This is a genomic window from Haloarcula sebkhae (genome assembly GCF_014647415.1).
In the GTDB taxonomy this organism is placed as follows: domain Archaea; phylum Halobacteriota; class Halobacteria; order Halobacteriales; family Haloarculaceae; genus Haloarcula; species Haloarcula sebkhae.
In genome coordinates this window covers 444,129-553,674 of the sequence record NZ_BMPD01000001.1, presented here as the reverse complement: position 1 = coordinate 553,674, position 109,546 = coordinate 444,129, and the positions used below count along the sequence as shown (strand labels likewise).

Below are 109,546 nucleotides of genomic sequence, written 5' to 3'. Positions count from 1 at the left end.
GGGAGGGATCGGAGGCGGCAGTGACGCCGACCGCGACACAACCCTCGACAGCGACTTCGACGCCGGAGACGACCATCGCGGCCCGTGAACAAGAGACTAGGGAACCGCTGGGCACGGTCGAGGTTCGCATCGCACAGACATTCAATCAGCGCTATGTCGGCCTGAGCGAGACCGAGTCGCTCGGTCCCGACGAGGGCATGCTGTTCGTCCACGACGAGGCGGGCCAGCACACCTACGTCATGCGGAACATGTCGTTTCCGCTTGACATCATCTTCATCGACGCCAACGGCACTATCACAACCATCCACCACGCGCCGCTCCCGCCGGAGGGGACCACTGGGAGCGACCTGACGGGCTACGAGGGGCGAGGAAAGTACGTCCTCGAAGTGAACCGCGGATGGACGAACCGGACCGGCGTCGAGGTCGGCGACCGGGTCGACCTGCCGCCCGAAGCCACGTAGCCCGACGGCCTTTTGCAGGTTCGGCCCCTGAATTCGACAATGGATTTCGACGCGGGTTCGGACGATGACGTGTTCGAAGACGCCAGAGAACGCGTCGACCGACCGATGCTCCGATTGTTCACCGGCTACGGCCGGGGCCAGTTAGGGGCGTTCGTCGTCGGCCTGTTCAGTTCTATCGTGGCTCGGATGTTGGACCTGCTGCCGCCGATCCTCTTGGCACTGGCTATTGACGCTATCTTTCTACAGGAGGCCGAATACGGCCTCTTCCTAGTTCCCGACGCCTGGATTCCCGACGGGCAGGGGCCACAGTTGTGGCTTACTGCTGGCATCATCGCCGCGTCGTTCGGCCTCGGGGCCATCTTCCACTGGAGTCGGAACTGGGGCTGGAACAAGTTCGCCCAGCACGTCCAGCATGCCCTCCGCACGGACACCTACGAAACGATGCAGCGGCTGAACATGGACTTCTTCGCCGACAAGCAGACCGGCGAGATGATGTCGGTGCTGTCGAACGACGTGAACCGGCTGGAGAAGTTCCTCAATGACGGCCTGAACTCCGCCTCGCGGATGATAATCATGGTCGTCGGCATCGCCACGTATCTGTTCTACATGAACTGGCAGCTGGCGCTGGTCGCGCTGTTGCCGGTCCCGATTATCGCCGTGTTCACGAAGCGGTTCATCGACGTCATCCAGCCGAAATACGCCGAGGTCCGGTCGACGGTCGGCAAGCTCAACTCCAGACTGGAAAACAACCTCAGCGGCATCCAGATAATCAAGACCGCCAATACGGAGCCTTACGAGGCCGACCGGGTTGAAGACACTTCTGAGGACTACCTTGACGCCAACTGGGACGCCATCGAGACGCGTATCACCTTCTTCCCCGGCCTCCGACTGGTCTCGGGCATCGGCTTCGTCGTCACGTTCATCGTCGGCGGACTGATGGTCACCGGCCAGGCACCCGGGCCGCTGACGGCACCGCTCTCCCGCGGGCAGTTCGTCGCGTTCATCATCTACACGCAGCGGTTCGTCTGGCCGATGGCCCAGTTCGGGCAGATAATCAATATGTACCAGCGGGCCTACGCCTCCGCCGAGCGCGTGTTCGGGTTGATGGACACGCCCGGCCGCCTCGAAGAGGCCGAGGACGCGCCGCCGCTCGATGTGACCGAGGGGCGCGTCGAGTACGACGACGTGTCTTTCGGCTACGACAGCGATGACGAGCCGGTGCTTTCGGACATCTCGTTCGAGGCCGACGGCGGCGAGACGGTCGCCCTCGTCGGCCCGACCGGCGCGGGGAAGTCGACCGTCCTGAAGCTCCTGCTTCGGATGTACGACGTTGACTCCGGCGCGGTTCGCATCGACGGCCAGAACGTCCGGGACGTACAGATACAGAGCATCCGCCGTGCCATCGGCTACGTCAGCCAGGAGACGTTCCTGTTCTACGGCACCGTCCGGGAGAACATCGCCTACGGAACCTTCGACGCGACCGAGGAGGAAATCGTCGCCGCCGCGGAGGCCGCCGAAGCCGACCAGTTCGTCCGTAACCTCCCGGACGGCTACGACACGATGGTCGGCGAGCGCGGCGTCAAACTCTCGGGTGGCCAGCGCCAGCGCATCGCCATCGCGCGGGCGATCCTGAAAGACCCCGAAATCCTCATTCTCGACGAGGCGACCAGCGACGTGGACACGGAGACGGAGATGCTCATCCAGCGGTCGCTCGACGACCTGACCGCCGACCGGACCACGTTCGCCATCGCCCACCGCCTCTCGACGGTGAAAGACGCCGACACGATTCTCGTCGTCGAGGACGGCCGTATTGTCGAACGCGGGAGCCACGACGAATTGCTCGCCGCCGATGGCCTTTACGCCAACCTCTGGGCGGTCCAGGCCGGCGAAATCGATGAACTCCCCGATGAGTTCGTCGAGCGGGCGATTCAGCGACGGGCGCGGACGGATGCTGATGACTGAAACGGTGAGAACGCAATGTTCGAACCGTCAGTTATCAGGAGTTGCCGACGACTGAAGCGGCGAGGGCTCCATGCCCAAGCTGTCAATGGTCGGCAGTTGCCGACGATTGAATCGGCGAGGAATCCATGTTCGAGCCGTCTGGCCTTGCTAACAGCCAATTCTCCGGAATAAGCCGGATTGAAACAGCTGGTCGCTGAAGGGAGCATCTTTCACAGAACCAAGTTCTCTCCTGTCACTCTGGTCTGGTAGTGCTAGCTAAGTCCCATCCACGGACTATAGCAGACTCTCACAGCTTAGGCAGTAGTTCCGCCGCTACCGTCGACCGCCTCTTGCGTGACAAACAAATACGAGACGACGAATGAGACAGCAAACAGCGGCGGGAGAGCCAGGACCTGCATCATCGGATCTGGCGGTGTGACGAACGCGCCGGCCACGAACGCCAGGAGGACGGCCAGCGAGTAGGCAGTGGCAACCCGCTCACGCCGGTCGGCTGGCTCCGTGCGCGGCTCCCAGTCGTTTCGGACGTAGCGGAGCCAGACGTAGTAGACCAGCCCAAAACCCGTAGAGAGAAGCAGGAACATACCGATCACTGACCCGTTGCGTGCTCTAGCCTCTGCACGGGCCCAGTATCCCAGTGCGATGAGATTCCCAATGTAGATGACGACCGTAAGCGCTAGAGTAGCACTCGCTAAAGGCTGTTCAGCGGCAAACGGGGCGAATTGCACAGGTCTCAGTCGTTTTTACATAAGTATAGGCTTTCCGTGAGAAGAGAGGCACCGCCGCTGGGTTAACAGTGAATAGCCCAAGACACCGATTTCTATCCGGCTGGGCACAAACGATTATTACGTATTGTATTGTAATGATATCACATGGCAACCACGTACCTCGCTAGCATGGGGATAATGGGTGCATTAGTGGTGGCGGTGGTCGCATGGATGGTCCGCGTGCGTGGCTGGTATCAATACAGTCCGAGGGCGTCGACGAACGGTTGGTCTCCGGCGAGCGACCGCGAGAGTCGCTTCGAGACGTACGCCGACAAGCCAATGGTCTGGGTCGGCGCGTTCGCGGTGCTGGTCATCGGCCTCCTGGTTGGTGTCGTCGCGTCTATCTCCGGCCCCGTCGAGACCCAGTCGATAGCGGGACTAGCGGTTGCCGTGGTCGGCGGGGCGGGCCTCTGTGGCTACCTGCTGTTTGGGGTGTATCTTTCGGCGACACGCCGGGGACACCCTCGCTCGCTGGCGGTCGCCGAGTCCGCGACTGTCGCGGGCGTCCTCTTTCTCATCGCGGTCGGCTTCCAGCTTGTCGGGGCCTAAGCCACTCACAGTATCGAGTACGCAGCGGCCCCAGTCAGTGCGAGCGCGGCGACAGTCCCGCCCAGCACGAGGTACGTGACGGCGCGGGGTTCCCAGCGGAGATGTTGGTAGTACGCGGCGACGCCGACAGCCTTGACGACCGACAGCACCATGATGAGCGCGAAGGCAGCCCAGTAGGCGCTGTCGACGAGGCCGGCGAACTCGACGACGGCCTGTGCGGTCGCGAAGGTGAACAGTACGACGTATATCGCGGTATAGCCTTTCCAGTCCATTGTTCTAGAGGATGTAAAAGAGGGGGAACAGGAACAGCCAGACGATGTCGACGAAGTGCCAGTACAGCCCGAAGTACTCGATGGCCCTGTCGTCGCCCTGGTAGGCCCCGTTCCAGGCCCTGACGGTCATGTATGCACAGATGATGAGTCCGATAGTGACGTGAGCGCCGTGGAGCCCGGTCGTCAGGTAGAACGTCGACGATGCGATGTTCGTCGAGAGGTTCCACCCGCTCGGGAAGGTCTCTGTGCTGATGTGGAACAGGTGGTTCCACTCCAGTCCCTTGTTGATGAGGAAGCCGACCCCGAGCGCGAACGTTCCGGCCAGCGCGGCAACGGTCCCGCGCTTGCTCTCGCGTTCGGCGGCGACCATCGCCAGCACGACGAGGAAACTCGACGTGAGCAACAGGTACGTGTTGATGAGGCCGGGCATGGTCACGTGCTCGGCGGGAATGAGGTCGTGGTGCCAGGCCGTCCAGCCGTAGGCGACCCGGACGAAGGCATACGAGCCGATGAACGCCCCGAACAGGACGATGTCGCTGGCGAGGAACGTCCACATCCCGAGTTTCATCTTCTCGACGCGCTCGAAGGGCCACCGCTCTGCGATGGCCATCTCCGGCGCGTGGAACGGCTCGCGGGTCATCCCGACGAGGGACCCGATTGTCGCCACTCCACCGGCGGCCGCCATGGTCAGGTAGAACACGCTCCCCGTCCGCACGCCCGAGAGCCCGAGGAACGTGATGAACCCGCCAAGGCTGACGAGGAACGGCCAGAAGCTGGCGTGGTTGGCATGCTCCTCGCCGCTGACCTCGTGGGCCGATTCCATCGCGGTTGCCGTCGTTGCGGCTCTCGCTGTCACCGCGCCGCCGTCCGTCGCGGTCCCGCCGTCGGTCGCCGCGTGGCCATGCGCCGCGGCTCCGGGCGCACGCTCGGTGCGCTCAACGACCGTCTCGTCGTCGAGGAACTCCAGTTTCCCGGTCGCGTAGCTCGGGACCCCGGGGAAGTTCTCTAACGGCGGCGGCGAGGAGACAGCCCACTCGGCAGAGGTGGCGTATTCCCAGGGATTCGGCCCGACATCTTCGCCGCGCCAGAGACTCACGAAGAGGTTGTAGAACATGATGAGGAAGCTCGCCCCGAGAATGAACCCGCCGACGGTGGCCATGGTGTGCCATATCTGCAGGCCGTCGGGATAGACGAACACGCGACGGGGCGTCTCCCAGGCGATGAACATCGGGAAGTACAGGAGATTGAACCCGAGGAAGTAGACGCCGAACTGTATCTTCCCCAGTCGTTCGTTGTACATCTTCCCGGTTATCTTGGGGTACCAGTAGTACAGCCCGCCGAACAGCGCCGTCGCGCCCGCGACCATCACGTAATGGAAGTGCGCGACGACCCAGTAGGTCCCGCGGAACTGGTAGTCCAGCACGATTGCGCCGAGGAAGACGCCGGTGATGCCGCCAATGATGAACAGGATGAGCGCGCCCAGCGAGAACAGGAACGGCGTCGTGAACCGGACCCGCCCCTTCGCCATCGTGTAGATGAGTGAGAACACCATCAGGTCGAAGGGCAGGGATATCCCGATGGTCGTCGCCATGAAAATAGTCTTGATTGGGAGGTTGATGCCGGTCAGGAACATGTGGTGCATCCAGACGACGAAGCTCTGGAGCGCCACCAGCACCATCGAGATGATGAACCACTTGCGGCCGACCAGCCGCCGGCCGGTAAAGGTCTGGAAGCACTCGGCCATCACGCCAAGCGCGGGGAAGAAAACGATGTACACCTCCGGATGACCGAAGAACCAGAACAGGTGTGCCCACAGCAGCGACGCACCCGGGTTGTCCGCGTCGGTCGCCATGGTCGTCCCGTCGATGGAGTACTGGAAGTAGGTCGTTCCGAGGATGTGGTCGGAGGCGAGTATCATCAACGCCGCCAGCAGCGCCGCGAAGGCGAACAGCATCATCCAGACGGTGAGATTGATAGACAGCGAGAAGATGGGGATGTCCCGCATCCGAAGCCCTTCGGCGCGCATGCGGTACATCGTCGTCAGGAAGTTCACTGACCCCAGTGTCACCGCCGCCGTGAACATAATGAGCGCCAGCACGACCGAGGTCGCCCCGAGTCCCTCGCCGGGGATGTACGCCGGCGTGTTCAGCGGGGCGTACATGGTCCACCCGCCCGCGAAGGTAGTCCCTTGGAAGAAGGAGACGCCCATCAGGATGCCCGAGAACAGGTACAGCCAGTACGACAGCGCGTTCAGCCGCGGGAAGGCGAGGTCGTCCGCGCCGATCTGCAGTGGGACGACGTAGTTCGCGAAGCCGAAGGCAAAGGGCGAGATGAACCAGAACACCATCAGCAGGCCGTGGGTCGATACCGCCTGATTGTACCCCATCGACCCTAGCAGGTCAGCACCCGAAGAAATCAGTTCGAGGCGAAACAGCAGGGCGAGGGTGCCACCGAAGACTAGGAAGAACAGCGCGGTGATGAGATACAGCACGCCGATGTCCTTGTGATTGGTCGTGAGGAACCACCGGCTAACCGACGATTTGGGCGGCAGGCCGTGGTCGTGGCTCATGCGGGCGCACCTCCGAGGGCGGTCGCCTCAGTCGCGATTCGCTGGCCCGTCTCGTTGCCGCTTGCCGCCGTCCCGTTCGTCTCCGCGTACCACTCCTCGTACTCGTCCTGTGGCATCACAACCACATCCGTCGTCATCAGCGAGTGGCCGCTGCCACACAGCTCGTAGCACTTCGCGGTGTAGGTCCCTGTCTCGTTGGCCGTGAACCAGGCCGACGTGTACTGGCCCGGGACGGCGTCGGTCTTGACTCGTAACGCCGGTATCCCGAAGTTGTGGAACACGTCCGTCGAAGTCACCTGTAACCTAACCACCCGGTCCTGTGGCACTCGGAGTGTGTTGGTCGTGTGCCCGTTCGGATACACGAAGTCCCAGCCGAAGCGGTACCCTTCCACGTCGATCTCCAGCGCCTCCTCTTGGGCCGGATCGGGCCCCTGCTCGATGTACAGCAGTTGCGAGTACGTCCAGGCGATGAGCGAGACGACGATGATGGCGCTGATGCTGAACGAGTAGAACACCTTCCGGCCGCCCGTGCCGCCGGTCGGCATCTCTCCCATCTCGGGCCGCTCGACCTTGTCGGCGTACGGGTCCGTTTCACCCCCGTCATCGCGGTACTTGAGTGCGTGGTACATCGTGTACGCCACGACGACCACCCCGACGGCCGTTCCCAGCAGCAGGAACACCTCGAAGATCTGGTCGAACACCGCACTGGGTGCCCTGACGTCGCCACCGTGCATGGGGAACACAACCGTGGCGTATGTTATCAAGGATACCGCCATTTCTTCATGATTCTTCCCACCCTGTAATAGGTATTGCGGTCAGACAGTTGACATATACCCTTCGCTGGCCTAACGTGTGCGGGAACTTTTTTATTTACTGGCATGTTACAACACACCATGGAAGACACGTCATCCGGCGTCGAGGACCCGCCTATCAACGACGACGGCCTCACAGAGGTCGAGGAGTTCGATAGCCTCGCTGGGATTCTTGCCGACGGTGTCATCGGTGCTGCCGGTGGGCTGGTCGGGACAGCGATGATGTCGGTTGTCTTCCTCATCGCCCAGTCACTGGGCGCGTTCAGTCTCGACGACTTCGCAATCCTCACCGAACTCGTGGGCCTGACCGGCTACGTCCCGGAGGTACTGTTCGGTTTCTTCATCTTCCTCGGCGGCGGGATGTTCCCGTGGCCGTTGTTGTTCGCTTCGCTGAAAGCGTACCTTCCGGGCCAGTCTGATCCCGTCAGCGGTGCGTTCTTCGGCGGCGCGATGTGGACCGGGTTCGTGCTCGCCTTCTACACCGGCCAGTCCGGACTCATGCTGGTACTGTACGCAGTGTTGACGCTCGTCGCCCACGTCGTCTACGGCATCGGGCTCGGCGCGGTGTTCAACTACTTCTCGACGCGCCCGGACTCTATCGTCTGAGACGGCTTGCTGTCGCGTTCGAGCGATAGAACGGCGTCGTGACTCCCGCCGCATCAGGTCCAACACGCTGTGATGCCGGTGAAAAAAAGCCGCTGGACGACGCGAGCGACACGCTGGTCGCAGGCAGACTGAGGTAGGTCCGCCGGGACGTGGCTGTCCCGAACTCAGGCTTCCGCTTCCGCGTCGGCGTCGCCGTCCGCCTCCGCGTCTGCTCCGTCTTCGCCCTCGAACTCTTCGAGCGTGCTGCGAAGCTGTGGAATCGTCGCCGTGAGGTCGCCGACCTGCTCGCGGGCGTCGTCAACGTCGTCGATGAGGTTCGCGATGGTCTCGATCTCCTCGGCGAGGTCGTCGGCATCCTCGAAGGCGTCGGCGCGTTCGCCCATCGTGTACCACTTCTTCGCGTCGCGGAGGTGGTCCTCGGCGTCGCCCACGTCGAGCGCTGTTTTGAGCGAGTTCAGCACACCGAGCGTGTTGTCGGCTTCCACGTCCCAGACTGAATCGGCCTCGGGGAGCGCCTCGCGAGCCTTCGCGAGCGACTCCTCGACATCCGTGCGCATTTCGTTGGCCGCCTCTCCGAACAGTTCGTCGTCGTCCAGACTTGACTGACTCATACGGGACCGTTGGTACGGTGAGGGATTAAAAGCCCGCCTGAAAGTGAAAGTGAAACCGCAGGACGTGACCGGTCGGTAATTCTTGAAACCGAAAAGCCGTTGTAGCTACTCGGCCCGGATGTCCGAGCGCACCTCGGGAATCGGGTCCATGTCGGCGTCGATGTCACCCAGCACGAGCATCGCGTAGTACCGGAGGAACGTCGTTAGCGGGACCTGAACGAGCGCACTGAGAACGATGAAAACCAGTCCGCCAACCAGGCCGATACCGCCGGCCAAAACGATTCCGACAGTTCCCTGAACAACGAGATACAGTGCGAACGCGGCGAGCCCGACCGGAATCCCGACGACGATGAGTGCGATGATGCCGAAAATCGCGCCGACGATACCGACACCGATCTGGAGGACGATGGAGAAAAACAGATAGGCGAGGTACTGCTTGGGTTGGCCTTTTATCGAACCCCAGAGCCGCGACCACCCGGAGAGAACGCCGTCATTATCTGCCGTCATCAGCGGCACGACAAACACCGTGGTGAACCCGAAGACGATACCGTAGCTTATCGCGAGCACCGCGAACACGGCGATGAACAGCCCCGACAGCGCGAGGACGCTCGACGCCCCGACGTTTGCGGCCTCACCACCAAGCGTCAGGAAGAAAACGGCTACACCGATTACGAACGCGACGCCGAGCCAGACAATCCCGAGGACAAGCCGAAACAGGAACAGTCGAATGCCGTCCCCGACGTGCTCACTGAAATACCGGCGGACGTGTATCTCGCGGTCGATGAGCGCCTGGGTCAATACGAACTCCATGAAGTTACTCAGGATGCCGTACGCGAGCGCTAGCAGGATGACAAGGCCGATAACGGCGAACACGAGGAGCCCAGCCCCGGCGAGTAGTTCGTCCGGCGCACCGGACGGGACACCGGGTCCGGAGACTTGCATGGCGAGGTCCCCCGGCAAGGACAGTACAGTTTCAAGCGGTGTGGCCAGCTGAAAGTCGCTTCCAGGACCGCTTGGGCCGCCGTTCCCGCCGAAATCACCGAAGTTGCTGAACGACTGGGCGTTGTTCAGCCCGACACCGCCACCACCGATGAAGAACACGACGAACGCCATCCGGAGCCACATCCATTTCTCGAACGGGAACAGGAACGACTTCGTCGCATCGATTGCGTCGTCGATATCGTCGACTGCGTGGAGGGCCATATCGGAAGTCTCACAGCCCCCTCTGGTAAAATTTTCGGGCCTGTGTCAGTGATTCAGGCTTCCTTCCGGCCATTCATTCCTTCACTGCGTCGACCTGCATCAGCGGGTAGCCGTCCTCCATCGCCATGCTCGTCTCGACTGTGACGCCCTCGTATCCGATACGCATCTCGACATTGATGAGCCGCCCGGTGAGTTCTGTGTAGTCCGCCCCGCCCTCGGCGATAGCGTCTTCCAGTGCCTCCGTGCGGACGCTGACGGTGACCGCCTCACAGAACGGCTGGTTCTCGATGGCCTCCTCCATCGCCGCTGCGAGCGAGTCAGCGCTATCCGGGCTGATCGGCGTCCCTGCGAACTGGTGATACAGCGATCCGAACTTGACGCCCGCTTCGAAACACGCCTCCTGCGGAGCTGTGGGTTCCATACAATCGGTCCGGCTGGGCGACACAAAAGCGAACCGCAAGCTACCTATTGCGTGCGACGTATGCTCTCATACGAATGGACGACCCGGTTCTGCTCACCGGCGCTGGCGGCGCTGTCGGGGCGGCCATCCTCGAAGGACTCGAGGACGCTTACGAGTGGAAACTCATGTTCCACAGCCCACCCGCCGAGGAGCCCGACCACGAGTACCTCGTCGGGGACGTGTCCAGCGAGGGCGACGTGGCCGCGGCGATGGACGGCGTCGGCGCCGTCATCCACCTGGCTGGCGACCCCCGGCCGGAAGCCCCCTGGGACTCCGTCCTCGAAAACAACATCGACGGCACCCAGAAAATGTACGAGGCCGCTGTCGACGAGGGCGTCGAGAAGTTCGTCTTCGCCTCCTCGAACCACGCCGTCGGCTCCTTCGAAACGGACGAGCGCACGCCCGAGATGTACCGTCCGGACGACCAGTATCGCCTCGACGGGACGGAGCTCCCACGCCCAGGCAACCTCTACGGCGTCTCGAAAGCGACCGGCGAGGTACTGGGCCGTTACTACCACGACCAGTACGATCTTTCCGTCTGTAATATCCGCATCGGCAACCTCACGCGGGGCCACCCGCCGATCGACTACGAGCGCGGGCAGGCGATGTGGCTCTCCTACCGGGATTGCGCCCACATCCACGACTGTGCGCTGCAGGCCGATTACGAGTACGAAATCGTCTACGGCATCTCCGACAACGACCGCAAGTACTACTCCATCGAGCGCGCCAAGGACGTGCTCGGCTACGACCCACAGGACAACTCCGCGCACTTCGACGGCGACGAACGGGTCGCCGAACCGGAGCCATAGCCCCTCCTACTCCGCTGTCGCCCGCTACCCCGAACCGTCGAACAGCCCACGGACGTCGTCGTCTTTCTGCTGTTCTAGTTCGACGTGGTCCAGAAGCCGCTGGTAGACGACGGGCCGCTGGTCGCGCTCGCGCACGAACGAGAACAGCATCCCGGCGAACTGCGAACCGCCGTCGCCGTCGAGTTCACTCCGTGCGCGGGCAACAGCGTCAGCGACGACAGCCTCGTCGTACCGGCCAGTCTCCGCCAGTACCCCGGCGACGATGGCCGTGGCGTCGAAATCCAGCGCGTCGTACTCAACGGCTTCGCCCTCGTGTGTCAGCGTCGGCGGGTCCGTCGCCGCGTGGTGGGGGTCAGCCGCCGTCGCCACGAGGAACGCCCGGACCTCGTCTACCGCCACGCCGTGATACGGGTCTGACAGGCCGTCGAGGTACTCCGTCGCGCTCTCAGCCAACCCCTGCGCGCCTGACCAGTTCTCCTCGCTGGCGTGGTGGACGACTGCGGTGAACTGGATAAGGCCGTGCAGGAACCGCTCGTCGTCGCCCGCATCGAGGTCTAGCCAGTACTCTTCCCACGCGTCGTGTGCGGCGTGGTATCGGCCTTCGTTGTACACTGCGATGCCGGCACGGAGATGGTCGCGCACACGGGTGGATTCGCCTCGCGGCCGGAAAACCACATCGGCACCCGTATAACAGAACTGATTTGTCACCGACACCGCAAGTCAGCATATGCCACGATCCTGGCGTCGATGGCTGTTCGGTGCGGCCGGCGCGTCCGCCGTGACGGTCCTCGCCTGGCAGTTCTTGGTCACCGATCCCGTGCTCCTGTCGACGTTTGCCCTGACGTTGTTCGCCGCTATTGTCGGCCTCTACACGCAACGAAACGCGCTCCCGATATTCAGCAGGGGCGGTACTTGGGGTGGGGCCTTCGCCGGCGTCACCACCTACGTCGTCGTGACGCTCCAGCAGCAGCTTGCGCTCCCCGGGGATCAGGCGTTCGTGGTGACGCTCACCGTCCTCGGCCTCACGTCGTTTAGCCTGGCCGTCGGGAGTGCGTTGACGATAGTGTCGACCGACAACGGGACGACTAGCCGTGACGGAAACGACCGGACAGAGGTCTGAACGGTAACAGACGGTCGCCCCGGCTGTCGCTCGGTGGTTTGCGTCGGCAGAAACGTCCGGACGGAGTTCCACGCGAGCATCGCGAGCGTGGAGCACGTCCGGTCGTGAACAAAGTGAACGTCCGGACGGAGATTTGAACTCGCCGAGAAATGCTCGCTTCGCTGCGCGTTCCTCGTCTGCTCAATTCTTCGCTGTCCGTCATCTCTCTTCGCGGTGGCGAGCACACGCTATGCGTTGCTCGCCGGTCTGCTTCGTGAGAATGACGTCCGGACGGAGATTTGAACTCCGGTCCCTGGCTCCGCAAGCCAAGAGGATAGTCCACTACCCTATCCGGACTCATATCGAGAGAGGGTGGTGCACCTAAAAAGGGTGACGATTCGCGTACCGTCACGCGACTGGTAGGCACACGTCGCTACAACACTGGTTTGAGCGACCGGGAGAGCCTTTCAACTAGAATACATTATGGCAAATATGAAACGCCGACAACTCCTGCAATACGGTGGTCTCGGTTGTTCGATAGCGCTTGCTGGCTGCTTTGGTGGGGCTCCCGGGAGCGGGGAAACACCCACGGTGGGTGCGAGTGAAACCCCAAGTGTGAACGAGACGACATTCAGTATTATCAGGCGACAGTCCGGCTCACAGATAAGCTCAGCAACGGTGGCTTTCGACGGGAATCAGGTCGTCGTTGATGGAACTATCTGGGGGTCTAACGGGTGCAAAACGGCCGACTTGACAGACATATCGTATGATACGAATGCCAATAAGCTGAGCCTCAGCGTTGGGACGACAGAGATGCCAGATGCCGGCGATATGTGTGCGCAAGCAATTATGGAAATCAACTACCGGGCTACGGTGACGTTTGAGAACGGGCTCCCTGACACGGTGTCTATCTCTCACGACAGTGGCGATGGCCTGAACCCTGTGACAACGGCGACACCCTAAGGGCTACCCGCGCCGTTTTCACTGTGGTAGAATGTGAGCCTCTGCTGTCGGGCCAGTGGACAAGGCTTTATATCCCATCGCATGACCACCTTCGAGTAATGGACAGGATACCATCGAAATCGACCGACAGCGGCCGCTTGCTCGCCCAACGACAACGCTTAAGCGCGCCCCAGCCCAGCGTCCCATAGATAGATGGGTGCGATAGAGGACATTTACGAGGACTTAGAGACGGACGTCCCCGAGGAGGAGTTCCGCGAGGCCGTCGAGGAGAAGGTCGAGCAGATGGGTGGGCTCGCCGACGAGGAGACGGCCGCGATGCTGTTGGCCCACGAACTCAACGAGAACGAGGTCAACGCCATCGCCGATATCGAACCCGGGATGGACGAGGTCAAATTCCTCGCCAAGGTGATGGCCATCGGCGACCTGAAGACCTTCGAACGCGACGACGAGGACGAGGACGGCCGGGTGATCAACGTTGAAGCCGCCGACGAGAGCGGCAGCCTCAGGCTCGCCTTCTGGGACGGCCAGGCCGTCGACATCGACGAGGGGCAACTGGAGGTCGGCGACGTGCTCCGGGTCAAAGGTCGGCCGAAGGACGGCTACAACGGGCTAGAGGTGTCCGTCGACAAGGCGGAGCCGGACGAGGACGCCACAATCGACGTGGAGCCGGGCGCTGGTTCGTCCATCGACGCGCTGACGATGGGCCAGTCCGACGTGACGCTGCGCGGGCTCGTGCTCGACACCGACTCGATCCGGACGTTCGACCGGGACGACGGCAGCGAGGGCCGCGTCTCGAACCTCACACTCGGCGACGAGACGGGGCGCATCCGGGTGACGCTGTGGGACGACCGGGCCGACCGCGCCGAGGAACTTGATGCCGGCGCGGCCGTCGAAGTAATCGACGGCTACGTCCGGGAGCGGGACGGCTCGCTGGAACTCCACGTCGGCGATCAGGGGGCTGTCGACGAAGTGGAAGACGACGTGGCTTTCGAGCCCGACGCGGACCCAATCGCGGAAGTCGAACTCGAAGAGACAGCCGATATTGCTGGCGTCGTGCGCTCGGCCGATCCCAAGCGGACGTTCGACCGCGACGACGGCAGCGAGGGGCAGGTCCGGAATGTCCGCATTCAGGACGCGACGGGCGACATCCGGGTGGCGCTGTGGGGCGACAAGGCGGACAAGGACATCGCACCGGGCGACGAGGTCCTCGCGGCCGATGTCGAGATTCAGGACGGCTGGCAGGACGACAAGGAAGCGTCGGCGAGTTGGAACTCCACGATTGTCGTGCTTGACGACGGCGCCGATCTGGCGACTGGTGGCGCGGGCGGCGGGGCCGGCACCGAGACAACCGACGCCGAGCACGCCGGCTTGTCATCCTTCGGCGGCGGGGGAGACGACACTGACGACAGAAGCGGCAACGAGACGGACGACACTGACGCCAGCAGCGGCGACGAGACGGCCGCCGTCAGCGCTGGCACCGGTGAGACCTCTCCGGACGGTGGGGCACAGAGCGCTGGCCAGCAGGTGGAGTTTACCGGCACCGTCGTCCAGACCGGCGACCCGGTCGTGCTCGACGACGGCGAGCAGACGATGAGTGTCGAAACCGGCGAGCGCGTGCAGTTAGGGCAGGAGGTAACGGTCCGTGGTGAACTCCGTGACGACCGGCTCCACGCTGAGGACGTGTTCTGAGTCGCCGAGCGACGCTACGGAAACTCTTAAGACCGCAACACTCCCGGGTTTGGGTATGAGTGTCGAGCTACCGTTCGCACCGGTGGATGCGGTCATTCGGCGGAACGCGGACGGGCTCCGGGTGAGTGCCGACGCTGCGGAGGAACTGGCTCGTCGAATACAGGACCACGGCGCGTCGCTTGCCGTCACGGCTGCCACGGAGGCCACCACGGACGGGCGAAAGACGCTGATGCCGGCCGACTTCGGTATCGAGCGGGTTCCGGAGAAGGACGGCCTCGAACTCCCCGTCGCGCCGGTCGACCGCATCGCACGGCTCGACATCGACGACGACTACCGCGTCGCCATGGATGCCCGCGTCGCGCTCGCGTCTATCCTCGAAACGTACGCCGACGACACGGCCGCCGCGGCCGCCACGTTGGCTCGTCACGCTGACCGTCGGACGATCAAGGCAGCTGACGTCGAAACGTACTTCGAACTCGAACAGTACTACTGAATGAATTTCGGCTACCGCGAGGTCTGTCTGGACCACGACACCGGCCCGCGACATCCGGAGAGTCCCGACAGACTTCGAGCGATACGACGAGCGCTCAAGGAAAACCACGGGGTCGAGTACGTCGCCGCCGATGACGCCGATGTCGACCTCGTGCGCGAGGTCCACGACACCGACTACATCGCGGAGTTCCGCGAGTTCTGCGACGACGGCGGCGGGAACTGGGATGCCGACACCGTCGCGGTCGAGGAGACGTGGGACGCCGCACTCGCCTCAGCTGGCCTCGCTGTCTGGGTGGCAGAAGCCGCGCTTGACGGCAACACCGGCCGCGACACGCCGTTCTCTCTGGGCCGACCACCCGGTCATCACGCCGTTGGTGACGACGCGATGGGGTTCTGCTTCATCAACAACGCGGCCGTCGCCGCACAGGCGGCCCTCGAAGCCGACGCCGACCGCGTCGCCATCTTCGACTGGGACGTTCACCACGGGAACGGCACACAGGACATCTTCTACGACCGCTCGGACGTGTTCTACGCCTCGATACACGAAGACGGGCTCTACCCCGGGACGGGTGATATCGAAGAGACCGGCAAAGGCGACGCCGACGGCACGAACCTCAACGTGAAGTACAAGCCCGGTGCTGACACCGCTGACTACCTCGCCGCAATCGACGAGTGTATCGCGCCGGCGATAGAGGACTACGACCCCGATCTGCTGCTCATCAGTGCCGGCTTCGACGCACACGAACACGACCCGATCTCACGGATGCGCGTCTCGACGGAGGGGTACGGCGCGATGACCAACCGGATGCGCTCGCTCACAGACACCTGCGACGCCGCGCTGGGGATCATTCTCGAAGGCGGGTACGGACTCGATACGCTCTCAGATTCGGTTACAACCGTTCACGAAGTCTTCGACGGCTACCAGCCGATGGAGCCGGACGATGACGTCAGCGACGACGCCCGCGATGTTCTCGATGCGCTCGCCGATCAGGGCTTCGGCTCGAAGTAGCTCGCTAGGTCGACGCCAAAGCCGTCGGCAAGCGCTGCGATGTCTGTGCCGACCAGTACCTCGTACCCGGTTTCCAGTGCCGACTCGATCCGCGGTCCCAGCCCAACGTCGTAGATGGCATCACTCGACAGGAACCCAGTAGCTGTGGTGAATGCCCGTGGCCGCTCGACGACGTAGCGGTCGCCGTCGATGAACGGACCGGCCACGTCGGGGTCGTCGTCGTACTTCCCGAAGAACCCGCTCGCGTGTTCGCGGACGTGCACCGGCGGTCCCTCGTGGCGCTCGACAGTCGGCCGTTCGGCGACGGCGAATTCGAGCAGCAGGACGGCGTCCCGCTCCTGCCGCTCCGTGTCCAGCGGTTCCGCCTCACCGCTGTCGTCCTCGACGAACGCAGCCGATCGCAGGACCTCGAACTCACGTCGGTCGAGTTCGCTACGGAGCCCGTCGAGGGACTTCCGGAGCTGTGGCCAGAGCTGGTCGTCGACGACATCCGGGGCTGCGAAACGGAGCGCGACTGGCGTCGTCTCCCGCCGTGACACTGCGGCCTCAACGTCTGCTGCTGCGAACGGGTCCGGGTCGTCCTCGGTGAACAGCGACGCCCGCGGCTCGGCGAGGAGGGTCCGGGCGTGGTGCTGGAGCGTGGCGACGTTCGCTTCGGACAGTACCGCCGCGACGTTGCGCTCCGGGTCCGTCGGGTCGATGACGACCAGCGGGTCGTCGAACGTCTCGCTCCCGTGGCTCTCGGGGTCCAGCCGAACCGGCGGGTGCCAGTCCGCGACTGCCTCGACGAACGCCCGGAAGCAGCCGTACTCAAGCACCAGTAATTCCATCAAATACCCAGAGAACCCCTGTGTCCGGAGGTCGCTCCCGTAGACACCGATGCCTTTCAGGAACTGTTTTGCCACCCGGACCTCGCCAGCGCTATCGTCGTCGAGACGCTCCTGCAAATATCTGGTATGGAACGGCGTCCGATCCACCGCGGACTGGATCTCGGTGGCGTCCTCGACCGCATAGCAGGGCACCAGGTCCACGGCATACCCTTCGCGCTCGCCGACGACGTAGGGGTGCTCGGCGTACTCCTCGCGCCCATCGGGCAAGACATCGTGCCCGACGGCCAGCCCGTACTCCTCCAACTGCTCCCGATCGAGAGACGGCGGAAAGCAGACAAACACGTCCACGTCTCGGTCCCCAGCGGTCCACGTTCCCCGTGCCGTCGAGCCGACCTGCACGACCTCAGCCCCGACCGGGAGGTCGGCGATGGCTGCTTCGGCGTCGGCCATCACCGCGTCGGCAACCCGCTGTAATTGCGCTCGTTCGTCGTCAGTGGGCGAGACCCGCGCTCGCACCGTATCGACGACGGCGTCGAACTCATCGCTCATACCGCCGCTTGCGCACAAGTGCGTGAAAGCGTGTCGATGCCGACTGGAAACGAAAGCCCTAATTACCAACTCTGGCAATGACTGAATGCGTTCGCGCCGCCGTAGCTCAGTTGGTAGAGCACCTGGTTGTTACCCAGGTTGTCCCAGGTTCGAGCCCTGGCGGTGGCGTCATTCTTTCACTCACTAACCGACGAGCGCTGCGACTCTGCTGCTATCGGCTTCTACGGCGCTGGAGCGTGAACATACGAGCGATGTATTGACACTCTGTATCGGCCAGTTGTATCTCCGAACCCCACTACTCCAACCCGACAGGCTAAAGATGCGGACTCATCAACACCATTCTGAGGGCCCTTAGCTTAGTCTGGTTAAAGCGATCGGCTCATAACCGATTGAGCGCTGGTTCAAATCCGGCAGGGCCCATTTACCAACGCGAACGACCCGCGCGAGCGTATGTACGAAACGGCCGAGAGAACACAGATTTAGGGGGCGGCAGTGGTCCCGTCCCCCGGTGTCGTGAGCAAGCGGCGTCACGACGATTTCGTCGTAGGGAACACCGATTTCTTTGCCCGTCCGACCGCCTCGAAGCGGATAACACCCAGCGCTTCGAGTGTGGTCAATTCTTTGTGGACGTTCTTTTTATTACGGCAGACCAGTCGTGCCGTCTCGCAAATGCTATCGGGCTCTTCATGTATGATCTTACCGAAGGTCGGGACGTATAGCTCAGTGGCTGCGGACATTGAGTACACTACTGTCCAACAGGATTTAGTGGGATTACTGTGACCCCTCGCTATGGCGGAACATCAGTACTGGATCGTCGCGGAATTAGCAGGGGATGGCGATCCGGAAGTGGTACTCGAGGCAGGCCTCGACAGCGAATGGGCACGGGGCGGACAACAGGTCGACGATTCGGTGGTCCTGTTCGGGGAGTATCACGCCGGGCCAGTGTCGGACCTCCGTGCAGTGAGTGACCACATCGACCGTTTGGTTTGGGTTGCGTCACAGGAGGGAGGCGGAGGTGGGACAAGCAGCGAGTACTACGAAGACTTCGACGAGTCGACGGAGCCGACCGACGGACTGCGGTCGACTCCTGGTCGCTGGTGGTACGGTGAACATTTCGACTACTACCGGATGCGCTACGGGATCCATGCCGCCGTCTGACGCCGACGACCTCGCAGACCTGGGTCGCCGACTCGATGGGGCCGACCCGGACGAACGGGCCGCAATCGCGATACAAGTCCAGGAGGTGTTACTCGATGATATCAACAAGTGGGGGAACTTCCCACCGGCCCTTTTCACGCAGTCTCTGGCGATGCTCGACGACGACGATCCTACGGTCAGGAGCGTCGGTGCGATTCTAGCCGGTCACGTCGGCGTCTATGGCGGCGAGTACTATGCGGACGAGAATATCATCGATCGGACCGAGTTCGTCGCAGCAGCCTTCGAAGCCCTCGATGATGAGTTCCCAGTCGTCCGCCAGGCAGCAGCAAATGCTCGTCGCCTCGGGGACATTGTAGACGAGGCGCTCGACGATACCGAGTTCCGACCACTCCCATCGGAACACATCGCCGCGACGTTGGTCGAGCGGTTACACGACCCCGACCCTGCGGTCCGACGACGAATTGGGAAGGTATTTTTCGCACACGGAGCGGCGCTGCTCGGCGCTCACCCCGACCCTGAGACCGCAGTCGAAACCCTGGTCGAGACGTTCGGGGACCCGGTGAACGGATACTGTACGTATACCCGTCCAGTCGCGTCGACCCGTCACGCGGCACTCATGACGCTCGAGCAGGGATTCGGCGAGTATGACGGGTCACTCTTGGCCGACCATGCGGGGGCAATCGCCGAGCGCCTCCACGACGAACGCCGCAGGGTCCGTACGTGGGCGGCTGGACTGCTAGATACGCTCGTGTCGGCGGGGGATATCGACATCGAAGACATCGCGGACGACATCGTCACTGCTGCCCAGCGGACCGACGCAAGGGCGCTAGGCTGGCAGTTCCCACGACTCGCACTCAGAGTGGCTCTCGTCCGACAAGACGCTATCGCCCCTATCTACGCCCACCTCCAGACGAGATTCACGGTCGCGAATACGAGCACCGACCGCTGGCGGAATGAAGATCCCGATTTGATCGCCCTCTCACGGCTGGTCCGTGCTAGCGACCGGTCGTTCGACCCGCCCGCCGAGACATTGGCCGGCGTGATTGCCCGGGATACAAAGGCAACTGACGGGAACGACCCGCTCGCACTCCTCGCACCGGACCACCCGGAATTCGTCGCTTACCAGCTCCGCCAAGGCTATCGGCTACTCGTTGAGGGTGAACTCGACTACAGCTCGCGGTTTTACCGCAACCTCGTGGTCAACGTGGCCGACCGGAACCCAGCTACCATCGAAGGTGTCCCGGAAATCCTCGCGGAGAACCTGTCCAGAAACGATGTCCGCAAGACGATGACTGCGCTCGTCGAAGCCCATCCAGAGCTCGCGGCCCACGTCGTTCCCGGCGCGTACGCCCACGCCGAGTTGGAGTCGCCCCTTCGATTCCAGCACTCGCAACTGATTGAGGAGACGGCCGAGCACTGGGAGACGGTTCCAGACGACCTGGCCGAGACGCTGGTCGAAACTGTTGGAACCGACCGGTCGGAGAAGTACCGCTGCTTCGCCATTCGGGCGCTCGTCGCGCTCCAGGAAGAGGGGCTGTCCGTCCTTCCCGAGCGGTTCGATCCGTTCGTCGACCTCTACAATCAGGGCGCGTTCGACGACGATGGCGATCCGGTCGACCCGCTGGAGACGGACGCCGCGGAGGCTGCCGGCCTTCGCTGAGAGTGGTGGGGAATGAACGTGTTGCATGATCTGCCGATGCGCTTCATAGATGCCCCGACATCGCTCGCACCACCTCTTGACGCTGTTCTAAAACCGCAGTATAGACCGTAAAAAATTTCACCACAGCTAGCTGACGGCCCCGAACTTTCTGGAGTATCCCCGTCGGGCCCATTTCTGCCGTCTCAAAACCACTTGTAAGATGAATATCTGCTGGACCGAATAGCCCTATCGCTTCGGGCCCGCCCTCGCTCACCGTCCGCTGCTCACTCGTCCACAACGACGACCTTGACCTGCTGGACGCCCCCGATCGCCCGGAGCCGGTTGGCCAGTTCAGTAATTCTGTTACCCGCGCCCTCGACGACCAGCGTCTCCATACAGGTGTCGTGAGAGAGGTGGATATGCTGGACGGAGGTGATGATGTCGGCCATCTCGTGTTGGACCGTCTGGAGTTCGTCAGCGATACCCGAGACGTGGTGGTCGTGCACGATGACAATGGTCCCATGGTGGTGTTGCTCGTCACCGGACTCCCACTCGTAGGTCGCAAAGAAGTCACGGAGCGAGTCCCGTATCGCCTCCGACCGGCTCGCGTATTCCCATTCGTCGACGATGCCGTCGAGCCGGTCGACCATCGACGACGGGAGTGTCAGACTGATCCGGTCGAGATCGTCACTCATGTGTGTCGATAGGGATGGGCCCGCATATGGATATCCGGGCTTCGGTAATACTCACCCACCGGCAGTAATACTGCCCGATGAAAAAGTATTATTACTGCGCCGGGGCCAGACCTGAGTAGTATGCACATTCCCGACGGATATATTGATCTGCCGCTTGCGCTGCTGTTCGGTGCGCTTGCGGTCGTCGTCCTGAGCGTCGCTGCCAAGCGCGTCAACGGTGAGATATCCGACGCGCGCGCGCCGCTGCTCGGTGTCGTCGCCGCGAGCATCTTCGCCGCACAGATGCTTGACTGGCCGATTCCGGGCGGCACCAGCGCACACTTCGTCGGGGGTGCGTTCGCGGCGATCCTTCTCGGCCCGCATCTGGGCGCACTCTGTGTCGCGACTGTCGTCACGATTCAGGCGCTCGTCTTCGGCGACGGCGGGCTCGTGGTGCTTGGTGCGAACGTATTCAACATGGCTGTCGTCGAAGTGTACGTCGGCTACGCCCTCTATCGCCTGCTCGTCCCCTACGGCGAGTTCCGCGCCGCCTTCGTCGCGGGGTGGTTGGGAATCACGGCCGGCGCACTGACCGCCGCGCTCCAGCTCGGCCTTTCGTCGGCGTTCCAGTACCAGTTGTTGACGACGCTGTCGATAATGGGTGTCGGGCACCTCGTGCTGGGGTTGATTGAGGGGGCCATCACCGCCTCGGTCTACCGCTACCTCGCCCGTGCTCGCCCCGACCTCCGGCCGAACGCCGCTCCGGAGGTGAGCGCGTGATGGCTCGGAACCGCCCCGACTGGCTGCCTCGTGCGCTCGCCGCGCTGCTGGTCCTGACGCTGCTCGCGCCGGTGTTCGGGTGGGCGGCTGGCCAGGTCGGCTACGCTGAACCGCTGGAGAATGCTGCCGAGGCGACCGGCGCGACGGAACACGCCACCGCCATCGGTTCCGCGCTGTTCCCCGACTACGGCGTCCCCGGCCTCGGCGGTGCAACCGGGACGTTCGTGTCGGCTGTCGTCGGGACGGCACTGACGCTCCTTCTCGGTGCTGGCATCGGTCGCCTGCTCGGGGCGGACACCGACCAGCGACAGTAGCTGATGTCCGGTAGAGATCTGCTCGACCGGACCGTCGCGGCCATCGCGGCCAGCGCCCAGTGGTTCTTGCTCGCAGAGGACCTGCCGGACCGGGACGGGTTTCTCCAGGCCGTCACGCCGACGGTCAAGCTCGTCGGTATTGCGACGCTTGTCGCCCTGACTGTGACACAGCGGGCGCTGGCCGTCGTCAGCGCGCTCGCGCTTTTTGCCACAGTGCTCGCGGCCCTTTCTCGGGTCCCCGTTCGGACCTTCCTGAGTCGGCTGACCGGGCCGCCAGCGTTCGCGTTCGTGGTCGTCGCGCCGCAAGCGTTCTTGATGGGCGGCCCCTCGCTGGGCGCGCTCCCGCTCTCGGCCGCTGGCGTCGACTACGTGCTCACGTTTGCTGTCCGCGTAACCGCGTGTGTCGGTTTCCTGTCCGTGCTGCTGTTGACGACTCGTTTCGCCGACCTGCTGGCAGCGTTTCGCCGGCTCCGAGCACCACCGATTGCCGTCTCACTGCTCGGAATCACGTACCGTTATCTCCTCCTCTTTTTCGCCGAACTCGAACGCATGGTCCGGGCTCGACGGAGCAGAACCATCGCCGAGCCGAGTCTCCGCCGGAACTGGCGCGATTCGGGCCACTTCGTGGGCTCGTTTCTCGTCCGGAGCCTAGAACGCGGCGAGCGGGTCCAGCGGGCCGCCCGCGCCCGCGGCGGCACTGGCTCGACGCCGGTACAGCCGAGGGAGCCGCTTGGACGAGCCGACCTCGCCTTCGGTCTGGTCGTCGCACTCGCCGTCGTGGTGGTGGTCGCGTGACTGCCATCGAGGCCACTGATCTCCGGTACGCGTACCCGGACGAAACGCTGGCCGTCGACGGCGTCGACGCATCCATCGAGCGCGGCGAGCGTGTGGCACTGCTCGGTCCGAACGGGGCCGGCAAGTCGACGCTGCTGGAACTGCTGGGCAGTCTGGTCGACCCTGACGGCGGGCAAGTCCGGTACTTCGGGGAGACGACCGACGCCGATACCGTCCGTAGTCGGCTGAGCGTCCTCACGCAAAACCCTGCCGATTACCTGTTCAATCCGACCGTCCGGGAGGATCTCGCCTACGGGCCGGCACAGCTCGACTGCGACCGCGCGGAAGTCGACCGCCGCGTTGAGCGAGTCGCAGACCGACTTGACCTCGACGGCCTCCTGTCGAAGCCGCCGTTCCGACTCAGCGGTGGCGAGCAGCGCCGGGCCGCCCTCGCCAGCGCGCTCACCGTCGAACCAGACGTACTGTTGCTCGATGAGCCGGTGAGCAACGTCGACGCCGCGAACCGGAAAACGATTCTCGACCTGCTCGACGACCTCGCGGCCGACGGCGTCACGCTCGTTGTTTCGACGCCGGATACCGAACTCGTTCCACACGTCGCAGACCGGGTGCTGCTGCTTGACGATGCCGGTACGATTGCTTCGAGGGGGCCGACCCGACGTATCCTGACCGACACCGACCTGCTGCGGGACTGTGATCTGCGCCCGCCACAGGTCGTCAGACTGTTCGAGGGTCGAACAGCGGACGTGCCGCTGACTGTCGATAATGCCGCCGAACAGCTGGATGCGGCTGGTTTAGATACCATAGAATGACGGTCCGGATCCGAGGGTGGACTTCTAACTGACCGCTGTCACTCCGACGCATCGAGCAGGCGGCCGTGTACGTCGATTTCGCCGTTCCGAATCCGGGTGCTGCTGATTCGCGTGCCGTCTTCCGCCACGACGAACGGTGGCGTGTGGATTTCCAGCGGGTGGAGTCCCGCGTCCCGCCGCTGCTGATTGAGTTCGTAGGCGCGGCGCTGTGCCTTTGCCTCCGGCGACGCGACGAGCGCATCCACGTCCGCCCGTGTCGCGGCCGGTCCTTGCGTGTCGTCTAACCGGACGATCTCATACGTGGCGGTGTACGGCTCACCCAGCTGGTCCAACTCGGAAGCGAGCGCGCTTCGACGGTCATCGTACGCACCCAACTGGTCGACGTGCGTCGGGTCGCTACGCGTCTCTGTGGCCAGTTCGGGGCTGGTCAGACCGACGATGACGTGCCCGTCGCCGCTCCCGTCGTGGCTTGCGGTCTGAAACGCTTTGTGCAGGAGCGCCCGGTGGCCGTTGTGAATCGGTGTGAAGGTTCCGCCGAGAATCGCTGTCCGGTCCGCGTCTGCCATACGCGAATGTCCCACCAGTGTCATATATAACTGCTGTCCGTCGCATGACTCGTCAGCGCCAACTGCTTCCATCGACTGTAACCCGGTAACACTCGCGTCAGCAGTCACTCAAGTAGCTCCGGCACGTATTGATACCAATGACCGAAGTCACCCCGACACCGGGTATCCACCACGTCACATGCATCGCGAGCGACCCGCAGCAGAACATGGACTTCTGGGTCGAGACGCTCGGGCTCAGGCTCGTCAAGCGCTCGATCAATCAGGACGACCCCAGTACGTACCACTTCTTCTTCGCTGATGCCGAGGGGAACCCGGGGACGAGCATGACGTTCTTCCCGTGGGAGGATCACGCACAGGGGAAGGTCGGCTCCGGACAGGTTTCACGCACTGCATTCCGTGTTCCCGAAGGGAGCCTCGACTACTGGGAGGACCGCTTCGACGAGTACGGCGTCGACTACGACGACCGCGTCGAGCGCTTCGACGAGACTGTCCTTCCGTTCCGCGACCCGGACGGGTTGCCGGTCGAACTGGTCGAAGTCGAGATTCCTGACGACGACCCGACCGAACCGTGGACGGAGTTCGTCCCCGAAGACGCCGCGATCCGCGGCTTCCACTCCGTGACGCTGTGGCTGGCTGACCCCGAACCCACGGAGGAACTGCTCCAGACGATGGGCTTAGAAGAAGTCGGTACCGAGCAGGCACAGGGCGACACGCCCGGCGACGAGCGGACCCGCTTCGCCGCGACGGGGACCGTCGGGAAGTACGTCGACGTGTTGCCGACTATCGAGGGTGGCCGTCAGGGCCACGGCACGGTCCATCACGTCGCCTTCCAGACGCCGACTGATGAGGACCAGCAGTCGATGCGCGAGGCCGTTCGCGGTGCGGGGCTGCGCCCCACGTCACAGATCGACCGCCACTGGTTCCGCTCGGTCTACTTCCGGGAGTTCGGCGGTGTGCTGTTCGAACTCGCCACAAGCGGCCCCGGCTACGACAGCGACGAACCGCTTGATGACCTCGGTGGCCGGCTGGTGCTGCCCGGGAAGTTTGAGGGTCGGCGCGAGGAAATCGAAGCGGGGCTCACGGACGTGACAATTCCCCGGCCAGAGGCCGCGGAAGCCGACGACTAACGCTACCGAATCGATCGGTATCCGCTACATTCCCTCTGTTAGTCTGCGAGTAAATATGCGTGTCCGGGATGTCCAGTGTTACATGTCCACAGAGGGACAGGAGTACGTTATCGCGCCGTGGGGGGAGAGTGAGTGTGAGACGACCGACGTGACCGTCGACCTGCCGTCGAGGGACATTGCGGCGCAACTGGAAGTCCCGACAGGCGTGCTGGACCGCATCGCACAACTCAGCGACGAGTACGACATCCCGATGACGCAGGCGCTCGGGGAGCGACTGGAGATCAACCGAGCGCGGGTATCGCTCTGTGCCGCGAAGTCGGTCGACGACGTGGCCGCTGTCCAGCAGCACCTCACTGACGCCCGCGAGTACCTCTCCGGTGTCGAGGCGCTCGATACGGCCGATCTCGAAGCCGATATCGAGCATCTCTGGACCAACGAACTCGGCGGCGCGTAACCTCGTCGGTGAGGTGGGTGACGGAGTGAGAGCGGCTATTGTGCGCATAGATGCGTAGAACGTCGGTTTATCGGCAACGCTTGATAACTGGTAATGAATGATAGCTGAGAGACGGTACACTACGTGGGAGAAGACCCATCCCCTCTTTTTAACGGGTCAATGTCTCATTTTCAGGTTCGCTCTCAATTCTTTACCGTCGGCTTGGAGTTTACAGTAACTTTAATTCACTGAGTGTTTCACCTGTCCTCGTGGTAATGTCATGAACGATGATAGACGACTGTGGATCGTAGCTGCAGTGTCGGTACTCCTGATATTCAGCGGAAGCGGGCTCGCATGGACGGTACAGACAGACGGCGGTTCCGTGGAGGTTCGCGACGTGACGTTCTCCGGGACCAACGGAACGATGATGAGCGGGACGCTGTACATCCCTGAAGAGGCGAGTAGCGCTTCCCCGCAACCGGGGGTGTTGGCCGTCCACGGGTACATCAATTCGAAAGAGACGCAATCGCCGTTCGCGATCGAGTACGCACGGCGTGGTTTCGTCGTCCTCGCTATCGACCAGACCGGCCACGGCTACTCGGACCCGCCAGCGTTCAAGAACGGCTATGGTGGCCCCGACAGCCTCGAATACCTTCGGTCGCTGGACTACGTCGACAACGAAAACATCGGGCTCGAAGGGCACTCAATGGGCGGTTGGACCGTCGTCACGGCGGCCGCAGCCCACCCGGACGGGTACGAATCGATGGTCATTGAGGGGTCATCCACTGGATCGAACCGCGCCCCCAAAGGCACTGACTCGTTCCCGCGGAACTTCGCCGTCGTGTTCAGCGAATACGACGAGTTCTCCCCGCTGATGTGGGGGACGGCGAGTGCTTCCGACGTTGAACAGAGCGGAAAACTCCAGACGGTGTTCGGGACGGACAGCGCCGTCGAGGAGGGGCGTACCTACGGCAGCGTCGACGATGGGACCGCACGCCGGCTGTACACACCGGCAACGACCCATCCCGGCGACCACCTCTCGACCACAGCTATCGGCGCGTCCATCGAATGGCTCCAGCTCACGCTCGAAGGTGAAGACGAGATGGACCCTGGCAATCAGGTCTGGTACTGGAAATCGCTGGGGACCTTTATCGCCCTCATCGGCGGTGTGCTGTCACTGTTCCCGGCCGGCGGGCTGCTCATCGAACGAGTATCGACTGACAGGCTCCGGCGGGAGTATCCTGATGGGAAGGGGATGACCGGCGCCAAGCGGTACGCGGCGTCGCTCCTCGCAGCGGCTATCCCGATTGTGACGTACTTCCCGTTGCAGGACATCGCACCGTCGATCATCGGGCTCAGTTGGCTGTTCCCACAGCAGATCAACAACGGTGTGATCGTCTGGGCGCTGGGGAACACGGTCATCACGGCGGTGTTGTTTGCGGTGTGGCATTACACGAGCAACGCGGACGACCCGTCGGTGTCGCTGGCGAACTACGGCCTCGATACGGGCGACGGTGCACGAACGCTCGGCGTCTCGGTCTTAGCCGGCGTCGCTACCGTCGGCGTGCTGTACCTGTTTGAAGCCGTTGTGGCGTTCCTGTTCCAGACGGACTTCCGTATCTGGGTGTTCGCCATCAAACTCCTGTCCCCGGCGCAGTTCCGGATTAGCTTCTCGTATCTCCTGCCGCTGTTTGCCTTCTTCGTCGTTCTCGGCGCGCTCCTGCACGGCCAGCTCCGTCCCGAGGGCGAGTCCCGGTCGCTTCGCCATGCGATGGCGATGAACTGGCTCATCGTCGTCGGTGGGTTCGTCGTGCTACTGGCGATTCAGTATATTCCGTTGCTGACCGGCCAGCCCCTGCCGCTTGGCCACCCACTGCTGACAATCCTGGCGCTGCAGTTCGTCGCCCTGCTCAGCATCGTGGCCTTCGTTAGCACGTACTTCTTCAGAAAGACGGGTCGGGTCTGGGTCGGCGCGACGATCAACGCCGTCCTCGTGACGTGGGTCATCGTCGCCGGAACGGCGACGCAGTTCCCCGTCTAGACCCGGCGTTTCCTTCTCTTTTCTCGCCCCTGTCAGTCGCATCGAGGTTCAGCCGTGACGGCGCACAGCCGAAACCCGACTGCGGCTCAGTCGTCGCCCATCACGCCCTCCGCGACGGCCATGTCCTCGACCGTGGGGTCGTCCTCGGACCTTCGGAGGACGAACCGCTTGCGGATCAGGTCGGCCGCGTAGATAGCCGTCCCGAGGATGATGAGCGTGTCACCGGGGAGTCGCGCCCAGAACAGCGTCTGGACGATCGGCTGGTTGTAGAACGCCACGCTCCGGGCCGCGGCGTAGCTACCGGTGAACGCCGCCTCCAGCTGGAGGAAGCCCACGGGCAGGACGGAGACGAACACCATCAGCGTCAGGCCGACGTTCCAGCACCAGAACGCCGCCCGGAGCCAAGAGCCGTCCCAGCGGCCGGGCTTGATAGCGAGCTGGAGCATGTAGGTGACCATCCCCAGCGCGAGGAAGCCGAAGGCCCCGAACATCGCGGCGTGGGCGTGGCCGACCGTGAGGTAGGTCCCGTGCTCGTAGTAGTTGATCAGCGGGAGGTTGATGAAGAACCCGAGCACGCCGGCCCCGACGAAGTTCCAGACCCCGCTGGCGATGATGAACATGAACGGGAGCTTGTAGGGGAACCCGCCGGTCTCGGACATCGCCCGATACTGGCCCAGCGCCTCGTAGAGGATGAACACCAGCGGGAGCAGTTCCAGCGTCGAGAACACGCTCCCGATGGGTACCCACATGTCGGGCATCCCGACCCACCAGTAGTGGTGGGAGACGCCGATGACGCCCGTACTCATCACCAGCAATGCCTGAAACATGACCGCCTTCTCCGCACTGCGGCGGCTGAGCAGGTTCATGGACACCAGCGTCAGGCCGATGATGGCGACGATGAAGAACTCGAAGGCACCTTCGACCCACATGTGGACGACCCACCAGCGCCAGAACTCCGTGACGGCGATGTTGGTCTCGGGAGTAAAGAAGAACCCGGCGGTAAACAGCAGGGCGATGGAGCCGCCGGCGTACAGGATCATGTGTGCGAGGCCGAACACCGGCTCGCGGTCCAGCAGCGGCTTCAGGCCTCGGATCGAGAGGACGGCCCACAGGCCGAAGCCGACGAACAGCCCGACCTGCCAGAGCTTCCCGACTTCGAGGTACTCCAGTCCCTCGTTGCCGACGATCCACCAGAGGTCACCGAAGTAACCCTGGGAGCCGAGCCAGATACCGCCGAGGCCGCCGACGGTGACGACGACGATAGCTCCGAGTAGCGTGTTGATATACGTCGACTGGCGACTGGGTTCGTGGCCAGTCAGCAGCGGTGGAAGGAACAGCCCTGCACCGAGCCACGTCGCGGCGATCCAGAGGATGCCCAGGTCGATGTGCCAGGTCTTCGCTATGGCAAAGGGCAGTAGCTGGAGGATTGGGACGCCGAATATTTCCTCGACGCCGAAGAAGCCGGCTCGTTCGATGTAGAAGTGAGCGAGTAACCCACCGAGCAACACCTGTGCAAGGAACAATCCGGCGGCAACCGGGATGAACCGCAAGGCGGCCCGCTGGCTGGGGAAGATGCTCACGTCGCCCGGTTCGGGCACCGAGAGGTCGCCAGCGGACGGCTCCGGGAGACTGACAGACTGGTACAGCCAGATGCCACCACCGGCAGCACCGACGAGGAGGACCATCGCGATGACGCTCCAGGTCATCGCCGCGCCGGTTGCGTCGTTACCGGCGGCAGGCTCGTAGGGCCAGTCGTTCGTGTAGGAGTGTTCGCCGCCCGGCCGGTCGGTGTGGGAGAACCACGCCGTCCACATGGCGAAGTCGGCGAACTGGCGGGCGTCGGCTTCGGAGTCGATCATCCCCTCGGGGACGCCCCGTTCGTGGCTCCCTTCGTGATATCGTTCGACGTACTCCTGACGGACCTGCTGGTGGGCGTACAACTCTGCGGCGGAGTACTCGATGTTTCCGCCCTCGTACTCCCCACTGAGGTCCTGTTTCACGTCGTCATCGACGGCGGCCTGTTCGGCCGTCGACAGCGATTTGTACTCGGACCCGTAGCGCTCTTCGGCGTAGTACGTCCGCATATACTGGGTCTTCAACTCCAGTGAGTCGGCGGTGTAGTCCGCGCCGTAGTACGCGCCGTTTCCGAGAATCGACCCGTGGTTCATCAGCCCGTTCTTCTGGAACGCCTTCTTTCCGTCGCGGATGTCCTCTCCCGTGACGAGCGTCTCGCCGTCGGGTCCGACAACCTGTTCGGGGATAGGTGGCGCTTCCTGATACGCGATCCACGCGCCGGCCCCCATGACGATGAGGTTGAAGACGAACGCGGCGGCGATCACCTTCGCGATCGTTTTGCGTTTGAGTTCCATGTGGTTGGAACTCCAGCATCCCAAAATAAGAAGGGCATAAGTCGTTCCCAGTCGCTGGCGACGGGGGAGAACATGTTCGCCCTGATAGGGACCGGTGGTCTCCTGTCTCTGGATTCGGCGTGAGACGTGGCGGGGTATCACAAGGTAGATTACGACCTGCCCCTCCTCTCTGATATGCGCCGTCGCCACTTCGTCCAGACGCTCGGGGTGTCAGCACTGGTCGGGAGCGCGGGCTGTACCGGGCAGTCGGACGACACAGCATCGACTTTCGACGTGTCGAGCCCCGCGTTCAGTTCCGGAGACGAGCTTCCGGCCCGGTTCACCTGTGGCGGCGATGGCGTGTCGCCGCCCTTCGTCATCGAGCGTGTCCCGGAGCCGACGGCAGCGCTTGCCGTCACAGCCGAGTACGACGGTGGCGTGTTCAGCCAGCCGGTGTTCTGGACGCTGTGGAACGTCCCCCCGGAGACGGAGCGGATTCCGGCCGGACTCCCGCGCGAGCCGACCCTCGATACGCTCGGCGGCGCTCGACAGGGAACGCAGCCCCCCAACGAGCCGGGGTATGAACCGCCGTGTCCACCAGCCGGACAGCCCTATGAACATCGGTTTCAGGTGTACGCACTCGGCGAGAAACTATCTATCGAAGGTGGAACCGAGCAGGAAGAAGCGTCAGAGACCATCGCGAACGCACTCATCGCAAGCACCCGCATCACCGTTGACTACACCCACCCGGTTGAGACCGACAGCTAACGGGTGGTACCGGACACGATCGAGTCCAGCGCACTGTCTGAACGACTGCTCATCTAGCGCTGTCTGCTGGTCGTACGGTTCCTGAGTGGCACTGCTCGCTGTGACTGGTCGTCTCGTCGCACGCGGTGTGTCGTTACTTATGGCAATGTTTCACAATACCATTAAACCTATATACTGATGTGCTATACCATATCATGTATGGCGTCCGCACCGAGTAGTGACGATATGTTCGACGAGTTCCTCTCCCAGCGTGGCCACGACGTGGACCAGAGTGGTTGGGAAGAGAGCTATAACAAGAAGCAGTGCCCTGATTGCGGCGGTCTTCATGAGTCGACAGCGGCACAGTGCTCGGTGTGTGGCTGGACACCGGTACGGTAAGGATACTCCGCTTTTCGGTCTTCCACCTTTCATCCGGAAGCGGTGGTACTGACCCGCAGAACCGACAGTTCACTCTCTGCGGGCTGTGTCCCGCTACGTCTGTTGTCGGGACAGCAGCGGCACAGACAGTCGGGACTGTATCACGTTGTGCACAAAGGAAGTGGGGAGTCGCTACGTGGCCAGCCGACGGTTGGGGGGTGATGTGTCGGCGGGCCGACCGGTTCGTAGCCGACAATTGGGGGGTAGTGTGTCGGTGGACTGACCGGTCTACGGTGGTTACAGCGCATCGAGCGACGCATGGAGGAACAGCCCGAGCGCGAGATGTTGGTACGCGGACGTCGCAATCTGCTCTTTTGCAGCCGCGTCGTCCGCAATTCCGTACTGTTTCGTCTGAACGAGTTCGTGCATCTGGAGCGTGCCATCCGCTTCTAACTCGTGCAGTCGGGGATACACTGTCCCCGGACTCAGTTCGGCACCGAACTGGGCTTCCAGTTCCTCCATCAGTCCGGTCCCGTGGGTACCACCATCGGCGACTGCGATCATCGCCAGTAGGATCTCTTCCAGACTCTGTGTGACCAGGCCGTCATCGACCGCGGTCTCGCCGTCGACGACATCGTCAATGACCGGATCCAACAGCGACTCCGTGATGGCGTCACGACTGGGTGGGTCATGCGATTCCGGGCGCTCTGTCTCGCCGAGAGGGGTCACTTGCTCGTCGGCGTTCTGGCCCTGCAGCTTGCCCGTCGTCACGCGACGGAGGTTGTCTCCGGACATCGTCTCACCTGAACGCAATCCGCAGTGAGTGCTACAATGGCTATCATGATATAAACGGGGCAGTGTTTTCTGAGCGTGAAACCACCACAGTGCTCGAAAACGCTTATATAATACGACGCGAATCTTGGGGTAGTGGCTGAGGAACAGAGCATCGAGGAGATTCTCGATACGATCGGCGACCAGCACGCGCGCCGTGTGCTCGCCGCAATCAGTCGAGAGCCGCAGTCGGCGAAGGAACTCGCAGAGGAGTGCGACCTCTCGTTGCCGACGGTGTATCGACGTATCGAACTGCTCGACGAGTACGACCTCGTCACCGACCGGACGCTCGTCGCCGAGGACGGAAACCACTACAAGGTGTACGAGTCCAACTTCGAGTCGACGGTCATCTCGCTCGAAGACGAGGAGTACAAAGTACGCATCTACCGGGAGGAAAACCTCCCGGACCGGTTCAGTCAGCTCTGGGACGAGCTGAACCCGGAATGAGCGTGCCGACCAGTGAACGGGTGACCGCATGACGACTGGCGTGACCATCGCCCGTGGCGCGCTTATTCTGATGCGGATGGTTGTGTTCGGGCTGACGCTCGGTATCACCCTGATTAGCTTTCAGGCCTACCGGAAACGCCCGTCGGAACGCCTCCAGTACGCGTTCGTCGGTTTTGCATTCATCAGTATGGGCGTTGCTATATCCAGCGTCATCACGCAACTGAGCGCCGGTGAGACCGGTGCCATCGTTCGCGTGTTCTTCCAGATGGCGGAGACAATCCCATTCATCATCGGATTCGCGATGCTGTACGTGTCGCTGTACCGATGAGAAATCCGTTCGGGTGCGCCCGTCAGTTGTCGTCCCAGTAAAGCACGTTGTTTATTTGGCCGCGGTCCCACTACATGTTCAATGACTGATTCGACCACCGAGGTTGTCCGCCTGTTCGGTGGGCCCGGTAGCGGGAAGACGACGGCGCTGCTCGACCGCGTCGACGAACTGCTGGAAGACGACGACGTCGATTTCCGTGATGTACTGGTTGTCTCGTACACGCGTGCGGCGGCCGCCGAGATCCGTGAGCGACTTGCGGACCGACTCGGCCTGTCCCCTCGTGCTCTCCGCGGAAACGTCTGTACGATGCACGCGAAGGCGTACGAACTGCTGAACCTCTCCCGCGGTGATGTCGTCGGTGAGGACGACAAGGAGGCCTTCTGCGAGGAGTTCGGTATCGAATACGAGGACGAGTACGAAGGCTCCCGACGCCGGTCGGCCCGTTCGACCACCATCGGGAACAAGATCATCGCGACGAGTCAGTGGCTCCAGCGGACCCGCCGTGACGTGGCCGATTGGTACGACGTTCCGTTCAAGTGGGACGACGAAGAGGTCCGACTGCCGCCGGAGATCGACGACAACGCACAGACCGGCAACAAGTACACGCCGACTTGGCCGACCGACGACGACCGCATCGACGTGCCAAGCGCCATTCGTGGCTGGCGCACGTACAAAGGCGAGAACGACCTGACCGGCTTTGCCGACATGCTCGAACGGGTCGCCCAGCGCTCGCTGCTCCCCAACGTCGACTACCTCATCATCGACGAGTTTCAGGACATCACGACGCTGCAGTACGACGTGTACGACGAGTGGAAACCCCACATGGAACGGGTCCTCATCGCCGGCGACGACGACCAGGTCGTCTACGCCTGGCAGGGCGCTGACCCCGACCTCCTGCTCGAGGAGGTCGTCACTCAGGACGAGGTTCTGCCGAACTCTTACCGTCTCCCCTCGCGTATCCTGAACGTCGTCAACCGCGAGGTTCGCCACATCGAGAAGCGTCAGGAGAAAGACCTCAATCCGCGCAAAGAGGGCGGCCGCGTCGAGGCGGTTCAGAACCCCTCGATGTTCGACCTCTCCCGGAACGTCACGCGGACCATCGAGCAGTCCGACGAGACGGTGATGGTGCTGTTCCGGGCCCGCTACCAGATGTTCCAGTTCATCGACGAGTTCATCGACAACGGGATCCCATTCTCCTGTCTCACCGACCAGCGGATGTGGACCGACCGGCTCACCCAGTACGTCAACGGGCTCGAAGCTGTCGAAGCTGACGAACCGCTCACGGTGCTCGAAGCACGCCGCCTTGCCGACATGCTCGTTGACTCTGCCTTCGGCACAGGCGAACGCGACGACCTCTTCGACGCACTTGAGGAGATCGACGAGTCCCACGAGGACGAGGATATCGCCGACATCGAGATCGAACCCGACGTGGTCCGGGAGCACGTGCCGTTCCTCCCCGACGCGGCCTCGGCGGGCGATATGCTCCGGAAGGTGACTAACTTCCAGGAGCGGACCGTCGACGCGTACTTCACCGGCGACTACACCGGGATGGACGCCGACCGCGTCCGCGTGGGGACGATCCACTCCGCCAAAGGTCGCGAGGCCGACCACGTGTTCGTCGCGACCGACCTCACCGAGAAGGTCGTTGAGCAGATGGCCGCCACGGTCGACCAGCAGGGTATCGAGGTCCCTGGTATGGACGAGTTCACGAAACACACCAGTCCCATCCCGACGCTGACCGACAACGAACGGCGCGTGTTCTACGTCGGGATGTCCCGGGCCCGCGAACGGCTTGTTCTGCTTGAGAACCTCGTCGACGGCGCGCCGACGCTCCCAATCGACGTGTTGTTAGAGAACGAGCCGAGTGACCGCTCCATCGAGCAACTGCTTGACGACGCCAGCGAGACCCTCGCGGCCGACTGACGCAGGCGATTCTCTCACTCGTCGATTGTCCCACCCTCTAGGTAGTACCTCGTCTTGTCACGCGTCGACTGGGCGATCTTAGTAAACGTGACGGCCCGCTGCTCGCCAACTGTCTCGTCGTGTTCGACGTGGAGTTCCAGCCCCTGCTCGCGGAAGTACGACAGCAAGTCGTCGATGGTTCTCGGGTCGCCGCGAACGGTATGTGTTTCGCCGACCGGGTCGCCCGCGTCTACCGCCCGTATCGTTTCGACCGCAGGCTGGAGGATAGCCTCGCCAAGGGCCTGTGCTCGCTCGCGGACGGCCGCTGCCGATTCGCCGCGCTCGACGGCCTGAAAGGCCTCCCGCATGACGCGCGTGAAGACGAAGTCTCGCCCGTAGTCGAAGGGTAGTTCGAACGCGTGTTCGAGGTCGGCTCGGTGGATCGCGCTCGTCGTGTACTTCAGCGCCGTCTCGCCGTCTGTCGATTTCAGGACCACCCCCTCCCGTCCGCGAGCGTTCAGATCGTCGATTCGCTCGCGTGCGGCGTCGACGGCCGCCGTCGGTGTGAACGTCCCGTAGTGGTCGACGCTGTCGAGGCCGTACGTCACACACTGGTCGAGTCGCCGCTCCACACCCATCGGCGTCCCGCTCTCGCGGTGGCGGATCCCGAACACGTAGAACCCGACCTCATCGATCTCGCTGTAGTCGTGGTCTGTGTAGGGGTTCTCTGGCCCGACGAGTTCGCCACACAGCATCTGCTCGGGGTGCTCGTCGAAGAACGCCTCGGCGTCTAGCAACGCTTCCACCTTCCGCGTGGTGTAGGGACAGACGAACCCGCTTCGGGTGAACGCCAGGAGATCGCCGTCGATCCGCGCAACTCTGACGTTGTAGCCGTTGAGTTTCTCCTCGATGGCGACGGGACCGTCGAATGTCTCCCGAATCGCCGATTCGAGGACGAGCGCGCGTGGCATCGATGGATAGCCACGAACGACCACGTCGTCGACGAGCGCCGTTCCGCGTTCGATGCCGTGGCGCTCGTCGCTGAGATGCCGGTACCGCTGTCCACGGAACCACTCGGTATCGAAGTGTTCCAGCAGGTCCTCGGGGTCGGTGTCGACATCGAACAGCGACCCCCAGTCTCTCGACATGCGTGGTTCTTGTTGACATGAAACTAAAATACTGCTGGCGCGTGTCACTCCCGTACCTGTCAGAGAGCATTAGTGGCAGGCTATCGTAGCGCCAGTATGGTCGACCGCCCGCTCAGACAACGGTTCGTCCTCGACACGTCGCTGTTTCTCACCCCCGAAATCAGAGGCGACGACGAGGATCTGGAGGCAGCCTGTCTGGATCTGCTCGACCTCATCTCGGAGGCGAAACTGGTCCACAACATCTCCTGTTACATGCCGCCGTCAATTCAGGCTGAGCTGACGACGATGCTCGAAGACCGGGCAATCAGCGACGAGGTGCTGACGAAACTGGACACGTGGGTCATCACGAAGTCGCCGGCCCACCACGAGGTGCGGATTCCGGCGGATCTGGTGTACGAGTTCATCGACGAGATGTCCGAGCGGGTCGACCGTGGCCTGCGCGTCTCGGAGAAGGCCGTCAGGAAAGCGGAAGAGTCGCGGGCCGAAACGGTCGAGGAACACGACCATATGACGGAGGTGGACAAGGTCATCTCGGATCTGCGTGACGAATACCGGGACACGCTCCGACAGGGTGTGCTCGACTCGCGCGAGGACTTCGACCTCCTGATACTCGCACAGGAACTGGAGGCCGGCGTTGTTACGGAGGACCAGGGCATCATCAACTGGGCGGAGGACTTCGGACTGCGGTATCTCAAGGGCCGGAACTTCCCGCCGCTGCTCCGGGAGTACCTCGCTGCGGGCGACCCGGACCGCTGGCGCGACGAGACTTAGTCGTCCTCGCCGCCGTCCGGTGGCTTCCCGCCGGGGAGCGCGCTGCGCGCTCGGCCGGCGATTGCACCGGGGATGTCCGTCGGGGAGGGAGCGACCCACTCGATGACTAGTAAGGCAGTGGCTAACCCCAGAAAGACCGCACCGATCGCCGTCTGGCCGCGAGCGAGGTTATCGACGCCGAGGAGGGTGACCCGCGCGGCGAGTACGACCGCAACCATCAGCTCGATTGTCCCGATGAGTCCCCGTGCCATCGGCCGTCGTAGGCGGTGACTAAACAAAAGCATCGCGCCTGCGTGACGACTACGTCCGCACCAGTGTCGAGGGACATACGTTCAAGTCGCTACCGGCTGAAAGTCGCTGGTATGCAAATCGGTATCGTCTCCGACACGCACGACAACGCCGCACAGGTCGAAGCCGCAGTCGAGACGTTCGCGGACGCGGGCTGTGAGGCGGTCATCCACTGTGGCGACTTCGTCGCCCCGTTCTCCGTGACTCCGTTCGACGGCGACTGGTCGTTCTACGCCGTGCGCGGCAACAACGACGGTGAATGGGCGGTCCAATCTACCGTGGAGGACTTTGGGACGTACTTCGGCGAGATGGGCGAGGTAACAATCGACGGGTGCGCCGTCGCGGTGTATCACGGGACTAGCGGGGAGATCGTCGACGCGCTGGTCGAATGCGGGAACTACGACTACGTGTTTCACGGCCACACCCATGAACGCGGGCACGAGGAGCGCGCGGGCACGGTACGAATCAACCCCGGTGGCATCTCGATTCCGCCGGCCCCCGAGCCGTTCTCGGTCGCGACACTCTCGACGGAGACCGGCGAGGTCGAATTCCACGAACTGGGTTGAGAATCAGTCGTCGGCGTGACTGTCGACGCGCTGTGGGCTGCCGTCGTGTTCGACAAGTCCCCGACCGACGCCGAGGGCTTCGTCGGTCCGGCGAATACTCTTTTCGGCGCTCGCGGTCCGCTCCGAGAGCGCGCGAACGGCATCGATGTTCTCCGGCACGACATCGGCTTCCTGGTGGATCGCCTGGAACAGGTAGAGGTCCCGTCCCTCAACGGTGATGGATTCGGCCCAGATGCAGTTCTCCCACACGTCACCGCGCGGGCGACCGGCGTCGCGGGTGTACTCCTTGAGCTTCCCCGCGCCGTCGATACCGAGCGTCTCCGGGATGAGGAACAGTCGCGACTCGTCGGCGAGCAGCGCTGTGACCTCCTCTGTGGTGGGTTCGCTTTCCAGCGTGACATTGACGCTGTGGGTGTGCATTTGTGTCGTTGGGACCTTCATGCCCATCGTATCGATGTCGAGGTCGGGAAAAATCGTCTGGACGTCAGGACCGTGGTGGGAGGGGATTTCGACGGGGTCGGGGAGTGTGTCGTTGATCGGGCCACGACCGGTCTGGCCCGGGTCGGCACCGCGCCGTACCAGTGTCACACGCGATTTTTCAACGCCGTATGATTCCCTGAGCGGTGCGAGCAGGCGTGACAAGCCTGTTGTGTTACAGGAGACGACGCGAGCCGTGTCAGCCCCGACTGCCTTCTCGTAGTTGGCGCGGGCATTGAAGCTCACGTCTGCCACATCGGCGTCCTCCCCACCCTGGAAGATGGCTGGCGTGTCGTGCTCGGCATATAACGGCGCGTTGGCCGCGCCGACGCCACTCGGCGTGGTGTCGACGACCACGTCGCTCGTTTCAATGAGGTCATGGACCGTCCCGGCCGTCGCGAGATCGGCTTCATCGAACGGTTCGCGGCCGTCCGCGGCGTAGAGGTCGTAGCCGCGGTCGTCTGCGATAGTTGCCTCGAAGTTCGGCGAGCGCTTTGCGACGCCCGCGACTGTCATATCTGGCTGGACACGCACCGCGTCAGCGACGCGTTTCCCGATGGTGCCGAAGCCGTTGATGCCCACGTGGAGCATACACGTCCATATCTCCGGGGAGAGTATATTCTTTGTGATTAATTTACGGAGAAATTAACTCAGATAGTTGTACCTCTGGATATTGTGAACTTTTATCACGAACTACCAGAAAACACCGAGATGTCGCGTGTTTCGCTGGCCTGTGCCGGCAGTCTATCAAGAGTTATTCAGACGGAGTACGCAGTCAGTTGTATGGACAACTCGTCGCTTCGTGTGCCCGCCGAGACCGCTGTCAAACAGTGCCTGAATCTCCAGCCCGACGAATCGTGTGCGGTCATCACTGATGACCAGCGGAAATCGATCGGCGAGGCGCTGTATCGTGTCGCCGCAGAGATTACCGACGACTCGGTTTTCGTACGCTACCCGCCGGGTGAGCAACATGGCGCGGAGCCGCCTGCACCGGTTGCCGGCGCGATGGAAACCGCCGATGTCGTGCTCGCGCCGACGACCAAGAGCCTGAGCCACACCGAAGCCCGCACCGACGCCAACGAGGCCGGCGCTCGCGTTGCGACCCTGCCCGGCATCAGCGAGGGCGTGTTTCTCATGGGGTTAGACGCCGACTACCATCTTATCGAACAGCACTGCGAGGACGTGCTGGCACAGGTCGAAGACGCCGATGAAATTCGAGTCACGTCACCCCAGGGGACCGATATCACGTTCGGCATCGGTGCCCGCGAGTGGCACATGGACACCGGCATCGTCCACGAGGCCGGCGAGATGTCGAACCTCCCTGCCGGCGAGGTGTTCCTCGCTCCCGAGACGGCCGACGGCACGCTTGTCGTCGACGGGACGATGCGCCCCCACGGCAAACTCGACGGGAAGCAACTCACCTTCGAGGTCGAGGACGGCTACGTCACGGACATCGACGACCCCGACATCCGCGCGCAGGTCGAGGACGCCGCCGAAGAGGTTGGCCGGGACGCGTACAACCTCGCAGAGCTGGGTATCGGAACGAACGTCGCCGTCACCGAACTCGTCGGCTCCGTTCTCTTGGACGAGAAGGCCGGCGGCACGGTCCACATCGCTATCGGCGACGACCACGCGATGGGCGGCGATGTCCACGCGCCGATTCATCTGGACGGGATTTTGACGGAACCGACCGTGTATGCGGATGGAGAGGAAGTGGCCCTCCCGAAGCCGAACGTCGACTGAGAAGCCATGAGGACGGGGAGGAAGTGAAACCCTCCGCGTTGAGTAACCGAGGTCAAAGTAAACTTCTGAACGGGCACGGGGGCGTGCATAGCGCACACTGGCCGCCGACAATCCGCTATCTGTCGGCGTATTCGACCGTCACAGCGTATCCGACGATGAGCACCGCCCAGACGAGCGACCCGATGAGGACGAGGTCGAACGGCACTGGGTAGCCGAGGTTCCACGCGAGCACCAGCCCGTGTACCGCACCCATGAACGCCATCGTTGCGACGGTGATAGTGGCCGCCACTTGCGGCACGTCCGGCGGGTCGTAGCGGAACGCACCCTTCAGCACGAGGAGGGTTGCAAACATCAGCGCCGGCATGAGAACGACACCGACCGGCTTCGAAACGTAGGTATCGGGCGTGCCCGACGCGGAGAAGTGAATCGCGATTTCAGCGGGGAGGCGTGACCAGACTGTGAGACCAGCCAAGGCTGTCAGGCCGATGACGACACCGCTTGCGATGTCGGCATGGCTCTGTCGGCGTGTCATACCCGTCGTTTGGCCCGGTGGCAAAAGAAGGGCAGCGTGACTGTGCGAGTAAGAACCACGAGCAGCGCCGTGGCGACGACCATTTACGGGAGCGCAGTCAACGGCTGCATATGACAGATGCTACACCGGGCGACCGCATCGCCCTCCCGTGTCCGGCCTGTTCGCCGGACCTGGAAACGGTTCACGAGGTGCTGAAGCCGGGCGGCCACGTGACGGTTCGCTGTACGGACTGCGACCATGTCCACAAGGAACAACTGCCAGAAGATGAGACGCTACAGCGTAGTGTCGTCGTCTCACAGGACGGGGACTCCTTCACCGCCGAGGTCGACGTGCCGGCTGAGGAAGAACTGTCCGTCGGCGAGGAGTTCCTGCTTGAGACTGACGAAGCGGTTGTGACTGCGCGCATCACCAGCTTAGAGACCGCGGACGGCCGCGAGGACGAGGCGGCCGCCGAGGACGTCGAGACCATCTGGTCGCGGGCCGTCGGCAACGTCTCGGTCAACGTCACGATGCACCCGAAAGACGGGACCCACGACGAGACCGAGAGCTTCAAACTCCACGTTCCCGGCGACTACGAGTTCGTCGTCGGCGAGACCGAGGAATTCGGCGAGGAAGAGTTCACCGTCGAGGGGATTCACGTCCGTGACGACGCCCACGGCTACGACCACGAGAACATGGATCACGACGGAGACATGGGTATCGCGAAGGACATCAACCGGTTGTACGTCAGAGACGAGTCGACCACGGCGTGGTCGGCGTGGTAGGATGGTCGACTGGGACCGGCAGCGGTCGCGGCTGTCCGACCGTCTGCGAGAGCGGGTCGCCAACGAGGACGTTCTCGCGGCGATAGCGTCGGTTCCACGCCACCAGTTCGTCCCGGAAGACAAGCGACACGACGCCTACGCCGACCGCCCGCTCCCGATCGGATCGGGCCAGACGATTTCTGCGCCGCACATGGTGGCAATCATGGCCGAGGCACTCGACCTGTCCCCGGGAGACCGGGTGCTGGAGGTGGGAACCGGCTGTGGTTACCACGCTGCGGTGACTGCCGAACTGGTCGGCCCCGGGAACGTCTACAGTGTGGAGTACCACGCATCGCTCGCCGACGACGCACGGGAAACGCTGGAAGCGACCGGCTACGGCGATATCTCTGTTCGGGTCGGCGACGGCAAGGAGGGGTGGCCAGAACACGCCCCCTACGACCGGACGTATCTGACCTGTGCCGCGCCGGAGTTCCCCGCCCCGCTCGTCGAACAGACCTGCGACGGCGGTGTTCTGCTGGCCCCAATCGGAGACGGACAACAGCGCCTCATCCGTGCGGAGAAACAGGCTGACGGCACGCTCGATAGCGAGGACTACGGTGGCGTCCGGTTCGTCCCGCTCCAGTAGGGTTTTCGACAGACACGGCCGTTGTCGCGCCATTGATATAGCTCTGGCCGAATGTAATGGTATGGACCCGGCGGTACTACGGGACGACATGGTCGACAGCCTGCAACACGAGAGCAAGGGTGTCGTCCGGAGCGCGTGGCTGTCGACAGCGATGCGTGCTGTCCCCCGGGAGGCGTTTGTCGGCGAGCAACAGGCCTACTCAGACCGCCCGTTTGAACGCCTCGGCACGCGCGTGCTCTCGCCCAGTACCGCCGGCCGGGTACTCGAAACCCTGTCACCAGAAGAAGACGACAATGTGCTCGTCGTCGGTGCCGGCGTCGGCTACACCGCCGCGGTGCTGGCAGAACACGTCGGCGCAGCGAACGTTCATGCGATAGACATCACGCGCCGACTCGTCATCGAAGCGCGGCAGAACTTGGCAGAAGCAGGGTATGACGCCGTCCTCGTGGACCGCCGTGACGGGGCTGCCGGGCTGCCCGAATACGCACCATACGACCGAATTCTGCTGGAAGCTGCCGCCATCGACCCGCCACGGGCACTCCTCCAGCAACTGACCGAGGACGGCCGGCTCGTCATGCCGCTCGGAACCGGCGAACAGTCGCTGGCTGTCGTCGAGGCCGATGGCTCGGTCCACCGACACGGTACCGTCGCCTTCCAGCCGATGCTCGTCGAGGGTGAGCAGGCAGACACTGTCGAGCGCAACCGGACCCACCGTGAGGACCGCGAGCGCGCCCGGCGGGCAGCCCAGTCCCGCGCCGGCTGGGAGCAGGAGTGGATCGACTGGGACGGCTAGGGCGACTCGACGACGAGCAGATCGGTGTTCGAGCGGGCGTCCTCGTAATTACTCCCCGCTGGTGGTTTCACCTCGAACGTGACGGTGCCGTCCTGTTGATTTGGTCCGAGCGACGGCGACAGTGAGAGGGTCGCGTTCCCTGCACTCCCTGTCTCGCCAGTCGTGACCGACGAAAGCGTTGCTGTCCCGCTTTTGGCGACCACTGTCGCGCCGGAGACGGGCGACCCTTTCGAGTCGACAACGGTGACGGCTACGTCCTGCGTCCCCGGGTTAGTCACTTCTGGATGGGGCTCCACGTCAACCTCATTCACTTGCAGCGTCTCGATTCCGGAGATGGTGCTCATCATGACGGAAAGGCAGGCGACACCGACCACCAGCGCGATAACGAGGCGAATCGGTAGGCCCTCGATAGCACGTTCGTCGTGCCACAGCGAATCTGACATGGACAGGCGTGGGTCCGAGCTCGTATTTGAACCCTCGGACGAACGTTCAAGTGCTGGAACGGGCCAACCGCCGGCATGGTCGTTATCGGACGTGAGGCAGCAACGGGGACAACGACGCGGCTGGGCCACTATCGGGCCCGCGATGGGAGTCGCGGCGCTACGGTCGATCTCGATGTCGACCGGCCACACGTTGGTCTCGTCGTCGGCAAACGCGGGTCGGGGAAGACGTACACGCTTGGCGTCCTCGCTGAGGGACTGATTGCTGCTGCAGGGGTCGCCCCAGTCGTCGTCGACCCGATGGGGGCGTTCACGCCGCTGGATACTGCGGATGTGTCTGCAACGGTAATCGACCCCAGCGTTCGCGCGGGCGCGCTCGACCCACGCCAGTGGTGTACGGTGCTCGGCCTCAACCCGGAACGAGGCGCAGGAGCGCTCGTGTGGCGAGCAGCGAGCGAGCGTGCGACTCTCGATGGGATGCGCTCGTGGGTGGCTGATGCGGATGCGGCGGCGAGCACCGTCCGCGCGGCGACGAACCATCTCGCACTCGCCGAGTCTTGGGGCGTCTTCGAGCCTTCGGGTATCGAGACTGAGACGCTGTGTAGCGATTGCCTGACCGTGCTCGACGTGTCGGGGCTCGATTCGCGGCCAGCCGGTGCGGTTCTCGCCGCTGTCGCGACCACGCTGTACGACGCCCGGATGACTGACCGGACGGACCGACTGCCCTGGCTGCTGGTCGACGAAGCCCACGCGTTCACCGACGGCGTCGCCCGGCGTCCGCTCCGCCGGCTCGTCACTCGGGGCCGCCAGCCCGGTGTGAGTTGTGTGCTGGCGACACAGCGACCCAGCGCCGTGCCAGCGACAACCGCTTCCCAAACTGACCTGCTCGTCGCCCACCGACTGACGAGCGCGGCTGACATCGACGCATTACAGGCCGCCCAGCCGACGTATCTCGACGGCGACTTCGCGGCCCGGCTCCCGAAGACGACTGGTGACGCGCTCATCGTCGACGACAGCACTGAATCCGTCCATCACGTGACCGTCCGTGAGCGGCGGACGCCCCACGGCGGCGAGACGCCGCGGGCAAGCGACTTCGGAGCAGACAGGGGGCACGAAGCTCGTGCGGGGGGTTCTGAAATCCGATGACCCGGCAGGAATCAAACGATTTGTACGATGCCCCAGGCCAACCCGATTCCGGCCAACGCACAGGAGAGATTGCCGACGGCGTTGAGGGCGGCTAGGGCCACATAGCCGTCCTCCCACAGTCGGACTGTCTCGACCGAAAACGAGGAAAACGTCGTGAACGAGCCACACGCGCCGACACCAACAAGTAACTCCGCGTCACCGGTCACACCAGCGAACGTCAACAGTCCCAGAGCGAAGCTTCCGATAGCGTTCACTGTGAGCGTCCCGAGCGGGAACGTCTCTCGCTGGACAGCCCCCGCCAGATAGTGGCGACAGAGTGCGCCGATAGCGCCACCGGTGCCGACCAGATGCGCTGGTTCGATAGCGACCATCAGCGCTCACCTCCGGCGAACAGCCGAACGACTTCACGGCCGACAAGGACGCCGGCAAAACCCAGAGCGTAGCTTCCGATGATGTTCGCAACAGCCCACTCGGGCGTTAGAACCGTCTCAACCGCGAACGTACTGTAGGTGGTAAACGACGAAATAAAGCCGGTCGAAGCGGCCAGCTTCGTCTCGCTGGCAAGCGCACCGACCTGCAGCCCTTCGTACACGAGCACGCCGAGTGCGAAACTGCCACAGACATTGACCAACAGCGTCCCCTGTAATCCCGGAACAAAGAGGCCGACGAAGTACCGGAGGTTCGAACCAGCGAACCCACCGAGACCTACGAGAACGATAGTTTCGACCGTTACCAGCGGGTGGGTGTCTGTCATTCTTACTCCCCGAGTATCTCCGCCAGCCGTGCTTCACCGAGCGTGTCGACGAGCTGTGCGAGTTCGATAACCCGCTCTTCGCCGAGCGTATCCACGAGTTCACGGATCTCTGCTGGGTCGAAGGTCCGGGCAACGTAGCCGAGGTTCTCCACCATCCGCGTCGTTCGGTCTAGTGTCTCTTCGTCGGGGCGTAGCGTTAGCGGCCGGTTGGTAAATTTGCCGTTTTCGTTGAAGTAACAGAACCGTAGCTCGGCAGTGTCGCCGTCATCTGGGTCAACGATCTGCAAGACACCGTACCCACTGTCCCACTCGTCTAGTTCGACCTCGAGCAGCGTTTCGTAACGAGTCATATGATCTGCTTCCAATCACGCCGACTTATAGGTTGGCATATGATGAGGGCCACAATCGGTAATAGTTGGTATACACAACAAAAAAGCAGTATTAGAGAACTAAACTCTCTCCTTATCGCCAATAGCTCCGTCTCGGAATAATATTGGTACAGGTGTTATTCCAGAAGCGACTGTCGGTCTGCCCGCTGTCTGCCGTGTGATACGGCTGCTGCATCTGCTGTATCGGCCCATAGTATGGACGCTAATCTGTAATTTAGTTCTCGGCAATGAAATTATTTTTATATCCTCTCCGACTACAGCAGACAAATGCCAGAATCAAAGCAAGAATCTAGTGTCGCCCACTTCGATGTCACCAATATCGGTGGGATCGACGAGACTTCAGTCGAGATTCCACCGGGTGTGACGGTGCTGACGGGGAAGAACGCCACAAACCGGACGTCGTTTCTGCAGTCTATTATGGCGGCGATGGGGAGTACGCAGGCCACGCTGAAAGGCGACGCCGACGAGGGGAGTGTTACCCTCACTTACGGGGACGCGGTATACGAACGGACGCTCACGCGAGCGGGAGACGCGGTTCAGTTTGACGGTGACGGGTACCTTGACGACCCTGCGGTCGCCGACCTGTTCGCGTTTCTCCTCGAAACCAACGAGGCGCGCCGGTCCGTTGCTCGTGGCGACGATCTCCGCGAAATCATCATGCGGCCGGTCGACATCGACGCGATCCGCTCGGAAGTCGAACAGCTGGAAGCGGAGAAAGGCGAGATCAACGACGAACTCGCCACGGTCGAGTCCCGCCAGCGCGACCTCCCGGACCTCGAACAGCGCCGGACCGAACTCCGCGAACAGATCGAGGAGAAACGCGAGGAACTGGCCGATCGAGAGGAGGAGATAGACAACAGCAGCCGGGATATCGAGGAGAGCCGTCAGGAACAGGATATCCTCGAAGAGAAACTCGACGAACTCCGCTCGACGCGGTCGGATCTCGAATCCGTCCGGCGGGATATCGAGGCACAGGAAGAGAGCATCTCCTCGCTAAAACGCGAGCGGTCCGACCTCGAAGACGAACTGGACGAACTGCCGGAGACGCCGATGGGCGACCAGCAGCACCTCGAAGACGAGATTGCAAGCCTGCGCGACCAGCGCCAGCGGCTGAACAGCGAGATATCCGATCTCCAGAGTCTCATCCAGTACAACGAGGAACGGCTCGAAGAGGAAGACTACGACGTCATCCAGTCGCTCGAAGACGCGCCTGAGGGCTCTGACGGCGCGGTAACAGAGCAACTCCTCGAAGGTGAAAACGGGGAATCCATCGTCTGCTGGACGTGTGGCTCGACGGTCGACCGCGAGCAGATCGAAGACACTGTTGACCGCCTGCAGGACCTCCGTCAGCAGAAGGTCGAGGATCTCAACGATATCAAGTCGGAACTCGACGATCTCAAGGCCGACCAGCGCGAGGCCGAAAAGAAACAGCGCCGCCGCGAGGACGTCGAACGGAAGATCCAGGAGACGGAGACGGAAATCGAACGCCGCGAAGCGCAGATCACTTCGCTGAAAGACCGGCGCGAGGAACTGACTGATGATGTCGAATCTCTGGAAGATGAGGTCGACAACCTCGAATCCGAGGACTTCGACGAGATCCTCTCGCTACACCGGGAGGCGAATCAGCTCGAATTCGAGATCGACAGCCTGGAATCCGACCTTGACGACGTGTCCGCCGAGATCGAGGAGATCGAGGAAATGGTCAATCGGGCCGACGACCTCCGTGCGGAGCGCGACGCCCTTGTCGAGGAACTCACTGACAAGCGGACGAAGATCGACCAGATAGAGGCGAACGCTGTCGACCAGTTCAACGATCACATGGACGCTATTCTCGGTATTTTGGAGTACGAGAACCTCGAACGCATCTGGATCGAGCGCGTCGAGCAGACCGTCCGCGAAGGACGCCAGAAGGTCGACCGAACAGTGTTCGAGCTCCACATCGTCCGGACCACCGAGAACGGTGCGGCGTACGAGGACACCATCGAGCACCTCAGCGAGAGCGAGCGCGAGGTGACTGGCCTCATTTTCGCCCTTGCGGGCTATCTGGTGCATGACCTCCACGAAAGCGTTCCGTTCATGCTGCTCGACTCGCTGGAAGCTATCGACTCGGCGCGGATCGCCGAGCTCGTCGAGTACTTCGCTGACTACGCCGAGCATCTCGTCGTCGCCCTCCTGCCGGAGGATGCCCAAGCGCTCGACGACGAGTTCAACCGCATCACTTCGATCTAACCCCGTAGTCTTTTAGTTCCGGTTACCGTACGTGGGAACAACAGATGGCGAATACGACAGACGGCCGGCCGTCGAGCAAGGTCGCTCGACTTATCGACGAGTACGAACTCGATGGACTCGGTGCGGAGATGGAGGCTCGCTGGACGGGTGACGGTGAAGAGCGTATGAGTCTCCGTGACCTCGCGGAGTTTTTCAACAAGCGCCTCCTTGAACGCGAGCTGGTCGATGGGGGCCTGAGCGCCCTCGAAAGCGATGTCGAATCGACCTACGAGAACCTCACCGGCGACGACATCAGCACAGGCGTTCGGACTGACACCGTCAATCGACTCGAACGCAACGGTGTCGACGTCGACAGTCTCGAAACCGATTTCATCACCTATCAGGCCATCCGGTCGTATCTGAAGGAGTGGCGCGGCGCGGAGTATCAGGGGCTATCCGACGACGAGAAGATCGAAAAGGATCTCGAAAGCATTCAGCGGCTCCTGACCCGAACGCTGTCGGTCACTGACCAGCGCATCGAGAAGCTACGAGATACGGGTCGTATCGACATCGAGGACTTCGAGGTGTTTCTGGACGCGCAAGTGTTGTGCCAGTCGTGTGGCAGCCAGTATGCCGTTGCGGAGTTCTTCGACCAGGGCGGTTGTGAGTGCCAGCAGGATTGAATCGCCGCTCTGACTCCATCTGACTGTACCGAGAAGGATACTGTGTTTGAGATGCAGAAACAACTGAAAACGGTTGTGAAACGCAACAAAACAAGTAATATAGCTGCGACAGCCGCCCGTAGAAATAGAACCGACCTGTCGTCTCGGGGATCTGCCGTCGCAGTTACCTAGTGGGTCACACAGGGCTGAAGGCGTCGGGGGGCATCACAACGGATATGGACCCAGCCGAGCTCCGAGCGTCGATTCCGGCACTCGAACGGTGTACGTACTTCAACACGGGGGCAAGCGGGCCGACACCGCGCCCTGTGGTCGACGCTGCGACGGCGTTTCTCGAACACCATGCCTTCGATGCACCTGCGGATGAGGGACCGTATACGGCTGCGTGGGACGCTATCGCGGCGGCCCGTGAAGTTGTCGCCAGCCATATCGGGACCGACGCCGCTAACGTTGCGTTCACCCGCAGCACCGCCGATGGGGTCAACATGGTCGCCGGGGCTATCGACTGGCGGCCCGGTGACGTGGTCGTCCGGACCGACCTCGAACACCCTGCCGGCACGCTCCCCTGGGACCGACTGGCCGACACCCACGACGTCGAAGTCCGCGTACTGGAAACCGAGGGTGGTCGGCTCGACATGGCTGACGTGAAAGACGCCGTGGCCGACGCCAGACTGGTGACGCTGAGTTCCCTCTCGTGGACCCACGGGACTAACCTCCCGGTTTCGGATGTCGTCGATGTAGCCCACGACGCCGGCGCACAGGTACTCGTCGACGCCGTCCAGTCCGTCGGGCAACACCCGGTCGATGTGACCGAATGGGGCGCGGACTTCGTGGCCGCGGCGGGGCACAAGTGGCTGCTGGGCGTCTGGGGTGGCGGGTTTCTCTATGTCGACCCGGACGCGTATGGCCGGATGCGCCAGACTCGCATTGGCTACCGGAGCGTCGAAGACCCCAGTGCTGACGGATACACATACTACGAAGGCGCGCGCCGCTTCGAGGTCGGAACTACCTCACCGGTCCCCTACGTCGCGCTCGCGAACGCCATCGAAACGGTCGAGGCCGTCGGGTTCGACACGATCCAGCCCCGTGTCGAACGGCTGACCGACCGGCTCAAGGACGGCCTCGGCGACCGACTGCTGAGTCCCCGCGACTACGAGTCGGGACTCGTGACCTTCACCGCCGACGACCCCGAAGCGACCGTCGAACGACTCGCGGCTGACGGTATCATCATCAGGTCACTCCCCCACCCCGAGGCGCTCCGGGCGTCGGTCCACGCGTTCAATACAGCCGACGACATCGACCGCCTGCTCGACGCGCTATAGCGCCCACGGCGCGCCCCGATACGACTGGCGTCACAGCCCCGGACTTTCTTGCCGTGGCCGGCCGTTCCTCCTCGCATGGAAACACGCCCCGTCGTGACATGCTTCCTGCGAAGCGAAGGCGAGGTGTTGCTGTTGCGCCGGAGCGACGCAGTCGGCTCGTATCAGGGCCAGTGGGGCGGGGTGGCGGGACACGTCGCCGACGATGCCGGGCGTGATCGGGACCCGGAGACGGCTGCGCGGACCGAAATCGACGAGGAGACCGGACTGGCCGACGCGGTGACGCTCGTCCGGGAGGGCGGATCGTTTCAGGTCGAAGACACCGATCACGGAGTCCGCTGGCGGGTCCATCCGTTCCTGTTCGATTGCGAGGCCCGAACGGTCGCGACGAACGAGGAGACGACCGAGACCGCATGGGTCCACCCGCCGGAAATACTGACTCGTGAGACGGTCCCGCGACTGTGGACCTCCTGGGACCGCGTTCGCCCGCGGATCACGACTGTGTGCGAGGACCGGACCCACGGCTCGGCGTGGCTCTCGCTCCGGGCACTGGAGGTGCTACGTGACGAAGCCGCTCTGGCCGATGCCGGACGGAGCGACGACCTGGAGACGGCCGAGCGGGACGGCGACGACTGGGACGCGCTCGCCACCGTCGCCGCCGAAATCCGCGAGGCCCGCCCTTCGATGGTCGTCGTCGCCAACCGGATCAACCGAGCGATGACCGCCGTCACCGACGAATCGCCGACGGCCGTCGAACAGGCTGCGACCGAGACGCTGAACCACGCGGTGACCGCCGACCGAGTCGCCGCGGCTGTCGCCGCTGAGCACGTCGGTGACCGCATCGCGACGCTCTCTCGATCCGGAACAGTCTGTACAGTGGTCGACGCCGCTGCTCCCGAGGCCGTGCTCGTCGCCGAGTCACGGCCTGGCGGTGAAGGCATTGGTGTCGCCGAGACGCTTGCTGCTAGCACCGCGGTGACGCTGACGACCGACGCGGCGTTCGGCTACGCACTGGAGGACTGGACCGCCGAGACGCTCGTCATCGGTGCCGACCGCGTTCTTCCGGACGGTCGCGTGGTCAACAAAGTCGGGACCCGTTCGGCGGCCCTTTCGGCGGCTGCTGCGGACGTGGACTGCTACGCGGTGTGTGCGACGGACAAGATCGCGCCACGCGCTACGTGGGACAGAGAGGAGCGGGAGCCACAGGAGGTGTACGCCGGCGACGCCGATATGGCCGTATCGAACCCGACCTTCGACGTGACGCCGGCGTCGGCAGTGACGGTCGTCACCGAGCGCGGCGTTCTGGAGACGACTGATATCGAGGAGATCGCTGACGCCCACCGAGACCGGAGCGAATGGCCCGAGCACCGGTGATATCCGAGACAGGCAGGCGCTCGCTCAGTGCTCGTCTAGCACGACCGGGACGCCGGCTTCGGCCACGTCGGCGGCGAACTCACGGGAGTCGGCTTCGAGGTTGGAGAATGTGTTGTAGTGGACTGGCATCACGAGATCCGGGTCGATAGTCGCGGCCAGAGCGGCGGCCTCGTGGCGGTCCATCGTCGCCCGCGGGCCGATGGGCGGACACAGTAGCGATACCTCGAGGGTCCGGTGGCCAGGTAGGACATCCGAATCCCCCGGATAGAAGGCTCTGGTCCCCTCGACAGCGATCATGAAGCCACAGCCGAACCCCTCTGGGTGATACGGCGTGCCGTCGGGGAGCGTATGCCGTCCGTCCGGTTCGTTGTACGCCGGTGTCGACCAGATTGGCACGTCCTTGACCGTCGTCTGTGATTTCATCCCGACCTCGACAACGTCGTACGGCAGCGAGGATAGTGGCGGGAGGTCCCGGTCGCCAACGCGCTCGTCGATACCTTCGTAGGCGACGATCGTCGCGTCCTCGCTCGCCACGCGCTCGATACCGTCCGGGTCGTAGTGGTGGACGTGAGTCACACAGACAACGTCGCCGTCTTCCGCACGGTAGTCGCTGCTCGGTGGATGGCTGATGCCGTCCGTGTGGGGTTCCCACTCGCCGGTGAGCACGCCGTACCGGCCCGGATCGACGTACACTACTGTGTCGTCGCCGGCAAACCGGAGCGTCGCGTACCCCAGCCAGTCGACGGTCAGCCCGTCGTGTCGAACTGTCATTGGATGTCGGTACGCGCTACACCCTGAATAAGGCCGCTACTCACTTCCGTCCTCCCCCAGGCAGAAGATATACCCGGCCACTGTTCGTCTGCCTGCCCGTGCGAAACTTCCACATCACGACGGTCTGGGGGATTCCGATACGGGTCAACGTTTCACTGCTGATTTTCCTGCCGGTGCTGGCCTGGATTATCGGCAGCGGGGCGCAGATCGAAACGTACGCCGGCATCGTGAGTGCCCTGTCGGGTGAGACACTCGACAGCACGGTGTTGACTGCGGGCCAGACCCCGTGGCTCATCGGTACTACCGCGGCCGTGGGCCTGTTCGCCAGCGTCGCTCTCCACGAACTGGGCCACGCCTGGGCGGCGATGCGCTACGGCCTCCGGGTCGAGTCCATCACGCTCTGGATTCTCGGCGGTCTCGCTAACCTCGAAGCCATGCCCAAAGAGTGGAACCGGGAACTCGCCATCGCGCTTGCCGGCCCGACCGTGAGTATTCTGACCGGACTGGCCTGCTACGCTGCACTGTTTGCCCTGCCGGCGAGCGCCCAGGTGACGCTGTTCGTTATCGGCTGGCTGGCCGTCACGAACATCTTTCTCGCCGTGTTCAACATGCTGCCAGCGTTCCCGATGGACGGCGGCCGCGTGCTCCGGGCGCTGCTCGCACGAACGCGGCCCTACGCGACGGCCACTCGTATCGCCGCTCGGATCGGCACCGGGTTCGCCGTGCTGTTCGCCGTCGTGGGCGCCATCTCGGTTAGCCCGATGTTGCTACTACTTGCACTGTTCGTCTACGGCGCCGCGTCGAGCGAGTCCCGCACCGTCGCGCTGGCAGCGCTGCTTGAGGGGCTGACTGTCGATGACGTGGCCAGCCCGCTCGATGCGACTATCGAGGCCAATGCCAGCGTCGAGGACCTCGTCGACCGGATGTTCGCTGATCGGCGGACAGAGTTCGCTGTCACGCGTGGCGGCGATGTGGTCGGCGTCGTCACGGTCGGCGATTTCAGGGAACTCTCGACGGCCGAACGCGAAGCCGACACCGTGGCCGACCTGATGGACACCGACCTGCCACGCTTTGCCTCGGAAACGGCTGCGTTCGACGCGCTCGTCGAACTTGATACTGCCAGAGCTACCGCCGCCTTCGTCGACGGCCCTGAGGGAACCCGTGTGGTCTCCCGGGACGACTTCTCCAGTGCGATGGAGATGCGTCGGCTCGTCGAATCGCCGGATCCGTTTTAAACAGCGTTTACTCGCTCGAATATAGCCGCTACCAACTAGAAGGCCCTACCTGAAGCCGACTGTACAACTTGAGCGAACCGAGGGGGTTTTCCTATTCTGCGCGGGGACGACACCAGAACCAGAGATGACCGCTTCTGACTGCCGGTACACCCAAGAGGGGCCGACGTACACTACTGGACAATGCAATCCGGGTTCGTCGACCTGTTTGTCGACCTCGTCGGCACCGATCCGCTGATAAACGGCCTCGTCGGCGGGGTCATCATCGCGACGATGAACCTCTTCGGGGCGTCGCTCGTGTTGATCTGGCGTGACCCCTCGGAGCGGGCGCTGGATACGGCGCTGGGCTTCGCTGCTGGCGTGATGCTGGCCGCTGCGTTCACGAGCCTCATAATCCCCGGCATCGAGGAGTACTCGGGCGGAAATCCGATTCCGACGCTCGTCGGCGTCGGGCTGGGGGCGCTGTTCCTCGACCGCGCGGACGGCCTCGTCCCACACGCCCACTACCTCCTGACCGGGAGCCGCCGGTCGGACGCGGCCAACCCCAGTCAGGACCTCTCGGTTGATGAGTCGAAACTGACGGGCGTCATTCTGTTCATCCTCGCGATCACGCTGCACAACATCCCTGAGGGGCTGGCCGTCGGCGTCGGCTTCGGCGCGGCCGCCGGCGACCCGCTCCAGATCGGCGGCGCGCTCTCGTTGATGCTCGCCATCGGCATCCAGAACATCCCCGAGGGCCTGGCGGTCTCCGTCGCGGCAATCAACGCGGGTCTGGACCGGCGGCTCTACGCCGTCTTCTCGGGGATTCGCTCCGGCGTCGTGGAAATCCCGCTCGCGGTACTCGGCGCTGTTGCCGTCGTGGCCATCGAACCGCTGCTGCCCTACGCGATGGGCTTTGCGGCGGGCGCGATGCTGTTCGTGATTTCCGACGAAATAATCCCCGAGACGCACCAGCGCGGCTACGAACGCGTCGCGACGCTCGGCCTGATGGCCGGCGTCATCATCATGCTGTATCTGGATATCGCGCTTGCAGCCTGAGTCTTGTCTTCGTGTCCACTATTCTTCGTAGGGCCAGTTCGGGTCGCGGTCGAGGCCTGTGGGCTCCTCACAGTCCCCGGCCTCGTCGGGGGAACACGCTCCGTGTTCGCGGAAGTTCTCGCGTGCCTCGGTCAGTGACACGTGGTTCGTATCGCTGACGAACTCTACATCGCCGAACTGGATCGGGTCGTCGAGCCAGTGACACACCGGGCACATCTCGTATGACCCGGGTCGGCCCTCCGGGAGTGTCTGGTAGCCACAGCACGGGCAATAGCCCAGTTCCCGTGCGGCTGGATTTCCGGGCGTCTCGGTTGACATATTTTGTGGTATGTGTCTTCACACCATAGAATTACCGAACCGGGGCGATGCATGATTATCGCTGCGACGGACAGACTACTCCGACTGTGCGTCTTCGACTTTCTCCGCGTACTCCTCCAGTTCAGTGGCCAGTTCGCGGGCCTGGGCCGCCGACAGCGTCACCGAGTCAGCGTGTGGCTTCACCGCGTCGAGGTCGGTGTTGTCCATCTCTAGCTGGAGTTCGACGTGGTCCGGGTTCTTTCGCGGCGCAGTCACGTTCAGCACGGCCAGGGCCTCCTCCTCGAAGCCGTGGCCTTCTACCTCACCGTCGAGCAGGTCGAAGGTCGTGTACGCGTTGACCTTCATAATACGGTCGACCATACCCCGTATTTGCAGGCCGGCGACTTAACGCCCGTTACTCCTCGGCGGTGACGCCCTCGTAGCCGACTCGCTCGGCGTCGGCCGCCGCGCGGTCGATGGCCGTATCGAGGTCGAACTCCCTGACGACCTCCCCGTCACGAATCAGTGGTTCCAGTAGCGACTCGGCGTCTGCCGGCCCGTCGCGGTCGGTCAGACCGATGTGGTGGCCGCCGTCGGCAGTGCGGTACACGGACTTTTTGCCCGTGAGCTTCCCCCGCTTGGCCGCTGGCTCGCCGTCCAGTTCGACGATGTCCAGCGCGAAATCCAGCGGGTCGGCGTTGGCGACGTAGCTCCCGACGCCGAAGCCGTCAGCCACATCCCGGAGCTCCCGGAGCGTCGTCGGGGTGAGGCCGCCAGAGAGGAACAGGTCCACGTCCTCGTGGCCGTGGGCGTCCAGCGTCCAGCGTACCTCTCGAACGATGTGGCGGAAGTCCCCGCGCCGGGACCCGGTCGTGTCCAGTCGGACACCGGCGAGGTCATCGACAGCCTCCGCCGCACGGAGCGCTTCGTCGGCCTCGTCGCTGTAGGTGTCCGTCAGCGCGATGCGGGGCGTCTCTTCGGGGACGGCGGCATCGAACGCCTGCCACGCCTCTTCCTGATTGCCGCGGCCGAAACAGATCATGAGTGCGTGGGGCATCGTCCCACCAGCGTCCCGGCCGATAACCTCGCCCGCAGCGACGTTCGAGATACCGTCGAGCCCGCCCAGCAGCGCCGACCGCTCGACCATCGCGCCGATAGAGGGGTGGACGTGGCGTGAGCCAAAGGATAGCACCGTCGACTCCGGTGCGGCGTGACGGGCCTCCAGTGCCCGCGTCGCGACACCGGTCGAGTGTGAGAGAAAGCCAAGGAGCGCCGTCTCCAGGCGACAGAACTCCCGGTAGGACCCCTCGATTCGCATCACCGGGCCGCCGTCGAACAGTTGTCCTTCGGGGAGCGCGTCAACGTCGACGCCCCGTCCTTCGAGCAACTCGGCGGCGTCTTTCAGCCCCGCCAGCAGCTTCCAGCGGCCCGTCGCGAACTGGTTCGCCGTCACCTCGGCGACCACGTCCGGGTTCTTGCCCGCGTGTTCCAGCGCTTCCATCGTCCGGTCGAAGTAGGCGTCGGTCGCCCGCCCTTCGCGAATCGCCTCTGACGAGACGATATCGAACTCCTCGGTCATTGTCCTGTGTTCGGCCGGGCGAGGGAAAAAGCGGTCCGGTCGGCGGTCACGAGCGATCACTGCCAGCGCCCATCGCCGCTGAAGCGGTGGGAGCCTCGTAACGTTTTCCACGCCGCAATCGGTACCCGTCGAACGTGCTCAGCCCCCGCCGCTCCGTCGCCCTCCTCCTCGCGCTCGCGCTGCTCGCCTCCGGGACCATCCTCGGTGTTTCGCAGTATCGGACGGCCACCAGCTATGCCGCGACGACGGGAACGGTTGAGAGCGCACAGATGGACAGTTACACCGAGATCAGTCGACCTACGCTGGGGGGCAATCGGAACTTCCGGCCGAACGTCACCTACACCTACCGCGTCGAGGACCGGACCTACACCGGTCGTGACATCGCGTTCGGCACCGACACCGACACGAACCAGCGGGACCGCGCCACGCGTGTGCTGTCGAACTACGATGAGGGGTCGTCGGTCACCGTCCGCTATGACCCGGATTCCCCCGGCGTCGCCTATCTCGCCCAGCGCTTCGATTTCTTCCCCGCTGGGGTTCTGATCGCGCTCGGGCTGTTGCTGCTCGGTGACGCACTAACGCCGCGAACGCGGTGGCTCCGATTCGTCCTGTCGAAGGTTCCGCTGAACCAGACCGAACGGGGCCCGCTCTCCACGCCCGACACCGACGACGGGGTCCCCGACGACCCAACGCGGATTCTCGACCGTGGCGACGCCGCAGCCGGCGAGTCAGAAGGCGGCGACTCGGACTCGGATGCGCCGGTCGGCAGCCGCTGGGCCGTCGTCCTCTGGATGCTCTGTGGCCTCGCCGCGCTCGGAACCGTCGGCATCTACCTTGCCGTCTCGAAACCGCCACACGACCTGACCGCGTACGCGACGGCCATCGTCACAGTCGTGGGATTCGGTCGCTTCGCGTACCGCCGCTTCGTCTGATGCCTGCTCACCCCTCGGCACGGTGGATCTCGTCCAAGTCACCGCTCTTGGGCCCGTTGACGATGCGGACGGTCTTGCCGGATCGGACCACGCGGAACGCGTCGTTGAACTGGTCGTCTGCTGGGACGACGTAGACATTACTGCGGGGCTGGCTGGCGTCGTGTTCCTGGGTCAGCGCCGCCCGGTAGGCCTGTTCGAACTCCTTCGCGTCTTCCTCGGTATCCCAGCGAGTCTCCCAGACGTAGCCGTAGCCGCCGGAGCCGTTGCGGTAGGGCACGATGAGGTCACCGCCCCAGCCAGCCGGGATTTCGCTCTCGTAGCTGTAGCGGTCGCCCTCGGTCTGCCTGTTGTGGTACATCATCGCGTAAATCGAGGTCTCTCCGACCGTATCGCCGACCGGGTCGTGGTCGAAGCGACTCCACTCCTCGTTCGAGCGGTCCGCGACGCTGACGTTCACTGGTTTTTCGTCTGGATACTTCTCCGGGTGGAGCACCTGCTCGGTGCTGTCGGGGAAGTCGCCGTGCAACGCGTCGACGGTGTCCCAACCGCCGTCCGAGCGCATCTGGTCAATGAACCGCGGCCCGGTGACGTAGGGCTGGTAGAGGACCGTGAACAGCCCCTCGTTGTAGCTCGGCTCCTGACTCTCGCTGTCGCCGTTGTCGCTTCCGTCGTCGCTGGTCCGGTCCGGGAGCGCGATACAGCCCCAGCCGTCACCACAGCGTCGCTCGTAGAGGACGCGGACGTAGTTGGCCTCGCCCTCGGTGACGCCCTGCCGTGACAGTTGTGTGTCCTGGGTCTTCGCGGAGCCGTTTAGCCCGAAGTGCTGGTCCTGCAGGGCGTGAACGAGCTCGTGTGAGAGCGTCCGCCGGTCGATCTGTGGCGTCTCCGTCGGGCTGACGATGACGATTTCGTCCCGGCTCGGGGAGTAGTACCCTTGGACCGTCGTCGAAAGCGTGTCGTCGATTTCGTCGCTGCTGCCGGAGTCCTCGCCGATGAGCAGGAGCGCTTCCCACACCTGGTCGTTCCAGGGGTCCTGAGGACGGCTGCTACCGCCGCTGCCGTTGCCCCCCGAGCGATTCTGGTACTCGGCCCGGGAGATAACCGACACTGGGACCGACTGTTTGAACTCCAAGTCGCGGACCTGCTCGACGCGGGCCATCGTTCGGGCGACGACAGCCTCCCGCTCGCTCTCGTTCAGTCCGTCCTCGGTCGTCACCGACACCGAGTCGTCGTACCAGTAGCCGTTCTCGTAGCCGATGGTGTCTTCGCCGGTCGGCGTCTCGGGGTGGTCGCTGTCGCCGAAGGACGGGACTGTACAGCCCGCGAGGACGACCGCCAGCGCGACGAGCAGTTCCTTACGCATCGTGGACCTCGCTCAGTTCGTCGGCTGTCGGTGCGTTCACCACAGTGACGGTCTGTCCGTCGACCCTGACCGAAACAGCGTCGGTGTAGGGACTGTCTTCTTCGATAACCCAGTGGCCCTCCGCGGTTCGAGTGCCGCCCCAGTGAGCGATGACCGCCGTCCAGGCGTCGGCGAACTCACGAGCGTCGGCCTCGCTGGCCCAGGTCGTTTTCCAGACGTAGGCTGTCTCGTCGCCGTTGTCGTAGACGTGCATCCGGCCGCCTTGCCAGCCGCCGGTGGCGGGCAGGTCGTAGTTGTACGGGTCGTCGCTGTCCAGTGACCCGTCCTCGTAGTTGATGACATCTCGCGTCCGGACGACGCTCGATTCGTTGTAGTCGTCGGCGATGGTGTACGCCATCGACCCCGCAATGGCTGACGGGCCGACAACAGCGTAGTCGGGCCGGCCCCGGTCGGTCGATGGTCTGACCCGCTCCCAGTCGTCGCTGGACCGGTCCGCAAGCGAGACTGAATCGGGTTCCCATTCGGGGTAGCGCCCGGGATAGGTAACTTCGGCGGCCCCGTCGGGATAGTCGTCGTAGGCGTCATTGACGGCGCTCCAGCCGCCGCGCTCTCGGAGATCTCCGATCAGGCCGGGCCCGTCGCTGTAGGGGAAATACTGCATGAAGTTGATACCGAAGTGGCGGTCACCGCCGCCACCGCCGCTCTGGGAAGGCCTGTCGATACAGCGCCATGCCTCGCCACAGCGGTCGGTGTAGGTCTGGGTGACAGCAACGGCATCGCCTTCGACCATGCCGTTCCGACCCTGTACCTGATCCCGCGTCCGCGCGTCACTTTCGAGCCCGAAGTGCTGGTCCTGCAGGGCGTGGACGAGTTCGTGGGCCAGCGTCCCCCGGCTAATCGTCGGCGTCTCCGACTCGCTGACGATGACGATCTCACCGCGCTGGCTGCTGTAGTAGCCCAGCACGCTCTCCCCGCGGTTGCTGTTCTGGACGGCGATGGAGTCGCGGTCCTCGCCGATGAAAAACAGCGCCTCGAACTTCGCGTTGTCAAACCGACGCAGCGAATCGCCGGTCTCGCCGCCGCCCGTGTTGTTGCGGTACTCGGCTCGCGAGACGACGGAGACCGGCACTGTCTCCTCGAATTCCAGCCCGCGAATCCGCTCGACGCGGGCCATTGTCCGAGCGACGACGGCGTCCCGCTCCGTCTCGTTCAGTCCGTCATCGGTCGTTACTGACAGCGACTCGTTGTACCAGTAGCCGTTCTCGTAGCCCAACCGGTCCGTCGCAGGTGCTCCCGGGGCGGAGTCGTTGTTCCCGTAGTCGGTCGCGGGTTCGCTTGGCGTCAGGTCGGCGTTGCTCGACTCCGTCTGGTCGGGCGACACACTGGGTGCCTGACAGCCTGCAAGTAACAGCACAACGGCACAGAGAACGGCGAGGGCGAAAGGGCGGCGCATCTACCTTCACGGTAGGTTACCACAGTGAAAAGTCACACGCTCATCGTGAGCACATTCGTCAGCCAGAAGGACTTTGTGCGCCTGTTTGTGCCGCCCGGTCCCCACCCTCGGAGTAACTTTCGTAGTCGCGCCCTGCCAAGGTTCCCGTATGGAACTCGACCCAGCGCAGACCGCTCTGGTCGTCGTCGATATGCAGAACGGCTTCTGTCACCCCGACGGAAGCCTCTACGCACCGGACAGCGAAGCAGCCATCGCGCCCTGTGCCGACCTCGTCGACCGTGCCCGCGAAGCCGGCGCGACGGTCGTGTTTACCCGCGACGTGCATCCGCCCGACCAGTTCGAGGACACCCACTACTACGACGAGTTCGACCGGTGGGGCGAACACGTCGTCGAAGACTCGTGGGAAGCCGAACTCGTCGACAAACTCGACCCACAGGACGAGGACCTTGTCGTCGTCAAGCACACCTACGACGCCTTCTACCAGACGGAACTGGAGGGATGGCTCGACGCCCACGGCGTCAAGGATCTGGTTATCTGTGGCACGCTCGCGAACGTCTGCGTACTCCACACCGCGTCCAGTGCTGGCCTTCGAGACTACCGACCAGTGCTTGTCGAGGACGCCGTCGGCTACATCGAGGACGAGCACCGCGAATACGCACTGGACCACGCCGAGTGGCTGTTCGGCGAACTGACTGAGCGCGACGACCTCATGTTTGCCTGACTTGGGGTAAGGATCCAGACTACGAACAAGCGAAGCAGGCCCACGCCGACCGCTACGGGGAGTCGTAGCTACGTGGCGTCGTCGCCGGTTGCGCCTCGTTCGATACTCACTCGCACCTCGTCACCGACGGCGAGGTCGATGGCCTCGCCGACGAGCTTCGCGCCGAAGCGCTTGCGGCCACAGAACAGTGCGATACCCGTTATTGGTTCGCCGTTTGCCAGCACGGTCAGGTCGTCCCATGTGACTGTGCGGCCCTCAGCTGTTCCGACACGGGTTCCGGCGATAGCGGCGGCCGCTGTCCCGTCACCGGACAGCAAGCCACCGCCCGAGTAGTGGGGCAAGCCGCCGTCGAGAACGCCCGAACCGTCGCCGTCGACAGCGTTAGCGATGCCGACGAAGGAGTCACCGGGTGCCGGATGGGCAGGTTCGTCGAGTCGGGCCCACGTTTCGCCGCCGTCAACGACGGTCCCGGTCCCGTCCCAGGACAGCGGCGTCACGTCGACGGCCACGTCGACCGGCAGCGACCCCGATGCCCGGTAGGGGTTCGCGTCGGGGTCGCGGAAGCCGAGGTGGATGTGGTTCGGAACCCACGGGGCGAAAAAGCCTGCCCGGACCAGCGCTCCGAGGTCGTCGCCAACGGCGACCGTTTCGCCGGGTTCGACAGCGGGGTCGACGTGCAGTAGCCGCGCCACCGTATCGCCGGTATCGATCAGGATGAGGTGGTCGTGCTCGGCGGCGTAGGCCTTCGGTGGGGCCTGCACTGTCTTCGTGTCCAGCACCTCGCCGGCGACCGGTGACGGCGCACGCTCGCCGTCGGGATAGAGGTCGATGGCACACCCCTCGTCGTGGGCGTCGAACGGCGAATTGTACAAGGAGAACCGGTAGTACTGGAAGAGCACGTCCCGCGGTATCGTGATGGCCATCGACAGCGATTAGGGGTGTACCGGTATGGCTCTGTCGTCCAAGGGTTCAAAACGCATGCCGGGGCCACCGCTTCGTGTGCGCTGACGACGACCGCGGCGGGGGCAGCGGGTGCGCGACACGTCCCGCCGCGACGGCCATGTGTCGCCTGTTCGCTATCCACCGCTGAAAGGGAGCTGTCTGCTGAACTGGCGGACCGTTTTAACCAGAGAGTCCGTACAATCTGACTATGCGTCTGCTACGGGGCCGCGCCGCCGATCCCGAAACCGACTTCGAACGGACCCGCGAGATGGCCGAGACGGTCGCCGAAGACCGAGAGCCAGCCCTGCGAGTTTGGCGACCGCACAGACAGGTCGCGTTCGGCCGCCGGGACGCGAACAGCGACGGTTACGACCAGGCGTGCCGGGCCGCTCGCGACCGAGGTTACACCGTCCTCGAGCGCGCCGTGGGGGGTCGCGCAGTCGCCTATACCGGGTCGACGGTTTCGTTCTCCCTCGCCGTCCCGACCGAGGACCCGCGAGGGACTATCGACGATCGCTACGAGTGGGCCAAAGCCGCTGTGAAGCGTGCGCTTGACGACCGCGGTATCACCGCCCGGACTGGGGAACCGGACGCCGCGTTCTGTCCGGGGAGCCACTCCGTTCAGGCCGACGGGAAAATTGCGGGGCTCGCCCAGCGTGTCCGCCAGTCCGTCGCTGTTGTCGGCGGTATCGTCGTCGTTCGGGACCACGAGGCTATCGCCGAGGTGCTGGCTCCGATCTACGAGGCACTCGACGTTCCCTTCGATCCACAGAGCGTCGGGAGCGTCGCCAACGCCGGGGGGACCGACGACCCCGAACGGGTCATCGCGGCGCTGGAGCGGTCGCTGGCTGACGGCCGCGACGTGTCGGTGAGCACTATCCGAGAGACTTAGGGGTGCGCCCGGTCGACTGGGCGTATGCTCATCCGTAACGCGACGCTGCCGGACGGCCACCAACGGGATGTCCGTGTGCGTGGCGAGTCCATCGTCGAGGTCGGCCGCGACCTCGACGCGTCCGACCAACACGTCATCGAAGCGACCGGCAAGCGGCTGTTTCCGGGAATGATCGACGCGCACGTTCACTTCCGCCAGCCCGGCTACCCCCACAAGGAGACGTGGGCGAGCGGGTCCCGATCTGCGGCAGCCGGCGGCGTCACAACTGTCGTCGACCAGCCAAACACCGATCCACCGACCATCGACGGCGAGTCGTTCGACCAGAAAGCCGAGTTCGCTGCCGACTCCGTCGTCGACTGGGGCATCAACGGTGGCGTCACGGCTGACTGGATTCCGAACGTCCTCCTGCGCCGTCGCCTGTTCGCGCTCGGCGAGGTGTTCCTCGCGGACTCGACCGGCGACATGGGTATCGAGGCCGACCTGTTCGCGGATGCGCTGGAGGCTGCCACCGACAACGACGTACCTGTCACCGTTCATGCCGAGGACGCCGACTACTTCAACGACGATGCCAAGGCTCGCGACGACGCCGACGCTTGGAGCGCGTTCCGGACTGCAAAGGCCGAAGCGAAGGCCGTCGAGCGAGCCTGCGCCGTCGCGAAAGAGCACGACGCGACGATACACATCGCGCATACGTCTACGCCGGAGGGGGTCGACATCGCCAGTGAGGCCGGGATGACGACCGAGGTGACGCCACACCATTTACTGCTCTCCCGGCGCGACCTCTCCGAGCTGGGAACGTTCGGGCGGATGAACCCACCTTTGCGCCGCGAGAAACGCCGTCAGAAGCTCTACGAGCGGGTCGTCGACGGCACCGTCGACATGATCGCGACGGACCACGCGCCACACACCCGCGAGGAGAAGGACGCCAGCATCTGGGACGCGCCGTCGGGCGTCCCCGGTGTCGAGACTGTCCTTCCGCTCCTACTGGCGGAAGCCCGTGACCCGGATAGCGGGCTCACCTACGAGCGCGTTCGGGATCTCACCGCACGCAACCCCGCCGACGTGTTCGGCCTGCCACAGAAGGGGGCCATCGAGGCCGGCAAGGACGCCGATCTCGTGCTCGTCGACACGACTGAGACGAGCGAGATCAGCGGTGAGACGCTCCACTCGAAACGTGGCTGGACACCGTTCGAGGGCCGCGACGCGGTATTCCCTGAGTGGACGATGGTCCGTGGGGTGGTCGTCTACGAGCGCGGCGACGCGCTGGATGCTGACGATAGCGCTGCTCAAGAGGACGTGTTCTACGACCATCAGGGCGAGAACGTCCGTGGCGCGGACAGCGAGCGGCTAGAGTAACGCGGCGACGATTGACGTCCCGACCATTATCCCGCCGCCACCGCCACAGAGCCGGGCCATCGCTCGCCGCGAATCGCGCTCGGTCCAATTGCGGCGCGTGCCCATGTGTTCCTGCATGGCTTCGATGCCGCGGCCAGCGAGTATCGACCCGGACCAGCCCAGTAGACCGAAGCCGAACACCAGCGCGCCGAGGGCGAACATCGTCGCTTCGCTCGACCGTGCATCTCCGGTATAGAGCGTCCAGCCCGCCATTCCGAGGCCACCAAGCAGGAGGCCGACGACCAGCCCGCCCCCCACGAGTCGCGCCCGGACTGCGACGTACTGCCGGAGTCGGGGTGGGTCACCGCTCTGTGCCATCAGTCGATCGCGTCGCGCATCCGCGGATCGAGCGCATCACGCATCCCGTCACCGAGCAGATTGAACCCCAGCACGGTGATAGCGAGGAACAGGCCCGGGAAGAAGGAGAGCCACCACTCGCCAGTCAGCAGGCCGTTTTCGACGCCGCGGGACAGCATCAGGCCCCACGATGGCGACCCGGCCTGTGCGCCGAATCCGAGGAACGACAGCGCCGCGAGGTCGATGATGGCGAGCCCGAAGTTCAGCGTGGACTGGACAGTGATCGGCGCGAGCGTGTTCGGCAGGATGTGCCGGACGAGAACTCGCGGGTCGGTCGCGCCAAGCGCGACCGTGGCGTCGACATACTCGTCTTCGAGCACTTTGAGTGCGGCTCCCCGAACGACCCGAGCGAACCGCGGCGTGTACACTAGCACGAGCGCCGCCACGGCCCGCCAGAGTCCAAGCTCTCGCGGGAAAATGGCGACCAGCGCGAGTGCGAGCAATAGCGGCGGGAACGCCAGCAGCACGTCCATCGTCCGCATGATGACGTTGTCGGTCACGTCGCCGTAGTACGCCGCAATAATCCCCAGTCCGACACCAACGGTCGTCGAGGTCCCGACCGTGATCGTCCCGAATTTCAGGGCCAGCCACGCACCGTACAGACTCCGCTTGTAGATGTCACGGGCCGCCGCGTCCGTGCCGAACAACTGCTGGTTCGCGGGCGCGGGACCGAGCCAGCCGGGCGGTGCGCGGTCAGCGATTTCGGTGCCGAGCTGTGAGCTGGCAAGTGCGCCGAGATCGTATGTCACGCGGGCGTAGATGGCGACAGCGGCCATGCTGAGGATAATCGTCAGCCCGACGACGGCGAGGCGGTTCGTCAGCAAGTCGGCGAGGAACGGGGACGCCCGCAGGCGTCCCAGCGTACCCCGTGTCTCGGTGTCCGTACTCATTGTTGAATCCGTGGGTCGAGGTAGCTGTAGGTGATGTCGACGAAGAGATTAACCAGCGTAAACAGCAGGGCGAAGGTAAGCACTGTTCCCTGAACCACCGGGTAGTCCGAGGCGCTGATGGCGTCGACGATAGTCAGCCCCATCCCGTTGATACCGAACACGGTTTCGGTCAGGACTGCGCCGCCCAGCAGGGTGCCGAACTGGATACCGATGACGGTGACGACCGGAATCAGCGCGTTCCGGAAGCCGTGTTTCATCAGCGTGATCTTCGCGCCCTGACCCTTTGCCCGCGCGGTTCGGATGTAGTCCTGACGGATGACTTCGAGCATCGAGGAGCGCATCATCCGCGAGATGAGCGCTGTCGAGTAGACACCGATGACCACCGCCGGCAGGAACAGGTGATGCGCCGCCGAAAGGAACGCTTCAGTGTTCCCAAGCAAGATGGTATCGACAGTTATCATCCCGGTCAGAGGCAGCTCACGGCCGAGCAGCGTCCAAGTATCAGGCAGAAACAGCGTCGATTTGATGCGGCCACTGGTCGGGAACACGTCGAGATACGTCGAGAACAGCAGGATGAGCAGTGGTCCAGACCAGAATATCGGGACCGAGATACCCGTTAGCGCCCCGATCCGGGTGACGTGGTCCGTCAGCGAATCCTGCTTGACTGCGGAGATGATGCCCAGCGGCAGGCCGAGTAGGATGCCCGCTGCTTGGCCATAAATCGCGAGCTCGAGCGTGATCGGGAGCCGGTCCGAGATGACCGAGCGGACGCTGTTCCCGCGGCTGATGCTGTAGGACTGGCCGAAGTCGAATCGTGCCGCGTCCCACAGGAAGCTCAGGTACTGCTCCCAGAGCGGCCGCCGAAGTCCCAGTTCAACACGTATTTGCTCGAGCTGTTCGGCCGACGCCCGCTGGCCGGCGATAACAATAGCAGGGTCGCCTGGAGCGAGGTGCAGAATCGCGAAGACGACCGACGCCACGCCGAACAGCACCGGGATGAGCAACAGCAGTCGCTTGATGACGAACCGTGGCGGTACCACCGGCTCGACCAGCCTGAAAAGAGACTGTGTCCAGTTCATTCGAAAGTTCTCTTGAAGTGCTACTGCAGTTCGACCGTGTTAAGATACGGGCCACCGACGGAGCTGATCGTGTAGGTGTCCTCAACGACAGCCTCGTTGACCGCCCGAAGCGTCTCGGCGTAGTCGATGAACACCCACGGGGACTCGTCGTAGGCTATCTGGCTGGCCTCTTCGTACATTGACTCGCGGTCGCCCTCCGCGTAGGTTTTCTGGGCTTCCCGGACCAGTTGCATGTAGTCGGCGTTAGCCCAGCCGGACACGTTGAGGGTGTTGTACCCGTCGGCGTCGAAACTGACCCAGTCCTGCCCGTCGGGCACGGCGTCCATCTCCACCTGCGGGTCCAGCAGGACGTACAGGAAGTTGTCCGGGTCGGCGTTGTCGGTATACCAGCCGAGGAAACAGGCGTCGTGTTTCCCGGCCGACGTGTAGTCCAGATACGGTCCGAAGTTGGAGAACTGGTTGATGTTGACCGTCAGACCGATTTCCTCCAAGTCTGACTTCACCTGGTTCGCCGTGTTGACCGGACTGGGGTTGTATCCGCGGGGGTTCGAGAACGTCGCGAGTTCGAACTCGAAGCCGTCGCCGTAGCCCGCCTCTTCGAGCATCGACTGGGCCTTCTCCTTGTCCGTCGGATACGGATTGAGGTCGTCGTTGTGTCCGAGCACGTCCGGTGGGAGCGGCTGGGAAGCCTGCGTTGCAAAGCCCTGATAGATCTGATTGACGATGGCCTCGGTGTTGACGGCGTGCGCGATGGCCTGACGGACCTGCCGGTCTCGGAACGGCTCGAACCGGGCCATGTTCATTGCCATGTAGCCGTGGTTGATCCCGTCCTTCCGCAACAACGTCGCCGTTCCGCTTTCCTCGGCGCGCTGGAATCCGGACGAGTCGAGGTTATCCGTGATGTGTGAGGCCCCGTTGATGACGTCCTGCACTCGCGTGCTGTTTTCGGTGATCGTCTTGAAGATGACCGTTCCGACGTTCGGCCCGTCACCCCAGTATTCGTTGTTGGCCGCCAGTCGGATGCGCTCGTTCGGGTTGTCGAGTGTGTCGAACTGGAACGCCCCGGTGCCCGCGGGTTCACTTCCGAGGTCGGCCTGGCTGTCGCCCAGCGATTCGATCTGGGCTTTCGAAAGGACTGCCGAGGCGAACATCGCGAGGTTCCGCAGGAACGGCGCGAACTGCTGTGTAAGCTCGATCGTCAGCTCGTAGTCCTGGCTCGCGTCGACGCTTTCGATCCAGTCGCCAAGCGTGAACGGACCGTACCCCGACCGGGTATCGTTGCCGAGGTAGTACTCGTAGTCGCTCTGGGTGAACCGCTGCCAGGTCGCCTTGAAGTCCGACGCGGTGAACTCCTCGCCGTTGTGGAACATCACACCTTCTCGGAGCGTCAGCGTCGCGGTGGTGCCCTCGAGAGTGTAGTCGGTCGCGAGTGCGTCCTCCAGCTGGCCACCGCTCCCGGCTGCGAACTGGATGAGGGTATCAAACACCTGATTGGTGACCTTCGCCACCTCCCCGCTGGTCGACTGCTGCGGGTCGTAGTTCTCGGGGTGGTCACCACGGGCGTACACGAGCGTCTGGTCGCTTCCGCTGTCCCCGCCGTCGCTACCAGTGCCGTCGCCGCCGTCTCCACCTTCGGTGCCGCCACCATCGCCACCGTCGCCGGAACAACCTGCGAGCGTTGCGGCTGCCGCGGCACTGCCGGCCGCGGTAAGGAAGCTCCGTCTGTCCAGAGAATCACCGGATGACATGGGACTTTCTTCAAACAGATCTATTATAATTGTACCGGATAGATCAATGATTCAGTTATATATCTCCTGAGCGTTATGTGCAGCTAAGTAATATTAGTCAGTTGCTGTCTCCGTCTTCCTGTTCGTAAAGGTGACACGCTGCTGGATGAGAGTCCGGTTGCAGTTCGGGGTGCTGTGTCTCACAGACGCTTTCGAATCGATCCCGTAGCACCGATGCGGCGGCGTCCCAGTCCTCGTCCGCGAGATGCTCAATCGACGTTTCGACGACGCGGCGGTTCTCCCCGGTCAGGCTCGTTTCGAAGAACCGGTCGAACATCGTCTGTTTGAACGCTGCCATTGGTACCTCTCCCCTACCGCTCGGCGGCTCGGTGAGGTCCGCACCACCGTCCGTCGCCGCTGTGGCACTGTCATCGTTTCCGGCCTGCTTCCGAACTGCATCGATGGTGATGGCCTCGTCTTCGACCCGCTGCCGGTAGTCCATTACCTCGCGATACGTCTCCTGCTCGATATCGATATTCGGGGGGATGACCTCGGGACAGCGAGTCCGGAAGTGACAGCCCGACGGCGGGTCGATCGGTGACGGGACATCGCCTTTCAGCAGTATCCGATCGGCCTCCACGGTCGGGTCCGGTTCCGGGATGGCCGACATGAGCGCCCGCGTGTAGGGGTGTTTCGGGTCCGCGAACAGGTCCGGCGTGTCGGCAACTTCGACCACCTCGCCGAGATACATCACCGCGACCCGGTCACAGATGTGGCGCACCACAGAGAGGTCGTGGGCGATGAACAGATACGTCAAGCCGAACTCATGCTGGAGGTCCTCGAGGAGATTGATTATCTGGGCCTGCACGCTCACGTCCAGCGCCGAGACGGGTTCATCACAGACGATGAAATCGGGGTCGACAGCGAGCGCGCGGGCGATGCCGACTCGCTGGCGCTGTCCGCCAGACAGTTCGTGCGGGTAGCGGTCGTACTGGTCTGGGTCGAGACCCACTGCCTCCATGAGGTCGGCCACACGGTCGACCCGTTGCTCGCGGCGTGAGCCGTCACCGGTGTCTTCCGGGAGGTCGTGGATCTTCAGCGGCTCCATGATGGTCTGGCCGACGGTCATCCGCGGGTCGAGGCTGGACATCGGGTCCTGGAAGATCATCTGCAGATCCCGACGGACTTCCCGCAGGCCGCCTTTATCGAGTTCCGAAAGGTCTTGGCCGGCGAAGACCACGGTCCCGTCTGTCGGTTCTAGCAGTCTGAGGATGGTCCGGCCGGTCGTCGACTTCCCACAGCCGGACTCGCCGACGAGTCCCAGCGTCTCGCCCTCGTAGATGTCCATCGAGACGCCGTCGACGGCCTTGACCGACTCTGGTTCGCGCCCGATGTACTTGTCCAGCAGGTCGTCGGCCCGCGAGAAGTGTTTTTTCAGCCCGTCGACCTCCATGAGCTGTCTGTCCGTTCGCGTCGTCTCCGTCGCGGCAACGCCGGTATCGCCGGTGCCGTATTCGTCCGTATCGAACGATTCGAGGATACACTTCGAGCGGTGGGTGACGTCGTCCGGGCCGTGCTGGAGATCTGGAATATCGCCCTCACGGCACTCCGGCTGGGCCCATGGACACCGATCGGCGAAGTGGCACCCTTCGGGCATGTCGATGAGGCTGGGGACGTTCCCCTCGATTGGCGTCAGCCGCTCTGTCCCCTCGCCCGGTATCGATTCGAGTAGCGTGTACGTGTAGGGATGTGACGGGTTCTGGAATATCTCCTCGACCGGCCCCTCCTCGACGATTTCGCCGGCGTACATCACGGCGACGCGGTCGCAGGTCTCTGCGACGACGCCGAGGTCGTGTGTGATGAACAGTACCGACATCCCGAGGTCCGCCTGCAGGTCGTCGATGAGGTCCAGAATCTGTGCCTGAATAGTCACGTCGAGTGCCGTCGTCGGCTCGTCGGCGACGAGCAGCTTCGGGCGGCACGCAAGCGCGATGGCGATGAGTACGCGCTGGCGCATCCCGCCGGAGAACTCGTGGGGATACTCGTTGACACGGTCGGCCGGTTCCGGGATACCGACCTCCTCCAGCAGCGAAATAACGTCAGACCGGATCTCCTCGTCCATCTCGCCACCCCGGCTGATCGAGGGCGTGATCTCACGGACGGCGTTGAACCACGAGTCGTTTCGCTTGCTCCCGTAGCGGTGGAGGCGCAGGCTCTCCGCGACCTGCTCCCCGACTGTTATCGCGGGATTCAGCGAGGTCATCGGGTCCTGGAAGATCATTCCCATATCGCCGCCGCGGATGTCTCGCATCACCCGCTCCGGGGCTGCCGTCAGATCGACGTAGCCGTCGGTAATTGTGACGGGCGCGTCGCCGCTCTCCGGGAGAGCCTTCTTCGGGGCCTTCTGAATGAACTGCTCGGCGAGCGTCTTGTCGTCAGCCGTCGTCGAAACCGATTCGGGGAGACGGCTCCGGTCGACCGTCGCCGCCTCGATGGTGATGAAACCGCTGTCACTGTCGGCCGTCCGTACTTCCTTCGGATACTGCCGAGACAGTCGTGTGACTGTCTCAAGTGCACCGAACTGGATCTCTCCACCGGCGATGTGTCCGGGCTCGTCGACGATATCCATCGCCGATAACGCTGTGACGGATTTTCCCGATCCGGACTCGCCGACCAGCCCGACGGTTTCGCCCTCCCTGACAGTGAGGTCGATGCCGTCGACGGCTTTGACGGTGCCGCGGTCCGTCTCGAACTGGGTTCGGAGGTCGGATAATGTTAAGAGGTCGCGCATCTGTCACCCACTTCTCAAAATACCAGTAAAACTGTTGTGCCACTGTCCCACCAACAATTTATCCCGGCCGCCGCCACACTCGACGTATGAACGACCCTGTCGATCCCGAGTCTAATCCCTTCGACCGTGTCGTCGGTCACTGGGAGCAGGTCATCGAGGACATGGCGGCCACGGCGACACAGTACCGCGACGACGGGCGCGAGGCCATCGAACTTCACCCCGGCGACGTGGCGGTGCTGACCGGTGAGCCGCGGACGATGGCCGAACAGACTGGCGAGTACGAGCCCGAAACTCGGCGGCTCGGCTTCGATGTCGTGGTTCCCGGCGATGAGTTCCGGCGGGTCGCCGACGCGCTCGAAGACCGTACTGTCGACCGCTCCGAGGTGTTCCGGGCGACAGACGACGGGATGGTGTTCCTGCTTGTCGCGCTGGAATGTGGTGACGACCTCGCCGTGCTCGTGCCGCTGTACTACGACCAGACCGACCGCGCGGACCTCTCGCAGGTCGCGGCCGACCACGGACTGTACTCGCACATCCGACCGCTCAGTGACGACGAGGTGGTCACCGTCACCCACGAGGACCCCGAGCCGTTCTTCCCCGAGTGAAATCTGGTTCCGGATCGGTCACAGACCGCTTAGCTACGAGGTCTCTCGGACTCGGCTCAGTCGGTACGCTGGCACGTCGAAAACGATCCCGTAGAGCAACCGGTTGCCGATGACACCGACACCGAAGCCCGAGAGAACGGCCGCGAGTACGAGCGTCACCGACACCTCGGAAAGCATCATGAGGCCGGCGACAACCCCGGAAAGCACGATGAACGCCGCCAGTGCGGCAACCTCCGGGTAGACGCCCGGGACCGCGTCGTGTTCGACGACAGCCACCGTGATACCCGTCAGGAGTCCGAACCCGACGACCACCGCCAGTACGTCGACCAGTGCTGTCCCCGCCTCCGCGTAGCCAAGCACCGCCCCGCCGATGCCAATGGCCAGGTCGGTTCGTAGCACTTCTTGTGTCGCTTCGTTGACCGACATCGACGGCTGTGCGCCGGGGTCGATATCGTCCATCTCAGCCGCGTCTACTCGTCAACTTCGAATTCATTGCCACACTCCGGACAACACACCTCGTCGTGTCGCAGCGCCGCCGACTGCTCGCGGACCTCCCGCATCACCGAGGAAATCCGGTCCTCGGCCTCCATCTCGTCCTCGACGGCGAGGTCGACACCCTCGACTTCGAGCAGGAACTTCGCGACCTCGGTGGCCTCGTACATCACGTCGTCGAGGTCCTCGGCGGTGAAGAAGTCACACATCGCACCGTAGAGGAACGTCGCACCGGCCTTCCGGACCTTGTCTTCGAAGGCGGCGCGGGCCTGATTGACCGCCTGTGGCGTGTACGTGTCCGTCATGAACGGGACGAGTTCGGGGAGGTTCTCCCCGATCTTCGTCATCTCGACGCCCGTTTCGGTCCGGAAGTCGGCACAGAGCCGGGCGATAGCCCACTCGCGGGCGGTGATGTACGTCCGGTCCCGGAGGAAGTCGTTCGCGCGGTCGTAGGTCCCGCCCTCGATCTTCTTGAAGCGGTCGTACTTCTGTACGTCGGACGGGATGTCACTGGCTTCGGACACCGCCGTCTCGCTGGCTGGCTCGGCCGGGGCCGTCTGTTCAGTGGCCGAGTCCGCAGGGCCGCTGTCCGTGGTGGCGTCGTCGGCCCCGTCACCCGCGGCCGCCGGCTCGTCCGACTGGTGTCCGGTCGATCCGTCGTCTGCCGCCTCGACATCCGTCTCGTCCGGCGGTGCGCCCTCAGTCATAGCCGGGAATGCGTGCCCGCGGTGAAAAAGGGTATCGCCGCCGTCCCGCTGTCATTCTCTCCAACCAACAGTTCAGCCGGGTGGCTTTTTTACCGCTCCCATACATGGCCCGACTATGAAACTACTGCTCGGTGTCGGGGGCAGCGAACTGTCCTACCAGGCACTGACCGAGACACTCGAACGCGTATCGGAAACAGGCGACGAGCTGACCGTCGCTATCTTCGAAAACGGCGACATCGACGCCGACCTCGAGACGGTCCAGCAGCGGATACAGGAGCATATCGACGAAAGCGGGCTCGAGCCGCCGATCCGCCACGTCGAAGGCACTTCGCCGGGCAGCGAGCTGGTGAACATCGCCGAGAGCGAGGGGTTCGATAGGATCGTCCTCGGCGGTGGCGGCCGCTCGCCGCTCGGGAAGATACAGCTCGGCCCCATTGTCGAGTTCGTCCTGCTGAACGCACAGACGCCGGTGACTCTCATCCGATGACTCGCACGTATCCAGACGAACCCGCCGAAGCGTTCCCACAGCCGCCGCGGACGATCACCGACCGCAAGGACCGCCCCATCGACGTCATCCCCGCCGACGACGCCGACACGGAGAGCCTCGTCGAGATGTATCTCGATTTCGACCCTGCCGACCGTGCGCAGGGCATCCCGCCGGTCAAAGAGGAAGCTATCCGCGAGTGGCTCGAAACGATCCTCGACGGCGACTGTGTCAACGTCGTCGCCAAACACGACGACACCGTCGCCGGCCACGCGACGCTGGTCCCGGACAACGAGGACGAGCACGAACTCGCTATCTTCGTGCTACAGGCCTACCAGGGCGCTGGTATCGGGACGGCGCTGGTCGAGACGCTGCTGGGGTACGGCCAGACCGAGGGCATCGACCACGTCTGGCTCACCGTTGAGCGGTGGAACGATCCGGCGATATCGCTGTACGAGAAGGTCGGGTTCGAGATCAGTAGCGCCGAGAGCTTCGAGATAGAGATGGCGATCCGTCTCTAAACGGTGAGGACCGGCTGGCTGGCGTACTCGATGACGTAGGTCGCCGCGCGCCCGACGGCCTCTTCGCCTTCGCTTCTTTCCTCGCGCGGGACGACGATGAAATCCGCGTCGAGGTCCTCTGCCACGTCGAGGACGACGCTGCCCGGCGTTTGCATGAGTCGCGTCTCTGAGAACGCGGTCGCGGACGACGTTTCGAACACGCCGTCGTGGGCGTCGCGGAATCGTTCTCGGATACTCTCGGTGAACGCCTGGTGCTCCTCGGCGATCGCGGTCGCGCTCACGTCGCCGCTGTCGATATCCCGGTGGAGCCGTTCGTCGATGACGAACAGCAGGTGGAGATCGGCGTCGTACCGCTCCGCGACGGCGATCGCGTACTCGGCCGCTCGTTCCGACTGGTCGCTGCCGTCGACCGGCGCGAGTACGAGGTCGATGTCCATCACTCGCCAGTGCGGCCCCGGCCGGCAAAAATCCACCGAGGTTCGCGCCGGTGATGCAGTGTCATATGGAGAGACCCTCGCCGTGACCAACAGTGTATTTAGTCGCGGCTTCGATGCGTGGTGTATGTTCGATACGGTGGTCATCGCCACGGACGGCTCCGGCAGCGCAGAGCGGGCCGTCGAAGCAGCGCTGGACTTGGCAGCGCGCTTCGACGCAACTGTCCACGGGCTGTACGTCGTCGACACCGGCGAGGTTGAGACGACTCCTAAAGAAGTTCGTGAGGCGCTGGAGCGCGCGCTGGCGACCACTGGCGGCCGCGCCCTCTCGTTCATTCTGGAGGCCGCTGACGCCGAGGCAGACGAGGAGCTTGTCACTGCTGTCCGAGAGGGCGACCCGGCCGACGAGATCTGTGCGTACGCAGTGGAGCACGACGCCGATGTCATCGTCAGCGGAACCCGCGGCCGCCACGGCGAACACGGCTACCTGCTGGGAAGCGTCGCAGAGGAACTTGTCCGCGAGGCTCCGATGCCGCTGCTGACGGTCCGCCAGCTCGAAGGCGAGCCAAACCCCGAACGCGAGGACGTGTAACGGAACCCGACGGCTTCTTGACGCCCCGCCCGCTTGCAGGGGCATGGACGATTGGCTCATCGACGACGACCGCCTCTCTATCGGCCGCAAATCCGTACTCCCCGGTGAGGGGTTCTTTATCCCGGATTCCTACGAGGAAGAGCAAGCCGAAGCCGAGGCCGCTGAGACACTGCAGGACGCTAGCGTCATCGTTATCGCCGACCCGGACGCAGACGGACTGGCCTGTACCGCGTTGATTCGGGAAGCCCACGGCGAAGGCGCGCTGCTGCCCGCCGGCCCGCATGAACTCACGGAGGCGCTCGAATGGACCGCCGAGTACGCCGACCCCGGCGCGACCGTCTTCATCTGTGACCTCTGTCCCGACCGCGAGTCCGACATCGCCCCGCTCGATTCACTGGTCGACACCGCCGAACGGGTCGTCTGGTTCGACCACCACCAGTGGCCCGACGACCTTGCTGCCGACGTGGACGCGGCCGGCGTCGAGCGCACTGTCGGTAACTCCGACGAAGTGTGTACCGCCGACGTAGCGCTGTCGGAACTCGACTACGACTTCGACGAGCAGTGGGCCGACCTCGCCGCCGTCACCCGCGACCACGACCTCTGGATACGGGACGACCCTCGCAGCGACGACCTTGCTGACCTGTCCTACTGGAGCGAACCCGAGGAGTACATCGAGGCGGTCCGCGACCACGGCCCCGACCTCTCGCCGGAGTTCCACGAGTACCTCGAGGAGAAGCGCGTCGAGAAGGAGGCGCTCATCGAGAAGGCTGTCGACCGGGCCGAACTCCGCGACGTGGGCGAGTGGACGGTTGGCGTCACCTACGGCCGCTGTTCGCAGAACGAGGTCGCCGAAGCGCTCCGCGAGCAGGGCGCGGACGCCGCTGTCATCGTCAAGCCCGCCGGCTCCGCCTCGATTCGCGGGACGGACAGCTTCGAGCGCGCCCACGAGGTCGCCCAGCAGGTCAACGGCGGCGGCCATCCGAAAGCGGCGGGCTGCAAGCCCGACATCTACGACGACATGATGGACTACGCCCACCACTGGACGACGCAGGGGGCTGTTGCGAAACAGGCCATTGTCGATGCCTTCCGGCGGCTGCCCGAGGAAGAAGAGGAAGGCGTCGATACCGACCGATAGACCGACCCGCAAGCGACGCTGACGGTGTATTGTCGCTCGACGCAACGTTGATTTATTTATCTGCCGTCACTCCCGGGTGATGACCGAATCCCTCCATACTCGAATCTGGCGCGAGACAGCCATCCGACAGCGACTCGGAAGCACCGTCGCTGTCGGCGCGACGCTGCTGGTCCTCGACGGCTCACTACGGTACGCCGCAGCCGTGGCGGCGATGGCCTTCTGTGTCTGGCTCGCCGCCGACGCCGCTCAGGTCGCTGTCGGCGACTACGCCGACCACGTAGTGTTTGGCTTCCTTGTGTTCGGCTTCGCGGCGTACACGGTCGCGGCCGCCGGCCCGACATGGGTCGTCATCTCGGGGACGCTCCTCGGCTGCTGGTTCCTCCTCGACGGCGTCCAGCACCTCCGCCACAGTGTCACTCGCGACGAAGTCGGGATCTCGTATGCGCACGATGGGAGTCCCGTCACGGGCCTGCCGAAGGCACTGCTCATCCGACTGGCTGAACCGTTCCTGCTGTAAGCTACTCCCCGACGACCCACTTGTCGCTGTATCGTTCCCCACAGGCACACACCGCGTAGGCGTGGACCACGTCGCCCTCAGCGTAGAGGCCGCCCACGTCCTCGTTCTGTTCCTCGGCGAAGGCGAAGACGAAGCTGGTGGTGTGGTCGCTCTCCGGTTCCTCCTCCGCGACCGGACAGACCGCACCCGTCAGGTCGTCGTGAATGTCGCCTTCGGTGCCCATCGCCTGCTGGGCCAGTCCCATCGGGTCGATGCCCGTCGCCGACTGGAACGCACTCCGGCCGTCGTCGCCCGGCAGGACGAGGATGTGCCCGTCCTCGACTTCGTCGGCGTACTCGGCCAGTGCGCCCGGGTTCGAGACGGCGTCCTCGTGGAGGAAGAACAGCACGTCTTCAGGCCGCTCACCCGCCAGAAACTCCGTGTGTTTGGTCATGCAGAGAGGGAGTCACTCGCTGGGCAAAAGTGCCGCGTTCCTCCCACAGGTCACTGTCCCGTCATAGCCTCACTTTTAGGCACGCTCACGGCATACAGACGTACATGACCGACTTCGCCGAGTACGTCACGGACATCGTCCACGAACCGACCCAGACCGACAGCCCGGGGTTCGACCTCACCGTCGCTGCGGTGTACGAGATCGTCGAGCCGGGGCGCATCGATTTCGGCGGCGGCGAACTCGACGCGGCTGAAGTGGTGCCCCACGCGAGCGAAAAGCGAGACCCGGACGACGACTACGAGTGGTGGACGCTGCGGGACGGTCAGTACCTCATCGAGTACAATGAGTCGCTGACCGGCGAGGCGACGGTGACACTCCAGCCGCGGACGGAACTGCTCGAACGCGGCGCGTCCCACCCGACGCTGGACGTCGATGCGCTTCCGCGCGTGCCGCTATCGGTCGGCGGCGCGGGGCTGAAGCTCAAGGAAAACGCCAGAGTTAGTACGATTGTCGCGGCCGAGGAGTAAGCCGACGAGCACTACCGCTCTGTCAGGCGTTCACATCTTCGAGGTGGCGGCTGGCGACGACCTTGCCAGTCGGCGTGAGCGTCGGCCCGTCGGAGCCGTCCTGTACGAGGCCGTCGGCTGAGAGGTCCTGGAGAATCATCGACACCTGCGAGGAGTCCTTGCCGAGAATACTCGCAAGCGGCATCCCGTCCATGTCGCCGGTCGAGTACATGGCGACCAGCACCTCCTTCTTGTCCTTCGTGAGTTCGACGTCTTTGAGCTCCTCCATGAGTTCGGCGTACTCGCGGCGGAGATAGCGCCCGAGGATGGACATCTTTCGGTTCGAGGCCATCGCAGCCAGCGTCGTCATGGCCGTTCCGTCTTTCATGTGCCGGACCGTCAGCACCGGCCGGCCTTTGCCGTTAATTTCCCGCGTGTTCCGGTCGAAGTCCGACACTGTCTTGAGATCGATGTTGAACGACCCGTCGTTGCGCCGGAACTCGACGTTACCGGGCGTGAGAAACAGCTTCGCCGTTTTGAACGATTCGTCGGTGACGCGACCACCGACGCGGGCGCGCTCTTTGACCGTCGTTTCGGTGCCGTTGATAACCGCCTTGAACAGTACCGTGCCGAACTTCTCGATCTTCTCGTCGCCGGCTTCGATGGCCGCGACGAGTCGCTTCCCATTGCGCTCGAAGGCAATCGTCACCGTCGAGTCGAAAAAATCGCCTAGGTCGGGTGGGACCTGCCCGATGGCGATGTCGAAAATCGAATCCAGCGGGATCGTCAGCTTGTCGTCCTCGCTCGCGGCCAGTACCAGCCGCTTTTGCGAGAGGACGATCCGACCTCTGATAGGGTCGCCCCGACCGGCCACTTCGGAGTTGAATTTGCCGACGAAATCCGCGATCACTGATTCCGACATTCGTCCGTTACCCGATGTACATCAGCACTGATATTGAGCGTTTCGCGCGAGTATCAGCAGCAAAAATCGGAGTTATTCGGCAAAATAGTGCCGACCGGCGTCAATTATCGAGATTTCGAGCGATATCAGACAGCGAGGAGTCCGGTCCGCCGGTCGCTGTATAGACGACGCGCTTGCCCGGCGTTCGGAGGCCGTACTCGGTCCCGTCGGTGACCACGTCGAGGTGCGCCGAGCCGTCGAGCGAGACATCACTATCGGCGACCCACTCCGCGAGGCGGTTCGTCCCGTCCCGTTCGCGGGCCAGGCGGCGGTTGTCGGCGACGTGTGAGATCACCGGCTCGCCGTCGAGATTCGTCTCGACGACGGCGTGGTACCGGTCGCCGTCCAGCGCAAGGCGGACGGTGTCGCCGTCGTCGAAACCCAACTCATCCGGGAGCACGACTCGCGGTCGGTCGGTTCGGCCGACCGGCTCGACGGGAACGCGATGCGTCTCGACGGTTTCGTGGTCACTGGGAACGCGATCCGGCACGTGACTTACTCGTCGTCGTCGCCGAGGAGGTCGGCCACGTCGTCGCTGCCGCGGGCCGTGATCTTCGCGTTGATCTGGCGCGTGTCGTCGCTGACCTCGCGGCCGCGGACGGTGATGCGCTTGCGCTCGCCGTCGGTGGTCGGCTTGAAGCCGACGCCGCCGTCGGACATGATCTCCTTCGTCGCGACGCCGCGAACGTCGGGTCGCATCGGTCGGCCAGAGGTGTCCGAGCCGCCGGTCAGTTCGAGCGTGTAGCCGTCGAGGCCGACAGCGCCGCCGTCGACCTCGTCGCCGAGTTCGCGGCCGATGAAGCGGTTTGCGTCCTGTCCGTCAACGTCGATCTGGTAGGTGTGGCCGTCCTCCGGGTCGGAGACGGCAACCGTGAATTCTGCCATACCTGTTCTCAATCAACCGCGCTTCAAAAACGCGTCGAACCGTCCGTCCCGGTCACTGGTCGGCCATCGCGTCGCTCGCGATCGAGCGGCCGCGGGCCTCGAGCTGGACCTCCCGGCGTGTCCGGACCGGTTCGAGGATATCGGCCTCCATCAACCGATCGTACACGTCTTCGACTTCCTCGATCTCCATATCGACGAAATCCGGAATCTTGAACGGCGAGATGCCGGAGTACAGCGCCATCAGTACTTGCGTCTCCTTATCGGTGAGGTCTACGTCGTCGGCGATATTGCGCTGCTCGCCCTGCCGGACGAGCCCCTCGATGAGCGAGACGTGACGCGGCGTCCCCGAAATGTGGGTCTCGACGCTGGTCCCTTCGATAGTGTGTTCGACCTCCAACAGCGGTCGCTCGTCGCCGCGGATCGTCTTCTCCTTGGACTCGACGGTCCCAACGTCGTCGATATCCAGTTCGACGAACGTGCCGCTGGCGATGGCGAGATTGATGCAGTCGCCGTCGAGCTTGAGCCGGCCCTTCTCCCAGCCGCCGTCCTGCACAACGCCGCCCTTGACTGCAGGATGATTGATGAGGACAACAGTCTGGTCAAGCAGCGTGCTGTAGAGTTTTTCCTGAAACTCATCGGCTTTCTTCGCCGAGATGAGCGTCACGTTCCGGCCGGCCTGCACCTTGATGTAGCTGTCCACCTGTGCGAGGGGTTGGTTCATCTGGCTGGCGGTGACGCTGCTGACCTTCGACAGCGGGATTGTCCGCTTGCCGTCGTTGGTCGCGAGGACGAGGCGCTTGTTCGAGAGGAGAATCCGGCCGGGTAGCCACTCGATGTCGTTGCGCTTGCGCCCATCCGAGACAACCTGGACGAACTTCCCCTTCGTATCGACCAGTGCGTGTTCTCCATCGCTCATCGGTTAGCCAGCTATCGCTCTCGTGTACGCCCCGCCGCGTCTTAATCCACTCGGCTGACTCATCCGCGGCCACCGAGCTTCGAGATGGCCGAGAAGGCCTTCTTCCGGACCACGTCGTGTTCGGTCTCGTCGATGAGCTTGTCCAGCGTCTTCCGAGAGCGCTCGCCGCCGACCTTCCCGAGGGTGAAGATGGCCTGGCCCCGGACTTCGGGGTCGACGCCGTCGTCCTGTACGATCTTGAGCAGCCGCCGTTCCACCATGTTGTCATCGTCGCCGAGTTCGGCGAGGCTGGTGGCGGCGAACTGCCGGAGCATCTGATCGTCCTCGCCGAGCGCGTCGACCAGCGATTCGATGACGCGGTCACGCTCTTCCTGGCTGGTGACCCGGCCGAGCATCCAAGCGGTGTTGCGCCGCTGGGCGGCCTGCGTACTCTCTTCGAGAATCTCGACCAGCGGCACGACGACGCTCCGGTCGTCCGTGTTCGAGAGCTTCTCGACGACGGTGTCACGGATCTCGTGGCTCTGGTCGGTCGGGACGTTTGACAGGAGTTCGATGAGCGAGTAGACGGCCGTCCGGCGGACGGCGGCGGAGTCGTCCGAGAGGGCTTCGATGAGATAGTCGACCGGCCGGTCGTTGCCGAAATTCCCAAACGCCCCGACGGCGATGCGCCGAACTCGCTCGTCGTCGTCCTCGTACAGCGGGAGCAGCGCCTGGAGCGCCTGTCGGTTCCCGATGTTGCCCAGCGCGTCGGCGGCCTCACGCCTGACGCCGGCTTTCGGGTCCGACAGGACTGACTCCAGCGGCGTTGTCGCCCGCGAGTCGCCGATCTTCCCGGCAGACCGGGCCGCCCGCGCCCGCACTCGTGGGTCAGGGTCCTCGAAGCGCTCCGCGAGCTTCGGGACCGCGTCAGCCTGGTCCAGGTTTCCGAGACCGTTCGCCGCTGCCATCCGGAGTTCCGGCACGTCAGCGTCGAGCACCTGCATGTACGCCTTCGCCTTCACCCAGTCGGCCGCGTCGTCTTCGAGGTCGACGCCGGCCATACTCCCGATGAGTTGCGTGATCGCGTCGTCGCCGAGTTCGTCGAGCGAGTCGATAGCCGCGCCGGTGATGGCATCGCTGTCGCTCTGGGCTGCGTCCACGAGCGCGTTGACCACGTCGCGCCGGTCGTCGTGGTCGTCGAAGTTCCCCAGTAGCTCCGCGGCACGGGTCTTGACCCGTTCGTTGTCGCTCTCTCTGAGGAGGCGGATGAGTTCCTGTGCCTTGCCGTCCCGTTCCAGTTCGTAGAGACTCATTGGTCGCTACACACGCCGGTAGATGCGGTGTCGTTTGTCGACCGCTTCGAAGGAATCCCGACACTCCCCGGGTAGCGTCTCGGTCATGCCGATCATGAGATACCCGCCCTCGCGGAGCGACCCGCGGATCGTCTCGAAGATGGGGACCTTGAACTCCGAGTCGATGTAGATGAGGAGGTTCCGGCAGAACACCAGATCGAAATCACGCTTGGGGTCGCCCCGGATGAGGTCGTGTTGCTCGAACGTGACCATCTCTTTGACCTGATCCCGCACCTGAAACGTGTCGCCGTCCTGCTGGATGTATTTCGTGTAATCGCCCAGTGGCTCCAGTTCGTCGGCGATGTCGGTCGTCTGAGAGGTCGCGTAGGTCCCGTCACGGGCCTCTTCGAGGATGTCGGCGTTGATGTCTGTCGCCGTGATCTCGACCCGGCGGGCGTCGATCTCGGGGTCGTCGAGTGCCAGCATCGCCGCCGAATACGGCTCGCGGCCGTCGGCACTCGGGGCCGACCAGAGCCTGACGCGACGGTTGTTCTCCGTGAGTTCGCGGAGGACCGGCCGCAGTCGCTCCCACGCCTCAGGGTTCCGGAAGAAACCGGTGACGTTGATCGACAGCGAATCGAGCAGTTCCTCGCGCTCGCCGTCGTCGCGTTCCAGCAGTCGCTGGTAGGACTGGTAGTCCTCGGTGTCGGTTCGGCGCATCCGCGCGGTGATGCGGCGGTCGAGGTACGAGTCGTTGTAAAAGCCCGACTCGAAGTCCATCTCATCGCCGATGAACTCCACGAGATCTTCGAAGGTGCGCTCGCTACCTTTGTTCATAGCGTCACCACGTCGAGGATGTGGACGATGTTCCCGTCGCCCAGTACAGCCGTACCCGAGAGACCGGGTGTTCCCGAGAGGATACCCTCCAGGGGCTTGACGACGACTTCTTCCTGGCTGTTGACCGAGTCACAGTGGAGCGCGACCTGGCGCTCGGACTCGCGGATGCGGACGAGCATTCCGTCGCCGTTGGCCGTCTCGCCCTCGATGTCGAAGGTGTCGTCGAGGTGGATGACCGGATAGATCTCGTCGTTGTGTTTTATGACCTCCTGGCCGTTGACCTGTTTTGCTTCCTCCGTTCCGGTAATCTCGTCCACGTTCTTTATTGGGACGCCGTACTCCTCGTCGCCGACCTTGACGAACAGCACCTTGACGATAGCCATCGTCACCGGCAGGCGCAGTGACACGGTCGTTCCCTCACCCGGCTCGGAGTCGACGCTGACCGACCCGTCGAGCTGGGAGACCGTGTCGTGGACGACGTCCATGCCGACGCCACGTCCGCTGGTGTCGGTCACTTCGTCGGCCGTCGAGAAGCCGGGGTGGAACACGAGGTCGTACACCGCGGAGTCGTCCATCGCGTCCAGTTCCTCAGGCGAGCGGACGCCTTTCTCGATGGCCTTCTCCCTGATGCCTTCCACGTCGAGTCCGGCCCCGTCGTCTTCGACTTCGATGATGACGTGGTCGCGCTCGCGGGAGGCCCGGAGCGTGATGTGGCCGGTACGTGGCTTGCCCGCCTGTTCGCGCTCCTCGGGCGGTTCGATACCGTGGTCGACTGAGTTCCGCAGGATGTGCATCAGCGGGTCCGAGATCTCGGTGAGGATAGTTCGATCGAGTTCGATGTCCTCGCCCTCGATCTCGAACTCGATGTCCTTGTCGAGTTCGCGTGCGAGGTCCCGGACGAGCCGCGGGAACTTCCCGACGACCTTCTTCAGCGGGATGAGCCGCATATCCATCACTGTGTTCTGGAGGTTCGCCGTGATCTTGTCCAGTTCGTTCAGCGTCTCGCCGGTGGAGTCGAGGTCGTCTTTCTCGACACCGCGCCGGAGCTTGATTCGGCTGGTGACCAGTTGCTCGACGAGCCCGTGAAGATCGTCGAGCTGGTCTACGTCGACGCGGACGGACTTGATTTCGTCGACGCTGTGTTCCTCTTCGGCGTCCGGGTCGGAGTCCGCGCTCGAATTCGAACCTGTGTCGCTCTCGTCGACAGCATCAGAACCGGTGTCTGCCCCGCTCGCCAGTTCGTCGGTCACGTCGGTCACGTCGAAGCTGTCGACCTTCCCGGTCGTCCCGAGTTCGGCGTCGACAGTCGCCGCGTCGGGGCCGTCGAGATACAGGACGAACGTGTCCTCAAACTCGCCGTCCTCGATATCGGCACGGCTCGGACTCGAATCGAGAATGTCGAACCGCCCCTCGATGGACTCGACGGCCAGCATCGAGTCGACGCCGAGCATATCCGACTCCCCGACGCTGATTTCGGCCTGCAGGACCTGCTCGTCGACAGCGTCGCCGTCGATATCGGCATCACTGACGTCTGCATCCGTGGTGAGCGACTCGTCGCTGTCCGACGAGTCGCCGTCGTCTGCCGTTTCGGTGTCGCCCGCGGCGGCGGCCCCCTCTTCGAGGACGGCTCGGAGTTCTTCGACCATCTCGTCGGTCTCCGTTCCCGATTCGCCGTGTTCTTCGATCTCCCCGACGATGACCTCGATCTGGTCGACGCCAGCGAAGACGAGGTCCATCAGGTCCGGCGTGACCTCCATCTCGCCCTGGCGCATCTCGTCGAGCAGGTCCTCCATCGCGTGCGCGAGATTTGCTGCGTTGTCAAAGCCCATCGCGCCGAAGTTGCCCTTCAGCGTGTGGGCTGTCCGGAAGATCGAATCCATCGCCTCCGTGTTGGAGGGGTCGGATTCGAGTTCGAGCAGCGAGTTGTTGAGTTCGGTAATCGCTTCTTCACTTTCACGGATGAATGCGTCTAAATACTGGTCGTCCATTGTCAGGTCACCTCAGTGGTAATCGTGTCGATAATGCCGTCCGCGATGTCGTCGATAGGCAAGACAGTGTCCACACAGCCCGTCTCGACGGCACGCTTTGGCATGCCGTACACCGCGGACGTGGCCTCGTCCTGTGCGATGGTCTTGCCACCGGCCTGCTTGATCCGCCGAATCCCGTCTGCGCCATCCTCGCCCATCCCGGTGAGGATGAGGCCGACGAGCGGGTCGTCGATCGTCTCCGCGGCCGTTCGCATCGTCACGTCGACGGCCGGACGGACACTGTTGACCGGTTCGTCTTGGGTCAGCTTCGTCCGCAGTCGGCCGTTCCGGTAGTTTTTGACCTCCATGTGTCGGTCACCGGCAGCGACGAGGCCTTCACCGCCGCCGATGCGGGCCCCGTCTGTCGCCTCCCGGACCTCGTAATCGCTTCGTGTGTTGATCCGCTCGGCGAACCGGCCGGTGAACCCCTCCGGCATATGCTGGATGATGAGCACCCGGAGGTCGGCCTCGATTGGGAGGTTCTCCATTACCTGTTCCACCATCTTCGGGCCGCCGGTCGAAGAGCCGATAACGAGCGTCGGGTTCGCAACGTAGGCCGTCTGGCCTGACGAACCCCCGGTTTCTTTCCGGTCAGTAGCTGAACCGCCGGCTGTTGGTGCTGCCGCTCCATTGTCGCTACTTGTCCCGCCACGGCTGCGCGTCGCGCCAACGTCGACCGCCGCGACGGAGCTGACCATCTCGACCAGCTGGTCTTTCAAGCGTGACATCTCCATCGACACCTCACCACCGGGTTTGGTGAAGAAGTCGACCGCACCCTTATCGAGCGCTTCGAACGTCACGTCGGCGTTTTCGTCGGTGTGGGCCGACAGCATCAACACCGGCGTCGGAGACTCGGCCATGATGCGCTCGGTTGCTTCAATGCCGTTCATTACCGGCATCTCGACGTCCATCGTCACGACGTCCGGTTTGTGTTCGATAACGGCTGACACTGCCTCCTCGCCGTCACGCGCCTGCGCAACGACAGTAATACCGCCATCACTGAGGATATCAGAGATGACACTCCGCATGAAGTGAGAGTCGTCTGCGACCACGGCGCGGACACCATCTGCCATATCACCAACGCTCCCGTCGGACAGGAGACATCGGCGAACGAGACATCCTCATACCTACTTCCAAATCCCGTCCGGCCCCGAAATAAATACTCCGCCCACGTAATCAAAGTTGATAGCCCAGCAGGCACCTTTATGCGCCACTATCCGCGACAGTTTGGATAAGAACCGCAATGGCAGCACAGTCAGCCACCACCGGTCAGGTACTCGAGTTCCAGCTCGGCTCGGAAACGTACTGCGTGAGTATCGACTACGTGACTGAGATCGTCGACATCGGCGAGCTCACGTCCGTCCCGAACGCCCCGCCGCACGTCCGTGGTGTTATGGACCTTCGCGGGCGCACGACGTCGATCGTCGACCCCAAGGTCGTCTTTGGCATCGAAGACGAGGGCGCGGAGAAGCGCATCATCGTCTTCGACCCGGAGATCGTCGAGGAACAGGGCGCGGCCGGCTGGCTCGTCGACGAAGTGTATCAGGTAGTCCAGATCACTCCGGAGCAGGTCGACCGGTCCCCCGCGAACGATGCTGGTTCGATTCGCGGCGTAATCAAGCGAGATGACAGTTTTGTTATCTGGGTGGACCCCGCCATCGTCCACGCTGGTGACTGATTCCGGTTTGTTTAGCGACACACCAGCAAGACTTTTTAACATTCCCGACAGAGAAGTATCTAATCAACTTCCAGTTCCTTCCGAAACTATGATTGAGCAAACCAAAACGGGGATCGAGGGCCTCGACGACATTCTGAACGGCGGCATTGTGAAGAACTCGACGACACTGGTCAGCGGCAACCCCGGTGCCGGGAAATCGATCCTCTGTCTCCAGTATATCTACAACGGCGTAGAAAAATACGACGAGAAGGGTATCTACCTCTCCTTTGAGGAAGACGAGTCGGACCTCCGGGAGGCCGCCGAATCCCTCGGCTTCGACAACTGGCAGGACCACGTCGACGACGGGAACATCAAGGTGTACGACAAGCAGGTGCTCCTGCGCGAGAACGACTTCACCTCCTCTCTGGATATCCTCCTCGAAGAACTCGAAGACGGCGACTACGACCGGCTCGTGCTGGACTCACTCGCCATGTTCGAACTGTTCTTCGAAAACGAGAAGGAGAAACGGACGTATCTCCTGAAGTTCACCGACATCCTCAGCGACAGCGGTCTCACGACGCTGATGACAAACGAACAGGGAGCCGTCTTCCCGGACACCGAGATTGGACTGGAGAACTACCTGACCGACGGCAACATCTACCTTATCCAGACGCCGACTGATACCGGTGTGAACAGATACGTCTGGGTCGCCAAGATGCGAAAGCAGAACATCGAGACGGATATCTATCCGATGGAGATCGACCGCGGCGGTATCGATGTCCACCAAAACGCTAGCGCCTTCTCGATGATGAGCGAGGAAGAATCACCAATTTAGCGAGACAATAGAGCCATTATTACTCGGTAGAACAACGGATACAGCGGCACAGAACGCTGTTTTCGCACGAGCGCTCTGTAGTGCGTGTTTGTCTCTTTTCAGTCGATATCACAGGCGATAGCTTTATTATCGACTGAATTTATGATTTGATAACGATGGATTCAGGGGAGATTCTTCAGACGCTTGGCAATAAATACAGTGCCGAAATCCTTGACGCGACGGACGAACCAGTCTCCGCACAGGAGCTCAGCGACGAACTCGGAATCCCCATCGCGACGTGTTACCGACGCATCGACGAACTGACTGAACATGACCTGCTGGAACTCCACGACAATATCCTCTCTGACGACCGCCGACGTATCAAGGTGTACCGGCGCAATGTGGACGAAGTACGGGTTGACTTCGACGACGAACTGACGGTCCACATCGAAGAGCGGTCGGAAGTGACCAACAAACTCGACGAGGCGTGGCGGACCCTATCGGAGCGGTAGAGCGCCTCATCTTAGCGTTATCACGAAAGATATTTTCGAGCGTGGATTTAATAGCGGGTTCGCTGTAGCCCTGTACAGTGCTGATGATAGAACTTCTCTATGCCATATCGACACTGGTGTTCGTCGTCGCTGGACTGACAATGGTGGGGATGGCCATGCGGGCATACATCCAGACATCCCGACAGGCGATGCTTCACCTCTCGGTGGGATTCTCGCTCGCCATTGCGGGCGCGGCCGCGACGATGATTAGCGCGTTCATCAACGACTTCGAGGGTGTGCGGTCGTTGTTGCTAGTCAACAGTGGGTTGACGACTTTCGGCTACCTGTTCGTGATGTACAGTCTCGTCACGTACGAGTGAATGTGTTTCTCGACCACATCAACCGACCGCCCTGCCTGTGAGCCGATGTCTCTGTACTTGGCATCTCTCTGCCGACTCTGGTTTCAGCGTCTATTTTCGATAGATCGCACCACCAACCAACTTGCACGCGACACGATATCTCTCGGCTACCACCGAATCAGCTATTTCGATCGCTGATTCCGACCTATAGAAGTAATTAAATCTGATTCTTAGAGGGGACGTAGCTCAGTTGTCTTCTTCAGGCCGAACTATCGGCGCTCTTCTGTCAAAACGCTGCCTCAGCCATTCAAGCTGCTATTATCAAGTAGTATAATTTGGGGGGAGGTATTATTACTAACGAAAAGAACGGTTGCATAGGGTCAGACAGACCCGGATCAACAATGCTAACGGAACTAACGAACGACGACGACCGCGGGCAGGTCGGTATCGGCACCCTAATCGTGTTCATCGCGATGGTGCTGGTGGCGGCGATCGCTGCGGGCGTCCTGATCAACACGGCTGGCTTCCTCCAGAGCAGCGCCGAGGAAACCGGCCAACAGAGCAGTGACCAAGTGACGAACCGACTTGAAGTGGTGAACGCAGTCGGTAGCGTAACCAGTGGGAGCGTAGATGAGGTCAATATAACTGTGAAAAAGGCACCCGGTGCTGGAAATATCGACCTGAGTACTTCGATTCTCCAGTTCGTACACTCAAGTGGTTCCAGTGACTTGACATACGCAGAGACTGACAGTGGCAGTGGTCAGGATTTCACTGTTACTAGCGTCCAGGATCAGGGTGGAAATTCCATTGCGGACCCGAACCCGGTTCTAAACGACCCTGCTGACCGAGCGAAAATAATCCTCGATACAGCCGCCATCGTCGGCGGCGATGGATTAGCTGAAGGTGATACGGCTACTATCCAAATGAACACCCAGTCCGGCGGTACGACCCAGGTTCGACTGGTCGTTCCGGAGACCCTGTCTGGTAACTCCGCAGTCAGCCTCTAAGATTTCGGATCTTTCTGCTTCGATGCGTTTCTTTTCTTGCACTCCCTGACCAGCGACGGAGTTATACGATAGCCTCACACACTAGTACTCATGGCCCGGCGGTCAGACGAACCGAATCCGGAAGAGGGCAAGGTACTCTCGCCCGAAGAGCTCGACATCGCCGACGACGAGCACGTCACTGAAATCGACGAGGGACGATACGTCGTTTCGTCGGACGTCCGCACTGACGACTCCTACGGGAACCAAGTCTCATCGGATTCGGCGTCTGAATCTCCGCCGTCTCCTACACCGGACCCGGAGCCGTCGGCCCCCGAATTCTCCGATGCGAACGTCCACGAGTGGCTGGCCGAACAGATGGCCGACTCGAACGCCAGATACGGCTTCGACGTGACTGCGAAGTTCGACGGCGACGTCGACCAGCAGCAGCTCGCCTCCAACGACATCGTCACGGTTTTCGAGAGCTTCATGCTCTGGTACGGTCGCCAGATGGACGGGTCGACACCGGTCGAAGAAGTGCTGGGCATTCTGCTGTCGGAATCGAACGTGCCGGTTCGCTACCCGCCGCCGGTCATCAAACAGCTCGTCCGGTCGACGCAACTGACACCGGACGATTCTATTGCTGATCTCTTGGAAGCCGTCGAGGCTGCCGACGGTGCCGAACTCTGAGACGGGCTGCTGTCGGTCATTTCAACGGTCACCTGCAATGGAGCAGCTATCGCGATGAACAAGGTCAGCAGCCTGTCCAACCGACGAGGGATTTAAATCCGGGCACGGTAGTGTGTAGGGTAGATAATGGTCCCGCGTTATCCGCCGACGGTTGTTGCCCTGTTCATTCTGGTAACGCTCGTCGTGACGGGACCGCTCGTCGGCGTTGACGCTATCAGGACACAGCCGACGACTATCGGCGACGGGACGGCAGCTATCAGTTCCGTCCAACTGCCTACATCGGAGATACGGATCACGGACGGCCGGTTCGGCACGAAGGTTGCGTATCTCCGGGTGCCCGATGCCAGCGTGACCGTGGATTCTGTCACGGGCCGCCCGAGGCTGCTGTATCAGGTCGCGATCCCTGCGCTCGACATCTCTCGCGAAGACGAGCAGGTCCTTTCGAAAGGTCAGTCCGGAACGTACCGGCTCGCACCCGGTGACAGAGCGGTCACGCCGTCGTCACTGGAGCGGGATGTGTACAATGGAACCGTCCTGCTTCGGGTCCAGAGCTTCGAAGCTACTGAGACAATCGTTGCTGAAAACGTGACAGTGCAGGTGGATCGATGACCCGAGACGTCGAGTGGTTCACTGGCCGCTGTCGGCAGGCGGGAAAGGCAGTCTTTGGTGACCGCTACGGCTACGCCCTCTGGCTCGGCCTGCTTGTTACGTTCGGGCTCTACTGGCGCGTTGGTATTTTTATCACCGACACGTACACCACTGCCAACGCGCTCGTCGCTGTCTCGAACGGACACCTCCACATCACGGAGACGCCGTACACCCTGACGCTCGGCGCACAACCCGGCCTGCACGAGGCCGGCGGCAGACTGTACGGGCGAAACTACGGACAGATCCTGCTGGCTGTCCCGCTGGTCTGGGCGTTGCAAGCGCTGTCCGTGTTCATTACACCCCGGCTACTGCTCCTTGGACTCTGGTCGGGCACTGCGCTCGTCTTTGTGTCTCACGTCAGCGTGCTCGGACAGCGCCACACCGACACCGCCAGGCGTACTGTTCTGTGGATCGGTAGCGGTCTCGTCGCCGTCCTGTTTCTGGCCGGAGCGCTGACAGCGACAGCCCTCCCCGACACTGCGCTCCCGATAGCTGCGTTCCAGATCTCGACGATGCTCGCGGCAGCGACGACCGGCATCGTTCTCTACCGCCTCGTCGGAATCTGGCATGACCGCTCGGTCGCTTTGGCGGCCGGTGTCGCAATCGGTATCGCCTCGTCTGTCGGCTTCTGGGCCTCGCTTCCGAAACGGCACGTTCTGGTAGGGTTCTTGCTACTGACGACGGTGTACCTGTTCGCTCGGAGCCGAATTGCGTATGCTGACTCCAGACACCGACTCGGGCTCGGCTTTCGCGCCGGTGCGTACGTCACGGCTGGACTAGTAACCTGGACCCACGCCTTCGAGGGGTTCTTCCTCGTGGTGACGCTGGCCCTCGTGGACCTGATCACTGCAAGGCGAAACTCATTTGTTCATCTCGCTGTCATTGGTCTCGCGCTCTTTCTCGGCTCGCTCCCGATGCTCGTGACGAACTTCCTCATCTCCGGTAACCCGGCCAAACCGCCGCGGTTGCTCTCCGCTGTTGGGGGTGCGGACGTCGAATTCACGCCTGAGACCGGTGGTGATGGCGGTACTGGTGGTGGCAGCGGCGCTGGTGGGACTGCGGGGACGGATGGTGGTTCTGTCGGTGTTTCCGGTGGAACCGACGGCGGTACCGGCGCGGGGTCTGATGGGAGTGCTGGTGATTCCGCGGGGGCGGGCGGTGATACCGGAACGCCGATCGTCACACCGATTCTCGGCCTGTTCAAACAGGTCTTGGGACCCGCGGCACCTGCGATGGCGTTCGTCTCGGATGCGGTCAGTCGTGGTTTCGACGTACTGACTACGCCGGATCGAATGTCACAGATTTTCCTGCGGAGCGGCTCCGCATCACATATCAACTACGCTCCTAATTCTTACGAGACAATCGAACTCACGATGCTCGAGGCCGTCCCGCTTTTCGGTGCGGTCGCGGCGCTTCCTGTAGTTCTGATCCGGTCAGCGAACCAGCGGATACGGCGATGGGACGTCCGCCCGTCGCAGTACTCGCCCCAAACACAGACCGATATGCTCGTTGCGGCCCTCGCAGTTGTGTTCACGCTCGTCTATCTGAGCCGCCTGCCGCTACGCACACAACTCACCGTTCGATATCTGCTGCCGACGGTCCCGCTCATAATGTACGGAGTCGTTCGGCTTCCCGCAGTCCACGAACCCATCAGCGACTCGAGGCGGTGGCTTGTCGGCGGGTACGCTGTGAGTGTCGTCGGGGGCCTTCTCCTTGGACTCGGTGTCGTTGCCGGACTTGATCTGGCGCTCGGGGAGGCGGTACAGTTCCACGCACTCCTCAACCTCGGTGGGGCAGCAGTCTGTGGCGGGACTGTGCTGGGCCGCACACTCGCTCCGAGCCGGGTCTCGTCCAGAGCGGTCGCAGTGGGTCTGAGCCTCCCAGCGGGACTAACGACAGCGTATCTCTTCCTGTCGGGGCTCGTGTACTTCCAGTATGGCCCCTTCGCGCTCGATTTCATTCGCGTTCTCACACCGCATCTCCCTGCGGTGTAACTTGGTTTCGGGACCCACCGATATCACACGCGATAATTTACGGGACACCTTTATCTAACTCATCACGATATGTAGGCTTGATAGGCATGCCAGACGTACTGATCGCCGACGATTCAGAGTTTATGCGTAACCTCCTCCGCGAGATTCTCGAAGAAGACCACGAGATTGTTGGGGAGGTCGAGAACGGAGTCGAAGCTGTCGAAGTGTTCAAAGAAGAAGGGCCAGATCTGGTGATGATGGACATCGTGATGCCCATCCGGGATGGCATCGAGGCCACGGACGAGATCAAATCTTCCAATCCCGATGCGAACGTCATCATGTGTACAAGTGTCGGTCAGGAAGAGAAAATGAAGGAAGCAGTGAAAGCGGGAGCTGACGGATACATCACCAAGCCGTTCCAGAAACCCAGTGTGATGGAGGCTATCGAGGACGTCGTTCCCTCATAGATGAACGTCGATATTCAGTCGCTCGGTACGTTCAACCAACTCGCTCACGAGGGGGCAGAACAGGCCACGCAGTCGATGGGCCAGATGACGGGCATCGATGCCGTCGTCGACGTAACCAAGATAACGCTGCTCGACAGAGCAGATGTCGGCGAGGAACTGGCCGGACGTGACTTCGTCGGCGTCCAGTTCTCTTTCGATGGCGTTCTGGAGGGCGATACCGTTCTTGCCTTCGACGTAGACAGCGCCGGCACGATCACCGAGGAGATGATGCCCGGTAGCAGCGACGACGAGGCGATGGCCAGGAGTGGCATCGAGGAGATCGGCAACATCATGATGAGCGGGTTCATCGACGGCTGGGCCGACTACGTCGGTGCGACCATCGACCATTCGCCGCCGGAGTACATCGAGGAGTCCGGCGGTGACGTGCTCCCCGATGCACCTGAGAACGGCGACCATCAGCAGGTGTTCGTGTTCAAATCGGAGATCGAATGGATCGACGAATCGGTGAACTTCTACATCTACATGCTCCCTGAGTACGACTCGCTCACGGAGATGATGGTAGAGCACGTCGATACGGACGGCGACGCCATCCCCATCGACAAGCTCCAGACGTTCAACGAGATGACGACCAGCGGCACCCAGAAAGCCGCTGACAACGTCGAGATGATGACCGGCATCCCGACCGAGTCGGAGGTGACACAGATCAGTTTCGCCCCCATCGAGGACGTGCCAAAGCAGATCGGCACGGACACGTTCGTCGGGACGGTCGTCGAGTTCACCGGGACGCCCAGTGGCTACCTCATGGTGCTGTTCGACGAGGTCTCGGCGATCAACGTCGCGGAGGCGATGATGCCCATCGAGATGGATAGCGACGAACTAACCGACCAGCACAAGGCCGCCATCGAGGAACTGGGGAACATCATGACGAGCGGGTTCGTCGACGGCTGGGCGAACGTCCTCCAGACGTCAGTCGAACACACGCCGCCGCGGGTCGTCCACGACATGGGACGGGCGATCATGGATCCGCTTGCGGCGCAGGTCGGACAGTATCAGGAGCACGCGTTCATCATCGACTCCCAGATGCAGACCGACGACATCGAGTTCCAGGCTGAGATTCACGCTCTGCCAAACGAGAAAGAGTTGCGCGCCGCCCTCAACGACCTCGATGTCGAGCGGGCGACCGAGACGGGCGCGGACGTGGAACAGATATTCAAATAATGAAAGTATACGATGGTAGCCAAACAGAGAGTCCCGAACAAAGTACGCCCGAGCGTATCAAAGTCGGCATCGCGGAGTACAAGGTGACCACAGAGCCGGCTGTGCTGACCACGAGTGGACTGGGTTCCTGTATCGGGATCGCAATATACGATACCCGTAACACGGTGGCCGGACTCGTCCACGTCATGCTTCCGTCGGCGGCTGATATCGACGGCGGCAACCACGCGAAGTTCGCGGACACGGGCATCGAAGCGCTCATCGAGGCCATGGCGGATGCCGGAGCGTCGACGGAGGCGATGGAGGCCAAAATCGCTGGCGGGAGCGATATGCTCGATTTCTCTGAGAACGGCTCCTCTATTGGGTCGCGCAACGCCAAGAAGGTTCGCGAGACACTGGACGAACGCGGCATTCCCGTTGTCGGTGAAGACCTGGGTGGCGACCACGGCCGGTCTGTCAAACTCGAAGCGGACACCGGCAATTTCATCGTCAAAAGCGCGAACACGGATTCGATAACGCTGTGATGTCTGCGAGTAGGACGTATACCCGAGGTGCGGCGTCAGACGGGCGACAGCCGTTCGTCTGCCGGGGGCGCACCGAAACACTCTGTTCTCCGACCTTCCGGACGAAATTAATACGAAATGTAATAGGCTAGTACTTGAATAGTTAATTTACTTCATCTGAGTCAGGAAAATGGGATATTATTATCAAATATGATACGCTAAGGGGAATATTCAAGAGTAGAAACAGCATGAGATACAAGAGATGAGTAGTCCCGCTCTCGTGCCAATGGCTCCAGCCGTCTCACCGGAATTGGTTGGACTGGCACCCGCCCTCTTTGTCCTGCTGACCGGCGGGCTTGTTGGTATGAGCATCAAGAATATGTTCGATTCGATTCTGTCGGACGACGAGAGCGGGGACGCGACTGAGGACGACGGCGGCGGGATGGCCAATGACGGCGGCCTGATGGGTGACGACGGTGGCGGTGGCGACGATCTCGGCGGTGGTGGCGACGATCTCGGGGGCCTCGGCGGCCTTGACGACGGCGGCGACGACATGGGCGGGTTCGGTGACGACGAGTTCGGCGACATGGAAGACGCGAGCGGGCCTGACACCGACGAGCTGGAACACCGACTCGACGAACTGGAAAACGAGGTCGGTAGTCTCTCCTCGACGGTCAACACGGTGCGGACGGAAAACGAGAGCATCTCCGAGTCTGTTGAAGAAACCGAGGAGAACGTTCGGAAACTGCTCGACATCTACGAGATGGTTACCCGTGGCGTCAACCCCTTCGCCGACGATGTCGACGGCGGTATGGGCGGCATGGGCGAAGGCGGTGGCTCCTTTGGCCTGTTCGACGACGACGGGAGCGACGATACCGAAGAGGACATCGACGACGACGTCGCTAACGCCGACGCAGAGGGCTTTTTCGACGAAGACCTGACGGAGGATACTGGTGGCGACATGTCGATGGACGACGGCGGTGTCGACGACATGTTTCCCGACGACGACGGCGACGACATGGGCGGCTTCGAGGACGACGGCGGGTCGTTCGACGAGGAGTTCGACGACTTCGACGACACGGAGGACGACATGAGCATGGACGATGGGATGAGCATGGACGACGGGGAGAGTATGGACGAGGACAGCGACGACGGCGACGGCGGCAAATCGTTCGCAGAGCTCAAAGACGAGTACGAGTCCGGCGACGCCGAGTGGGCCGAGGGCGAGGAACCAGAGGAAGAAACGGACGACGACGATGACCTGCTTGCGGACGACGACGATGATCTGCTGGCCGACGAGGACGACGACCTTCTGGGCGAGGAGGATTCGGACGACGATATGGGCGGGCTGGAAGACGACGACCTCTTCGACGAGGTTATCGAAGACGACGGGAGTGATGAGGCCGAGGCGGCCACAGAAGCTGACCCGGAACCGGAGCCCGAACCGGACCCAGAGCCGGAACCCGAACCAGTTGTAGAATCGGAACCGGAGCCCGAACCAGAACCGGAACCGACTGCTACACAGACTGATACGGCGGCTACCGGCAGTAGCGATGGGGAAGTGGTAGACGACGGCTCGGACGCAGATGCGGACGACGACGGGAAACCGTATCTGGCGACGATGCCAGAAGGGTTCGCGGCGGACCTCATCATCGTCGAGTGGCTCGAGTTCCTGGTCCAGCACTCGGGCTACCGCGAGACGGCTCGCGCTATCGACTACTACGAGACTATCGACTGGATCGACGAGTCGGTCGCGGACCAGCTCAAGGAGTACCTCCGCGGCTTCGACGACGTGAACGACACTGGGGACGGGTTGTCTATCGACCACCATACGGAGAGCCTGCACTATATCTCGCAGCTTGACAGTGACAGCGGCGCTGACGCCGTTGCGCTCTCGAAACTGGTGGGGGGTGGTTCCGATGGGATTCAGCGTTAGCGGCTCGGCAGCCATCATTTTCGTGGCTGCGTTCATCGGCTTCGGGATGTTCTACTCCGCGACCGCGAACAGCTTCGAGCGTGTCAACGACGCCCGCGAGGACCAGCGCGACCGGCTACTCGATCAGCAAAACACCGACATCTCGCTTGTCTCGGCGACGTGGAACGCGAGCGGGAACGACAACCTCGTCGTGACCATCGACAACACCGGCTCGGAGACGCTGTCGGTCGAAGCGACTGACCTGCTGGTCGACAACGACTACCGAACCGGCTACGGCACGACCGTCGACGGTGACGGGTCGACGGATGTCTGGGCGTCACAGGAGCGGTTGACGATTACCGTCTCCTCGCTCGGTAGCCAGCCCGACCGGGTGAAAGTCGTCGCCGAGAACGGCATCGCCGAAACGATGGTGGTAAGCTAACATGGCAAGCGTCTCCGTCTCACACCTGATCCTGTTCATCGCGTCGATGGCTATCGCCGCGAGCGTGGCCGGCGTATTCACGAGCAGTGTCGGCCAACTGAGTAACGCTGTCTCGGAGCAAGGGCTGGACGTGAGCAGCGATGTCCGGACCGACGTCGAAATCATCTCCGATAGTGGCAGCGGCACCATCTACAATAACGGCGATGAAACAATCACGATTCACGTCAAAAACACCGGCTCAGAGACGTTAGCTCCGGTTCCCGGACAGATGGACCTGTTTGTGGACGGGATGTTCGCCACTGACTACACGGTGACGCTAGAGCCAGACGGTGGCAACAGCTGGCGGCCCGGTGAGGTCGCTCGTATCGATATCAACGACAACCTCAACAGCGGCGACCACCGTCTCAAGCTCATCGTCAACGGCGACGAGGAGGTGTTCGAGTTTAACACATGAGTATCGCAAGTACTGACCTATTCTCGCTCGGACTGGACGATCACGACCGGCTGAACAAGGAACTGGGCGGCGGTATCCCACCCGGCAGCATCATCCTCGTGGAAGGGGACTACGGGGCCGGCAAGTCCGCCATGAGCCAGCGGTTCACCTACGGCCTCTGTGAGGAGGGGCACGAAGTAACATACCTCTCGACGGAGCTGACTGTCGGGAGCTTCCTCGATCAGATGCACTCACTGTCGTACGACATGGTGGATCACATTCTTGACGAGGACGTGCTGTTCCTGCACGCCGATATCGGTGAATCGAACGCCCTGACCGGCGGTGACGAACAGTCAGATCGGAAGGAACTCCTCAAGCGACTGATGGAGGCCGAGGTGATGTGGGATGCTGACGTCGTCGTCATCGACACCTTCGATGCGATCCTCCGGAACGACCCCAAGTTCGAGGCCCTCGTCCGGCAAAACGAGGAGCGACAGGCCGCTCTGGAGGTCATCTCCTACTTCCGAGACGTCATCTCACAGGGCAAGTGCATCATGCTTACTGTCGACCCGTCGACGCTGGACGAGGAGGCTATCGGCCCGTTCCGGGCCATTGCCGACGTGTTCATCGAACTGGAGATGATCGAGGTCGGCAACGACGTGCGCCGGCAAATCAACGTCCTCCGATTCGCCGGCATGGGTGAACAGGTCGGTGACACCATCGGGTTCTCGGTCCGCTCGGGAACCGGCATCGTCATCGAATCACGCAGCGTCGCCTAGAGGTGAGCTAAGATATGACAGACCACGGACGTGCGAAACCGTCGGACGAACTTCGACAGATGGCAGCGCGGCGGCCCCACCTGCGGGACCACCTGAAGAAGTTCAAGCAGATTACCGGTGAGTTCCCGATGCTCATCGACGAGGCCGACGACGAATACGAGACGAACCGGCCGAACGTACTCTATCCGGTCGGTGGCCCCATCTTCTGTCATATCTACGGCGACGTGGGGCAGGACATGAAATACTACGCCATCGAGCCGGAACTCGACGAGGACGAGCGGGCCGTCTTCGGGAAAGTCCGGAACCGCCTGCTCCAGCGCAGCGTCAACAAGCCCGCACCAGAAAACGAGGCCCAGTTCGATGACCGCATCGAGGAACTCCTGCAGGAGACTACCAAAGTTCGGGATGAGGACAGTGACAGCGGCGTCCTCACGCGCCTCTCGAACCTGACCGACGTGAGCAGCGTCGAGGTCACCCAGGAAACCTACGAGAACATCCTCTACCGGCTGAACCGCGACATCGTCGGCCTCGGCCCGCTCGAACCGGTTATGCGTGACCCAGCCAACGAGGATATTCACGTCATCGGCCGGAGCGAATGCCACGTCGACCACGGGGTCTACGGGATGCTCGAAACGACTGTCGAGTGGCAAAGCGAGGAGGCCTTCGACCAGTGGCTCCGCAACATGGGTGAACGGATGGGCGACCCGGTTTCGGACTCGGACCCCATCGTCGACTCGACGCTCCCGGACGGGTCACGTCTGAACCTCATCTACTCCGACGACGTGAGCCTCAAAGGCCCCTCGCTCACTATTCGTCAGGGTGACGACGTTCCGCTCTCGATTTTCCAGATTACCAAGTGGATGACGCTGTCGCCGCAACTGGCCGCGTATCTCTGGCTCTGTCTGGAAAACGAACAGACGGTGTTCGTGGTCGGAGAGACGGCGTCCGGGAAGACGACGACGCTGAACGCGATCACGTCGTTCATCCCCGACGACGCAAAGATCTACACCGCGGAGGACACCGCCGAGGTGCTCCCCCCGCACAACACCTGGCAGCAGCTCCTCACCCGCGAGGGCGAAGACGAGGGGACCAGCATCGATATGTTCGATCTGGTCGCCGCCGCACTGCGGTCCCGCCCCGACTACATCATCGTGGGGGAGGTTCGTGGTGAGGAGGGGCGGATGGCGTTCCAGGCCGCCCAGACCGGCCACCCGGTGATGCTGACGTTCCACGCGAGCGACATCGTTTCGATGATTCAACGCTTCACCGGCGAACCGATCAACGTTCCCGAGACGTTCATGGACGTGGCCGACGTGGCACTGTTCCAGAACCGCGTCAAGCAGGGCGATCAGGTCCTGCGCCGCGTGACCAGTGTTCAGGAAATCGAGGGATACTCCAAGGAGATGGACGGTGTCGTCACCCGGCAGGTGTTCAATTGGGACCCCGTCGAGGACGAAATCATCTTCCAGGGGATGAACAACTCTTTCGTCCTCGAAGAGCAGATCGCGACCCTGCTCGGCTACGAGGATACGCGTGACATCTACGACGACCTCGAGTTCCGTGCGAACCTCATCGAGCGGGCCATCCAGGAGGGGATTCTCGGGTATCACGAGGTCAACGACTTCATTTCGGATTTCCAGCGCGACGGCGTCGAAGGGATTCCGTTCAACATGGCCAGGCCCGACTAACGATGGCACAAGGTGAAGCCGAGAGCGACATCGATCTGACGATCTCCGAGACGATCCAGTCGCTCGTCGAGTCCTACCGCCAGATGACGATCCCGCTGGAGCGGTATCTCTTTCTCATCCTGCTGCCAGCGGTCGCCTTCTTCATTATCTCGACGGTCGTCGCCCTGCTGCTGGAGCAGCCCATTGCAGTCCGAGCACCGATCCCCCTGCTTGGGTTCCTAGTGATGGCATCGGCGATTTTCTACCCCAAGATCCTCCTGAGCCAGCGCAAACGCGAACTCAACAACCGGTTTCACCTGCTTATTACGCATATGACCGTGCTGGCGACGACGAAGATTGACCGGATGGAGGTGTTCCGTACGCTGGCCGAGGAAGACGAGTACGGCGAACTCGCCATGGAGATGCACCGAATCGTCCAGCTCGTCGACACTTGGAATCTGAGCCTCGACGATGCCTGCCGTCGCCGCGCCAAACAGGTCCCGAGCCGCGCCGTGTCGGACTTCTTCGACCGGCTCGCGTACACGCTCGGAGCCGGGCAGGGACTCGACGACTACCTCCTGACCGAACAGGAACAGATCATCCAGCACTACTCGACGGTGTACAAGAGTTCGCTCGACAGCTTGGAAGTGATGAAAGACCTCTACCTGTCGATGATTCTGTCGATGACGTTCGCGCTGGTGTTCGCCGTCGTTCTCCCGGTCCTGACCGGGACGAACCCGACGATGACGGTCAGCGCCGTCATCGTGATGTTCGTCTTCGTTCAGACCGGCTTCTACCTCGCCATCCGTTCGATGGCTCCCTACGACCCGGTGTGGTTCCACCCAGTTGACTACCCGTCGCCGGTCGAGTCAAAGCTCAATAAATCGATGGTCGCCGGTGTGGGGCTGTCGATGCTGCTCGTGTTCATCACACTGGGCGGGATGCTCGGTATCTCACCGATCACGCTGAACGACCTCTTTTTCATGTTCGACGAAGTGCCGCTACCGCTGTACGCCGCCGCGCCGATCACGCCGATGATCATCCCCGGCATCGTCTTCCGGCAGGAAGAACAGCGCATCAAGGACCGGGACTCGGAGTTCCCGAACTTCATCCGTGCGCTCGGTGCGACCGAGGGCGCAAAGCAGTCTACCACCGGCGCGGTGCTTCGTACCCTCCGCAAGAAGGACTTCGGCGCGCTCTCGCCGAACATCGATAACCTCTACAAGCGACTGAACATGCGGATCGAGCCGACCTCTGCCTGGCGCTTTTTCACCGCGGACTGTCGCTCCTATCTCATCCAGACCTTCTCCGAAATGTACCTCATCGGCCGCGAGATGGGTGGGTCGCCAAAGCAACTGGGCGAGCTCATCTCCGAGAACATGAACCAAGTGCTGCAGCTCCGCCAGAAGCGCAAGCAGGCGACGACGACGCTCGTCGGCCTCCTGTACGGGATGACTGCTGCGTCGACGTTCGCGTTCTTCATCGGCCTGCAGGTCGTCAACATTCTCGCTGGTATGTCGCTCAACCTGAGCACTGGGAGTCGGCTCGACGCCGCCTCGCTCATCAACACCAGTGTCTACAACATCCCGCTCATCGAGTTCCTGCTGATCATTATTATCATGTTTGGCGCGATGCTGTCGTCGCTGATGATCCGAACCATTGATGGCGGCCATAACGCCAACACCTACATGCATTTCGTGATTCTCTCATGGATCGGCGCTATTACCGGGACGTTCACGAAGTGGCTGGTGTCGCAGTTCCTCGCCATCTAAATTTTTACTTCGGGGGGTGTCCTCGGCCGCGATGCGGCCTGTGGGCTCCCCCGTCTGCTCACGGGCGCGAAGCGCCCGTTCGCACGGCCAGCGGGACCTTCGGTCCCGCTCGGCCCGCAAAAATTTAGTACAAAAACGACCTCCGAGTCGCGGCCCCGGCCGCGCTCGGAGTGAAACCGCTCGCTCCGCTCGCGGTACATCACAACAGCATCAGTACAGCCCTCAGTAGACCTGCCCTTCCCCGGGTCGTGGCACGGAGGCCACTCCCGGCCCACAGCATTGACATCTATTCCCGGCCCACAGCATTGACATCTATTCCCGGCCCACAGCACCGCAGTCCCGCGACAGCTACCCCTCGAAGCCGTCTTCCCAGCGGAACACGCCGTCCTTCTGCACGACTTCGCCGTCGACTTCGAGCCGCGACCCCTGGCCCATCGTCGTGATGAGGTCCTCGTGGACGGCGCTGTCGTTGCCGGATTCGCCCTCGGGGAGGCACGCATCGTACGCGCGCCCGAGCGCGAGGTGGACCGTTCCGCCCATCTTCTCGTCGAAGAGGATATTGTCGGTGACGCGATCGACGCCGCGGTTCATCCCGATACCGAGTTCGCCCAGTTGGCGGGAGCCGCTGTCGGTTCCGATGATTTCGTCGATGACTGCCTCGCCCTGTTCGGCCGACCAGTCGACGACAACGCCGTCTTTGAACGTCATCTCGACGTTTTTGACGCGACGACCCTGTATTGTCATCGGCACGTCGAAGGTGACGACCCCGGCGGTGTCGTAGGGCGCGGTGAACACCTCGCCGGAGGGGAGGTTGTGTGAGTCGTAGGCCACGCTGGCGGCGGAGTTAACGGCGATGCGGTCGTCGATAAACAGCGTGATGTCGGTGCCGTCGGCGACGATACGGACCTCTTTGCCGCCGTCGAGAATCTCCTTCAGTCGGGCCTGTTCATCGGCCAGTGCCTCCCAGTCCCGTAGCGTCGCGTCGTAGACGAAGTCCTTGTACTCGGCGTAGGCCATCCCGGCCTGCTGGGCCATTGCTCGTGTCGGGTGCTGGGTCGATACCCAGTCGGTGTCCAGCCGGGCCTCCCTGATTTCCTGTCGAGCCGTCGAGTACGCCTGCCGCTGGTCGCTGTCCACGTCAGCCGTCTCAGTGGTGTTCCGCGATCCTTTCAGGAACAGCACGCTGTCAGCTCGCTCGTACAGCGCCAGTTCGTACTCGGGGTTCTCGGTGAAGGACCCGTCGTGGGCTTGCAGGTAGGCCCGCGTGAGTTCGTCGGACTGGTACGTCGACAGGAGGTTCGCGCCGCGGTCGCCCAACTGCTCGGCCACGGCGACCGCGAGGTCGTGGGCACCGTCCTCGACGGCCACGATCACGTCGTCGCCCGCGTCGATGCGAGCGCTCCAGTTGACGAGAATCTTGGCGTGTTCGCGTATGCGATCGTCCATATTCCTATCTGGAGTGGCCGGAACAAAACGGCGGTGGTCTCGGTAGTACCACGGACGATGTGATTGTATTCCGTGGATTTTTTGCGCTCCAGAGTCGGAGTGTTCGGTGCAGTACGGGACAGGATTCGTGGCACTTGCTGGCTTCCACGACCGCTTCCGGGACGGTCGGCTGGGGGCGGTACCATGACTGACGACGGCACGGGTGGTGTCCGTGCCACGCTTTTCTGTCGAACCGCAATCCCTACCTGTTCGGTCGGCGACTCCACGGTATGGAACTTGGCGTCATCGGACTCGGACGCATGGGCCGCATCGTGGTCGACCGCGTGCTCGAAGCCGGCCACGAGGCTGTCGTCTTCGACATCGATGAGGAGAGCGTCGCTGACGCGGCAGACGCCGGCGCTCGGCCGGCAGCGTCCATCGTGGACCTTGCAGAGAAACTCGGCCCGGAGAAACGAATCTGGCTGATGGTCCCGGCCGGGGACCCGGTCGACGCCGCGCTGGACGAACTGGCCCCAGTACTCGATTCCGACGATATCGTCGTCGACGGCGGCAACTCCTACTTCGAGGACTCGGTTCGCCGCGCCGAGTCAACCGACGCAGCCTACCTCGACTGTGGGACGTCCGGCGGCCCCGCCGGTGCAGAGCTGGGCTTCTCGCTGATGGTCGGCGGCCCGCAGTGGGCCTACGACGAACTGGTCCCCGTCTTCGACGCCGTCGCGACCGGCCCCGACGGCCACGACCGGATGGGACCGGCTGGCTCGGGCCACTACGTCAAGATGGTCCACAACGGCGTCGAGTACGCGCTGATGCAGACCTACGGCGAGGGCTTCGAACTGCTGGCCAACGGCCGGTACGACCTCGATCTCGAATCGGTCGCCAACACCTGGAACAACGGGGCCGTCATCCGCTCGTGGCTGTTGGAACTCTGCGAGGAGGCGTTCCGCGAGGAAGGCAACGACCTCGGCGACGTGGCTGACCGCGTCGAAGGCGGGTCGACCGGCACTTGGACCGTGCAGGAGGCACTTGAACAGGAAGTCCCGGTGCCGCTCATCTACCAGTCGCTGGCCGAGCGGTTCGGCTCGCGGGCCGATGACGGGCGCTTCTCGCGCCGCCTTGCCAGCCGACTCCGATACGGCTTCGGTCGCCACGACGTCCCGCGCCGTGAGTAGCCTGGTCACTGATTTCGGTTACCTTCTGGCCTCCTGTTCGGGGCCGAGGGCTGCTCCGTCAAGCGGTGTCGACGGTGCTCGAGCGCTGAAACAACAGCTAATTAAACCAGTATTCCATAGCCGTGCACATGGTAGAACTCGTTGGACTCGCCGCCGGGGCCACGCTTACCCTGATAGTGGTCGCGCTCCACTACACCAAAGGGACCGGTTGGGAGGCACCGGAAGACATCTCCCAGGAGGTCCTCGAGCAGCGGGCCGCGTCAGTCCCCGAGACGGACTTTCCGGAGCCGTACAACCGCTCTATCGGTGGTGGCGGTGCTACAGCGATTCCGGCTGGTGAGGCCGAAGGCGAACTCGGCGAAGGCGAGGAGGCCGAAGAGGAAGACGAGGGCTTCGACCCCGACGACATCGCCGAGGACGAGGTCGAGTACTACGAGATTGAATTCGCCAAGGAGGGCGAAACGATCGAGGTTGCCAACAACGAGCCGCTCCTCGACGCCGGCGAAGAGGAGGGCTGGGACCTCCCCTACGCCTGCCGCGAGGGTCAGTGTATCTCCTGTGCCGGCCACATCGAGGACGGTCCGGCCGAAGACTACATCCGCCACAGCAACAACGACTCGCTGATGGACGACGACATGGAAGAAGGGTACTGCCTGACCTGTGTCGCCTATCCGACCAGCGACTTCACCCTCGAAACCGGCGAGTCGCCCTGAGACTACAGCTCCCCCACATTTCATCGCCGCTCTCTGTGCTGACCTGCCATGCCCACCGAGTTGAACGAAACGCGAGTCCGGACGTGTAAAGACCGACTCCTCGAACATTACGACGGTGTCTCAGTGCGTGTCAAGGACGAGGTCGTTTCCGACGAACTCTTCGCCTACCTTCGGACGGTCGTCCGTGACGGTTACGTTGGCAGTGGGTACGTCTGGGTGGTCCGGACGCCCGATCAAGCGGCCGAGTTGTCTGACTCGATGGGGCCGAACGACCAGCCGGACGGGGCTCGGGTCCTCATGATCCTCCATCGCGGTAGCGCGACGTGGCAAGTCCCTGGCGGTGGTGTCGAGTCCAGCGAAACTTTCGAGGACGCTGCTGTCCGTGAAGTACAGGAGGAAACAGGTATCGAGTGCGCAGTACAGGATTGCTTCCGTCTCGAACACCTTCGGACGGAGTCCAACGGCTCCGATGAACGGCTGCACACGCTCTGGGCGTACTTCGACGGCCGATACCGCAACGGGCGTATCTCGGTCCAGCCGAGCGAACTGAACGGTGCAGCCTGGATGAACACGAAGCCGCGGTCGGTCGGCGACTCACTCCAGAGTCGTGCGGAGGTCTGGTTCGACGAGTGAGCAGGGACGGCTCCGCAAAAACGATCGTTCTGGTGTTCGCCCCAGCGGTTCACAACCGTTAAGACGGACAGTCTGATAGCACTTTTTGTGGGCGGCTAGTTCAGCGGACAGAACGCCTGGTTCCGGACCAGATGGTCGGGGGTTCAAATCCCTCGCCGCCCGTGCAACGAACCTGCCGAGCGACAGCGAGGCCGTGAGTGAACTGGCAGCGAGGATTTGAATCAGAGAGTGGAGTGAAGCGGAACGACCGTGGTTCAAATCCCTCGCCGCCCGTGCAGCGAACCCGGGTTTTACAAGCGGTGAGCGAACCGGCAGCGAGAAGTCACATGGTCACGGAAGACGTGAGCGCCACTCGGGACCGGATCCCTGCTTCTCCCGGCTCCGTTGACTGTCACGGCACGGGAATCGCCGCAACGTCCTTGGGGTTCCGACACAAGGTACGAGTGTATGCGTGTGCTCGTTGTGGGTGCGACCGGATTCATCGGACAGCGACTGGTTCGTACCCTGAACGAAGCAGGCCACGAGGTGGTGGCTTTCTCACGGAGCGCGAGCGAGGAATCTTTTCGCGATGGGGTCGAACCGTTCGAGGGTGACCTCGGCGATCCAGACTCCCTTGATGGGCTCTGTGATGATATCGACGTTGCGTACTACCTCATCCACTCGCTCACGTCCGAGAACTTCGCCGAGTTAGACCGTCGCTACGCCCGTCGGTTCGCCGACTCGGCGTCGGCTGCGGGCGTCGACAGGGTCGTCTATCTCAGCGGCATCAGCGGTGACGAGGAGAACCTCTCGCCTCATCTGGCGTCGCGGCGCGAAGTCGAATCAGTGCTTGCGGAGGGGTCGTTCGATCTGACAGTACTCCGGGCAGCGGTCATCATCGGCCCGGAGAGCGCGAGCTTCCGGATTGTCGATGACCTGACCGACCGTTTGCCGCTGATGCTCGTCCCCAAGTGGGTCCGTACGCCGTGTCAGCCCATCGGCGTCGACGACGCTATCAGCTACCTCGTGGAGTTACTCGATGTCGACGAGACCCGCGGTGGGACCTACGACATCGGTGGGCCGTCGGTGTGGTCCTACGAGTCGCTGCTGAAACTCACCGCGGCCGAAAAGGGCAAGCGGGTGTTTATCGTTGCCGTACCAGTGATGACGCCGGGGCTGTCATCACACTGGCTTCGCTTCACGACAGACGTACAGTACGCCATCGCCCGGCCGCTGGCCGAGAGTATGCGGAACCCGGTCACGGTCGACCCGGAAATGGACCTGCAGGACGTCGTACCGATCACCCAAACGCCGATCAAGGACGCCGTTCGGCGGTCGCTGATGGAGTCGTAGGCAGCGACCGGTCCCTGCGGGACTGTTTTGGGGCTGTGCGGTGCAGACGTAGATATGCCCGAATCGGTCGCCGTCACTGGTGGCAACGGCCGCGTCGGCCAGCACGTCCTCGAACACCTGACCGCACAGGGGTATCGAACGATCAACTTCTCCCGTGGGAAACGGGAAGAAGACCATTCGGACGCATATGTCAGGACTGACCTGCTCAACGTGGGCGACGTGTACGGCGCACTCGCGAAATCTGACCCTGACGCCGTTGTCCACCTCGGGATGATTCCCACACCCGACCACGCGCCGGGACACCGGACCTACGAGAGTAACGTTATGTCCAGCTATCATGTGCTGGAGGCCGCCGGCGAACTGGGTATCGACACGGTCGCGCTGGCGTCGAGTTTCAGCGCCATCGGCGGCGGGTTCGAACCGGACCCCATCACGGTTGACTACCTCCCAGTTGACGAAGACCACCGGCTCACGCCGTCGAACCCGTACGCAATGGGAAAGCAGGCGCTTGAGGTCACCGCCGACGGGTTCGCCCGACGGAGCGCGGACGCGCCGGGGACAATTACATCGCTTCGGTTTCCGTGGGTGGTCGACAACGACTTGGCTCGGGAGACGTTCGTTGAGGCTGACCGTACCCTTGCTGGGCTCCGGACCTCGAAGCATTTCCACACCCAGCGCAACACGCTCTGTGGCTATGTCCACGCTACCGACGCTGTCACGCTCGTCGAAGCAGCCATCGAGGCGTCGTTCGACGGCCACGAGCGGCTCTGGGTGTCAGCCCCGGACACGAGCGCCGAGACGCCAAGCGCCGAACTCGCGGCGGAACTGTACCCCGAGGCTGACTACCGGGGACCGGCAGCCGACGACGAGAACCCGTACACAGCGCTCATCGACACGTCGAAAGCCGAGCGGCTGCTCGACTGGGAACCGATCTGGAGCTGGCGACAACTGGCATGAAGCTGGCGGTGGCCCGTGCATCGCTCCGGACGCCATCATTACCACACCGCATGTAGCGGCTGTTTCAGCCGGAACACGTCACTAAAACGTAATGTGTCTGTAACTAACAGGCATGAGTGACGCAGAGCAGCCAGCCGAGAGTGGGACACACGACCACCACGATCACGACCACGAGGGACCGGGTTATGCCACCCCGCAAGCGGCGATCGAAGCGGCCGAACCTGAACAGACCGCGTACGTGATGGGGCTTCACGTCGGGCAGGACGTCGACGCACCGGACTTCTTGGCTGTCGTCGACGTCGACCCCGACTCCGACACCTACAGCGAAATAATCAATCGGGTCCAGATGCCGAACAAGGGCGACGAACTCCACCACTTCGGGTGGAACGCCTGTTCCTCCTCGTGTCACATGGATGGGTTGGAGCGCCGGCATCTCGTTATTCCCGGCCAGCGGTCCTCGCGAATTCACATCGTCGACACCAAGGAGCGACGTGATCCTGAACTGACGAAGGTCATCGAACCGGAAGAGGTGTACGAGCACGACCTCTCCGCGCCCCACACCGTCCACTGCATTCCCGACGGTGAGATCCTCATCTCCATGCTCGGCGATGCCGACGGCGACCTCCCCGGTGGCTTCCTCGAACTGAACGACGACTTCGAGGTGCAGGGCCGGTGGGACCCACCCGGCGAGATCGAGATGAACTACGACTACTGGTACCAGCCCCGCCAGAACGTAATGCTGTCGACGGAGTGGGCGGCCCCGAAAACCTACTACCCCGGCTTCGATCTGGACGATGTCGAGGACGGGAAGTACGGCCAGCGCCTCAACTTCTGGGACTGGGAGGCCGGCACCGTCGAGCAGACCATCGACCTCGGCGAGGACGGCCTGATTCCGCTGGAAGCCCGCTTCCTGCACACGCCCGAGAGCACTCACGGCTACGTCGGCGCGGCGCTGTCCTCAAACATCATCCATTTCCACGAATCGGACGGTGAGTATCACGCCGAGCCGGTTATCGAGTTCGACGACCGCGAGCACGAGGGGTGGGACATGCCGGTGCCGGCACTAGTGACGGATATCCTCATTTCGATGGATGACCGCTACCTGTTCGGGTCGAACTGGCTCCACGGCGAGGTGTGGATGTATGACATCTCGGACCCGTCGAATCCCCGAAAGGCGGACTCGATCTCCATCGGCGGGTACTTTGGCGATATCCAGCAGGTGCAGGACCGTGATATCGTCGCCGGCCCGCAGATGCTCCAGCTCTCGCTCGACGGCGAGCGGCTGTACTGGACGACCTCGCTGTTTTCCTCGTGGGATAACCAGTTCTTCCCCGAGGAGGCCGAGAACGGGTCGGTGATGCTTAAAGCCGATGTGGACCCGCGAACGGGGACGATGTCGCTGGACCGGGACTTCCTCGTTGACTTTGGTGACTTCCCTGAAGGCCCTGCTCGCGCCCACGAGATCCGGTGGCCCGACGGCGACTGTACCAGCGACGTGTGGCAATGAGGGCGACGCGACCGAGCGGCCGATGACCGAGGTTCTGCTGGACTGGCGGGACAGCGAGCGTACCGAGACGATTTCGGTGCCGGACGGCGAGACGATACTTGACGCCGCTGAAGCCGTGGGTATCGGGCTACCGTTCGGCTGTCGAACCGGCGCGTGCGGGACCTGTACTGCTCGGTTGCTGTCCGGCGACGTCGTCCATCACCGCCCGCCGCGGGCGCTTAAGCACCGGCATCTGTCGGACGGATACGTCCTGCTCTGTATCGCCGAGCCGACGACCGACACGCACCTCGCCGTCGGCGCGACGGTGCAGGCCGAACTGGTCCCGAACCCCTGGAAGTGACGGGGAGCCGGTTAGGCCCGGTGCTGGCCCGACAGCGCTTGCTGGAGTACCTGTCCCAAGAAGCCGATGGCTGGGACGACGAACACCGTCGCGTGCACCCAGGCGTCGTAAGTAATATCGCTCGGCTTGGTCACGAGAAAGAGCCCGTAGAGGACGACCATCACCACGACCCACAGGACGGTGATAATCAGGAACGGCACGGCGTCCTGGACTGGTTCGGTGACAGCTTCGCGCAGTGTGGCGGACATACCCGGATAGTCGGACGGAATCGGCAAAAACGTACTCCGTGACGGTCCGACCTCCGTCACCAGTTCGATGCAGTCGGTTTCGGCCTCGATAGCTGCCGGCACGTCCATGGCGGCGCTGGTGTCGATGCCGCGTGCCCCGGACAACGGCGCACTAGACTGCTGACCGGCCGGCTACTGAAGGCTGATTTTATGTTTTGTACCAGCCATCTCTCAGATATGACCCTCCTCCCGATTGTCGTCGCCCTGTTCGTGTCGCCGGCAGTCACCGCACTGGTGTACGCCGATGCCAGGCGGTGTGACCTGTCCCAGCGGTACTGCACCGCCGCCGCCTCTGCCGTCGGTCTCGCCAGTTTCGGCGGATTTCTCGTCGCCAGTGTCCTCGGCAGTGGGCTCCTTTCGGTGTACTATCGCCTATTGAATCAGCCGGTCATAGCCGTTACGCCGCTTGATTTGCTTCTTTCCTTGCTCTGCTTCGGCCTCGCCACCACTGCACTGGCCGTTCTGGGCTATGGACTCACCAGTCGGTACGGCCCGCTCGCGTCGTCGTAATCGCAGCCGACCCCCGAAC

At 62.9% G+C, this 109,546-nt stretch carries 121 protein-coding genes and 4 tRNA genes (1 of these 125 running past the window's edge); 76 read left to right on the top strand and 49 right to left on the bottom strand.

What is annotated here, in order from left to right:
- A protein-coding gene (locus tag IEY38_RS02905) for a DUF192 domain-containing protein (RefSeq protein WP_188975190.1) crosses the window boundary here: on the top strand, positions 1–461 show its 3' portion. Its footprint begins 130 nt before the window's first position; the window shows 461 of its 591 coding nt (coding positions 131–591); the start codon falls outside the window, past its left edge; its stop codon occupies positions 459–461.
- Positions 462–500: 39 nt separating this feature from the next.
- Positions 501–2,423, top strand: coding sequence for an ABC transporter ATP-binding protein (locus IEY38_RS02900; protein WP_188975188.1), 1,923 nt, complete (start codon positions 501–503; stop codon positions 2,421–2,423).
- A gap of 293 nt (positions 2,424–2,716) precedes the next feature.
- On the opposite strand, the gene IEY38_RS02895 is transcribed toward IEY38_RS02900, so the two are convergent.
- On the bottom strand, positions 2,717–3,004 hold the full coding sequence (locus tag IEY38_RS02895) for a DUF7534 family protein (RefSeq protein WP_229775208.1): 288 nt from the start codon (positions 3,002–3,004) through the stop codon (positions 2,717–2,719).
- A gap of 288 nt (positions 3,005–3,292) precedes the next feature.
- Between IEY38_RS02895 and IEY38_RS02890 the strand changes: the two genes are divergently transcribed.
- The gene (locus IEY38_RS02890) at positions 3,293–3,736 is read left to right on the top strand and encodes a hypothetical protein (protein ID WP_229775207.1); all 444 of its coding nucleotides are present in this window, start codon (positions 3,293–3,295) and stop codon (positions 3,734–3,736) included.
- Between the two features lie 5 nt (positions 3,737–3,741).
- On the opposite strand, the gene IEY38_RS02885 is transcribed toward IEY38_RS02890, so the two are convergent.
- The 3 genes from IEY38_RS02885 to coxB are packed head-to-tail and all read right to left on the bottom strand — an operon-like array spanning position 3,742 to position 7,311.
- The gene (locus IEY38_RS02885) at positions 3,742–4,008 is read right to left on the bottom strand and encodes a cytochrome C oxidase subunit IV family protein (RefSeq protein ID WP_188975184.1); all 267 of its coding nucleotides are present in this window, start codon (positions 4,006–4,008) and stop codon (positions 3,742–3,744) included.
- A gap of 4 nt (positions 4,009–4,012) precedes the next feature.
- Positions 4,013–6,577, bottom strand: a complete 2,565-nt coding sequence (locus IEY38_RS02880; protein WP_188975182.1) for a cbb3-type cytochrome c oxidase subunit I — start codon at positions 6,575–6,577, stop codon at positions 4,013–4,015.
- Entirely contained in the window at positions 6,574–7,311 is a 738-nt protein-coding gene (gene coxB, locus IEY38_RS02875; RefSeq protein WP_390182256.1) for a cytochrome c oxidase subunit II, read from the bottom strand. Before coxB ends, IEY38_RS02880 begins: the two co-directional genes overlap by 4 nt.
- A 159-nt stretch (positions 7,312–7,470) precedes the next feature.
- On the opposite strand from coxB, the gene IEY38_RS02870 reads away from it, so the two are divergent.
- Complete coding sequence (locus tag IEY38_RS02870) at positions 7,471–7,995, top strand: DUF6789 family protein (RefSeq protein ID WP_188975178.1); 525 nt, start codon at positions 7,471–7,473, stop codon at positions 7,993–7,995.
- Positions 7,996–8,159: 164 nt separating this feature from the next.
- On the opposite strand, the gene IEY38_RS02865 is transcribed toward IEY38_RS02870, so the two are convergent.
- From IEY38_RS02865 to IEY38_RS02855, 3 genes are all read right to left on the bottom strand, one after another.
- On the bottom strand, positions 8,160–8,606 hold the full coding sequence (locus IEY38_RS02865) for a DUF5790 family protein (protein WP_188975176.1): 447 nt from the start codon (positions 8,604–8,606) through the stop codon (positions 8,160–8,162).
- A 105-nt stretch (positions 8,607–8,711) separates the two neighbouring features.
- Entirely contained in the window at positions 8,712–9,809 is a 1,098-nt protein-coding gene (locus IEY38_RS02860) for a DUF7544 domain-containing protein (protein ID WP_188975174.1), read from the bottom strand.
- Between the two features lie 73 nt (positions 9,810–9,882).
- Positions 9,883–10,230 (bottom strand): dihydroneopterin aldolase family protein, encoded by a 348-nt coding sequence (locus IEY38_RS02855; RefSeq protein WP_188975172.1) that lies wholly within the window; start codon positions 10,228–10,230, stop codon positions 9,883–9,885.
- 74 nt (positions 10,231–10,304) lie between these two features.
- Here IEY38_RS02855 and azf point away from each other — a divergent pair, with 74 nt between their 5' ends.
- The gene (azf, locus tag IEY38_RS02850; protein WP_188975170.1) at positions 10,305–11,078 is read left to right on the top strand and encodes an NAD-dependent glucose-6-phosphate dehydrogenase Azf; all 774 of its coding nucleotides are present in this window, start codon (positions 10,305–10,307) and stop codon (positions 11,076–11,078) included.
- Positions 11,079–11,102: 24 nt separating this feature from the next.
- On the opposite strand, the gene IEY38_RS02845 is transcribed toward azf, so the two are convergent.
- Complete coding sequence (locus tag IEY38_RS02845) at positions 11,103–11,720, bottom strand: DUF309 domain-containing protein (RefSeq protein WP_188975167.1); 618 nt, start codon at positions 11,718–11,720, stop codon at positions 11,103–11,105.
- Between the two features lie 85 nt (positions 11,721–11,805).
- Between IEY38_RS02845 and IEY38_RS02840 the strand changes: the two genes are divergently transcribed.
- Positions 11,806–12,198 carry a hypothetical protein gene (locus IEY38_RS02840; protein ID WP_229775206.1) on the top strand — a complete coding sequence of 131 codons (393 nt, stop codon included), beginning with the start codon at positions 11,806–11,808 and terminating at the stop codon, positions 12,196–12,198.
- A gap of 263 nt (positions 12,199–12,461) precedes the next feature.
- Here IEY38_RS02840 and IEY38_RS02835 read toward each other — a convergent pair.
- Positions 12,462–12,534 (bottom strand) — tRNA-Arg (locus IEY38_RS02835).
- 456 nt (positions 12,535–12,990) lie between these two features.
- Here IEY38_RS02835 and IEY38_RS21215 point away from each other — a divergent pair.
- The 4 genes from IEY38_RS21215 (at position 12,991) to IEY38_RS02815 (ending at position 16,330) form a co-directional block, all read left to right on the top strand.
- Positions 12,991–13,140, top strand: coding sequence for a hypothetical protein (locus tag IEY38_RS21215; protein WP_229775205.1), 150 nt, complete (start codon positions 12,991–12,993; stop codon positions 13,138–13,140).
- Between the two features lie 192 nt (positions 13,141–13,332).
- Entirely contained in the window at positions 13,333–14,829 is a 1,497-nt protein-coding gene (locus tag IEY38_RS02825) for a single-stranded DNA binding protein (protein ID WP_188975163.1), read from the top strand.
- 55 nt (positions 14,830–14,884) lie between these two features.
- On the top strand, positions 14,885–15,322 hold the full coding sequence (locus tag IEY38_RS02820) for a histone (RefSeq protein WP_188975161.1): 438 nt from the start codon (positions 14,885–14,887) through the stop codon (positions 15,320–15,322).
- Positions 15,323–16,330, top strand: a complete 1,008-nt coding sequence (locus IEY38_RS02815) for a histone deacetylase family protein (RefSeq protein ID WP_188975159.1) — start codon at positions 15,323–15,325, stop codon at positions 16,328–16,330.
- On the opposite strand, the gene cca is transcribed toward IEY38_RS02815, so the two are convergent.
- Positions 16,309–17,709 (bottom strand): CCA tRNA nucleotidyltransferase, encoded by a 1,401-nt coding sequence (gene cca, locus IEY38_RS02810; RefSeq protein WP_188975157.1) that lies wholly within the window; start codon positions 17,707–17,709, stop codon positions 16,309–16,311. The two genes, IEY38_RS02815 and cca, sit on opposite strands and share 22 nt — an antisense overlap.
- Positions 17,710–17,804: 95 nt before the next feature.
- Between cca and IEY38_RS02805 the strand changes: the two genes are divergently transcribed.
- Positions 17,805–17,877 (top strand) — tRNA-Asn (locus tag IEY38_RS02805).
- Between the two features lie 177 nt (positions 17,878–18,054).
- Positions 18,055–18,129 (top strand) — tRNA-Ile (locus IEY38_RS02800).
- A gap of 107 nt (positions 18,130–18,236) precedes the next feature.
- On the opposite strand, the gene IEY38_RS21910 is transcribed toward IEY38_RS02800, so the two are convergent.
- Positions 18,237–18,446, bottom strand: a complete 210-nt coding sequence (locus IEY38_RS21910) for an HVO_A0114 family putative DNA-binding protein (RefSeq protein ID WP_446685123.1) — start codon at positions 18,444–18,446, stop codon at positions 18,237–18,239.
- Between the two features lie 52 nt (positions 18,447–18,498).
- Here IEY38_RS21910 and IEY38_RS02795 point away from each other — a divergent pair, with 52 nt between their 5' ends.
- Entirely contained in the window at positions 18,499–18,867 is a 369-nt protein-coding gene (locus IEY38_RS02795; protein ID WP_188975155.1) for a hypothetical protein, read from the top strand.
- Complete coding sequence (locus IEY38_RS02790; RefSeq protein WP_188975153.1) at positions 18,854–20,527, top strand: HEAT repeat domain-containing protein; 1,674 nt, start codon at positions 18,854–18,856, stop codon at positions 20,525–20,527. The genes IEY38_RS02795 and IEY38_RS02790 overlap by 14 nt, the downstream gene beginning before the upstream one ends.
- A gap of 263 nt (positions 20,528–20,790) precedes the next feature.
- Here the strand turns inward: IEY38_RS02790 and nikR are convergent, their stop codons facing one another.
- Positions 20,791–21,201 (bottom strand): nickel-responsive transcriptional regulator NikR, encoded by a 411-nt coding sequence (gene nikR, locus IEY38_RS02785; protein ID WP_188975151.1) that lies wholly within the window; start codon positions 21,199–21,201, stop codon positions 20,791–20,793.
- A gap of 120 nt (positions 21,202–21,321) precedes the next feature.
- Between nikR and IEY38_RS02780 the strand changes: the two genes are divergently transcribed.
- From IEY38_RS02780 to IEY38_RS02765, 4 genes are read left to right on the top strand one after another with little or no spacing between them, the layout of a single operon-like run.
- Positions 21,322–21,960, top strand: coding sequence for an energy-coupling factor ABC transporter permease (locus IEY38_RS02780; RefSeq protein WP_188975149.1), 639 nt, complete (start codon positions 21,322–21,324; stop codon positions 21,958–21,960).
- Positions 21,960–22,274: a PDGLE domain-containing protein gene (locus IEY38_RS02775; RefSeq protein ID WP_188975146.1), complete on the top strand. Its 315-nt coding sequence runs from the start codon at positions 21,960–21,962 to the stop codon at positions 22,272–22,274. The genes IEY38_RS02780 and IEY38_RS02775 overlap by 1 nt, the downstream gene beginning before the upstream one ends.
- A gap of 3 nt (positions 22,275–22,277) precedes the next feature.
- Positions 22,278–23,069, top strand: coding sequence for a cobalt ECF transporter T component CbiQ (gene cbiQ, locus IEY38_RS02770; RefSeq protein WP_188975144.1), 792 nt, complete (start codon positions 22,278–22,280; stop codon positions 23,067–23,069).
- Positions 23,066–23,878, top strand: coding sequence for an energy-coupling factor ABC transporter ATP-binding protein (locus IEY38_RS02765; RefSeq protein ID WP_188975142.1), 813 nt, complete (start codon positions 23,066–23,068; stop codon positions 23,876–23,878). Before cbiQ ends, IEY38_RS02765 begins: the two co-directional genes overlap by 4 nt.
- A gap of 38 nt (positions 23,879–23,916) precedes the next feature.
- On the opposite strand, the gene IEY38_RS02760 is transcribed toward IEY38_RS02765, so the two are convergent.
- Entirely contained in the window at positions 23,917–24,444 is a 528-nt protein-coding gene (locus IEY38_RS02760; RefSeq protein ID WP_188975140.1) for a phosphopantetheine adenylyltransferase, read from the bottom strand.
- A 137-nt stretch (positions 24,445–24,581) separates the two neighbouring features.
- Between IEY38_RS02760 and IEY38_RS02755 the strand changes: the two genes are divergently transcribed.
- The 3 genes from IEY38_RS02755 to IEY38_RS02745 all read left to right on the top strand — a co-directional run bounded on the left by IEY38_RS02755 (position 24,582) and on the right by IEY38_RS02745 (position 28,045).
- Positions 24,582–25,571, top strand: a complete 990-nt coding sequence (locus IEY38_RS02755) for a VOC family protein (protein ID WP_188975138.1) — start codon at positions 24,582–24,584, stop codon at positions 25,569–25,571.
- 82 nt (positions 25,572–25,653) lie between these two features.
- The gene (locus IEY38_RS02750) at positions 25,654–26,025 is read left to right on the top strand and encodes a hypothetical protein (protein ID WP_188975136.1); all 372 of its coding nucleotides are present in this window, start codon (positions 25,654–25,656) and stop codon (positions 26,023–26,025) included.
- A gap of 259 nt (positions 26,026–26,284) precedes the next feature.
- The gene (locus IEY38_RS02745; RefSeq protein WP_188975134.1) at positions 26,285–28,045 is read left to right on the top strand and encodes an alpha/beta hydrolase family protein; all 1,761 of its coding nucleotides are present in this window, start codon (positions 26,285–26,287) and stop codon (positions 28,043–28,045) included.
- 86 nt (positions 28,046–28,131) lie between these two features.
- Here the strand turns inward: IEY38_RS02745 and IEY38_RS02740 are convergent, their stop codons facing one another.
- On the bottom strand, positions 28,132–30,414 hold the full coding sequence (locus IEY38_RS02740) for a nitric-oxide reductase large subunit (RefSeq protein WP_188975132.1): 2,283 nt from the start codon (positions 30,412–30,414) through the stop codon (positions 28,132–28,134).
- Positions 30,415–30,588: 174 nt separating this feature from the next.
- Here IEY38_RS02740 and IEY38_RS02735 point away from each other — a divergent pair, with 174 nt between their 5' ends.
- Positions 30,589–31,161 carry a YbhB/YbcL family Raf kinase inhibitor-like protein gene (locus IEY38_RS02735; RefSeq protein WP_188975131.1) on the top strand — a complete coding sequence of 191 codons (573 nt, stop codon included), beginning with the start codon at positions 30,589–30,591 and terminating at the stop codon, positions 31,159–31,161.
- A gap of 198 nt (positions 31,162–31,359) precedes the next feature.
- Entirely contained in the window at positions 31,360–31,539 is a 180-nt protein-coding gene (locus IEY38_RS02730) for an HVO_0416 family zinc finger protein (protein ID WP_004515335.1), read from the top strand.
- 276 nt (positions 31,540–31,815) lie between these two features.
- Here the strand turns inward: IEY38_RS02730 and IEY38_RS02725 are convergent, their stop codons facing one another.
- Positions 31,816–32,313 carry a PadR family transcriptional regulator gene (locus IEY38_RS02725; protein ID WP_005537300.1) on the bottom strand — a complete coding sequence of 166 codons (498 nt, stop codon included), beginning with the start codon at positions 32,311–32,313 and terminating at the stop codon, positions 31,816–31,818.
- Between the two features lie 132 nt (positions 32,314–32,445).
- Here IEY38_RS02725 and IEY38_RS02720 point away from each other — a divergent pair, with 132 nt between their 5' ends.
- The 3 genes from IEY38_RS02720 to IEY38_RS02710 all read left to right on the top strand — a co-directional run bounded on the left by IEY38_RS02720 (position 32,446) and on the right by IEY38_RS02710 (position 35,047).
- Positions 32,446–32,796: an ArsR/SmtB family transcription factor gene (locus IEY38_RS02720; protein WP_004515333.1), complete on the top strand. Its 351-nt coding sequence runs from the start codon at positions 32,446–32,448 to the stop codon at positions 32,794–32,796.
- A 28-nt stretch (positions 32,797–32,824) separates the two neighbouring features.
- A complete protein-coding gene (locus IEY38_RS02715) occupies positions 32,825–33,124 on the top strand; it encodes a DUF7521 family protein (protein WP_170096902.1) in 300 nt (99 codons plus the stop codon).
- 81 nt (positions 33,125–33,205) lie between these two features.
- The gene (locus IEY38_RS02710; RefSeq protein WP_170096903.1) at positions 33,206–35,047 is read left to right on the top strand and encodes a UvrD-helicase domain-containing protein; all 1,842 of its coding nucleotides are present in this window, start codon (positions 33,206–33,208) and stop codon (positions 35,045–35,047) included.
- A gap of 14 nt (positions 35,048–35,061) precedes the next feature.
- Here the strand turns inward: IEY38_RS02710 and IEY38_RS02705 are convergent, their stop codons facing one another.
- Entirely contained in the window at positions 35,062–36,174 is a 1,113-nt protein-coding gene (locus tag IEY38_RS02705) for an RNA ligase (protein WP_188975129.1), read from the bottom strand.
- Positions 36,175–36,270: 96 nt separating this feature from the next.
- Here IEY38_RS02705 and IEY38_RS02700 point away from each other — a divergent pair, with 96 nt between their 5' ends.
- Positions 36,271–36,945 (top strand): RNA ligase partner protein, encoded by a 675-nt coding sequence (locus tag IEY38_RS02700; RefSeq protein ID WP_188975127.1) that lies wholly within the window; start codon positions 36,271–36,273, stop codon positions 36,943–36,945.
- Here IEY38_RS02700 and IEY38_RS02695 read toward each other — a convergent pair.
- The gene (locus tag IEY38_RS02695; RefSeq protein ID WP_188975125.1) at positions 36,942–37,196 is read right to left on the bottom strand and encodes a DUF7533 family protein; all 255 of its coding nucleotides are present in this window, start codon (positions 37,194–37,196) and stop codon (positions 36,942–36,944) included. The two genes, IEY38_RS02700 and IEY38_RS02695, sit on opposite strands and share 4 nt — an antisense overlap.
- 111 nt (positions 37,197–37,307) lie before the next feature.
- Here IEY38_RS02695 and IEY38_RS02690 point away from each other — a divergent pair, with 111 nt between their 5' ends.
- The gene (locus tag IEY38_RS02690) at positions 37,308–37,799 is read left to right on the top strand and encodes a metallophosphoesterase (protein WP_188975123.1); all 492 of its coding nucleotides are present in this window, start codon (positions 37,308–37,310) and stop codon (positions 37,797–37,799) included.
- A 3-nt stretch (positions 37,800–37,802) separates the two neighbouring features.
- On the opposite strand, the gene IEY38_RS02685 is transcribed toward IEY38_RS02690, so the two are convergent.
- On the bottom strand, positions 37,803–38,867 hold the full coding sequence (locus tag IEY38_RS02685; RefSeq protein ID WP_188975121.1) for a type II glyceraldehyde-3-phosphate dehydrogenase: 1,065 nt from the start codon (positions 38,865–38,867) through the stop codon (positions 37,803–37,805).
- Between the two features lie 192 nt (positions 38,868–39,059).
- On the opposite strand from IEY38_RS02685, the gene IEY38_RS02680 reads away from it, so the two are divergent.
- Positions 39,060–40,019, top strand: a complete 960-nt coding sequence (locus IEY38_RS02680; RefSeq protein ID WP_188975119.1) for an aminopeptidase — start codon at positions 39,060–39,062, stop codon at positions 40,017–40,019.
- Positions 40,020–40,134: 115 nt separating this feature from the next.
- On the opposite strand, the gene IEY38_RS02675 is transcribed toward IEY38_RS02680, so the two are convergent.
- Positions 40,135–40,551: a DUF1648 domain-containing protein gene (locus IEY38_RS02675; RefSeq protein WP_188975117.1), complete on the bottom strand. Its 417-nt coding sequence runs from the start codon at positions 40,549–40,551 to the stop codon at positions 40,135–40,137.
- Positions 40,552–40,661: 110 nt separating this feature from the next.
- Here IEY38_RS02675 and IEY38_RS02670 point away from each other — a divergent pair, with 110 nt between their 5' ends.
- The 3 genes from IEY38_RS02670 (at position 40,662) to IEY38_RS02660 (ending at position 42,733) form a co-directional block, all read left to right on the top strand.
- Positions 40,662–41,315, top strand: coding sequence for an HVO_0476 family zinc finger protein (locus IEY38_RS02670; RefSeq protein WP_005537310.1), 654 nt, complete (start codon positions 40,662–40,664; stop codon positions 41,313–41,315).
- 1 nt (position 41,316) lies between these two features.
- A complete protein-coding gene (locus IEY38_RS02665; protein ID WP_188975115.1) occupies positions 41,317–41,940 on the top strand; it encodes a protein-L-isoaspartate(D-aspartate) O-methyltransferase in 624 nt (207 codons plus the stop codon).
- A gap of 61 nt (positions 41,941–42,001) precedes the next feature.
- The gene (locus IEY38_RS02660; RefSeq protein WP_188975113.1) at positions 42,002–42,733 is read left to right on the top strand and encodes a protein-L-isoaspartate O-methyltransferase family protein; all 732 of its coding nucleotides are present in this window, start codon (positions 42,002–42,004) and stop codon (positions 42,731–42,733) included.
- On the opposite strand, the gene IEY38_RS02655 is transcribed toward IEY38_RS02660, so the two are convergent.
- On the bottom strand, positions 42,730–43,176 hold the full coding sequence (locus IEY38_RS02655) for a DUF7382 domain-containing protein (protein ID WP_188975111.1): 447 nt from the start codon (positions 43,174–43,176) through the stop codon (positions 42,730–42,732). The genes IEY38_RS02660 and IEY38_RS02655 overlap by 4 nt on opposite strands.
- Before the next feature lie 75 nt (positions 43,177–43,251).
- Between IEY38_RS02655 and IEY38_RS02650 the strand changes: the two genes are divergently transcribed.
- Positions 43,252–44,319 carry an ATP-binding protein gene (locus tag IEY38_RS02650; protein ID WP_188975109.1) on the top strand — a complete coding sequence of 356 codons (1,068 nt, stop codon included), beginning with the start codon at positions 43,252–43,254 and terminating at the stop codon, positions 44,317–44,319.
- Between the two features lie 11 nt (positions 44,320–44,330).
- On the opposite strand, the gene crcB is transcribed toward IEY38_RS02650, so the two are convergent.
- The 3 genes from crcB to IEY38_RS02635 are packed head-to-tail and all read right to left on the bottom strand — an operon-like array spanning position 44,331 to position 45,423.
- Positions 44,331–44,690, bottom strand: a complete 360-nt coding sequence (gene crcB / locus IEY38_RS02645) for a fluoride efflux transporter CrcB (RefSeq protein WP_188975107.1) — start codon at positions 44,688–44,690, stop codon at positions 44,331–44,333.
- Positions 44,690–45,073, bottom strand: a complete 384-nt coding sequence (locus tag IEY38_RS02640) for a fluoride efflux transporter FluC (protein ID WP_188975105.1) — start codon at positions 45,071–45,073, stop codon at positions 44,690–44,692. The genes crcB and IEY38_RS02640 overlap by 1 nt, the downstream gene beginning before the upstream one ends.
- A gap of 2 nt (positions 45,074–45,075) precedes the next feature.
- On the bottom strand, positions 45,076–45,423 hold the full coding sequence (locus IEY38_RS02635) for a hypothetical protein (RefSeq protein ID WP_170096915.1): 348 nt from the start codon (positions 45,421–45,423) through the stop codon (positions 45,076–45,078).
- Positions 45,424–45,729: 306 nt separating this feature from the next.
- On the opposite strand from IEY38_RS02635, the gene IEY38_RS02630 reads away from it, so the two are divergent.
- From IEY38_RS02630 to IEY38_RS02615, 4 genes are all read left to right on the top strand, one after another.
- On the top strand, positions 45,730–47,691 hold the full coding sequence (locus IEY38_RS02630) for an archaea-specific SMC-related protein (RefSeq protein WP_188975103.1): 1,962 nt from the start codon (positions 45,730–45,732) through the stop codon (positions 47,689–47,691).
- A gap of 44 nt (positions 47,692–47,735) precedes the next feature.
- Positions 47,736–48,353 (top strand): rod-determining factor RdfA, encoded by a 618-nt coding sequence (gene rdfA, locus IEY38_RS02625; RefSeq protein ID WP_188975101.1) that lies wholly within the window; start codon positions 47,736–47,738, stop codon positions 48,351–48,353.
- A gap of 215 nt (positions 48,354–48,568) precedes the next feature.
- On the top strand, positions 48,569–49,672 hold the full coding sequence (locus tag IEY38_RS02620; protein WP_188975099.1) for an aminotransferase class V-fold PLP-dependent enzyme: 1,104 nt from the start codon (positions 48,569–48,571) through the stop codon (positions 49,670–49,672).
- A 75-nt stretch (positions 49,673–49,747) separates the two neighbouring features.
- Positions 49,748–51,043, top strand: coding sequence for an NUDIX domain-containing protein (locus IEY38_RS02615; RefSeq protein WP_188975097.1), 1,296 nt, complete (start codon positions 49,748–49,750; stop codon positions 51,041–51,043).
- Positions 51,044–51,067: 24 nt separating this feature from the next.
- Here the strand turns inward: IEY38_RS02615 and IEY38_RS02610 are convergent, their stop codons facing one another.
- Positions 51,068–51,814, bottom strand: coding sequence for an MBL fold metallo-hydrolase (locus IEY38_RS02610; RefSeq protein WP_188975095.1), 747 nt, complete (start codon positions 51,812–51,814; stop codon positions 51,068–51,070).
- Positions 51,815–51,912: 98 nt separating this feature from the next.
- Here IEY38_RS02610 and IEY38_RS02605 point away from each other — a divergent pair, with 98 nt between their 5' ends.
- Entirely contained in the window at positions 51,913–53,049 is a 1,137-nt protein-coding gene (locus IEY38_RS02605; RefSeq protein ID WP_188975093.1) for a site-2 protease family protein, read from the top strand.
- A gap of 180 nt (positions 53,050–53,229) precedes the next feature.
- A complete protein-coding gene (locus tag IEY38_RS02600; protein WP_188975091.1) occupies positions 53,230–54,084 on the top strand; it encodes a ZIP family metal transporter in 855 nt (284 codons plus the stop codon).
- 18 nt (positions 54,085–54,102) lie between these two features.
- Here the strand turns inward: IEY38_RS02600 and IEY38_RS02595 are convergent, their stop codons facing one another.
- From IEY38_RS02595 to IEY38_RS02585, 3 genes are all read right to left on the bottom strand, one after another.
- On the bottom strand, positions 54,103–54,402 hold the full coding sequence (locus IEY38_RS02595) for a CPCC family cysteine-rich protein (protein WP_188975089.1): 300 nt from the start codon (positions 54,400–54,402) through the stop codon (positions 54,103–54,105).
- Between the two features lie 75 nt (positions 54,403–54,477).
- Complete coding sequence (locus IEY38_RS02590) at positions 54,478–54,762, bottom strand: DUF6360 family protein (protein WP_058994208.1); 285 nt, start codon at positions 54,760–54,762, stop codon at positions 54,478–54,480.
- Between the two features lie 34 nt (positions 54,763–54,796).
- Positions 54,797–55,960, bottom strand: a complete 1,164-nt coding sequence (locus IEY38_RS02585) for a nicotinate phosphoribosyltransferase (protein WP_188975087.1) — start codon at positions 55,958–55,960, stop codon at positions 54,797–54,799.
- A 134-nt stretch (positions 55,961–56,094) separates the two neighbouring features.
- Here IEY38_RS02585 and IEY38_RS02580 point away from each other — a divergent pair, with 134 nt between their 5' ends.
- Positions 56,095–56,892, top strand: a complete 798-nt coding sequence (locus IEY38_RS02580; RefSeq protein ID WP_188975085.1) for a DUF3592 domain-containing protein — start codon at positions 56,095–56,097, stop codon at positions 56,890–56,892.
- A 7-nt stretch (positions 56,893–56,899) separates the two neighbouring features.
- Here IEY38_RS02580 and IEY38_RS02575 read toward each other — a convergent pair whose 3' ends face one another.
- Positions 56,900–58,255: an Hvo_1808 family surface protein gene (locus IEY38_RS02575; RefSeq protein WP_188975083.1), complete on the bottom strand. Its 1,356-nt coding sequence runs from the start codon at positions 58,253–58,255 to the stop codon at positions 56,900–56,902.
- On the bottom strand, positions 58,248–59,708 hold the full coding sequence (locus tag IEY38_RS02570) for an Hvo_1808 family surface protein (protein ID WP_188975081.1): 1,461 nt from the start codon (positions 59,706–59,708) through the stop codon (positions 58,248–58,250). The genes IEY38_RS02575 and IEY38_RS02570 overlap by 8 nt, the downstream gene beginning before the upstream one ends.
- Positions 59,709–59,856: 148 nt before the next feature.
- Here IEY38_RS02570 and IEY38_RS02565 point away from each other — a divergent pair, with 148 nt between their 5' ends.
- Positions 59,857–60,429 (top strand): cysteine hydrolase family protein, encoded by a 573-nt coding sequence (locus IEY38_RS02565; protein ID WP_188975079.1) that lies wholly within the window; start codon positions 59,857–59,859, stop codon positions 60,427–60,429.
- 68 nt (positions 60,430–60,497) lie between these two features.
- Here IEY38_RS02565 and IEY38_RS02560 read toward each other — a convergent pair whose 3' ends face one another.
- Positions 60,498–61,352, bottom strand: a complete 855-nt coding sequence (locus IEY38_RS02560; protein WP_188975077.1) for a hypothetical protein — start codon at positions 61,350–61,352, stop codon at positions 60,498–60,500.
- A gap of 227 nt (positions 61,353–61,579) precedes the next feature.
- On the opposite strand from IEY38_RS02560, the gene IEY38_RS02555 reads away from it, so the two are divergent.
- Both IEY38_RS02555 and IEY38_RS02550 read left to right on the top strand, forming a co-directional pair.
- Positions 61,580–62,263: a lipoate--protein ligase family protein gene (locus IEY38_RS02555; protein ID WP_188975075.1), complete on the top strand. Its 684-nt coding sequence runs from the start codon at positions 61,580–61,582 to the stop codon at positions 62,261–62,263.
- Between the two features lie 24 nt (positions 62,264–62,287).
- Positions 62,288–63,619, top strand: coding sequence for a dihydroorotase (locus IEY38_RS02550; protein WP_188975073.1), 1,332 nt, complete (start codon positions 62,288–62,290; stop codon positions 63,617–63,619).
- Here IEY38_RS02550 and IEY38_RS02545 read toward each other — a convergent pair.
- The 5 genes from IEY38_RS02545 to IEY38_RS02525 all read right to left on the bottom strand — a co-directional run bounded on the left by IEY38_RS02545 (position 63,611) and on the right by IEY38_RS02525 (position 70,502).
- Positions 63,611–63,976: a DUF7268 family protein gene (locus IEY38_RS02545; RefSeq protein WP_188975071.1), complete on the bottom strand. Its 366-nt coding sequence runs from the start codon at positions 63,974–63,976 to the stop codon at positions 63,611–63,613. The two genes, IEY38_RS02550 and IEY38_RS02545, sit on opposite strands and share 9 nt — an antisense overlap.
- Complete coding sequence (locus IEY38_RS02540; protein ID WP_188975070.1) at positions 63,976–64,905, bottom strand: ABC transporter permease; 930 nt, start codon at positions 64,903–64,905, stop codon at positions 63,976–63,978. The genes IEY38_RS02545 and IEY38_RS02540 overlap by 1 nt, the downstream gene beginning before the upstream one ends.
- Complete coding sequence (locus IEY38_RS02535) at positions 64,902–65,984, bottom strand: ABC transporter permease (protein WP_188975068.1); 1,083 nt, start codon at positions 65,982–65,984, stop codon at positions 64,902–64,904. Before IEY38_RS02535 ends, IEY38_RS02540 begins: the two co-directional genes overlap by 4 nt.
- Before the next feature lie 20 nt (positions 65,985–66,004).
- Positions 66,005–67,732: an ABC transporter substrate-binding protein gene (locus IEY38_RS02530; protein ID WP_188975066.1), complete on the bottom strand. Its 1,728-nt coding sequence runs from the start codon at positions 67,730–67,732 to the stop codon at positions 66,005–66,007.
- Positions 67,733–67,829: 97 nt separating this feature from the next.
- A complete protein-coding gene (locus tag IEY38_RS02525) occupies positions 67,830–70,502 on the bottom strand; it encodes a dipeptide ABC transporter ATP-binding protein (RefSeq protein WP_188975064.1) in 2,673 nt (890 codons plus the stop codon).
- Between the two features lie 86 nt (positions 70,503–70,588).
- On the opposite strand from IEY38_RS02525, the gene IEY38_RS02520 reads away from it, so the two are divergent.
- Complete coding sequence (locus IEY38_RS02520; RefSeq protein WP_004590804.1) at positions 70,589–71,107, top strand: DUF7529 family protein; 519 nt, start codon at positions 70,589–70,591, stop codon at positions 71,105–71,107.
- Between the two features lie 33 nt (positions 71,108–71,140).
- Here IEY38_RS02520 and IEY38_RS02515 read toward each other — a convergent pair whose 3' ends face one another.
- The gene (locus IEY38_RS02515; protein WP_188975062.1) at positions 71,141–71,566 is read right to left on the bottom strand and encodes a hypothetical protein; all 426 of its coding nucleotides are present in this window, start codon (positions 71,564–71,566) and stop codon (positions 71,141–71,143) included.
- An 11-nt stretch (positions 71,567–71,577) separates the two neighbouring features.
- Positions 71,578–72,306, bottom strand: a complete 729-nt coding sequence (locus IEY38_RS02510) for a DUF5806 family protein (RefSeq protein ID WP_188975060.1) — start codon at positions 72,304–72,306, stop codon at positions 71,578–71,580.
- 115 nt (positions 72,307–72,421) lie between these two features.
- Between IEY38_RS02510 and IEY38_RS02505 the strand changes: the two genes are divergently transcribed.
- Positions 72,422–72,793, top strand: coding sequence for a universal stress protein (locus IEY38_RS02505; RefSeq protein WP_188975058.1), 372 nt, complete (start codon positions 72,422–72,424; stop codon positions 72,791–72,793).
- Positions 72,790–73,311 carry a GNAT family N-acetyltransferase gene (locus IEY38_RS02500; protein ID WP_005537351.1) on the top strand — a complete coding sequence of 174 codons (522 nt, stop codon included), beginning with the start codon at positions 72,790–72,792 and terminating at the stop codon, positions 73,309–73,311. Before IEY38_RS02505 ends, IEY38_RS02500 begins: the two co-directional genes overlap by 4 nt.
- Here IEY38_RS02500 and IEY38_RS02495 read toward each other — a convergent pair.
- Positions 73,308–73,748, bottom strand: a complete 441-nt coding sequence (locus tag IEY38_RS02495) for a universal stress protein (RefSeq protein WP_005537352.1) — start codon at positions 73,746–73,748, stop codon at positions 73,308–73,310. The genes IEY38_RS02500 and IEY38_RS02495 overlap by 4 nt on opposite strands.
- 124 nt (positions 73,749–73,872) lie before the next feature.
- Between IEY38_RS02495 and IEY38_RS02490 the strand changes: the two genes are divergently transcribed.
- The 3 genes from IEY38_RS02490 (at position 73,873) to IEY38_RS02480 (ending at position 75,989) form a co-directional block, all read left to right on the top strand.
- Positions 73,873–74,337: a universal stress protein gene (locus IEY38_RS02490; RefSeq protein WP_188975056.1), complete on the top strand. Its 465-nt coding sequence runs from the start codon at positions 73,873–73,875 to the stop codon at positions 74,335–74,337.
- A 43-nt stretch (positions 74,338–74,380) separates the two neighbouring features.
- Positions 74,381–75,472 (top strand): DHH family phosphoesterase, encoded by a 1,092-nt coding sequence (locus IEY38_RS02485; RefSeq protein WP_188975054.1) that lies wholly within the window; start codon positions 74,381–74,383, stop codon positions 75,470–75,472.
- Positions 75,473–75,551: 79 nt separating this feature from the next.
- Positions 75,552–75,989: a hypothetical protein gene (locus IEY38_RS02480; RefSeq protein WP_188975052.1), complete on the top strand. Its 438-nt coding sequence runs from the start codon at positions 75,552–75,554 to the stop codon at positions 75,987–75,989.
- Position 75,990: 1 nt separating this feature from the next.
- Here IEY38_RS02480 and IEY38_RS02475 read toward each other — a convergent pair whose 3' ends face one another.
- Positions 75,991–76,422 (bottom strand): DUF5807 family protein, encoded by a 432-nt coding sequence (locus IEY38_RS02475; RefSeq protein ID WP_188975050.1) that lies wholly within the window; start codon positions 76,420–76,422, stop codon positions 75,991–75,993.
- A 104-nt stretch (positions 76,423–76,526) separates the two neighbouring features.
- Between IEY38_RS02475 and IEY38_RS02470 the strand changes: the two genes are divergently transcribed.
- Positions 76,527–76,949: a dCTP deaminase/dUTPase family protein gene (locus tag IEY38_RS02470; protein ID WP_188975048.1), complete on the top strand. Its 423-nt coding sequence runs from the start codon at positions 76,527–76,529 to the stop codon at positions 76,947–76,949.
- Positions 76,950–76,971: 22 nt separating this feature from the next.
- On the opposite strand, the gene IEY38_RS02465 is transcribed toward IEY38_RS02470, so the two are convergent.
- From IEY38_RS02465 to IEY38_RS02430, 8 genes are all read right to left on the bottom strand, one after another.
- On the bottom strand, positions 76,972–77,850 hold the full coding sequence (locus tag IEY38_RS02465; protein ID WP_188975046.1) for a CheF family chemotaxis protein: 879 nt from the start codon (positions 77,848–77,850) through the stop codon (positions 76,972–76,974).
- 100 nt (positions 77,851–77,950) lie between these two features.
- On the bottom strand, positions 77,951–78,379 hold the full coding sequence (locus IEY38_RS02460; protein WP_188975044.1) for a DUF7112 family protein: 429 nt from the start codon (positions 78,377–78,379) through the stop codon (positions 77,951–77,953).
- 5 nt (positions 78,380–78,384) lie between these two features.
- Positions 78,385–78,774 carry a 30S ribosomal protein S6e gene (locus tag IEY38_RS02455; protein ID WP_005537360.1) on the bottom strand — a complete coding sequence of 130 codons (390 nt, stop codon included), beginning with the start codon at positions 78,772–78,774 and terminating at the stop codon, positions 78,385–78,387.
- Between the two features lie 52 nt (positions 78,775–78,826).
- Positions 78,827–79,690 (bottom strand): CheF family chemotaxis protein, encoded by an 864-nt coding sequence (locus IEY38_RS02450; RefSeq protein ID WP_188975043.1) that lies wholly within the window; start codon positions 79,688–79,690, stop codon positions 78,827–78,829.
- 59 nt (positions 79,691–79,749) lie between these two features.
- A complete protein-coding gene (locus IEY38_RS02445) occupies positions 79,750–80,982 on the bottom strand; it encodes a HEAT repeat domain-containing protein (protein WP_188975041.1) in 1,233 nt (410 codons plus the stop codon).
- 6 nt (positions 80,983–80,988) lie between these two features.
- Positions 80,989–81,798 (bottom strand): CheR family methyltransferase, encoded by an 810-nt coding sequence (locus IEY38_RS02440; protein WP_188975039.1) that lies wholly within the window; start codon positions 81,796–81,798, stop codon positions 80,989–80,991.
- Entirely contained in the window at positions 81,795–83,786 is a 1,992-nt protein-coding gene (cheA, locus tag IEY38_RS02435) for a chemotaxis protein CheA (RefSeq protein WP_188975037.1), read from the bottom strand. The genes IEY38_RS02440 and cheA overlap by 4 nt, the downstream gene beginning before the upstream one ends.
- A gap of 2 nt (positions 83,787–83,788) precedes the next feature.
- Complete coding sequence (locus IEY38_RS02430; RefSeq protein ID WP_188975035.1) at positions 83,789–84,898, bottom strand: protein-glutamate methylesterase/protein-glutamine glutaminase; 1,110 nt, start codon at positions 84,896–84,898, stop codon at positions 83,789–83,791.
- Between the two features lie 170 nt (positions 84,899–85,068).
- Here IEY38_RS02430 and IEY38_RS02425 point away from each other — a divergent pair, with 170 nt between their 5' ends.
- The 17 genes from IEY38_RS02425 (at position 85,069) to flaJ (ending at position 100,633) form a co-directional block, all read left to right on the top strand.
- Positions 85,069–85,503, top strand: a complete 435-nt coding sequence (locus IEY38_RS02425) for a chemotaxis protein CheW (protein ID WP_188975033.1) — start codon at positions 85,069–85,071, stop codon at positions 85,501–85,503.
- Positions 85,504–85,591: 88 nt separating this feature from the next.
- Positions 85,592–86,317 (top strand): RAD55 family ATPase, encoded by a 726-nt coding sequence (locus IEY38_RS02420; protein ID WP_188975031.1) that lies wholly within the window; start codon positions 85,592–85,594, stop codon positions 86,315–86,317.
- 155 nt (positions 86,318–86,472) lie between these two features.
- Entirely contained in the window at positions 86,473–86,808 is a 336-nt protein-coding gene (locus IEY38_RS02415; protein ID WP_004515272.1) for an ArsR/SmtB family transcription factor, read from the top strand.
- Between the two features lie 83 nt (positions 86,809–86,891).
- The gene (locus tag IEY38_RS02410) at positions 86,892–87,167 is read left to right on the top strand and encodes a DUF7521 family protein (protein WP_004590763.1); all 276 of its coding nucleotides are present in this window, start codon (positions 86,892–86,894) and stop codon (positions 87,165–87,167) included.
- 380 nt (positions 87,168–87,547) lie between these two features.
- Complete coding sequence (locus tag IEY38_RS02405; RefSeq protein ID WP_188975029.1) at positions 87,548–88,153, top strand: archaellin/type IV pilin N-terminal domain-containing protein; 606 nt, start codon at positions 87,548–87,550, stop codon at positions 88,151–88,153.
- A gap of 90 nt (positions 88,154–88,243) precedes the next feature.
- Positions 88,244–88,819, top strand: coding sequence for a DUF7500 family protein (locus IEY38_RS02400; protein ID WP_188975027.1), 576 nt, complete (start codon positions 88,244–88,246; stop codon positions 88,817–88,819).
- Between the two features lie 126 nt (positions 88,820–88,945).
- Complete coding sequence (locus IEY38_RS02395; protein WP_188975025.1) at positions 88,946–89,428, top strand: hypothetical protein; 483 nt, start codon at positions 88,946–88,948, stop codon at positions 89,426–89,428.
- Entirely contained in the window at positions 89,425–91,461 is a 2,037-nt protein-coding gene (locus tag IEY38_RS02390; protein WP_188975024.1) for a hypothetical protein, read from the top strand. The genes IEY38_RS02395 and IEY38_RS02390 overlap by 4 nt, the downstream gene beginning before the upstream one ends.
- Before the next feature lie 86 nt (positions 91,462–91,547).
- On the top strand, positions 91,548–91,907 hold the full coding sequence (gene cheY, locus IEY38_RS02385; protein ID WP_004515265.1) for a chemotaxis protein CheY: 360 nt from the start codon (positions 91,548–91,550) through the stop codon (positions 91,905–91,907).
- Positions 91,908–93,125: a chemotaxis protein CheC gene (locus IEY38_RS02380; RefSeq protein WP_005537376.1), complete on the top strand. Its 1,218-nt coding sequence runs from the start codon at positions 91,908–91,910 to the stop codon at positions 93,123–93,125. It abuts the gene before it with no gap.
- Entirely contained in the window at positions 93,125–93,646 is a 522-nt protein-coding gene (locus IEY38_RS02375) for a chemotaxis protein CheD (protein ID WP_188975022.1), read from the top strand. Before IEY38_RS02380 ends, IEY38_RS02375 begins: the two co-directional genes overlap by 1 nt.
- Positions 93,647–93,887: 241 nt before the next feature.
- Positions 93,888–95,561, top strand: a complete 1,674-nt coding sequence (locus IEY38_RS02370; RefSeq protein WP_188975020.1) for a FlaD/FlaE family flagellar protein — start codon at positions 93,888–93,890, stop codon at positions 95,559–95,561.
- On the top strand, positions 95,545–95,982 hold the full coding sequence (locus IEY38_RS02365) for a flagellin (protein ID WP_188975018.1): 438 nt from the start codon (positions 95,545–95,547) through the stop codon (positions 95,980–95,982). The genes IEY38_RS02370 and IEY38_RS02365 overlap by 17 nt, the downstream gene beginning before the upstream one ends.
- A gap of 1 nt (position 95,983) precedes the next feature.
- Positions 95,984–96,436 (top strand): CARDB domain-containing protein, encoded by a 453-nt coding sequence (locus IEY38_RS02360; RefSeq protein WP_188975016.1) that lies wholly within the window; start codon positions 95,984–95,986, stop codon positions 96,434–96,436.
- A complete protein-coding gene (locus tag IEY38_RS02355) occupies positions 96,433–97,194 on the top strand; it encodes an ATPase domain-containing protein (RefSeq protein WP_004515259.1) in 762 nt (253 codons plus the stop codon). Before IEY38_RS02360 ends, IEY38_RS02355 begins: the two co-directional genes overlap by 4 nt.
- 14 nt (positions 97,195–97,208) lie before the next feature.
- Complete coding sequence (locus IEY38_RS02350; protein WP_188975014.1) at positions 97,209–98,882, top strand: type II/IV secretion system ATPase subunit; 1,674 nt, start codon at positions 97,209–97,211, stop codon at positions 98,880–98,882.
- 2 nt (positions 98,883–98,884) lie between these two features.
- The gene (gene flaJ, locus IEY38_RS02345) at positions 98,885–100,633 is read left to right on the top strand and encodes an archaellar assembly protein FlaJ (RefSeq protein ID WP_188975012.1); all 1,749 of its coding nucleotides are present in this window, start codon (positions 98,885–98,887) and stop codon (positions 100,631–100,633) included.
- Positions 100,634–100,981: 348 nt separating this feature from the next.
- Here the strand turns inward: flaJ and IEY38_RS02340 are convergent, their stop codons facing one another.
- The gene (locus IEY38_RS02340; RefSeq protein ID WP_188975010.1) at positions 100,982–102,079 is read right to left on the bottom strand and encodes an aminopeptidase; all 1,098 of its coding nucleotides are present in this window, start codon (positions 102,077–102,079) and stop codon (positions 100,982–100,984) included.
- Between the two features lie 269 nt (positions 102,080–102,348).
- On the opposite strand from IEY38_RS02340, the gene gnd reads away from it, so the two are divergent.
- The 8 genes from gnd to IEY38_RS02300 all read left to right on the top strand — a co-directional run bounded on the left by gnd (position 102,349) and on the right by IEY38_RS02300 (position 108,730).
- Positions 102,349–103,248, top strand: coding sequence for a phosphogluconate dehydrogenase (NAD(+)-dependent, decarboxylating) (gene gnd / locus IEY38_RS02335; RefSeq protein ID WP_005537390.1), 900 nt, complete (start codon positions 102,349–102,351; stop codon positions 103,246–103,248).
- A gap of 128 nt (positions 103,249–103,376) precedes the next feature.
- Positions 103,377–103,961, top strand: coding sequence for a 2Fe-2S iron-sulfur cluster-binding protein (locus IEY38_RS21760; protein ID WP_170096964.1), 585 nt, complete (start codon positions 103,377–103,379; stop codon positions 103,959–103,961).
- A 48-nt stretch (positions 103,962–104,009) separates the two neighbouring features.
- Positions 104,010–104,594 (top strand): NUDIX hydrolase, encoded by a 585-nt coding sequence (locus IEY38_RS02325; protein WP_188975008.1) that lies wholly within the window; start codon positions 104,010–104,012, stop codon positions 104,592–104,594.
- Between the two features lie 89 nt (positions 104,595–104,683).
- Positions 104,684–104,756: transfer RNA gene (locus tag IEY38_RS02320), tRNA-Arg, on the top strand.
- Positions 104,757–105,041: 285 nt separating this feature from the next.
- Entirely contained in the window at positions 105,042–105,926 is an 885-nt protein-coding gene (locus IEY38_RS02315; RefSeq protein ID WP_188975006.1) for an NAD(P)H-binding protein, read from the top strand.
- 54 nt (positions 105,927–105,980) lie between these two features.
- The gene (locus IEY38_RS02310; protein WP_188975004.1) at positions 105,981–106,883 is read left to right on the top strand and encodes an NAD-dependent epimerase/dehydratase family protein; all 903 of its coding nucleotides are present in this window, start codon (positions 105,981–105,983) and stop codon (positions 106,881–106,883) included.
- Positions 106,884–106,995: 112 nt separating this feature from the next.
- Positions 106,996–108,390: a selenium-binding family protein gene (locus IEY38_RS02305; RefSeq protein WP_188975002.1), complete on the top strand. Its 1,395-nt coding sequence runs from the start codon at positions 106,996–106,998 to the stop codon at positions 108,388–108,390.
- A 22-nt stretch (positions 108,391–108,412) separates the two neighbouring features.
- Positions 108,413–108,730, top strand: coding sequence for a 2Fe-2S iron-sulfur cluster-binding protein (locus IEY38_RS02300; protein WP_188975000.1), 318 nt, complete (start codon positions 108,413–108,415; stop codon positions 108,728–108,730).
- Between the two features lie 11 nt (positions 108,731–108,741).
- Here IEY38_RS02300 and IEY38_RS21210 read toward each other — a convergent pair whose 3' ends face one another.
- A complete protein-coding gene (locus tag IEY38_RS21210; RefSeq protein ID WP_229775204.1) occupies positions 108,742–109,122 on the bottom strand; it encodes a hypothetical protein in 381 nt (126 codons plus the stop codon).
- Between the two features lie 72 nt (positions 109,123–109,194).
- Here IEY38_RS21210 and IEY38_RS02290 point away from each other — a divergent pair, with 72 nt between their 5' ends.
- Positions 109,195–109,527: a hypothetical protein gene (locus tag IEY38_RS02290; protein WP_188974998.1), complete on the top strand. Its 333-nt coding sequence runs from the start codon at positions 109,195–109,197 to the stop codon at positions 109,525–109,527.
- Positions 109,528–109,546: the final 19 nt, after the last annotated feature.

What these genes read in the sequence shown, in the direction of transcription:
- IEY38_RS02900 (WP_188975188.1), top strand. Translation starts at nt 501, where the DNA reads ATGGATTTCGACGCGGGTTCGGACGATGACGTGTTCGAAGACGCCAGA.
- IEY38_RS02895 (WP_229775208.1), bottom strand. Translation starts at nt 3,004, where the DNA reads ATGTTCCTGCTTCTCTCTACGGGTTTTGGGCTGGTCTACTACGTCTGG.
- IEY38_RS02890 (WP_229775207.1), top strand. Translation starts at nt 3,293, where the DNA reads ATGGCAACCACGTACCTCGCTAGCATGGGGATAATGGGTGCATTAGTG.
- IEY38_RS02885 (WP_188975184.1), bottom strand. Translation starts at nt 4,008, where the DNA reads ATGGACTGGAAAGGCTATACCGCGATATACGTCGTACTGTTCACCTTC.
- IEY38_RS02880 (WP_188975182.1), bottom strand. Translation starts at nt 6,577, where the DNA reads ATGAGCCACGACCACGGCCTGCCGCCCAAATCGTCGGTTAGCCGGTGG.
- coxB (WP_390182256.1), bottom strand. Translation starts at nt 7,311, where the DNA reads ATGCACGGTGGCGACGTCAGGGCACCCAGTGCGGTGTTCGACCAGATC.
- IEY38_RS02870 (WP_188975178.1), top strand. Translation starts at nt 7,471, where the DNA reads ATGGAAGACACGTCATCCGGCGTCGAGGACCCGCCTATCAACGACGAC.
- IEY38_RS02865 (WP_188975176.1), bottom strand. Translation starts at nt 8,606, where the DNA reads ATGAGTCAGTCAAGTCTGGACGACGACGAACTGTTCGGAGAGGCGGCC.
- IEY38_RS02860 (WP_188975174.1), bottom strand. Translation starts at nt 9,809, where the DNA reads ATGGCCCTCCACGCAGTCGACGATATCGACGACGCAATCGATGCGACG.
- IEY38_RS02855 (WP_188975172.1), bottom strand. Translation starts at nt 10,230, where the DNA reads ATGGAACCCACAGCTCCGCAGGAGGCGTGTTTCGAAGCGGGCGTCAAG.
- azf (WP_188975170.1), top strand. Translation starts at nt 10,305, where the DNA reads ATGGACGACCCGGTTCTGCTCACCGGCGCTGGCGGCGCTGTCGGGGCG.
- IEY38_RS02840 (WP_229775206.1), top strand. Translation starts at nt 11,806, where the DNA reads ATGCCACGATCCTGGCGTCGATGGCTGTTCGGTGCGGCCGGCGCGTCC.
- IEY38_RS21215 (WP_229775205.1), top strand. Translation starts at nt 12,991, where the DNA reads ATGCCAGATGCCGGCGATATGTGTGCGCAAGCAATTATGGAAATCAAC.
- IEY38_RS02825 (WP_188975163.1), top strand. Translation starts at nt 13,333, where the DNA reads ATGGGTGCGATAGAGGACATTTACGAGGACTTAGAGACGGACGTCCCC.
- IEY38_RS02820 (WP_188975161.1), top strand. Translation starts at nt 14,885, where the DNA reads ATGAGTGTCGAGCTACCGTTCGCACCGGTGGATGCGGTCATTCGGCGG.
- IEY38_RS02815 (WP_188975159.1), top strand. Translation starts at nt 15,323, where the DNA reads ATGAATTTCGGCTACCGCGAGGTCTGTCTGGACCACGACACCGGCCCG.
- cca (WP_188975157.1), bottom strand. Translation starts at nt 17,709, where the DNA reads ATGAGCGATGAGTTCGACGCCGTCGTCGATACGGTGCGAGCGCGGGTC.
- IEY38_RS21910 (WP_446685123.1), bottom strand. Translation starts at nt 18,446, where the DNA reads ATGTCCGCAGCCACTGAGCTATACGTCCCGACCTTCGGTAAGATCATA.
- IEY38_RS02795 (WP_188975155.1), top strand. Translation starts at nt 18,499, where the DNA reads ATGGCGGAACATCAGTACTGGATCGTCGCGGAATTAGCAGGGGATGGC.
- IEY38_RS02790 (WP_188975153.1), top strand. Translation starts at nt 18,854, where the DNA reads ATGCCGCCGTCTGACGCCGACGACCTCGCAGACCTGGGTCGCCGACTC.
- nikR (WP_188975151.1), bottom strand. Translation starts at nt 21,201, where the DNA reads ATGAGTGACGATCTCGACCGGATCAGTCTGACACTCCCGTCGTCGATG.
- IEY38_RS02780 (WP_188975149.1), top strand. Translation starts at nt 21,322, where the DNA reads ATGCACATTCCCGACGGATATATTGATCTGCCGCTTGCGCTGCTGTTC.
- IEY38_RS02775 (WP_188975146.1), top strand. Translation starts at nt 21,960, where the DNA reads ATGGCTCGGAACCGCCCCGACTGGCTGCCTCGTGCGCTCGCCGCGCTG.
- cbiQ (WP_188975144.1), top strand. Translation starts at nt 22,278, where the DNA reads ATGTCCGGTAGAGATCTGCTCGACCGGACCGTCGCGGCCATCGCGGCC.
- IEY38_RS02760 (WP_188975140.1), bottom strand. Translation starts at nt 24,444, where the DNA reads ATGGCAGACGCGGACCGGACAGCGATTCTCGGCGGAACCTTCACACCG.
- IEY38_RS02755 (WP_188975138.1), top strand. Translation starts at nt 24,582, where the DNA reads ATGACCGAAGTCACCCCGACACCGGGTATCCACCACGTCACATGCATC.
- IEY38_RS02750 (WP_188975136.1), top strand. Translation starts at nt 25,654, where the DNA reads ATGTCCACAGAGGGACAGGAGTACGTTATCGCGCCGTGGGGGGAGAGT.
- IEY38_RS02745 (WP_188975134.1), top strand. Translation starts at nt 26,285, where the DNA reads ATGAACGATGATAGACGACTGTGGATCGTAGCTGCAGTGTCGGTACTC.
- IEY38_RS02740 (WP_188975132.1), bottom strand. Translation starts at nt 30,414, where the DNA reads ATGGAACTCAAACGCAAAACGATCGCGAAGGTGATCGCCGCCGCGTTC.
- IEY38_RS02735 (WP_188975131.1), top strand. Translation starts at nt 30,589, where the DNA reads ATGCGCCGTCGCCACTTCGTCCAGACGCTCGGGGTGTCAGCACTGGTC.
- IEY38_RS02730 (WP_004515335.1), top strand. Translation starts at nt 31,360, where the DNA reads ATGGCGTCCGCACCGAGTAGTGACGATATGTTCGACGAGTTCCTCTCC.
- IEY38_RS02725 (WP_005537300.1), bottom strand. Translation starts at nt 32,313, where the DNA reads ATGTCCGGAGACAACCTCCGTCGCGTGACGACGGGCAAGCTGCAGGGC.
- IEY38_RS02715 (WP_170096902.1), top strand. Translation starts at nt 32,825, where the DNA reads ATGACGACTGGCGTGACCATCGCCCGTGGCGCGCTTATTCTGATGCGG.
- IEY38_RS02710 (WP_170096903.1), top strand. Translation starts at nt 33,206, where the DNA reads ATGACTGATTCGACCACCGAGGTTGTCCGCCTGTTCGGTGGGCCCGGT.
- IEY38_RS02705 (WP_188975129.1), bottom strand. Translation starts at nt 36,174, where the DNA reads ATGTCGAGAGACTGGGGGTCGCTGTTCGATGTCGACACCGACCCCGAG.
- IEY38_RS02700 (WP_188975127.1), top strand. Translation starts at nt 36,271, where the DNA reads ATGGTCGACCGCCCGCTCAGACAACGGTTCGTCCTCGACACGTCGCTG.
- IEY38_RS02695 (WP_188975125.1), bottom strand. Translation starts at nt 37,196, where the DNA reads ATGGCACGGGGACTCATCGGGACAATCGAGCTGATGGTTGCGGTCGTA.
- IEY38_RS02690 (WP_188975123.1), top strand. Translation starts at nt 37,308, where the DNA reads ATGCAAATCGGTATCGTCTCCGACACGCACGACAACGCCGCACAGGTC.
- IEY38_RS02685 (WP_188975121.1), bottom strand. Translation starts at nt 38,867, where the DNA reads ATGCTCCACGTGGGCATCAACGGCTTCGGCACCATCGGGAAACGCGTC.
- IEY38_RS02680 (WP_188975119.1), top strand. Translation starts at nt 39,060, where the DNA reads ATGGACAACTCGTCGCTTCGTGTGCCCGCCGAGACCGCTGTCAAACAG.
- IEY38_RS02675 (WP_188975117.1), bottom strand. Translation starts at nt 40,551, where the DNA reads ATGACACGCCGACAGAGCCATGCCGACATCGCAAGCGGTGTCGTCATC.
- IEY38_RS02670 (WP_005537310.1), top strand. Translation starts at nt 40,662, where the DNA reads ATGACAGATGCTACACCGGGCGACCGCATCGCCCTCCCGTGTCCGGCC.
- IEY38_RS02665 (WP_188975115.1), top strand. Translation starts at nt 41,317, where the DNA reads ATGGTCGACTGGGACCGGCAGCGGTCGCGGCTGTCCGACCGTCTGCGA.
- IEY38_RS02660 (WP_188975113.1), top strand. Translation starts at nt 42,002, where the DNA reads ATGGACCCGGCGGTACTACGGGACGACATGGTCGACAGCCTGCAACAC.
- IEY38_RS02655 (WP_188975111.1), bottom strand. Translation starts at nt 43,176, where the DNA reads ATGTCAGATTCGCTGTGGCACGACGAACGTGCTATCGAGGGCCTACCG.
- IEY38_RS02650 (WP_188975109.1), top strand. Translation starts at nt 43,252, where the DNA reads ATGGTCGTTATCGGACGTGAGGCAGCAACGGGGACAACGACGCGGCTG.
- crcB (WP_188975107.1), bottom strand. Translation starts at nt 44,690, where the DNA reads ATGGTCGCTATCGAACCAGCGCATCTGGTCGGCACCGGTGGCGCTATC.
- IEY38_RS02640 (WP_188975105.1), bottom strand. Translation starts at nt 45,073, where the DNA reads ATGACAGACACCCACCCGCTGGTAACGGTCGAAACTATCGTTCTCGTA.
- IEY38_RS02635 (WP_170096915.1), bottom strand. Translation starts at nt 45,423, where the DNA reads ATGACTCGTTACGAAACGCTGCTCGAGGTCGAACTAGACGAGTGGGAC.
- IEY38_RS02630 (WP_188975103.1), top strand. Translation starts at nt 45,730, where the DNA reads ATGCCAGAATCAAAGCAAGAATCTAGTGTCGCCCACTTCGATGTCACC.
- rdfA (WP_188975101.1), top strand. Translation starts at nt 47,736, where the DNA reads ATGGCGAATACGACAGACGGCCGGCCGTCGAGCAAGGTCGCTCGACTT.
- IEY38_RS02620 (WP_188975099.1), top strand. Translation starts at nt 48,569, where the DNA reads ATGGACCCAGCCGAGCTCCGAGCGTCGATTCCGGCACTCGAACGGTGT.
- IEY38_RS02615 (WP_188975097.1), top strand. Translation starts at nt 49,748, where the DNA reads ATGGAAACACGCCCCGTCGTGACATGCTTCCTGCGAAGCGAAGGCGAG.
- IEY38_RS02610 (WP_188975095.1), bottom strand. Translation starts at nt 51,814, where the DNA reads ATGACAGTTCGACACGACGGGCTGACCGTCGACTGGCTGGGGTACGCG.
- IEY38_RS02600 (WP_188975091.1), top strand. Translation starts at nt 53,230, where the DNA reads ATGCAATCCGGGTTCGTCGACCTGTTTGTCGACCTCGTCGGCACCGAT.
- IEY38_RS02595 (WP_188975089.1), bottom strand. Translation starts at nt 54,402, where the DNA reads ATGTCAACCGAGACGCCCGGAAATCCAGCCGCACGGGAACTGGGCTAT.
- IEY38_RS02590 (WP_058994208.1), bottom strand. Translation starts at nt 54,762, where the DNA reads ATGGTCGACCGTATTATGAAGGTCAACGCGTACACGACCTTCGACCTG.
- IEY38_RS02585 (WP_188975087.1), bottom strand. Translation starts at nt 55,960, where the DNA reads ATGACCGAGGAGTTCGATATCGTCTCGTCAGAGGCGATTCGCGAAGGG.
- IEY38_RS02575 (WP_188975083.1), bottom strand. Translation starts at nt 58,255, where the DNA reads ATGCGTAAGGAACTGCTCGTCGCGCTGGCGGTCGTCCTCGCGGGCTGT.
- IEY38_RS02570 (WP_188975081.1), bottom strand. Translation starts at nt 59,708, where the DNA reads ATGCGCCGCCCTTTCGCCCTCGCCGTTCTCTGTGCCGTTGTGCTGTTA.
- IEY38_RS02565 (WP_188975079.1), top strand. Translation starts at nt 59,857, where the DNA reads ATGGAACTCGACCCAGCGCAGACCGCTCTGGTCGTCGTCGATATGCAG.
- IEY38_RS02560 (WP_188975077.1), bottom strand. Translation starts at nt 61,352, where the DNA reads ATGGCCATCACGATACCGCGGGACGTGCTCTTCCAGTACTACCGGTTC.
- IEY38_RS02555 (WP_188975075.1), top strand. Translation starts at nt 61,580, where the DNA reads ATGCGTCTGCTACGGGGCCGCGCCGCCGATCCCGAAACCGACTTCGAA.
- IEY38_RS02550 (WP_188975073.1), top strand. Translation starts at nt 62,288, where the DNA reads ATGCTCATCCGTAACGCGACGCTGCCGGACGGCCACCAACGGGATGTC.
- IEY38_RS02545 (WP_188975071.1), bottom strand. Translation starts at nt 63,976, where the DNA reads ATGGCACAGAGCGGTGACCCACCCCGACTCCGGCAGTACGTCGCAGTC.
- IEY38_RS02540 (WP_188975070.1), bottom strand. Translation starts at nt 64,905, where the DNA reads ATGAGTACGGACACCGAGACACGGGGTACGCTGGGACGCCTGCGGGCG.
- IEY38_RS02535 (WP_188975068.1), bottom strand. Translation starts at nt 65,984, where the DNA reads ATGAACTGGACACAGTCTCTTTTCAGGCTGGTCGAGCCGGTGGTACCG.
- IEY38_RS02530 (WP_188975066.1), bottom strand. Translation starts at nt 67,732, where the DNA reads ATGTCATCCGGTGATTCTCTGGACAGACGGAGCTTCCTTACCGCGGCC.
- IEY38_RS02525 (WP_188975064.1), bottom strand. Translation starts at nt 70,502, where the DNA reads ATGCGCGACCTCTTAACATTATCCGACCTCCGAACCCAGTTCGAGACG.
- IEY38_RS02520 (WP_004590804.1), top strand. Translation starts at nt 70,589, where the DNA reads ATGAACGACCCTGTCGATCCCGAGTCTAATCCCTTCGACCGTGTCGTC.
- IEY38_RS02515 (WP_188975062.1), bottom strand. Translation starts at nt 71,566, where the DNA reads ATGGACGATATCGACCCCGGCGCACAGCCGTCGATGTCGGTCAACGAA.
- IEY38_RS02510 (WP_188975060.1), bottom strand. Translation starts at nt 72,306, where the DNA reads ATGACTGAGGGCGCACCGCCGGACGAGACGGATGTCGAGGCGGCAGAC.
- IEY38_RS02505 (WP_188975058.1), top strand. Translation starts at nt 72,422, where the DNA reads ATGAAACTACTGCTCGGTGTCGGGGGCAGCGAACTGTCCTACCAGGCA.
- IEY38_RS02500 (WP_005537351.1), top strand. Translation starts at nt 72,790, where the DNA reads ATGACTCGCACGTATCCAGACGAACCCGCCGAAGCGTTCCCACAGCCG.
- IEY38_RS02495 (WP_005537352.1), bottom strand. Translation starts at nt 73,748, where the DNA reads ATGGACATCGACCTCGTACTCGCGCCGGTCGACGGCAGCGACCAGTCG.
- IEY38_RS02490 (WP_188975056.1), top strand. Translation starts at nt 73,873, where the DNA reads ATGTTCGATACGGTGGTCATCGCCACGGACGGCTCCGGCAGCGCAGAG.
- IEY38_RS02485 (WP_188975054.1), top strand. Translation starts at nt 74,381, where the DNA reads ATGGACGATTGGCTCATCGACGACGACCGCCTCTCTATCGGCCGCAAA.
- IEY38_RS02480 (WP_188975052.1), top strand. Translation starts at nt 75,552, where the DNA reads ATGACCGAATCCCTCCATACTCGAATCTGGCGCGAGACAGCCATCCGA.
- IEY38_RS02475 (WP_188975050.1), bottom strand. Translation starts at nt 76,422, where the DNA reads ATGACCAAACACACGGAGTTTCTGGCGGGTGAGCGGCCTGAAGACGTG.
- IEY38_RS02470 (WP_188975048.1), top strand. Translation starts at nt 76,527, where the DNA reads ATGACCGACTTCGCCGAGTACGTCACGGACATCGTCCACGAACCGACC.
- IEY38_RS02465 (WP_188975046.1), bottom strand. Translation starts at nt 77,850, where the DNA reads ATGTCGGAATCAGTGATCGCGGATTTCGTCGGCAAATTCAACTCCGAA.
- IEY38_RS02455 (WP_005537360.1), bottom strand. Translation starts at nt 78,774, where the DNA reads ATGGCAGAATTCACGGTTGCCGTCTCCGACCCGGAGGACGGCCACACC.
- IEY38_RS02450 (WP_188975043.1), bottom strand. Translation starts at nt 79,690, where the DNA reads ATGAGCGATGGAGAACACGCACTGGTCGATACGAAGGGGAAGTTCGTC.
- IEY38_RS02445 (WP_188975041.1), bottom strand. Translation starts at nt 80,982, where the DNA reads ATGAGTCTCTACGAACTGGAACGGGACGGCAAGGCACAGGAACTCATC.
- IEY38_RS02440 (WP_188975039.1), bottom strand. Translation starts at nt 81,798, where the DNA reads ATGAACAAAGGTAGCGAGCGCACCTTCGAAGATCTCGTGGAGTTCATC.
- cheA (WP_188975037.1), bottom strand. Translation starts at nt 83,786, where the DNA reads ATGGACGACCAGTATTTAGACGCATTCATCCGTGAAAGTGAAGAAGCG.
- IEY38_RS02430 (WP_188975035.1), bottom strand. Translation starts at nt 84,898, where the DNA reads ATGGCAGATGGTGTCCGCGCCGTGGTCGCAGACGACTCTCACTTCATG.
- IEY38_RS02425 (WP_188975033.1), top strand. Translation starts at nt 85,069, where the DNA reads ATGGCAGCACAGTCAGCCACCACCGGTCAGGTACTCGAGTTCCAGCTC.
- IEY38_RS02420 (WP_188975031.1), top strand. Translation starts at nt 85,592, where the DNA reads ATGATTGAGCAAACCAAAACGGGGATCGAGGGCCTCGACGACATTCTG.
- IEY38_RS02415 (WP_004515272.1), top strand. Translation starts at nt 86,473, where the DNA reads ATGGATTCAGGGGAGATTCTTCAGACGCTTGGCAATAAATACAGTGCC.
- IEY38_RS02410 (WP_004590763.1), top strand. Translation starts at nt 86,892, where the DNA reads ATGATAGAACTTCTCTATGCCATATCGACACTGGTGTTCGTCGTCGCT.
- IEY38_RS02405 (WP_188975029.1), top strand. Translation starts at nt 87,548, where the DNA reads ATGCTAACGGAACTAACGAACGACGACGACCGCGGGCAGGTCGGTATC.
- IEY38_RS02400 (WP_188975027.1), top strand. Translation starts at nt 88,244, where the DNA reads ATGGCCCGGCGGTCAGACGAACCGAATCCGGAAGAGGGCAAGGTACTC.
- IEY38_RS02395 (WP_188975025.1), top strand. Translation starts at nt 88,946, where the DNA reads ATGGTCCCGCGTTATCCGCCGACGGTTGTTGCCCTGTTCATTCTGGTA.
- IEY38_RS02390 (WP_188975024.1), top strand. Translation starts at nt 89,425, where the DNA reads ATGACCCGAGACGTCGAGTGGTTCACTGGCCGCTGTCGGCAGGCGGGA.
- cheY (WP_004515265.1), top strand. Translation starts at nt 91,548, where the DNA reads ATGCCAGACGTACTGATCGCCGACGATTCAGAGTTTATGCGTAACCTC.
- IEY38_RS02380 (WP_005537376.1), top strand. Translation starts at nt 91,908, where the DNA reads ATGAACGTCGATATTCAGTCGCTCGGTACGTTCAACCAACTCGCTCAC.
- IEY38_RS02375 (WP_188975022.1), top strand. Translation starts at nt 93,125, where the DNA reads ATGAAAGTATACGATGGTAGCCAAACAGAGAGTCCCGAACAAAGTACG.
- IEY38_RS02370 (WP_188975020.1), top strand. Translation starts at nt 93,888, where the DNA reads ATGAGTAGTCCCGCTCTCGTGCCAATGGCTCCAGCCGTCTCACCGGAA.
- IEY38_RS02365 (WP_188975018.1), top strand. Translation starts at nt 95,545, where the DNA reads ATGGGATTCAGCGTTAGCGGCTCGGCAGCCATCATTTTCGTGGCTGCG.
- IEY38_RS02360 (WP_188975016.1), top strand. Translation starts at nt 95,984, where the DNA reads ATGGCAAGCGTCTCCGTCTCACACCTGATCCTGTTCATCGCGTCGATG.
- IEY38_RS02355 (WP_004515259.1), top strand. Translation starts at nt 96,433, where the DNA reads ATGAGTATCGCAAGTACTGACCTATTCTCGCTCGGACTGGACGATCAC.
- IEY38_RS02350 (WP_188975014.1), top strand. Translation starts at nt 97,209, where the DNA reads ATGACAGACCACGGACGTGCGAAACCGTCGGACGAACTTCGACAGATG.
- flaJ (WP_188975012.1), top strand. Translation starts at nt 98,885, where the DNA reads ATGGCACAAGGTGAAGCCGAGAGCGACATCGATCTGACGATCTCCGAG.
- IEY38_RS02340 (WP_188975010.1), bottom strand. Translation starts at nt 102,079, where the DNA reads ATGGACGATCGCATACGCGAACACGCCAAGATTCTCGTCAACTGGAGC.
- gnd (WP_005537390.1), top strand. Translation starts at nt 102,349, where the DNA reads ATGGAACTTGGCGTCATCGGACTCGGACGCATGGGCCGCATCGTGGTC.
- IEY38_RS21760 (WP_170096964.1), top strand. Translation starts at nt 103,377, where the DNA reads ATGGTAGAACTCGTTGGACTCGCCGCCGGGGCCACGCTTACCCTGATA.
- IEY38_RS02325 (WP_188975008.1), top strand. Translation starts at nt 104,010, where the DNA reads ATGCCCACCGAGTTGAACGAAACGCGAGTCCGGACGTGTAAAGACCGA.
- IEY38_RS02315 (WP_188975006.1), top strand. Translation starts at nt 105,042, where the DNA reads ATGCGTGTGCTCGTTGTGGGTGCGACCGGATTCATCGGACAGCGACTG.
- IEY38_RS02310 (WP_188975004.1), top strand. Translation starts at nt 105,981, where the DNA reads ATGCCCGAATCGGTCGCCGTCACTGGTGGCAACGGCCGCGTCGGCCAG.
- IEY38_RS02305 (WP_188975002.1), top strand. Translation starts at nt 106,996, where the DNA reads ATGAGTGACGCAGAGCAGCCAGCCGAGAGTGGGACACACGACCACCAC.
- IEY38_RS02300 (WP_188975000.1), top strand. Translation starts at nt 108,413, where the DNA reads ATGACCGAGGTTCTGCTGGACTGGCGGGACAGCGAGCGTACCGAGACG.
- IEY38_RS02290 (WP_188974998.1), top strand. Translation starts at nt 109,195, where the DNA reads ATGACCCTCCTCCCGATTGTCGTCGCCCTGTTCGTGTCGCCGGCAGTC.